Source organism: Acinetobacter sp. A2 (assembly GCF_012371325.1).
Lineage (GTDB): Bacteria > Pseudomonadota > Gammaproteobacteria > Pseudomonadales > Moraxellaceae > Acinetobacter.
This window is the reverse complement of sequence record NZ_JAAZQX010000003.1, coordinates 1-101,894: the sequence shown is the minus strand read 5'-3', so window position 1 is coordinate 101,894 and position 101,894 is coordinate 1. Positions and strand designations below refer to the sequence as shown.

At 42.2% G+C, this 101,894-nt stretch carries 93 protein-coding genes, 3 tRNA genes, 1 rRNA gene and 1 pseudogene; 47 read left to right on the top strand and 51 right to left on the bottom strand.

The genetic code is table 11. The annotated features are described in order from the left end of the window. Position 1: 1 nt before the first annotated feature. From HHA43_RS02365 to panD, 7 genes are all read left to right on the top strand, one after another. A tRNA-Gln gene (locus HHA43_RS02365) sits at positions 2 to 76 on the top strand. A 27-nt stretch (positions 77 to 103) separates the two neighbouring features. After that, positions 104 to 178 (top strand) — tRNA-Gln (locus HHA43_RS02360). Positions 179 to 271: 93 nt separating this feature from the next. Then, positions 272 to 346 (top strand) — tRNA-Gln (locus HHA43_RS02355). A 36-nt stretch (positions 347 to 382) separates the two neighbouring features. Continuing rightward, positions 383 to 1,336, top strand: a complete 954-nt coding sequence (locus tag HHA43_RS02350; RefSeq protein ID WP_004972226.1) for a ribose-phosphate pyrophosphokinase — start codon at positions 383 to 385, stop codon at positions 1,334 to 1,336. Positions 1,337 to 1,437: 101 nt separating this feature from the next. After that, a complete protein-coding gene (gene rplY, locus HHA43_RS02345) occupies positions 1,438 to 1,734 on the top strand; it encodes a 50S ribosomal protein L25 (RefSeq protein WP_168418024.1) in 297 nt (98 codons plus the stop codon). 18 nt (positions 1,735 to 1,752) lie between these two features. Further along, a complete protein-coding gene (gene pth / locus HHA43_RS02340; RefSeq protein ID WP_168418023.1) occupies positions 1,753 to 2,334 on the top strand; it encodes an aminoacyl-tRNA hydrolase in 582 nt (193 codons plus the stop codon). Between the two features lie 145 nt (positions 2,335 to 2,479). Beyond that, positions 2,480 to 2,860: an aspartate 1-decarboxylase gene (gene panD, locus HHA43_RS02335; RefSeq protein ID WP_168418022.1), complete on the top strand. Its 381-nt coding sequence runs from the start codon at positions 2,480 to 2,482 to the stop codon at positions 2,858 to 2,860. A gap of 106 nt (positions 2,861 to 2,966) precedes the next feature. Here panD and HHA43_RS02330 read toward each other — a convergent pair whose 3' ends face one another. Continuing rightward, complete coding sequence (locus HHA43_RS02330; RefSeq protein ID WP_168418021.1) at positions 2,967 to 3,452, bottom strand: DUF1289 domain-containing protein; 486 nt, start codon at positions 3,450 to 3,452, stop codon at positions 2,967 to 2,969. A 221-nt stretch (positions 3,453 to 3,673) separates the two neighbouring features. Here HHA43_RS02330 and HHA43_RS02325 point away from each other — a divergent pair, with 221 nt between their 5' ends. From HHA43_RS02325 to HHA43_RS02305, 5 genes are all read left to right on the top strand, one after another. Then, complete coding sequence (locus HHA43_RS02325) at positions 3,674 to 4,606, top strand: rhodanese-related sulfurtransferase (RefSeq protein WP_168418020.1); 933 nt, start codon at positions 3,674 to 3,676, stop codon at positions 4,604 to 4,606. Positions 4,607 to 4,941: 335 nt separating this feature from the next. Further along, positions 4,942 to 5,229: a hypothetical protein gene (locus tag HHA43_RS02320; RefSeq protein WP_168418019.1), complete on the top strand. Its 288-nt coding sequence runs from the start codon at positions 4,942 to 4,944 to the stop codon at positions 5,227 to 5,229. An 89-nt stretch (positions 5,230 to 5,318) separates the two neighbouring features. Beyond that, entirely contained in the window at positions 5,319 to 5,933 is a 615-nt protein-coding gene (locus tag HHA43_RS02315) for a DedA family protein (protein WP_168418018.1), read from the top strand. Positions 5,934 to 5,978: 45 nt separating this feature from the next. Continuing rightward, positions 5,979 to 6,395 carry an ABZJ_00895 family protein gene (locus HHA43_RS02310; RefSeq protein WP_168418017.1) on the top strand — a complete coding sequence of 139 codons (417 nt, stop codon included), beginning with the start codon at positions 5,979 to 5,981 and terminating at the stop codon, positions 6,393 to 6,395. A 226-nt stretch (positions 6,396 to 6,621) separates the two neighbouring features. Beyond that, the gene (locus HHA43_RS02305) at positions 6,622 to 7,164 is read left to right on the top strand and encodes a hypothetical protein (RefSeq protein ID WP_168541645.1); all 543 of its coding nucleotides are present in this window, start codon (positions 6,622 to 6,624) and stop codon (positions 7,162 to 7,164) included. Positions 7,165 to 7,310: 146 nt separating this feature from the next. On the opposite strand, the gene HHA43_RS02300 is transcribed toward HHA43_RS02305, so the two are convergent. Together HHA43_RS02300 and HHA43_RS02295 are read right to left on the bottom strand one after the other, a co-directional pair. After that, the gene (locus HHA43_RS02300; RefSeq protein WP_168418015.1) at positions 7,311 to 7,835 is read right to left on the bottom strand and encodes a YecA family protein; all 525 of its coding nucleotides are present in this window, start codon (positions 7,833 to 7,835) and stop codon (positions 7,311 to 7,313) included. A 68-nt stretch (positions 7,836 to 7,903) separates the two neighbouring features. Continuing rightward, a complete protein-coding gene (locus HHA43_RS02295) occupies positions 7,904 to 8,113 on the bottom strand; it encodes a PA3496 family putative envelope integrity protein (RefSeq protein ID WP_004972246.1) in 210 nt (69 codons plus the stop codon). A 373-nt stretch (positions 8,114 to 8,486) separates the two neighbouring features. Here HHA43_RS02295 and rpoD point away from each other — a divergent pair, with 373 nt between their 5' ends. The 6 genes from rpoD to HHA43_RS02265 all read left to right on the top strand — a co-directional run bounded on the left by rpoD (position 8,487) and on the right by HHA43_RS02265 (position 15,040). Further along, entirely contained in the window at positions 8,487 to 10,373 is a 1,887-nt protein-coding gene (gene rpoD / locus HHA43_RS02290) for an RNA polymerase sigma factor RpoD (RefSeq protein WP_168541643.1), read from the top strand. Between the two features lie 111 nt (positions 10,374 to 10,484). Continuing rightward, positions 10,485 to 10,778 carry a YbeD family protein gene (locus HHA43_RS02285; RefSeq protein ID WP_168418013.1) on the top strand — a complete coding sequence of 98 codons (294 nt, stop codon included), beginning with the start codon at positions 10,485 to 10,487 and terminating at the stop codon, positions 10,776 to 10,778. A gap of 150 nt (positions 10,779 to 10,928) precedes the next feature. Continuing rightward, complete coding sequence (lipB, locus tag HHA43_RS02280; RefSeq protein WP_168541641.1) at positions 10,929 to 11,585, top strand: lipoyl(octanoyl) transferase LipB; 657 nt, start codon at positions 10,929 to 10,931, stop codon at positions 11,583 to 11,585. Positions 11,586 to 11,660: 75 nt separating this feature from the next. Then, on the top strand, positions 11,661 to 12,194 hold the full coding sequence (locus tag HHA43_RS02275; RefSeq protein WP_168418011.1) for a hypothetical protein: 534 nt from the start codon (positions 11,661 to 11,663) through the stop codon (positions 12,192 to 12,194). Position 12,195: 1 nt separating this feature from the next. After that, a complete protein-coding gene (locus HHA43_RS02270) occupies positions 12,196 to 13,380 on the top strand; it encodes an iron-containing alcohol dehydrogenase (protein ID WP_168460890.1) in 1,185 nt (394 codons plus the stop codon). A 265-nt stretch (positions 13,381 to 13,645) separates the two neighbouring features. Further along, the gene (locus HHA43_RS02265; protein ID WP_168460888.1) at positions 13,646 to 15,040 is read left to right on the top strand and encodes an APC family permease; all 1,395 of its coding nucleotides are present in this window, start codon (positions 13,646 to 13,648) and stop codon (positions 15,038 to 15,040) included. Between the two features lie 58 nt (positions 15,041 to 15,098). Here HHA43_RS02265 and HHA43_RS02260 read toward each other — a convergent pair. The 8 genes from HHA43_RS02260 to rplU all read right to left on the bottom strand — a co-directional run bounded on the left by HHA43_RS02260 (position 15,099) and on the right by rplU (position 22,734). Further along, positions 15,099 to 16,321 (bottom strand): IS3 family transposase gene (locus HHA43_RS02260; protein ID WP_168541639.1). Its coding sequence is split into 2 segments (ribosomal slippage): positions 15,099 to 15,985 and positions 15,985 to 16,321, totalling 1,224 coding nucleotides; the frame shifts between segments, so codons are not numbered across the junction. 193 nt (positions 16,322 to 16,514) lie between these two features. After that, entirely contained in the window at positions 16,515 to 16,994 is a 480-nt protein-coding gene (locus HHA43_RS02255; RefSeq protein WP_168418008.1) for a tRNA (cytidine(34)-2'-O)-methyltransferase, read from the bottom strand. Positions 16,995 to 17,033: 39 nt separating this feature from the next. Then, positions 17,034 to 18,410 carry a siroheme synthase CysG gene (cysG, locus tag HHA43_RS02250; RefSeq protein ID WP_168541637.1) on the bottom strand — a complete coding sequence of 459 codons (1,377 nt, stop codon included), beginning with the start codon at positions 18,408 to 18,410 and terminating at the stop codon, positions 17,034 to 17,036. A gap of 58 nt (positions 18,411 to 18,468) precedes the next feature. Further along, entirely contained in the window at positions 18,469 to 19,740 is a 1,272-nt protein-coding gene (gene serS, locus HHA43_RS02245) for a serine--tRNA ligase (protein ID WP_168460884.1), read from the bottom strand. 119 nt (positions 19,741 to 19,859) lie between these two features. Continuing rightward, entirely contained in the window at positions 19,860 to 20,651 is a 792-nt protein-coding gene (locus HHA43_RS02240; RefSeq protein WP_168541635.1) for an RsiV family protein, read from the bottom strand. A gap of 568 nt (positions 20,652 to 21,219) precedes the next feature. Then, on the bottom strand, positions 21,220 to 21,918 hold the full coding sequence (gene lolA, locus HHA43_RS02235; RefSeq protein ID WP_168418004.1) for an outer membrane lipoprotein chaperone LolA: 699 nt from the start codon (positions 21,916 to 21,918) through the stop codon (positions 21,220 to 21,222). A gap of 230 nt (positions 21,919 to 22,148) precedes the next feature. After that, positions 22,149 to 22,403: a 50S ribosomal protein L27 gene (rpmA, locus tag HHA43_RS02230; RefSeq protein ID WP_004760935.1), complete on the bottom strand. Its 255-nt coding sequence runs from the start codon at positions 22,401 to 22,403 to the stop codon at positions 22,149 to 22,151. 19 nt (positions 22,404 to 22,422) lie between these two features. Next, on the bottom strand, positions 22,423 to 22,734 hold the full coding sequence (gene rplU / locus HHA43_RS02225) for a 50S ribosomal protein L21 (RefSeq protein WP_004972275.1): 312 nt from the start codon (positions 22,732 to 22,734) through the stop codon (positions 22,423 to 22,425). Positions 22,735 to 23,186: 452 nt separating this feature from the next. Between rplU and sdsA the strand changes: the two genes are divergently transcribed. From sdsA to HHA43_RS02185, 8 genes are all read left to right on the top strand, one after another. Beyond that, positions 23,187 to 24,164, top strand: a complete 978-nt coding sequence (sdsA, locus tag HHA43_RS02220; RefSeq protein WP_168541633.1) for an All-trans-nonaprenyl-diphosphate synthase — start codon at positions 23,187 to 23,189, stop codon at positions 24,162 to 24,164. 12 nt (positions 24,165 to 24,176) lie between these two features. Further along, a complete protein-coding gene (locus HHA43_RS02215) occupies positions 24,177 to 26,231 on the top strand; it encodes a site-specific recombinase (RefSeq protein WP_168418002.1) in 2,055 nt (684 codons plus the stop codon). Positions 26,232 to 26,380: 149 nt separating this feature from the next. Beyond that, positions 26,381 to 26,998 carry a phosphatase PAP2 family protein gene (locus HHA43_RS02210; protein ID WP_168460878.1) on the top strand — a complete coding sequence of 206 codons (618 nt, stop codon included), beginning with the start codon at positions 26,381 to 26,383 and terminating at the stop codon, positions 26,996 to 26,998. 21 nt (positions 26,999 to 27,019) lie between these two features. Beyond that, complete coding sequence (locus HHA43_RS02205; RefSeq protein WP_168460876.1) at positions 27,020 to 28,288, top strand: efflux RND transporter periplasmic adaptor subunit; 1,269 nt, start codon at positions 27,020 to 27,022, stop codon at positions 28,286 to 28,288. A gap of 13 nt (positions 28,289 to 28,301) precedes the next feature. Next, complete coding sequence (locus tag HHA43_RS02200; RefSeq protein ID WP_168541631.1) at positions 28,302 to 31,481, top strand: efflux RND transporter permease subunit; 3,180 nt, start codon at positions 28,302 to 28,304, stop codon at positions 31,479 to 31,481. Then, the gene (gene adeK, locus HHA43_RS02195) at positions 31,481 to 32,926 is read left to right on the top strand and encodes a multidrug efflux RND transporter AdeIJK outer membrane channel subunit AdeK (protein ID WP_168525145.1); all 1,446 of its coding nucleotides are present in this window, start codon (positions 31,481 to 31,483) and stop codon (positions 32,924 to 32,926) included. The genes HHA43_RS02200 and adeK overlap by 1 nt, the downstream gene beginning before the upstream one ends. 144 nt (positions 32,927 to 33,070) lie before the next feature. Then, on the top strand, positions 33,071 to 33,427 hold the full coding sequence (locus HHA43_RS02190) for a YbjQ family protein (protein ID WP_168417998.1): 357 nt from the start codon (positions 33,071 to 33,073) through the stop codon (positions 33,425 to 33,427). A 31-nt stretch (positions 33,428 to 33,458) separates the two neighbouring features. Continuing rightward, complete coding sequence (locus HHA43_RS02185) at positions 33,459 to 33,917, top strand: YbjQ family protein (RefSeq protein WP_168417997.1); 459 nt, start codon at positions 33,459 to 33,461, stop codon at positions 33,915 to 33,917. Between the two features lie 48 nt (positions 33,918 to 33,965). On the opposite strand, the gene HHA43_RS02180 is transcribed toward HHA43_RS02185, so the two are convergent. Beyond that, positions 33,966 to 34,772, bottom strand: coding sequence for an SDR family NAD(P)-dependent oxidoreductase (locus tag HHA43_RS02180; protein ID WP_168417996.1), 807 nt, complete (start codon positions 34,770 to 34,772; stop codon positions 33,966 to 33,968). A 42-nt stretch (positions 34,773 to 34,814) separates the two neighbouring features. Continuing rightward, positions 34,815 to 35,483: a hypothetical protein gene (locus tag HHA43_RS02175; protein ID WP_168541629.1), complete on the bottom strand. Its 669-nt coding sequence runs from the start codon at positions 35,481 to 35,483 to the stop codon at positions 34,815 to 34,817. Positions 35,484 to 35,734: 251 nt separating this feature from the next. On the opposite strand from HHA43_RS02175, the gene HHA43_RS02170 reads away from it, so the two are divergent. Further along, positions 35,735 to 38,629: a valine--tRNA ligase gene (locus HHA43_RS02170; protein ID WP_168525084.1), complete on the top strand. Its 2,895-nt coding sequence runs from the start codon at positions 35,735 to 35,737 to the stop codon at positions 38,627 to 38,629. A gap of 415 nt (positions 38,630 to 39,044) precedes the next feature. Here the strand turns inward: HHA43_RS02170 and HHA43_RS02165 are convergent, their stop codons facing one another. Beyond that, positions 39,045 to 40,091, bottom strand: coding sequence for a molecular chaperone DnaJ (locus tag HHA43_RS02165; protein ID WP_168461205.1), 1,047 nt, complete (start codon positions 40,089 to 40,091; stop codon positions 39,045 to 39,047). Positions 40,092 to 40,266: 175 nt separating this feature from the next. On the opposite strand from HHA43_RS02165, the gene HHA43_RS02160 reads away from it, so the two are divergent. Beyond that, positions 40,267 to 40,944 carry a DUF421 domain-containing protein gene (locus HHA43_RS02160; RefSeq protein WP_168525086.1) on the top strand — a complete coding sequence of 226 codons (678 nt, stop codon included), beginning with the start codon at positions 40,267 to 40,269 and terminating at the stop codon, positions 40,942 to 40,944. 284 nt (positions 40,945 to 41,228) lie between these two features. Here HHA43_RS02160 and HHA43_RS02155 read toward each other — a convergent pair whose 3' ends face one another. After that, a complete protein-coding gene (locus HHA43_RS02155) occupies positions 41,229 to 42,350 on the bottom strand; it encodes a porin (RefSeq protein ID WP_168461207.1) in 1,122 nt (373 codons plus the stop codon). Positions 42,351 to 42,478: 128 nt separating this feature from the next. Then, entirely contained in the window at positions 42,479 to 43,756 is a 1,278-nt protein-coding gene (locus HHA43_RS02150; protein WP_168461209.1) for an MFS transporter, read from the bottom strand. 227 nt (positions 43,757 to 43,983) lie between these two features. On the opposite strand from HHA43_RS02150, the gene HHA43_RS02145 reads away from it, so the two are divergent. The 5 genes from HHA43_RS02145 (at position 43,984) to putP (ending at position 48,814) form a co-directional block, all read left to right on the top strand. Then, entirely contained in the window at positions 43,984 to 44,637 is a 654-nt protein-coding gene (locus HHA43_RS02145) for a 1-acyl-sn-glycerol-3-phosphate acyltransferase (protein ID WP_168419334.1), read from the top strand. 64 nt (positions 44,638 to 44,701) lie between these two features. Beyond that, positions 44,702 to 45,619: a patatin-like phospholipase family protein gene (locus HHA43_RS02140; protein WP_168541627.1), complete on the top strand. Its 918-nt coding sequence runs from the start codon at positions 44,702 to 44,704 to the stop codon at positions 45,617 to 45,619. A gap of 137 nt (positions 45,620 to 45,756) precedes the next feature. Continuing rightward, positions 45,757 to 46,242 (top strand): NfeD family protein, encoded by a 486-nt coding sequence (locus HHA43_RS02135; RefSeq protein WP_168419336.1) that lies wholly within the window; start codon positions 45,757 to 45,759, stop codon positions 46,240 to 46,242. A gap of 1 nt (position 46,243) precedes the next feature. Beyond that, positions 46,244 to 47,098 carry an SPFH domain-containing protein gene (locus HHA43_RS02130; protein ID WP_168419337.1) on the top strand — a complete coding sequence of 285 codons (855 nt, stop codon included), beginning with the start codon at positions 46,244 to 46,246 and terminating at the stop codon, positions 47,096 to 47,098. Between the two features lie 225 nt (positions 47,099 to 47,323). Next, positions 47,324 to 48,814: a sodium/proline symporter PutP gene (gene putP / locus HHA43_RS02125; RefSeq protein WP_168541625.1), complete on the top strand. Its 1,491-nt coding sequence runs from the start codon at positions 47,324 to 47,326 to the stop codon at positions 48,812 to 48,814. An 86-nt stretch (positions 48,815 to 48,900) separates the two neighbouring features. On the opposite strand, the gene bfmS is transcribed toward putP, so the two are convergent. Continuing rightward, entirely contained in the window at positions 48,901 to 50,562 is a 1,662-nt protein-coding gene (gene bfmS / locus HHA43_RS02120; protein WP_323126713.1) for a sensor histidine kinase BfmS, read from the bottom strand. 63 nt (positions 50,563 to 50,625) lie between these two features. Beyond that, entirely contained in the window at positions 50,626 to 51,342 is a 717-nt protein-coding gene (gene bfmR / locus HHA43_RS02115; protein ID WP_168419339.1) for a response regulator transcription factor BfmR, read from the bottom strand. Between the two features lie 590 nt (positions 51,343 to 51,932). Between bfmR and HHA43_RS02110 the strand changes: the two genes are divergently transcribed. From HHA43_RS02110 to HHA43_RS02100, 4 genes are all read left to right on the top strand, one after another. Beyond that, positions 51,933 to 54,755: a ribonucleoside-diphosphate reductase subunit alpha gene (locus tag HHA43_RS02110; protein ID WP_168541623.1), complete on the top strand. Its 2,823-nt coding sequence runs from the start codon at positions 51,933 to 51,935 to the stop codon at positions 54,753 to 54,755. A 344-nt stretch (positions 54,756 to 55,099) separates the two neighbouring features. After that, a complete protein-coding gene (locus HHA43_RS13285; RefSeq protein ID WP_265087825.1) occupies positions 55,100 to 55,234 on the top strand; it encodes a hypothetical protein in 135 nt (44 codons plus the stop codon). A gap of 139 nt (positions 55,235 to 55,373) precedes the next feature. After that, positions 55,374 to 56,657 (top strand): ribonucleotide-diphosphate reductase subunit beta, encoded by a 1,284-nt coding sequence (locus HHA43_RS02105; RefSeq protein WP_168419341.1) that lies wholly within the window; start codon positions 55,374 to 55,376, stop codon positions 56,655 to 56,657. Between the two features lie 302 nt (positions 56,658 to 56,959). Further along, complete coding sequence (locus HHA43_RS02100; RefSeq protein ID WP_168541621.1) at positions 56,960 to 57,427, top strand: hypothetical protein; 468 nt, start codon at positions 56,960 to 56,962, stop codon at positions 57,425 to 57,427. 49 nt (positions 57,428 to 57,476) lie between these two features. On the opposite strand, the gene lysM is transcribed toward HHA43_RS02100, so the two are convergent. The 6 genes from lysM to HHA43_RS02070 form a co-directional block, all read right to left on the bottom strand. Further along, positions 57,477 to 57,950: a peptidoglycan-binding protein LysM gene (gene lysM / locus HHA43_RS02095; RefSeq protein ID WP_168418821.1), complete on the bottom strand. Its 474-nt coding sequence runs from the start codon at positions 57,948 to 57,950 to the stop codon at positions 57,477 to 57,479. A 246-nt stretch (positions 57,951 to 58,196) separates the two neighbouring features. Continuing rightward, positions 58,197 to 58,433, bottom strand: coding sequence for an acyl carrier protein (gene acpP / locus HHA43_RS02090; protein WP_001279871.1), 237 nt, complete (start codon positions 58,431 to 58,433; stop codon positions 58,197 to 58,199). Between the two features lie 83 nt (positions 58,434 to 58,516). Further along, entirely contained in the window at positions 58,517 to 59,251 is a 735-nt protein-coding gene (fabG, locus tag HHA43_RS02085; protein WP_019837736.1) for a 3-oxoacyl-ACP reductase FabG, read from the bottom strand. Further along, positions 59,248 to 60,234 (bottom strand): ACP S-malonyltransferase, encoded by a 987-nt coding sequence (fabD, locus tag HHA43_RS02080; RefSeq protein WP_168541619.1) that lies wholly within the window; start codon positions 60,232 to 60,234, stop codon positions 59,248 to 59,250. The genes fabG and fabD overlap by 4 nt, the downstream gene beginning before the upstream one ends. A gap of 204 nt (positions 60,235 to 60,438) precedes the next feature. After that, positions 60,439 to 60,624 (bottom strand): 50S ribosomal protein L32, encoded by a 186-nt coding sequence (gene rpmF / locus HHA43_RS02075; protein WP_000290730.1) that lies wholly within the window; start codon positions 60,622 to 60,624, stop codon positions 60,439 to 60,441. Between the two features lie 76 nt (positions 60,625 to 60,700). After that, positions 60,701 to 61,258, bottom strand: a complete 558-nt coding sequence (locus tag HHA43_RS02070; RefSeq protein ID WP_104853113.1) for a YceD family protein — start codon at positions 61,256 to 61,258, stop codon at positions 60,701 to 60,703. A gap of 98 nt (positions 61,259 to 61,356) precedes the next feature. Between HHA43_RS02070 and HHA43_RS02065 the strand changes: the two genes are divergently transcribed. From HHA43_RS02065 to rluB, 5 genes and pseudogenes are all read left to right on the top strand, one after another. Further along, positions 61,357 to 62,019 (top strand): elongation factor P hydroxylase, encoded by a 663-nt coding sequence (locus HHA43_RS02065; protein ID WP_104853112.1) that lies wholly within the window; start codon positions 61,357 to 61,359, stop codon positions 62,017 to 62,019. A 91-nt stretch (positions 62,020 to 62,110) separates the two neighbouring features. After that, on the top strand, positions 62,111 to 62,728 hold the full coding sequence (locus HHA43_RS02060; RefSeq protein WP_168418820.1) for an L-threonylcarbamoyladenylate synthase: 618 nt from the start codon (positions 62,111 to 62,113) through the stop codon (positions 62,726 to 62,728). Between the two features lie 232 nt (positions 62,729 to 62,960). Further along, positions 62,961 to 63,755, top strand: coding sequence for a segregation and condensation protein A (locus tag HHA43_RS02055; protein WP_178319277.1), 795 nt, complete (start codon positions 62,961 to 62,963; stop codon positions 63,753 to 63,755). Beyond that, positions 63,752 to 64,345, top strand: coding sequence for an SMC-Scp complex subunit ScpB (scpB, locus tag HHA43_RS02050; protein ID WP_168525103.1), 594 nt, complete (start codon positions 63,752 to 63,754; stop codon positions 64,343 to 64,345). The genes HHA43_RS02055 and scpB overlap by 4 nt, the downstream gene beginning before the upstream one ends. Positions 64,346 to 64,386: 41 nt before the next feature. Then, positions 64,387 to 65,259 (top strand): annotated as a pseudogene (gene rluB, locus HHA43_RS02045) (23S rRNA pseudouridine(2605) synthase RluB); the annotation flags it as partial. Between the two features lie 438 nt (positions 65,260 to 65,697). On the opposite strand, the gene bioD reads toward rluB, so the two are convergent. The 6 genes from bioD to ftn form a co-directional block, all read right to left on the bottom strand. Continuing rightward, entirely contained in the window at positions 65,698 to 66,354 is a 657-nt protein-coding gene (gene bioD, locus HHA43_RS02040; protein ID WP_168525107.1) for a dethiobiotin synthase, read from the bottom strand. Continuing rightward, complete coding sequence (gene bioC, locus HHA43_RS02035) at positions 66,351 to 67,157, bottom strand: malonyl-ACP O-methyltransferase BioC (RefSeq protein WP_168541615.1); 807 nt, start codon at positions 67,155 to 67,157, stop codon at positions 66,351 to 66,353. Before bioC ends, bioD begins: the two co-directional genes overlap by 4 nt. A gap of 10 nt (positions 67,158 to 67,167) precedes the next feature. Then, positions 67,168 to 68,325, bottom strand: a complete 1,158-nt coding sequence (locus tag HHA43_RS02030) for an 8-amino-7-oxononanoate synthase (protein WP_168418815.1) — start codon at positions 68,323 to 68,325, stop codon at positions 67,168 to 67,170. Further along, entirely contained in the window at positions 68,322 to 69,605 is a 1,284-nt protein-coding gene (bioA, locus tag HHA43_RS02025) for an adenosylmethionine--8-amino-7-oxononanoate transaminase (RefSeq protein WP_416240597.1), read from the bottom strand. Before bioA ends, HHA43_RS02030 begins: the two co-directional genes overlap by 4 nt. Before the next feature lie 98 nt (positions 69,606 to 69,703). Next, positions 69,704 to 70,435: a hydrolase gene (locus HHA43_RS02020; RefSeq protein WP_168418813.1), complete on the bottom strand. Its 732-nt coding sequence runs from the start codon at positions 70,433 to 70,435 to the stop codon at positions 69,704 to 69,706. Positions 70,436 to 70,565: 130 nt separating this feature from the next. Beyond that, positions 70,566 to 71,030 (bottom strand): heteropolymeric bacterioferritin subunit Ftn, encoded by a 465-nt coding sequence (gene ftn / locus HHA43_RS02015; protein WP_168418812.1) that lies wholly within the window; start codon positions 71,028 to 71,030, stop codon positions 70,566 to 70,568. Positions 71,031 to 71,354: 324 nt separating this feature from the next. Between ftn and HHA43_RS02010 the strand changes: the two genes are divergently transcribed. After that, positions 71,355 to 72,416 (top strand): SDR family oxidoreductase, encoded by a 1,062-nt coding sequence (locus HHA43_RS02010; RefSeq protein ID WP_168541611.1) that lies wholly within the window; start codon positions 71,355 to 71,357, stop codon positions 72,414 to 72,416. Positions 72,417 to 72,501: 85 nt separating this feature from the next. Here HHA43_RS02010 and ligA read toward each other — a convergent pair whose 3' ends face one another. The 5 genes from ligA to HHA43_RS01985 form a co-directional block, all read right to left on the bottom strand. Then, positions 72,502 to 74,538, bottom strand: coding sequence for an NAD-dependent DNA ligase LigA (ligA, locus tag HHA43_RS02005; protein ID WP_168541609.1), 2,037 nt, complete (start codon positions 74,536 to 74,538; stop codon positions 72,502 to 72,504). Between the two features lie 177 nt (positions 74,539 to 74,715). Continuing rightward, positions 74,716 to 75,789: a cell division protein ZipA C-terminal FtsZ-binding domain-containing protein gene (locus HHA43_RS02000; protein ID WP_168461227.1), complete on the bottom strand. Its 1,074-nt coding sequence runs from the start codon at positions 75,787 to 75,789 to the stop codon at positions 74,716 to 74,718. A gap of 1 nt (position 75,790) precedes the next feature. Further along, positions 75,791 to 79,255: a chromosome segregation protein SMC gene (gene smc, locus HHA43_RS01995; RefSeq protein WP_168541607.1), complete on the bottom strand. Its 3,465-nt coding sequence runs from the start codon at positions 79,253 to 79,255 to the stop codon at positions 75,791 to 75,793. Between the two features lie 10 nt (positions 79,256 to 79,265). Then, positions 79,266 to 79,961: a GntR family transcriptional regulator gene (locus tag HHA43_RS01990; RefSeq protein WP_168461231.1), complete on the bottom strand. Its 696-nt coding sequence runs from the start codon at positions 79,959 to 79,961 to the stop codon at positions 79,266 to 79,268. 250 nt (positions 79,962 to 80,211) lie between these two features. Then, positions 80,212 to 81,021 (bottom strand): sulfite exporter TauE/SafE family protein, encoded by an 810-nt coding sequence (locus HHA43_RS01985; RefSeq protein ID WP_168461233.1) that lies wholly within the window; start codon positions 81,019 to 81,021, stop codon positions 80,212 to 80,214. Between the two features lie 28 nt (positions 81,022 to 81,049). Here HHA43_RS01985 and HHA43_RS01980 point away from each other — a divergent pair, with 28 nt between their 5' ends. After that, on the top strand, positions 81,050 to 81,820 hold the full coding sequence (locus tag HHA43_RS01980; RefSeq protein WP_168541605.1) for a biotin--[acetyl-CoA-carboxylase] ligase: 771 nt from the start codon (positions 81,050 to 81,052) through the stop codon (positions 81,818 to 81,820). Continuing rightward, positions 81,817 to 82,557 carry a type III pantothenate kinase gene (locus HHA43_RS01975; protein WP_168541603.1) on the top strand — a complete coding sequence of 247 codons (741 nt, stop codon included), beginning with the start codon at positions 81,817 to 81,819 and terminating at the stop codon, positions 82,555 to 82,557. The genes HHA43_RS01980 and HHA43_RS01975 overlap by 4 nt, the downstream gene beginning before the upstream one ends. Before the next feature lie 6 nt (positions 82,558 to 82,563). Here HHA43_RS01975 and HHA43_RS01970 read toward each other — a convergent pair whose 3' ends face one another. After that, on the bottom strand, positions 82,564 to 83,094 hold the full coding sequence (locus HHA43_RS01970; protein ID WP_168541601.1) for a gamma carbonic anhydrase family protein: 531 nt from the start codon (positions 83,092 to 83,094) through the stop codon (positions 82,564 to 82,566). A 47-nt stretch (positions 83,095 to 83,141) separates the two neighbouring features. Next, positions 83,142 to 83,738: a CoA pyrophosphatase gene (locus HHA43_RS01965; RefSeq protein ID WP_168418802.1), complete on the bottom strand. Its 597-nt coding sequence runs from the start codon at positions 83,736 to 83,738 to the stop codon at positions 83,142 to 83,144. 124 nt (positions 83,739 to 83,862) lie between these two features. Here HHA43_RS01965 and HHA43_RS01960 point away from each other — a divergent pair, with 124 nt between their 5' ends. After that, entirely contained in the window at positions 83,863 to 84,411 is a 549-nt protein-coding gene (locus HHA43_RS01960) for an NUDIX hydrolase (protein WP_168541599.1), read from the top strand. Between the two features lie 93 nt (positions 84,412 to 84,504). On the opposite strand, the gene HHA43_RS01955 is transcribed toward HHA43_RS01960, so the two are convergent. From HHA43_RS01955 to HHA43_RS01930, 6 genes are all read right to left on the bottom strand, one after another. Further along, on the bottom strand, positions 84,505 to 86,421 hold the full coding sequence (locus tag HHA43_RS01955) for a flagellar protein FilF (RefSeq protein WP_168541597.1): 1,917 nt from the start codon (positions 86,419 to 86,421) through the stop codon (positions 84,505 to 84,507). A gap of 20 nt (positions 86,422 to 86,441) precedes the next feature. Further along, entirely contained in the window at positions 86,442 to 87,764 is a 1,323-nt protein-coding gene (gene filE, locus HHA43_RS01950) for a putative pilus assembly protein FilE (RefSeq protein WP_168541595.1), read from the bottom strand. Beyond that, positions 87,758 to 89,422, bottom strand: a complete 1,665-nt coding sequence (locus tag HHA43_RS01945; RefSeq protein WP_168461246.1) for an OmpP1/FadL family transporter — start codon at positions 89,420 to 89,422, stop codon at positions 87,758 to 87,760. The genes filE and HHA43_RS01945 overlap by 7 nt, the downstream gene beginning before the upstream one ends. Before the next feature lie 12 nt (positions 89,423 to 89,434). After that, the gene (locus tag HHA43_RS01940; protein WP_168418798.1) at positions 89,435 to 90,577 is read right to left on the bottom strand and encodes a hypothetical protein; all 1,143 of its coding nucleotides are present in this window, start codon (positions 90,575 to 90,577) and stop codon (positions 89,435 to 89,437) included. A gap of 46 nt (positions 90,578 to 90,623) precedes the next feature. Further along, positions 90,624 to 91,457, bottom strand: coding sequence for a C39 family peptidase (locus tag HHA43_RS01935; RefSeq protein ID WP_168541593.1), 834 nt, complete (start codon positions 91,455 to 91,457; stop codon positions 90,624 to 90,626). A 193-nt stretch (positions 91,458 to 91,650) separates the two neighbouring features. Then, positions 91,651 to 92,670 carry a DUF6160 family protein gene (locus HHA43_RS01930; protein ID WP_168541591.1) on the bottom strand — a complete coding sequence of 340 codons (1,020 nt, stop codon included), beginning with the start codon at positions 92,668 to 92,670 and terminating at the stop codon, positions 91,651 to 91,653. A 253-nt stretch (positions 92,671 to 92,923) separates the two neighbouring features. On the opposite strand from HHA43_RS01930, the gene HHA43_RS01925 reads away from it, so the two are divergent. Beyond that, positions 92,924 to 94,261, top strand: coding sequence for an anthranilate synthase component I family protein (locus HHA43_RS01925; protein WP_168541589.1), 1,338 nt, complete (start codon positions 92,924 to 92,926; stop codon positions 94,259 to 94,261). A gap of 77 nt (positions 94,262 to 94,338) precedes the next feature. Here HHA43_RS01925 and hisC read toward each other — a convergent pair whose 3' ends face one another. From hisC to rrf, 8 genes are all read right to left on the bottom strand, one after another. Further along, positions 94,339 to 95,430 (bottom strand): histidinol-phosphate transaminase, encoded by a 1,092-nt coding sequence (hisC, locus tag HHA43_RS01920; protein ID WP_168541587.1) that lies wholly within the window; start codon positions 95,428 to 95,430, stop codon positions 94,339 to 94,341. A 181-nt stretch (positions 95,431 to 95,611) separates the two neighbouring features. Continuing rightward, entirely contained in the window at positions 95,612 to 96,916 is a 1,305-nt protein-coding gene (gene hisD / locus HHA43_RS01915) for a histidinol dehydrogenase (RefSeq protein WP_168541585.1), read from the bottom strand. A 179-nt stretch (positions 96,917 to 97,095) separates the two neighbouring features. Beyond that, on the bottom strand, positions 97,096 to 97,803 hold the full coding sequence (hisG, locus tag HHA43_RS01910) for an ATP phosphoribosyltransferase (RefSeq protein WP_168418792.1): 708 nt from the start codon (positions 97,801 to 97,803) through the stop codon (positions 97,096 to 97,098). Next, positions 97,803 to 99,059, bottom strand: a complete 1,257-nt coding sequence (gene murA, locus HHA43_RS01905; RefSeq protein ID WP_168418791.1) for a UDP-N-acetylglucosamine 1-carboxyvinyltransferase — start codon at positions 99,057 to 99,059, stop codon at positions 97,803 to 97,805. Before murA ends, hisG begins: the two co-directional genes overlap by 1 nt. A gap of 7 nt (positions 99,060 to 99,066) precedes the next feature. Next, positions 99,067 to 99,318: a BolA family iron metabolism protein IbaG gene (gene ibaG, locus HHA43_RS01900; RefSeq protein WP_070155716.1), complete on the bottom strand. Its 252-nt coding sequence runs from the start codon at positions 99,316 to 99,318 to the stop codon at positions 99,067 to 99,069. 138 nt (positions 99,319 to 99,456) lie between these two features. Further along, entirely contained in the window at positions 99,457 to 99,789 is a 333-nt protein-coding gene (gene hpf, locus HHA43_RS01895) for a ribosome hibernation-promoting factor, HPF/YfiA family (RefSeq protein ID WP_096902101.1), read from the bottom strand. A gap of 170 nt (positions 99,790 to 99,959) precedes the next feature. Further along, the gene (locus HHA43_RS01890; RefSeq protein WP_168541583.1) at positions 99,960 to 101,414 is read right to left on the bottom strand and encodes an RNA polymerase factor sigma-54; all 1,455 of its coding nucleotides are present in this window, start codon (positions 101,412 to 101,414) and stop codon (positions 99,960 to 99,962) included. Between the two features lie 213 nt (positions 101,415 to 101,627). After that, positions 101,628 to 101,742, bottom strand: a 5S ribosomal RNA gene (gene rrf, locus HHA43_RS01885). Between the last annotated feature and the right edge of the window lie 152 nt (positions 101,743 to 101,894).

The following is a 101,894-nucleotide window of genomic DNA, read 5'->3' as shown; positions in this document are numbered from 1 at the left end:
TAGGGGTATCGCCAAGTGGTAAGGCACCGGTTTTTGATATCGGCATCCGTTGGTTCGAATCCAGCTACCCCTGCCATCTCTTTCACCTGTAGATTACTGTATTAGGGGTATCGCCAAGTGGTAAGGCACCGGTTTTTGATATCGGCATCCGTTGGTTCGAATCCAGCTACCCCTGCCATTTTCTCGCATTAGACAGAACCCCCAATATTAGCGCCATCCTGTTAATTTACCTTGACAGAACGCCGTAAAAATATTAAAGTTCTGCCGCATTAGGGGTATCGCCAAGTGGTAAGGCACCGGTTTTTGATATCGGCATCCGTTGGTTCGAATCCAGCTACCCCTGCCATCTATTCCTACATACACCAACCGCCAAGGGTGCTTCATGCCCAATCTTGTCGTTTTTAGTGGAACCGCGCATCCACAATTCGCTCAAAAAGTCGTAAGCCACTTGCACATTCCTTTAGGTGCTGCATCAGTTTCTACCTTCTCTGATGGTGAGATTGCTGTAGAGATTACCGAGAATGTCCGTGGTAAAGACGTATTTATCGTACAACCTACTTGTGCGCCAACCAATGACAACCTAATGGAAATCTTGGTGATGGCTGATGCTTTGCGTCGTGCAAGTGCTGGTCGTATTACTGCCGTTATTCCTTACTTCGGTTATGCCCGCCAAGACCGTCGTCCTCGTTCTACACGTGTTCCAATTACAGCCAAAGTGGTTGCAGATATGCTAACGACTGTGGGTATTGACCGTGTGGTGATGATTGACTTGCACGCAGACCAAATTCAAGGTTTCTTCGACATCCCTGTAGACAACATTTATGGTACGCCTGCGCTATTGGCTGACCTGCGTCAACAGTCACACGACAACCTAATGGTGGTTTCACCAGACGTTGGTGGTGTGGTTCGTGCACGCGCTGTTGCAAAACAAATGGGTGATATCGATCTTGCAATTATCGATAAACGTCGTCAAAAAGCGAATGAATCACAAGTGATGCATTTGATTGGTGATGTAAAAGATCGTGACTGTGTCATTGTAGATGACATGGTAGATACTGCGGGCACATTATGCAAAGCCGCTGATGCACTGAAAACTTTTGGTGCACGTCGTGTTGTTGCTTATGCAACCCACCCTGTACTTTCAGGCAAAGCAATTGAAAACCTTAAAAATTCTGTAATTGATGAATTGGTTGTAACTGACACTATTCCTCTTTCAGAAGAAGCGCAAGCGCTTGGCAAAATCCGTCAAGTGTCTGTTGCGAGTATGGTTGCAGAAACAATTCGTCGTATTAACAACGAAGAATCTATTAGCGCAATGTTCGATTCTTATCTATAATAGAGCGCTGAATTTTCAAAGCCCTGCCAATTGGCAGGGTTTTCTATCACTAGATTGGTCGCAGATCTAGTTTATTTAAACTCAAAATAAGGATGTCTATCATGGCAAACTTCGTATTAAACGCTCAAGCGCGTGAAGCAGCTAACCAAGGGAAAGGTGCGAGCCGCCGCCTTCGTCACGCTGCATTAGTTCCAGCTATCATTTATGGTGGCGACGCTGAGCCAGTAGCTGTTACTTTAGAACTTCGTGAGCTTGTAAAAGCTTTAGAAAGCAACGCTTTCTTTGAAGAAGTTGTAGAAATCAAAGTAGGCGACAAAGTTGAAAGCGTTAAAATCCAAGCTTTACAACGTCACCCTGCTAAAAACACACCTATGCACGCTGACTTCAAACGCGCATAAGTGTTTACGGTGTAATTAGTGGCTAATATTTCACTGATTGTTGGTTTGGGCAACCCTGGTAAAGAGTATGCCCAAACCCGCCATAATGCAGGTTTCTGGTTTGTAGAACAGCTTGCAGATCAATATGGCATTACGTTAAAAGCCGATCCTAAATTTCACGGGATCAGCGGTCGCGGTAATATCGAAGGTCAAGACGTTCGTCTGTTATTACCCACAACCTTTATGAACCGTTCTGGTCAAAGTGTTGTTCCCTTCGCCAAATTCTATCAAATTGCGCCTGAAGCTATGCTGATTGCTCATGATGAACTGGACATGAACCCAGGGATCATCCGCCTAAAAACAGGTGGTGGTCATGGTGGTCATAACGGTTTGCGTGACATCGTACCGCATACAGGTCCAAATTTTCATCGTTTACGCATTGGTATTGGGCACCCGGGTTCAAAAGAACGCGTATCAGGCCATGTACTCAGCAAAGCACCAAGTAGCGAACAAACCCTCATGAATGATGCTCTTGCACATGCCTTGGGTCGCATCAAATTACTGGTCAATGGCGACGTACAACAAGCCATGAATCAAATCAATGCCTATAAACCGAACTAATGAATCTACAATTGTTGAACAATCACACTTGCCTTGTCGCTATTTTGAGAGCAAAATGCGCTTTCTGCTCAGTACCGACCTCAGTCAAGCAGTGATTGAATTCACCATAAGATAAAATCTTAGGTCCACTAAGGAGACGCTCACCATGCTATCTCGTTTATTAAAATGCAAAATCCACCGTGCTTTTGTAACTCATGCAGAACTTCACTATGAAGGTTCTTGTGCAATTGACGGAACGCTTATGGATTTGGCTGGCATTCGTGAATATGAAGAAATCCACGTATGGAACGTGACCAATGGTAAGCGCTTCACGACTTATGCCATTCGTGGTGAAGACAATTCAGGGATCATTTCTGTCAATGGTGGCGCAGCACATCAAGCCGATGTAGGCGATATTATTATCATTGCAACCTTTGGTGATTTCACTGAAGCAGAAGCCAATGCACATCAACCGCGTTTGGTTTATGCAAACCCAGACAACACAGTCAGTCACACAGCAAATTGTATTCCAGTACAAGTGGCGTAATTCCCCTGCTGTATGCAATAAAAAACTCGCAATTTTTGCGAGTTTTTTTATATCCGAATTTAGGGTCATTTCATGACAACAGCATGAATTGCTTTTGAATGAGCGATTAACTTTCTTGCAGGTTTTGCAACAGACTATGACTAATGCCATCGGCACGTAAAAATGCAAAATCATAACTTGCGGTTGCCAATGCCAAAATACGGCGCTCAAACTCTTGCCACAACGGTCGCACCTCTTTGTAATGAATACCCAAACCACTTTCATCGGTAAAATGGCGGTTTTTCTCACAGAGCTTAAGCGCATGGTACAGCTTACGACCTTTAGAGGCATCTTCTCGTAAACGCACACGCTTGGAACGTACAAAGCCTTCTACATGACGTAAATCTGCAAAAGGCAACATTGGTACTAAAATCTGATCTAACTGTGCATCCAAACGACGCCAAACTGCAGTATGTTGTTCGGTGCTATACGTGTTCCACTGAATCACCTCATGGTTAAAACGACGGCAACCTCGACAGACAGAATCACCAAAAACCGTAGAACAACGACCTGCACACGGGGTTAAAGTGGCACTTGGACGATCCTTACTCAATCTAGCACTCCAAAATTTAAACAACATTCAGTTAGAGGTATCAAGTTTGAATTGCAATATTGCAGTTCAAACCGAGTGGCATCATACCCCGTTCTGGTACATTTTTAAAATGCTGTGTCACGCTTTAAAACCATGCACCTCACTCGGATTTCTCGCATATTCAAGCAAAGCGGGTTAGAATATGCGCCTTAAATTTTGTCTTTCACATATTGGAGTACTCCATGAACGCTACTGTAGAACAGCTTGCACCTGTAGAACAGCCAGCGACCACGACTTGGGTTGTTGCCGCACTTTACCAATTCAAAGAAGTTGCAGATCCTTCCGATCTTCAACAACGCCTGCTAGATTTGGTAAATTCAATCAACCTTTGCGGTACTCTTATTGTGGCGGGTGAAGGCATTAACGGTACCATCGCAGGTGATCGTGCGGCGATTGATCAAGTACACCAATTTCTGTTAAACGAAGGTTTTACCGCAATGGAATATAAAGAGTCGCATAGCTCTGAAAAACCATTCCGTAAAATGAAAATTAAACTGAAGAAAGAAATTGTTACGCTAGGTGTAGAAGTCAAACCACGTGACTTGGTCGGTCACTACCTAGACCCGAAAGAATGGAACGAACTGATTGCCCGTGATGATGTGATTTTGATTGATACTCGTAATGACTACGAATACAAGGCAGGTACATTCAAAGGTGCGATTGACCCAAAAACTGAAACTTTCCGTGAATTTCCTGACTACGTTAAGCAAAACCTAGAACAACACAAAGACAAAAAAATTGCGATGTTCTGTACAGGCGGAATTCGCTGTGAAAAATCAACCTCATTATTGCTTCAGGAAGGCTTTAATGAGGTATATCACCTTAAAGGTGGTATTTTAAAATACCTAGAAGAAACCCCTGCCGATGAAAGCTTATGGGAAGGTGAATGTTTTGTGTTTGATGGTCGTACCGCAGTAACTCACGGTATGCAGGAAGGCCAAAACATCAAGTGTCATGCTTGTGGCTGGCCATTGCTTCCAGAAGAAGTTGAACTGCCAAGCTATGAACACGGCGTATCTTGCGTGTACTGTATTGATAAAACCACAGAGAAACAAAAAGAAGGTTTCCGTATGCGTCAGTCACAAATTGCTGCTGCTAAACGCAAACGTCTGTAATACATACAGGTTGTAATAAATATTTCTCGAGCATGTCTGACGTAGTCTTTAGCATGCTGGAGAATAAACTTAAGCCCTCATTTTTGAGGGCTTTTTTATTAGCATTCAGTTGGTACGCATTCACGTAAGATTACATAGCACATAAAAATACAACGCATTTTTACCAACTATTGCGCAAAAATCCCCAGATTGGGTGATAGCATTCATGCTAAATAAGCCACAAAATTTGTGGCTGTTATTGGTGGATAAGCAACAACACATAATATCACCCATAACCAAAACTTAAGGATCGTTATGTATTCCTAAACCTATACGCTATTATCAGGAGTGAAATTATGCCAAAAACAACAATTTCAAATTCAATGCAAACATTACGTTTCACCCCTGTAAAATCTTTATCTGCTCTGTGTCATACAGAAATACAAAATCGTTTGGAAGATGAGTCACATACCTTTATTGTGGCTATGGGTGCAATTTTAGGTGGCATTATTGCAGCTTTTATTGGCTATCATTTACCTGCCAATTTTTTTAATTACGCCTTGCTGTGTGCAGTTCCAATTCTTATGGCATATACATTAAGACGAGTCTATATCTACACCCTCACCCATTCAGAACTTGATTAAGCCTAAAGCGCAAGGCTTTACCGTTCTTATACTTTACTGTTTATGCAAGAGTGCTTAGGATAGGAGCACTTTTTTAAAACACGACTTGCATGAATGTAACTGAATGGATTATTTCCATTATGGAACAACTCGGCTACCTCGGTATTGCCTTGTTAATGTTTCTGGATAACGTCTTCCCGCCTGTTCCCTCAGAAATTATTATGCCTTCAGCAGGCTATTCTGCCTCTCAAGGGCAATTGTTGCTATTGGGTGTGATTATTGCAGGCTGTATAGGCTCATTAGTTGCAGCCGCAGTTTTATATTGGGTTGGCTATCGTTGTAAACACGACAGTATCTATCGCTGGGTCAATCGTTACGGCAAATATCTATTCATTAAAGAGCAGGACGTCAAAAAATCTCTACACTGGTTTGAACAGTACGGACATCGCATTGTCTTTTTTGGGCGTATGATTCCTGCAATCCGCTCATTGATTAGTATTCCTGCCGGTATGAGTCGCATGCCATTTTGGAAATTTATGTTTTATAGTGGTCTGGGCACCATTATTTGGACAACATTTTTAGCCTGTGTCGGTTATTATTTTGGTGAAAATCAGCAACTTATGCATCAAATTTTCAATCGGGTCAGCCATGTAATTATTGCCATTGTAGTGCTACTTGTTGCTGTGGTGCTGTACCGTAGATACCGCCGTAAACAACAGCATTAATCAATACAACACTGTAAAATTATATCTTTTCGGGGAAAACCAGACATGAAACATTATTTACTCTTCTTCGCCGCAGTTTATAGTATTGCGCTGGTTTTGCTGATTACTGTATTAATTTTTGGGTTGAACTTGGGTGGACTGACTCTGCTACCGACCTTAATTGCTGCAGCATTTATTAGCGCAGGCCATTTTGTAAAAAAAGAACAACGCCTACCCAGCAGTGACGAAAAAATCCAGTTGGTTTGGGGCTCAAGCGCGGTGGCCATTATTATTGGCAGCTTCTTTGTATTTTTCTTGGTACTCATGAACCCAAATGCAGAAGAAATTCTAAAAGCAGCAGATAAAGCAGGATTGGCTTTGGCTGCCGTGATCATGCTGTGCCTGATTGCCATTCATGGTGCTGTGTTTCATATTGCCTACAACTGGTACGCAAACCGTTACTACCACAAGAAATTCTTATAAAATTTTACTGAATTGCTGTATTAGACACCCAAAAACAACAGCGCACACCTAAAAACTACAGCCACGCGCAGCATCATATATAAACTTACTTCAGACATGCGCTGTAACTAAAACACCTTGTGAATGGAGTATAAGGCTACATTTTCATCGCCTAAGCTTAGTTCATTCATAGCGATTATGAATATGAACACAGCAATAACTCATACAACGATAAAAGGTGATTCGCATGTCGGATTTTGAACGCAATGAACAGATTGACCGTGATGTGGTTAAAAATTTACCCAAAGAAGAACGTGATCGTTTAAATGCCGACCCGATTACAGGTGAGCCGGGTGCCCACCCTGTTGGTACAGGTCTAGGTGCAGTTGGTGGTGCTGCAACAGGTGCAACCGTTGGCGCATTAGGCGGCCCTGTAGGTGCAGTGGTTGGTGGTGCTGTAGGTGCTGTTGTTGGTGGATTAGCTGGTAAGGGCGCTGCAGAAGTAGTCAATCCTACCGAAGAAGAAGCGTACTGGCGTGCCAATAGTCTCAATACTGTCTATTATGCAGAAACACGCAGTCATTACCCCGATTTAGAATATGACCGTGACTACCAAAATGCTTACCGTGTTGGTTATGAAAACCGCCCGCATTATGATGCACATACCCGCTTTGAAGATGTCGAACCCGATTTAAAAAGCAAATGGGAACAAATTAAAGGCAGTTCTCGCTTAACTTGGGAACAAGCAAAATTTGCGGTAAAAGATGCTTGGGATCATGCTACACGCTAATTGGCATAGTTCTGCTAAGGTTGAAACAATACATCATTGATGTATTCATCCTAGCCACAAAAAAGCACTGCATTTAGCAGTGCTTTTTTAGGTATTCATGCTTTCAAATATGCAAAAACATGAATCTAACCAATAGATTCGACAGTTTATTCAGGTGTGTGATACATCAAATACAATTCATTCAGATTTTCAGGAATTTCTTCTGCAATCTCGTCCATTAACTGACCATTGCGACGGAAAGATTCCATTTGTGGGTCTTCTTCATCAATGCCACTAAATACCATCATTGGCAAAGTTAAATCGACCAGTTGTTCTTCAAATTCAGGTGTGAACCACGCTTCTTCATTCAGGAACATGGCATCTACAAAACCAACACTCCAGTCACCTAAGCTTGAATCAACTTCTGCTTCTTCAATTTCAAATGGAAATTCAATGCCTTCTTCATTGGCTAAACTTTGGCGAATACTTTCTAACCATGCCTTAATTTGCGCGATAATTTCGGCAGGCACTTTGTTTTGATTGCCTTCAAATAATTCATTTAACCATGGGTCAAATTGAGGTCCAACTGCAATGGCACACAAGAAACCATGTGTTGCAGCGAAGTCTAGACCATATTCGTTTTGGTCACCATCTAGATATTCACTTAACAGGTCTAAATCTAAAGCAGTCATTTCAAATCCATAGGTGTCAATTTAGGGATGTAGCATAGCATTTTCAGCGGGTGATGCAGAACCTGATTTTAGTCGTCTTCGTCGTCAAAATCGTCGTCATCGTCAAAATCATAATCAAAATCTTTGAGCTCACGTTCCAAACGACGTTGTGCGAGTAAATCATCAATCAAACGGCGCTTTTCTAAAGATTCTTTCGCGCTTATTTTGTTTGATGCCTCATCGAAATTAACATCATCATCACCGTAGTTATCATCTAGTTCAAAATCTGTAGAAGACACTAAAACTACCTCAGAATGAAAAAATGTGAAGGGTCTAGCCGCTATTTATCTGCCTTTATAAATATTGTCAAGTTTTATTTATTTTTTTCAAAAAACTGCAACATACGCACATTGCAACATACTTTAAAATTTGTGTATATATTAGCAAGTTAGTATCATTATTCAGGATTGGCCCCAATCATAAAAATATTTTGCGGGCAAAAAGGAAATTGACTTGAAAAACAGTAATGAAGCCCCATATTCCTATTCAATTCTTCATTCAAACATCATTTTAAAATCATGCTTGATTGATCAATTCCAACCCTATTTAAAGCGAATTGTGCTATCATGCACGGTTTTTCACTGCCACAGATTCAACGAAGAGTAAGCAAAGATGAGCGATATGAATTCCCCTACTTCGCAAGTAGCGGCTCTGATTAGCCGAGGCAAAGAGCAAGGTTACCTAACTTACGCTGAGGTTAACGATCATCTCCCGGACTCAATCACGGAAAGCGAACAGATTGAAGACATTATTCAAATGCTTCAAGACGTCGGTATTCCTGTGCATGAACGTGCGCCTGAATCTGATGATGCAATGTTCGAAGACAATGCAGAAGCTGCCGACGAAGTTGCTGAAGAAGAAGCTGCAGCGGTACTTGCCTCTGTAGAAAATGAGCCTGGTCGCACCACAGACCCTGTGCGTATGTATATGCGTGAAATGGGTACGGTTGAGCTGTTAACGCGTGAAGGTGAAATTAGCATTGCGAAACGTATTGAAGAAGGGATTCGCGATGTACTTCACTCGATTGCCTACTGGCCAAACGCAGTGCAAGTGGTACTGCAAGAATATAAAGATTATGAAGCGGGTGAACGCCGCCTTGCCGATATTTTATCGGGTTATTTAGACCCTGAAACCGATGAAGAAATTCCAGAAGTTTTAGAAGACGAAGCCGATTTAGACAAAGAAAAAGACACCAGCGACAAACCAACCAAAGACGTCAAACTTGATGATGACGATGAGGAAGAAGAAGCTGAAACTGAAGAAGAATCTGAAGCAGATTCAGGCCCAGACCCAGAAATTGCCAAAATGCGTTTTGGTGAATTAGAACAAGCCTATCTTGCAAAAATTGCAGCGATTGAAAAACATGGCCGTGAAAGTGCTGAAGCTCAAGAAGCTTTAGAAGCATTGGCTACCGTGTTTATGATGTTCAAATTTACACCGCGTTTGTTTGATATCATTTCTGAAATGATTCGTGGCACACATGAACAAATCCGTACGGCTGAACGTGAAGTGATGCGCTATGCGGTGCGTCGTGGTCGTATGGATCGTACCCAGTTCCGTACTTCATTCCCAGGTCAAGAGTCTAATTTTGCTTGGTTAGATGAACAGATTGCCAAAGCTGCTGCAGATCAAAAAGGCTATTTGGAAAAAGTACGTCCAGATATTTTGGCTTTCCAACAAAAGATTGCCGATATTGAAAAAGAGCTAGGTCTAGATGTAAAAGGCATTAAAGACATTTCTAAACGTATGGCCGTTGGTGAAGCCAAAGCCCGCCGTGCGAAGAAAGAAATGGTTGAAGCCAACTTACGTCTGGTCATTTCGATTGCGAAAAAATACACCAACCGTGGTTTGCAATTCCTTGACTTAATTCAGGAAGGTAACATCGGCTTGATGAAAGCGGTAGACAAGTTTGAATACCGTCGTGGTTATAAGTTCTCGACTTATGCAACTTGGTGGATTCGTCAGGCGATTACCCGTTCAATTGCCGACCAAGCACGTACCATTCGTATTCCAGTACACATGATTGAAACCATTAACAAAATCAACCGTGTATCGCGTCAATTGCTTCAGGAAATGGGCCGTGAGCCAACTCCAGAAGAATTGGGCGAACGCTTGGAAATGGACGAAGTCAAAGTTCGTAAAGTTCTGAAAATTGCCAAAGAGCCGATTTCTATGGAAACGCCAATTGGTGATGATGAAGATTCACATTTGGGTGACTTCATTGAGGACAGCAACATCACTTCACCAGTCGATGCGGCAACCTCTGAAGGCTTAAAAGAAGCGACCCGTGAAGTGCTTGAAAACTTGACTGAACGTGAAGCCAAAGTTCTGAAAATGCGTTTTGGTATTGATATGCCAACCGACCATACATTGGAAGAAGTAGGTAAACAGTTTGACGTGACCCGTGAGCGTATTCGTCAGATTGAAGCTAAGGCACTTCGCAAACTGCGTCATCCTTCGCGTTCTGAACACTTACGTTCTTTCTTGGAAAATGACTAATTGTTACTTAGATGATTGGTTGAAAATTTAAAATTCAGCCTCATTTATTTATACAAGACCAACACGCCTGCTTCAATGCAGGCGTTTGCTATAGAGATAGAGATCACGCTTATGACGTTATTCAACCGTACCCCATCTCGTGAACTACAAGAGCATCTTTGGGTATTTCCAATGGATTACCCAATTAAACTCATTGGAGACGCGGGTGATGAACTGCGTATTGCCGTGGTTGAAATTTTAGTGAAACATTTTCCTGAATTTGATACACAAAGCCTGCGCATTACCCCATCACGCACAGGTAAGTATCATTCAATTACCGCACAATTGCGTTTTGAAGAATTGGAACAAGTGCATGCAATTTATGCAGATTTAGCCGCTTGCCCACTAATTAAAACTGCCTTGTAATTTTGCAGATTCATCTTTAAAAACACGCTTTCGAGCGTGTTTTTGTTTCTGAACTCACAAAATCTTATTCATTCCACAAATCCCCTACACCCGCCACATTTTCGTATAATAAAATCAATTTCTTGCTTTTACGGATAGGACTGCATCACTGTGGACACTGCACAACGGCCAAACCTGATTATTCGTCATTACCATGACCTGACAGACTACGAAGCACGCTTTCAGGAAATGAAACACTGGACGGAGCAACGTGATGCAGACAGTCCTGACCAACTCTGGATTTTGCAGCATCCGAATGTACTCACTCAGGGGCAAGCAGGCAAAGCTGAACATATTTTAATGGCTACGGATATTCCTGTAGTACAAACTGACCGAGGAGGCCAAGTCACATGGCATGGCCCAGGCCAATTGGTCGCCTACTTCATGTTTGACCTCAACCGTTTAGGTTGGAATGTCCGTACTTTGGTATCTTATGCTGAAAACTTGATGATTGAGCTGCTTAAAAAATACGGCATTGATGCCTATGCCAAAGCCGATGCACCAGGCGTATATGTCAATGAACGTAAAATTGGCTCACTGGGTTTTAAAATTCGTAAAGGTCGTAGCTATCACGGTTTAGCCCTCAATATTGATTGTGATTTAACAGGCTTTCAAAACATCAACCCCTGCGGCTATGCAGGTTTGGAAATGGTGCGTGTGATGGATTTAGTCGAGAACTATCCACATTTTGAAAACTTATGTGCAGATATCATTGAAACTTTACAAAACAGCGGTTACTTTAATGACGTTCAAGTCATTCACGTATAAATGGCTTTCTTTTCAATAAGAAATAAAATAGAGTATTTACTCTAAATAATGATTTATAACACAGGGATTCAGCGCGTGATTTCAACTAAATCTGTGAAACCCGCTTTGCAACTGGCCTATGTCAAACTCATGATGGATATCATTGGCAGAGGTTTAGTCATGGCAAGTCAGGTCGATGAAGAAATTAAACAAGAAGTTGCCAAATTCCCAAGTAACTTTGTCTTGTCTATGAAAGTTTTTCCAAATGGTCCAGCCTTTATTGCCAAAGTCACTGAAGACCACCAACTGGAATTGCTGCAAAATACAGCCCAAAAACCAGATTTAACCATTACCTTCAAACATTTAAACCATGCCTATTTGGTTTTTTCCTTTCAGGAAAGCACAGCACAAGCCTTTGCACATGACCGCATGATTGCCGATGGTGATGTGTCTTATGCCATTCGTTTAGTGCGTTGCCTGAATAAAATGGAAGCACTGATCTTGCCTAAATTACTGGCAGAATTGGCAGTAAAACAATATCCAAGCGAACTTAGCTTAAAAGAAAAACTATCAGGTGCAGCCAATATTTATCTAAAAGTTGCCCAATCTTATTTCAAACGGAGTGCATAACATGGCGAAGCCTTATTACGAATTTTTTTGCCCAGTCAAAGTCATTGCGGGTCATGCCGCACTTGAACACATCCCGTTTGAATTGGCGACACTAGGTTCTCAACGCCCAATGATCATTACCGACAAAGGCGTGCGTTCCAACAATCTACTTGCACCGATTGAAGCTGCATTTGAATCTACCGATGCGGTGATCGGCTGTATTTTTGATGATGTTCCGCAAGACTCAAGTGTTATGACTGTGCGTCGTGCTGCTCAGCTATACCGTGAAAACAACTGTGATGCCATTATTGCGGTGGGTGGTGGTTCGGTAATCGACACCTCCAAAGCGACTAATATTTTAGTGAGTGAAGGTGGCGATGACTTATTGCAATATTCAGGTGCACATAACTTACCGCGTCCACTCAAACCTTTTTTTGTGATTCCAACCACTTCAGGCACAGGCTCAGAAGTGACCATGGTCGCAGTAGTTTCAGACACTGAAAAGAACGTTAAAATGCCATTTGCATCGTATTACTTAATGCCACATGCTGCCATTTTAGACCCACGTATGACGCAAACGTTGCCACCACATTTAACAGCTATGACCGCTATGGATGCGATGACGCATGCAGTTGAAGCCTATAGTTGCATGGCAGCCAATCCAATTTCTGATGCCTATGCCACTGCAGCAATTAAGAAAATCAGCAACAACCTGTTTAATGTGTTAGATAACCCAAGCGATGAACAAGGTCGTCTAGAATTGGCACAGGCATCTACCATGGCGGGCATTGCTTTCTCAAATTCTATGGTGGGCTTAGTACATTCTTTAGGTCATGCCTTGGGTGCAGTTGCGCATTTACCACATGGTCTGTGCATGAATTTATTCTTGCCGTATGTACTGGAATACAACAAAGAAGTAAATGCCGATAAAATTGCAGATCTACTCTTGCCATTGGCAGGTGCAGATGTATATGCACAAACCCCAGCGCATTTACGTGCTGACAAAACCATTTCAACAATTGTTGCTATTCGTGACCGCTTATACGCCCTCACTAAATTGCCACGTACCTTGCAGGAAACAGGCAAAGTAAGCGAAGCACAATTAGATGAAGTGGCTGAAAAAGCCCTGAACGATGGTTCGATTATTTACAACCCGAAAGAAGCCAATTTAGAAGAACTCAAAGCCATCTTAAAAAAGGCTTGGTAATTACTAAAAAATAGGCGAACATAGCCAAAAAACCAGCCTGATGTTTTTTAAACATCGGGCTTTTCTTTGGTAGACTGCTGTGTCTGATTTTTTTCATCAATGTGGCATATTTTCTGCTAAAAAAGAAAACAAAGATACTGACAAAGCGCGTCATTATGGAGTAGATTGGCGCGTTTTTACTTTTTATGTAGGGGGGATTGTTCGTCTCAAACAATCCTGAACAAACATGACTGATCCTTGATCAACGATTAAGAGGATAACGCCGTTGACAAATATCTCTGGGACTCAATCGGCAGCTAAACTGCAAAAAACGCTAGGGCTCTGGCACATCATTATTATTGGTTTAGCCTATATTCAACCGATGACGTTATTTGACACTTTCGGTTTAGTATCGGAAGAAAGTCATTTTCACGTACCCACATCTTATATTTTTGCACTGGTTGCCATTTTGCTCACGTCTTTGAGTTATGGTCACATGATTCGTCGTTACCCATCTTCAGGGTCGGCCTATACCTATGCACAAAAATCCATACACCCCAACGTCGGCTTTATGGTGGGTTGGTCATCTTGGCTGGATTACCTGCTCTCGCCAATGGTCAACATTATTTTGGCGGTGATTTATTTGGAAGCCTTATTCCCTGATGTGAATCACTGGATTTGGGTGGTGGTACTCACGGCATTTATGACAGGTATCAACCTGCGTGGTGCGCGTTTTGTCGCCAACTTTAACAGTATGATTGTTTTGGTGCAGTTGGTGGTCATTGGCGTATTTACATGGATGATGTACACCAAACTTCAGGCAGGTTTCAATGCCGATGGTCCAATCACTGCCGAACAACGCTATCAGTTATGGAGCTTAGAGCCTTTCTGGAATGAACTGACCTCGGTAGGCGCATTAATTACAGGTGCAACCCTACTCTGCTTCTCATTTACAGGTTTTGACTCACTCAGCTCACTTGCAGAAGAAACCAAAGATACAGAGAAAACCTTACCAAAAGCGATTTTCTTAACTGCACTAATTGCAGGCGTAATTTTCATTGTTAGCACCTATTTCATGCAGATTTATTTCCCGAATGAACCAGGTAGCTACTTTAAAAATATCGCAGAAACTCAGCCAGAAATTTTACTGTTGGTGGGTGGCTCGTTGTTCCAATCTTATGTACTGACCTTTGCAATTGTAACGGTCATGGCATCAGGTATTTCAGCGCATGCAGGTGTATCACGCTTAATGTATGTAATGGGTCGTGATGGTGTGATCAACAAAAAACTCTTTGGTCATATCAGCCCACGTAACTACACGCCTTCATACAACATTCTAATTGTGGGTGCTGTAGCCTTAACTGCTGGTTTTATGGATCTAGATTTTGTGATTTCATTGATCAGCTTTGGTGCACTCACCGCATTCAGCTTCGTGAACTTATCTGTAATTTCACGCTATGCGCTACGCGATGGTCGCAACAAAACACCTAAGGATATTATCAATTTCATTGTCATTCCTTTATGTGGTTTTATCGCAGTCTTTGCGTTATGGCTCGAAGTTGATGAAACTTCATTGAAGTATGGCTTGTGGTGGGCAATGTTTGGGGTTTTATATCTTGGTTATAAGACCAAAGGCTTTAAACACCCTGCGCCACAACATAACGAGTTTGATGACAGATAATCTCTGTACTTCATGTCTTGTCCTGAAATAGATTGACAGTATTCCACTTCAAACCGAGTTAAGCAATTAGCTCGGTTTTAGTTTGCTCATACGTCTGATTCGGGGTGTTCATATTTAAACTTAAATGTGGTCTATAGCAATTATAAATCATGATAGATTCCGCAATTAAGTGATCTAACTCCTTCATGGTTTGACATCGCGTGGTTAAAAACTCCTGCTTTAATATTCCATTAATTCGCTCTGCTAATGCATTCTGATAACAGTCCTTGCCATCTGTCATGGAAGGACATATCCCATAATGGCGCAATGCCGATTGATATAGCTCAGAGCAATATTGAGCACCTCTATCTGAATGATGAATCATCCTAGTCGCTCGATCTGTCGCTTGCTGCATCGCCATATGTAGAGCCTGCACAACATTCTCCGCACGCATATCATTCGATAACTTATAACCTTTAATCTGTCGGGTATAAGCATCTGTCACCAAGGATAAATAATGCACACCTTCAGCACTCTCAACATAGGTAATATCACTAACAAAGACTTCATTGGCTTGCACTGCTGAATAATCCTTTAATAAATTTGGATGCTTCTTCATCCAATGCTTGCTATCCGTAGTTTTTGTATAGCGACGCTTAGGGCGAATCAATAAGTTATTTTCTTTCAATATTTTAAATAACTGATCCCGTCCACACTTTAAACCACGTTGCAACAATTTGCCTTTAATAAGCCAATACAGCTTACGTGTTCCGATACTTGGCATGAGACAGCGATATTCCATAACCAACTCAAGTATTTGTTCAGTTGCTTGTGCAGTCATTTGAGCACGTTTTTCTGCTTGATAATAAGCTTGTCGAGTGATTCCTAACCACTGACAATAACGTGAAACGCTTAGTCTTCTTTGGCTTTGCCAATCTTTGAAACGTGCTCGGTATACTTTTTTCCAAGATCAGTCCCACATTCTTTATCAATGTGATAAATCACATCCTGAATAAATTCAGTTTTAAGCTTTTCTGCGGCTAACTGCTTTTCTAATTGGCGGATTCGTTGTTGGGGTGTCAATTGGCGTTTAGAAGAAGTCGGCATATTCGAAGTCCAGTCCTGTTGTCCGTGCTTGCGTAACCATACCAGCACAGTTGATCGTCCTTGAATACCATATTTTACCTGAGCTTGTTTATAAGTAATTTGCCCTTTTTCTACTTCATGTACCACCATCATTTTAAAGGCGAAGCTATAATCACGTTGTGTGCGCTTAACTCGTTGTTCTCGTGCATGTTCCATAAAATAAGTCTCTTAAGGTGTAAACTTATTTCAGGACGGGACAATCAGCTCAAATAAAAAAAGGCGCTTTATGCGCCTTTTTTATGCCTAAAATAATTTCACTAATAAATCAAAAAATAGCAGGAACAAAAAAGCTGAGCGCGATTTACCTCAGCTTTTATTCATTACGGCAACTTTATAATCCAAATACAGATTAAACCAGCGCCTTAAACCCCTGCTGACGCCATGCTTCATACAAAATAACTGCCGTGGCATTAGACAAATTTAGACTGCGTGAGTTTTCTGCCATTGGTAAACGTATCCAGTGCTGCTGTGGAAATAGCATGCGTACTGCTTCAGGCAAACCACGTGTTTCAGGCCCCATCAGCAAAGCCACAGGTCGGTTTAAATTTGACGTATGTGGTGTTTCTGTGCCTTTAGTCGTTAGTGGATAAATCGCATCCAAGCCCACACCTTTGCTGTCTAAATCAGCCAAACATTGCTCAAGATTGTCCCAAATTTGCATACGTGCCCATTCATGATAATCCAAACCAGCACGGCGCAATTTTTTATCATCCAACTCAAAACCCAAAGGCTTGATCAAATGCAGTTGTGCACCGGTATTGGCGCACAAACGAATAATATTGCCTGTGTTTGCTGGAATTTCTGGCTCATACAAAACGACATGGATCACTTGATTTCTCTTCTCTTAAACGCTGAAACAAGGATCAATTTACCCTTGCCACTTTAATTGTTCACGCAAACTCACCACTTCACCAATAATGGTCAAGGTTGGTGCTTGAATCTGATGCTGCGCCACTTTACTGGCAATATCTGCCAAGGTACCTACCACGACTTTCTGCTCAGGGGTAGTACCTTTAGATATAAGCGCCACTGGCATGTCGGCACGCTGTCCGTGTGCAATCAGTTTTTCACAAATGGTTTCCAAACCCACCAAGCCCATATACAGCACCAACGTTTGATGCTCATACACCAATTCTGACCACGGCAACTCAGGTGAACCTTCCTTTAAGTGTCCTGTCAGGAAACGCACACTTTGTGCATAGTCACGGTGAGTCAGCGGAATCCCCGCATAAGCCGAACAGCCTGAAGCTGCTGTGATGCCTGGCACCACTTGAAAGGAGACACCTGCTTCATACAGCTCCTGAATTTCTTCGCCACCACGCCCAAAAATAAAGGGATCACCGCCTTTTAAACGACAGACACGTTTACCCGCTTGTGCGTATTTGACCAATAAGGCATTAATGCCTTCCTGCGGCACGGCATGATTGGAACGTGCTTTGCCGACATAAACTTTTTCGGCATCACGGCGGCACAACTCCAAAATGGGAGCAGCCACCAAACGGTCATAAATCACCACATCGGCTTGCTGCATTAAACGCAGTGCTTTTAAAGTCAATAATTCAGGATCACCAGGGCCTGCACCCACTAAATAGACTTCACCTTTTGGCGTGTCCCATTCAGCCAAAGCTTGTTGGATGCTTTGATTAGCAGCCTCAAGATTGTCATTGAACACCTGTTCTTTCAGGGGACTCGCATAGAGTTCCTCCCAAAAAATACGGCGCTCATCTGGATTGACAATTTTCTGTTTTACTGCGGCACGCCACTGACCTGAAAATTCAGCCAGTTTGCCCATACCATGCGGAATTGTACTTTCCAGTTGGGTACGAATTTGACGCGACAACACAGGAGATGTGCCATTGCTGGCCACTGAAATGATCAAAGGTGAACGGTCAATAATGGCAGGCACCATAAAGCGACAATGTGGCGGATCATCCACACTATTCACCAATACTTTTTCGGCTTCACAGGCTTCAAAAACCTGCTGATTGACGGCATGACTATCTGTTGCGGCAATTACCAAACGGTATGCTCGCAATTCAACCTCAGTGCTAAATTCAGCCGGATAATACTGCCCTTGACTCTGCTGAACCAGTTGCAGGAGATTTGCATCAATTTCAGGTGCAACAACATCAATTTGTGCACCTGCTTTAGCCAACAATACCGCTTTACGGTAGGCAATATGCCCACCGCCCACAATCAGACAAGGTTGCTGCTGCAACTTTAACGAGATTGGAAAAATATCCACACTAAACCTCAATATTTAAATCTGACTGTAAGCAATTTTAAGCCGAGCTGTGCACAACTTAATTAATAAACGCTGCACCGCCCATATATGGACGTAACACTTCTGGAATTTCGATTGAACCATCGGCACGTTGATAGTTTTCCATTACCGCCAATAAGGTACGACCAACTGCCAAACCTGAACCATTTAGCGTATGCACAAATTCAGTTTTCTTTTGATCGGCACGGTAACGCGCTTTCATACGGCGTGCTTGGAAATCCCCCATGTTTGAACATGAAGATATTTCACGATAGGTATTTTGACTTGGCACCCAAACTTCTAAATCGTAAGTTTTGGTCGCCCCAAAGCCCATATCGCCACCGCATAAAATAATTTTACGGTACGGCAAACCAAGTGCCTGCAAAATACCTTCTGCATGCCCAGTCAACTCTTCTAAAGCCTGCATTGATGTTTCAGGTTTAACAATTTGCACCATTTCAACTTTATCGAACTGGTGTTGACGGATTAAACCACGGGTATCGCGACCATAAGAACCTGCTTCACTACGGAAACAAGGCGTGTGTGCGGCATATTTTAGCGGTAAACGCTCAGGATCAATGATTTCATCACGCACAAAGTTAGTCACTGGCACTTCTGCGGTTGGAATCAGATAATATTCTTTTTCGCCTTGAAGCTTGAATAAATCTTCTTCAAACTTAGGCAGTTGTCCTGTACCACGCAATGAATCTGCATTGACCAAATACGGCACATAAGCTTCGGTATAACCATTTTTATCTGTATGCGTATCTAGCATAAACTGGGTAATCGCACGCTGTAAACGCGCCAAAGGCCCTTTGAGTACGCTAAAACGTGAGCCTGTCAGTTTGGTTGCAGTTTCAAACTCCAAACCACCCATCATTTCGCCTAAATCGGTATGATCTTTGATTTCAAAATCAAACTGGCGTGGTGTGCCCCATTTCAATACTTCTACATTATCAGCTTCGTCTTTACCTTCAGGTACAGACTCATCTGGCATATTAGGAATAGACAGTAATTTGGCTTCTAATTCATCTTGCAATTCTGCCAAAGCCACTTCAGCAGCTTTGATTTCATCACCAATTGCAGACATGCGTGCCATAACTTCAGAGGCATCGCCACCTGCTTTTTTAATTTGACCGACTTGTTTTGCACCCGAATTACGTTCTGCCTGTAATGCTTCGGTTTTAGATTGCAATTCTTTACGACGTGCTTCAAGTGCTGCCCACTCTGCTACATCTAATTGCACACCACGTTTTGCTAAGGCTAAATTTACAGCCTCAATATTATTTCTGAGTAATTTCGGGTCAATCATAGCCAATCTTGGAATAAGAAAAAAACTGGCTATAGTGTAAGCGCTTCGGGTTAAAAAATACAGTAACCCGATTCACAGCTGCACCTTATTACAGCAATCTCAGCGCTTATTTTTCACTTTTACTGGTTAGGGTACTGAGGCAAACTTGGTAAATATTCAGGCTTGATCAATTGTGCTGTTGCGTAATACGGCAGCACCAATTCAGGCATACCTTCTGCATAAGAGGCAAGCTCATACAATGGATAGACAAACACAATGCCATTGGCACCGTAGTAAAAGTTATCACTCAGTTTAAATTTTTCACGGGAAATATCATGTTCATCTAACCAATTAAAATTATGATTGAACAATTCCTCTACTACTTTGGCTTCAGCATTGGGCAATAAAATATCTTGGAGTGCCAAACGCTTTTGTTGTTTTAAATCAAAGGTCACAAATTCTTGATGATGCATGCCGTGTGCTGCACGTGCAGGATAATAATAACTTTGTAAACTAAAGGTCGCTAAATTGCCATGTTGCCCGATATAACGCACATAAGATGAACTCTGATTCAAATCCATCGGATTCGTTTCTTCTTCTGGCGTAGCGGCTGAAGCAGCCGATTTAGAAAATGCAATTGGGTCGGCTTTTTGCAAGCGTTGCATAAAATAATTATCTATCCATGCCACATTACTTTTGACCGTCTGAATGTCGTAGGCGGTACAGCCTTCTTCATCGCAGACTTGTTTTTGCGCCAACTCAACAGGTACCACTTTGGCTTGAACCACTGGAATATCTGCAGCCGATGAAGTCGCCACTTGGCCTGCTTCTGTTTTAGATGTTGTGTCATTTTTTGGCTGACATGCGGTGAACAACAAGACTGAACTTAAAGCGACAGCACTAACCCAGACCTGTGATTTTAAATGTTGCATTAAACCTCCCCCCTGTCCTGCTTTAAAAATAAAATGCTGCGATGCGTTATCTATTAAGCAACTTGATGGTGATACACAACCCAATTTGCTCGTCAAGACTATAGGCAACTCTTGCTGTTCAATCCTAGAGCAGTTGTGTAACGGAATTTATAGGGGATAACCGAGTTTAAAATTAATACAATGTTTGATACAGAGCTTGCTTTATTTTTTATATATAAATCAGAATCTTAAACACAACAACCAGAACCTAGACACCCATAAGCAACGACCCAATCTGCGTACCTCTTTCTTTAAAATGTGAATTATCCCAAGATTTATCCACAGAAATTGTGGATTTCTTAGAATGAATCTACAGATAAATATGTAGGCTGAGTTTTAAATCGCTGAATTGTTGTGCCAGACACTAAATTATTCACAATCTGCTTTGCGTATAATTTAAGGCGAGTATTACCGCCCCAAATCTTTCTAACCTAAAAATAAGGGATAACCTGCAAGGACATATGATCCATAAAAAATTAGGGCGTTTAAAACGCCCTAAATATCATCACTTTTAACTTCGATGTGTTGATTATTGATCAATAATATCCGTACCTTTTGGCGGAGTAAAATTAAAGGTCGATGCAGGAATTTTGGCATTAACTTTCACATTGTTAAAACGTACATGTGTGGTTTGCCCCAACGAGTCCTGTAAAATCATCAAGGTAGGTGCATTACGTGCACCAAAACTAATGGTCAGACTTTGAAATACACCATCATCACTTTTTGGATATAAAGTGTAGTAAGTCTTAGCCTTGTTCGGCTGCGTTACACGATAAGACTGCATAATTTGGTTGGTATTACCCGAAAGTAATAATGCGGGTGTGTTCGCTACTTGATCATCTAAACTTTGACGTACCGCTTGCTGTAAGTCTGGATCATAAATCCATACCGTTTTACCTGTGGTCACAATGGTCTGTTTGGCTGGACTGGTGGTTTCCCAGAAGAATTTACCCGGACGTTCAACTTTCATCACGCCTTTAAAATTCTGGTTCATGTGTTGAGCAGATAGACCACGGTTTGGTAAAGCCTTACCATTGTTGCTGACTTTGGTAGTTTGCTCAAAATTGGCCGTAAAACTTTTAATACCGTTTAATTGTTTAACTAAATTTGCTGTCGCCTGTTGCTCCGATGCTGCCACTGGCGCAGCAAACACTGTGGTACTCATGATTGGTGCTAAAGTCGTTGCACCCAATGCCACAGCACACATGGTTTTACGAAGCATATTCATAGATTCACCTTTTTATATTTGCTTAGTCGCAATGTTTTGGATGTCCCATCTTAAACCAATTTCTGGCGCTAATATGATAGAAAATAAGAAGTTTTGTATTGTTATTAATATAATATGTAGAAATTTATCCATCATGATGAAGATATAAAAAGCATCTACTTCTGAGTTTTTTGCAATCTTATAGGCGTAAAAAAACCCACAATCACTTGTGGGTTTCTTTCTATTGTTGCTTACGCTTCAACAGATACGTAGCGACGGCCAAATTGACCTTTCACTTCGAATTTTACTACGCCGTCAGCAGTAGCAAATAAAGTATGGTCACGGCCCATACCTACGTTTGCACCAGCGTGGAATTCTGTACCACGTTGACGAACGATGATGTTACCAGCAGTTACAGTTTGACCACCGTAAACTTTAACACCTAACATCTTAGGATTCGAATCACGACCGTTCTTAGTCGATCCACCGGCTTTTTTAGTTGCCATGTCTATTTACTCCTAGTGATTAGCCTGCAATACCAGTAATTTTCAACTCGGTAAACCATTGACGGTGACCTTGTTGCTTACGGTAGTGTTTACGACGACGCATTTTAACAATACGGATTTTGTCGTGACGACCATGACCAACCACTTCTGCAGTTACTTTAGCGCCAGCAACAACTGGAGCACCGATTTGAACGTTGTCACCGTTTACAACCATTAATACGTCATCAAACGTAATAGTTGCGCCAGTTTCAGCTTTCAATAATTCAACTTTAAGGGTTTCACCCTCAACAACACGGTGCTGTTTACCACCGCTTTGGATTACTGCGTACATAATGTACTCCAAACATGCCCGTGTCGTCGTGCCGATAAAGGGATATATCGATCTTAAAACGAACGCCACTGGGGGTTATTCAAGGGCAAGGATTTTAAGGGATATTCACACAAACAACAAGTCATTTGCGGCAATTATTGTATACGCGCATTGATTATTTAGTAAACACCTCTACTTGTCATGTTTTATACCCCTTGGTTAAGGGTAAATAGACAGATTGTATTGGCGCAAGCCGTTACGCTTGTTAGAATCAGGCGCAACTTAAGCAAATGCCAAATTTACCAATAAAGTTATTTACTTAGTTTTCAATTAGACTTAACAATTATACAATTGCCTAGCTATTGCATTCAGCGTGTTATTTTCGCAGACTGAGTTAATTTTCTTGGCTGTAACCAAAGTTACAATAGATTCCACTAAGTTTGTAATTCAATATTATTGAGGTTTCCTTTCACATGACCATCGACTTTAAGCAAGACATTCTCGCCCCTGTTGCTTCTGATTTTGCCGCGATGGATACATTTATTAATGAAGGAATTACCTCAAAAGTTGCCCTGGTCATGGCCGTTAGTAAACACGTGGTCGAAGCAGGCGGCAAACGCATGCGTCCAATTATGTGTCTGCTTGCAGCCAAAGCCTGTGGTGCAGAAGATTTGGAACGTCAACGTAAACTGGCGGCCATTATTGAAATGCTACATACCGCAACTTTGGTGCATGACGATGTTGTAGATGAGTCAGGTTTACGTCGTGGTCGCCCAACAGCCAATGCAACATGGAATAACCAGACTGCAGTTTTAGTGGGTGACTTCTTAATTTCCCGCTCGTTCGACTTATTGGTCGATTTAAATGACATGGTATTGCTGAAAGACTTTTCTACAGGTACCTGTGAAATTGCCGAAGGTGAAGTTTTACAACTACAGGCACAGCATCAACCAGACACCACTGAAAAAATTTATTTGGATATTATTCACGGTAAAACGTCACGTTTATTTGAACTGGCAACCGAAGGTGCTGCAATTTTAACTGGTACACCGCAATACCGTGAGCCTTTGCGTTTATTTGCAGGACACTTTGGTAATGCCTTCCAAATCATTGATGATATTTTGGATTACACCTCAGATGCTGAAACATTAGGTAAAAATATTGGCGATGATTTAATGGAAGGCAAACCGACTTTGCCTTTAATCTCTGCTTTACAAAATACAACAGGCGAACAACATCAAATTATTCGTCGCAGTATTGCCACAGGCGGCACAGCTGACCTAGATCAGGTCATTGCCATTGTGCAATCTTCAGGCGCTCTCGATTATTGCCGCCAGCGTGCTACAGAAGAAACCGAAGCGGCTATTGCTGCTTTAGAAGCACTGCCTGAGTCGATCTATCGTCAGGCCTTAAAGAATTTAGCCTTGTTGGCTTTACACCGTATTCAATAATTTAAGCTGCTTATGCATATAAAACTCAACGATTTATTTAATAAAATGCAAGAACAGCTGGACACGCCCAAAGCTGTTCTTGATGAAAATCTCCTGATTGAGCTGGTCAATCGTATTCGTCCTCAAGACACCCAAAATTTAGAAGAAACCCATCAAAAGTTTCAGGCACTCTTGCATGCTTTATTGATCACTCCAAACGCAAGCTCGACCCTGCAACATTTTGTTTTACGTTTAATTAATCAGTACAAACAAACCAGTTTATATGCTGACACTGGCATTCTGTCTTTAGATGGCTTTTGGAATCAGCTGTTCCAGCGCTTAGGCGCACACTTTTTACCGCTAATTAATGATGAAAGCCAACTGCAAGATTTAGTGCGTCGGGTCTTTCCTCTGCGCAGCGACAAATATTGGTTAGACAATATTGATGATGCTGAATGGCAACAGTTATTCACCCTGCTTAATCGTGGGCATGGCGGGCAAACCCAGAAGCGTCTGATTCGCAGTGAAATTATTAAAGCCCTGACCGTATTGTCATATCGGGTCAGTGGCATTGGTTTATATCCTGAATTTATTAGTGCCTACCCTGAACTGAGTGAATACGACTCGCCTTTCTTGGCACAAAACCGTGAAATCAATGAGTTTATTCAGCAATATAAAACTGCAGATCTGCAACATGATCAAATGAGTGCCATCCAACCACCCGATGCCGCTCAAGCTTTGGTGATGATTGATCAATGTCATAATGTCAGTAGCAAAATTAGACGTGCCACCAAACGCACTGGAGTCAGTATTAGTCTGACCTATTTACTGTCCTTGCTGGAACAATGTCTGGAACGGATTGAACTGCTAATTAATTTGATTGTGGCACAAGACAAAGTTCGCCATATTTCAATGGGACAGTTATTGGTAGATGTTACCGCAGCACTGTATAGCGAGCGCAGTGTGCGTTCGCTCTTGGCAGAAAACAGTGAATTAATTGCCTTACAAGTCACGGAAAATGCCAGTAAAACAGGCGAGCATTATGTAAGTACCGACAAAGACGGCTTTTTGGGCATGTACAAAGCCGCAGCAGGTGCGGGGGTTTTAATTGCCGCTATGGCAACGCTCAAAACCCTCGCCTCTCGCTTAGTGCTGGCTCCAATGATGCAAGCCATCATAAACAGCATGATTTATTCATTTGGCTTTATGATTATTCATGTGTTGCACTTTACTGTTGCCACCAAACAGCCCGCGATGACTGCTGCGGCCTTGGCATCGACCGTTCAGCATCGTAAAGGTTCAAAGACCGCACAAATTGCCGAATTAGCCGCACTCATTATTAATATTATTCGCACACAGTTCATTGCTATTTTGGGTAATATGTCCATTGCCATTCCAATTGCAGCTTTAATTGCTTTTAGTTGGGATGCCGCATTGCATGAACCTTTAATGTCACATGCCAAAGCATCAGACACCTTACATGACTTAAACCCCTTTACCTCTTTAGCGGTTCCGCATGCAGCTATTGCGGGGGTATTTTTATTTTTGTCAGGTCTGATTGCTGGTTATTTTGACAACATGGCGGTGTATCGTAAAGTTGGGCCACGTTTAAAAGCCCACATCCACCTAAAAATGCTGCTCGGACAAGAACGCCTGAATAGCTTTGCGAATTATATTGAACGTAATTTAGGTGCATTGGCTGGTAATTTTTTATTCGGGATTATGCTCGGCAGTACTGCCACGCTCGGATATATTCTCGGTTTACCAATTGATATTCGCCATATTGCCTTTGCCTCTGCCAACTTTATTCAAGGTTTAATGAATGTGAATGGCTCACCTGAAATTGGCCTCATTATTGTGTCATTTTTAGGGGTACTACTGATTGGTTTAACCAACTTATTTGTGAGTTTTACTTTAACAATTATTGTGGCACTACGTGCACGTCGGGTACGTTTTGAACAATGGAAGCCTCTGGCAAAATTGGTGCTGACCCATTTTCTGACCCGTCCAAGTGATTTCTTTTGGCCCCCGAAACAACCTATTACAGTGGATGATGACAGCACATCAAACTCTGAACGAAATACTTAAAAAATGTACGGATTTCTGGCTTGCTCACAAATCAGGAAAAAAAGAAATCCTTCTCATTTCCATTGACTTGAAATAAAGTGTACTGATTAGTACACTTTAATCCATTCATCAACCGTGCTCAAATCGGTTAAACTTTCGGAGATTTCAGCATGCCTAAAAAACTGCTTTATCTCGGTAGTTTGCTATTTATTATCAGTGTGTTAGTACTCAATATTGCAAGCTTGCAACAGTTCGATTTTGCACTTGTAGAGTTTTTAAGTACACAACGCACCGCACATTTGAATCAATTGGCACAGCTACTTTCTGTATTGGGTGGCATGCCATTTGTATTATTTTTATCCAGCCTATGGTGTTTCTACTGGGCATGGTATAAAAAATACACAAAAATTGTTTTTATCAGTGTAGGACTGTTTGGAAGTATAGCGATTGCGTGGCTGCTCAAATCTGTAATTGCCCGCCCACGCCCGCCTGAAGCATTACATTTGGTAGAAAGTTATGGTGCAGCGTTTCCTAGTGCACATAGCTTTTATGCCGCAAGCTTAGGCTGTTTAGTCATTTACCTAAGTTTGCAACATCCAGCGCATAGAATTTTAACCGTATGTGCAGCGTTGTGGATGGTGCTGATGGGTATTTCCCGTGTATATCTGGGAGTGCACTATCCTTCAGATGTCCTCTCCGGTTGGAGCATAAGTTTTATTTGGATCACATTGTGGTATCTGTTTTGCACGAAATATCTGCAATGCAAACCAATACATAAGTTTAGATAAAAATCTAATTGAGGTGAAAAAATGATGTCTGCAAAGCTTTGGGCACCTGCCCTGACTGCTTGCGCATTAGCCACAAGTTTAGCGCTTGTGGGTTGTAGCAAAGATCCAAAAGATGCACAGCAAGCAGGTGCAGCCCAGCAAATGCCACCGACTGAGGTTGGCGTGCTTGTGGCACAACCACAAAGCGTTGAGCAGTCTGTTGAATTGTCTGGTCGTACCACTGCCTTTGAAATTTCAGAAGTTCGCCCACAAACCAGTGGCGTCGTTTTGAAACGCTTATTTACCGAAGGCAGTTATGTACGTGAAGGTCAAGCGCTTTATGAAATTGACGCACGTACCAATCGTGCTTCTTTAGACAGCGCACGTGCAGCTTTAACCCGCCAACAGGCACAATTAAATGTGCTACGGGTAAAAGAAGGTCGTTATCGTCAATTGGTGGGCAGCAACGCCATTTCCAAACAAGAATATGACGATATTGTGGCTCAAGTAAAACTTGCCGAAGCGGACGTTGCAGCAACTCAGGCAGAAGTGCGCAATGCTGAAATTAACTTAGGCTATTCAACTGTACGTGCACCTATTTCTGGGCAAACGAACCGTTCTACTGTGACGGCTGGTGCTTTAGTCACTGCCAGTCAAGCTGAGCCATTGGTTACCATTCAGCGTTTAGACCCAATTTATGTAGACATCAATCAGTCTAGTGCTGAACTGTTACGTTTACGTCAGCAACTCAGTCAGGGTAGCCTTAACAGCAGCAACAACACTAAAGTTAAATTAAAACTTGAAGATGGTAGCTATTACCCGATTGAAGGCCGTTTAGCATTCTCTGATGCCAGTGTGAATCCTGAAACAGGTACTGTGACCTTACGTGCGGTTTTCCCAAATGCCAACCACTTATTATTGCCAGGTATGTTCGCCACCGCACAAATTGTGCAAGGTGTTATTCCTAATGCGATTTTAATTCCACAAGCTGCACTTAGCCGCACCCCAACAGGTCAGGCGATGGTGATGCTCGTGAATGCAAAAGGAGTGGTTGAGCCTCGTCCTGTGACTACTGTAGGCTCACAAGGCAACAACTGGATTGTGACTGAAGGTTTGCAAACTGGCGATAAAGTCATTGTTGAAGGGATTGCCAAAGTAAAACCTGAACAGCAAGTTGTGGCTAAACCGTATCAACCTCAAGGCGCTGCCCCGCAAGGTGCACCTGCTGCACCAGCAAAATCAGATGATGCAAAACAAGCACCAGCATCAGAAGCTCAAGCGACTGAACAAAAAGCTACTTCAAATGCATAAGGGGTAGACTTCAATGGCACACTTTTTTATTCATCGCCCCATTTTTGCGTGGGTGATTTCATTGGTGATCATGCTGGCGGGGATTATTACCCTCACCAACATGCCAATTGCCCAATATCCGACCATTGCACCGCCAACGGTCACCATTGCTGCGACTTATCCGGGTGCATCTGCTGAAACTGTTGAAAATACAGTGACTCAAATTATTGAGCAGCAAATGAATGGTTTAGATGGTCTGCGCTACATTTCATCGAACAGTGCGGGGAATGGTTCTGCATCAATCACCTTGAACTTTGAGCAAGGGATTGACCCTGATATTGCACAGGTTCAAGTACAGAACAAGCTACAATCTGCAACGGCTTTATTACCAGATGACGTACAACGTCAAGGGGTGAAAGTCACCAAATCAGGTGCAAGCTTCTTACAGGTTTTAGCCTTCTATTCGCCAGATGAAAGCCTTTCTGCAGATGACATTAAAGACTATGTCAACTCCAACATTTCTGAACCGCTTAGCCGTGTTGCAGGTGTGGGTGAAGTACAAGTATTTGGTGGCTCATACGCCATGCGTATTTGGATGGATCCAGCCAAAATGGCAAGCTTGCAAGTTACACCAAGTGATATTGCACAAGCCATTCGTACCCAAAACGCTCAGGTAGCTGTAGGTCAATTGGGTGGTGCACCATCTGTTCAAGGTCAGGCGTTGAACGCAACGGTTACTGCACAAAGCTTGCTACAAACACCTGAACAATTTAGCAATATTTTCCTCAAAAATACCGCTTCAGGTGCTCAAGTTCGCTTGGGTGATGTAGCACGTATTGAACTTGGTGCAGACAACTATCAGTTTATTTCTAAATACAACGGTAAACCTGCTGGTGGTGTGGCAATTAAATTGTCTACTGGTGCCAACGCGCTAGATACCGCTGCTGCTGTAGAAGAACGCTTAAAACAATTACGTCCAAACTACCCTGCGGGTTTAAAGGATGAATTGGCGTTTGATACCACGCCATTTATTGAACTTTCAATCAAGAGTGTGGTTAAAACGCTGATTGAAGCAATCATCTTGGTATTTATTGTGATGTTCCTGTTCTTACAGAACTGGCGCGCCACCATTATTCCAACCATGGCTGTGCCTGTGGTGGTTCTCGGTACTTTTGCCGTGATCAATATGTTTGGTTTCTCCATCAACACCCTCACCATGTTTGCCATGGTACTCGCCATCGGTCTTCTGGTCGATGATGCGATTGTTGTAGTGGAAAACGTAGAACGTGTCATGGTGGAAGAACATCTTGATCCTGTGGCTGCGACTGAAAAGTCCATGAAACAGATTTCAGGTGCACTGGTCGGGATTACCTCAGTACTGTCTGCGGTGTTCATTCCAATGGCATTCTTTGGTGGAACAACAGGGGTTATTTATCGTCAATTCTCAATCACCCTTGTGACTGCCATGGTGCTGTCACTGGTTGTTGCCTTGACCTTTACCCCTGCCCTGTGTGCCACCATTCTCAAACAGCATGATCCAAACAAACCTGAAAGCAACGGCGTATTTGCCCGTTTCTTCCGTTGGTTTAACCGCAGCTTTGACAAGATTTCAGTCAAATATCAAGGCGGTGTAGACCGTATGACCCACAGCAAAATTTTCTCAGGAATTTTATATGCAGTGGTGTTGGGTATTATTGTGTTGTTGTTCCAGAAACTTCCATCATCGTTCTTACCTGATGAAGATCAGGGTGTGGTGATGACACTGGTGCAACTCCCACCAAATGCGACTTTGGAACGTACTGATGCCACGATGACCAGCATGACTAACTTCTTCAGAGAAAATGAAAAAGAGCATGTGCAGTCGGTGTTTAGTGTTTCTGGCTTCTCGTTCTCGGGTGTTGGTCAGAACGCTGGTATGGCATTCATTAAGTTAAAAGACTGGAGTGAACGTACAAGTCCAGAATCACAAGTGGGTGCCATTATTCAACGTGGTATGGCGCTGAACATGATTGTGAAAGATGCGACCTACATCATGCCATTACAGCTGCCAGCAATGCCTGAATTGGGTGTGAGTGCAGGCTTTAACTTACAGCTGAAAGATGCTGCAGGTAATGGTCACGAAAAACTCACCATGGCACGTAACATTGTCTTGGGTGAAGCAGCCAAAGACCCTCGCTTAATAGGCGTACGTCCAAATGGTCAGGAAGATACACCACAGTACCGTATTCTGATTGATCAGGCGCAAGCAGGTGCAGCAGGTGTCAGCATTGCTGAAATCAACAGCACGATGGGCATGGCTTGGGGTGGTTCGTACATCAATGACTTTATTGACCGTGGTCGTGTGAAAAAAGTTTATGTTCAAGCTGAATCAGACTCACGCATGATGCCTGAAGACCTAAACAAGTGGTATGTGCGCAATAACCGTGGTGAAATGGTACCGTTCTCTGCCTTTGCAACAGGTGAGTGGACTTATGGTTCGCCGCGCTTAGAACGCTATAACGGCGTATCTGCCAAGAACATTCAGGGTGCACCTGCTCCGGGCGTCAGCTCAGGTGAAGCAATGCAAGCCATGGAAGAAATTGTCGCTAAATTACCGTCTATGGGCTTAAATGGCTTTGACTATGAATGGACAGGCCTATCGCTAGAAGAACGTGAATCGGGCGACCAAGCACCGTTCTTGTATGCGTTGTCTTTACTGATTGTATTCCTGTGTTTGGCAGCCTTGTATGAAAGCTGGTCTATTCCATTCTCAGTACTCTTGGTCGTACCGTTAGGGATTGTCGGGGCATTATTGCTCACCTTTGGGGGCATGATCTTGTTCAAGAACCCGAACCTATCCAATAACATTTACTTCCAAGTGGCAATTATTGCTGTGATTGGTTTGTCTGCGAAAAACGCCATTTTGATTGTAGAATTTGCCAAAGAGCTACAAGAAAAAGGTGAAGACCTATTTGAAGCCACTTTGCATGCTGCAAAAATGCGTTTACGTCCAATTATTATGACCACCCTTGCCTTCGGTTTTGGTGTATTGCCACTTGCTCTTTCATCTGGTGCAGGTGCAGGTAGCCAACATTCAGTCGGTTATGGAGTCTTGGGCGGTGTAATTAGCTCAACCTTGTTAGGGATCTTCTTTATTCCAGTGTTCTACGTTTGGATCAGAAGTATCTTTAAATACAAACCAAAACAACAAAATCAACAGGAGCATGTATCGTGATGCAAAACTTATGGTCTCTTACAGGCCGTGGCATTGCGGTTTCTGCCCTTGCGCTTGCTTTGACAGCCTGTCAAAGCATGCGTGGGCCAGAGCCCGTCGCTCAGGCGAGTATTCCGAGCAGCTATACAGCAACAGCAACGGGTACATCGGTTGCCGAACAAGGCTATAAAGATTTCTTTGCCGACCAGCGCTTATTGCAAGTGCTGGATATGGCACTGAACAATAACCGTGATTTGCGCACTGCAACCCTGAACATCCAGCGTGCGCAGCAAGCTTATCAAATTACAGAAAACAACCAATTGCCTACCATTGGTGCTAGCGGTGGCGTACTACGTCAAGATCAGGGCAATGGATTAGGTACACATACCCGTTATAACGTCGGCTTAGGTGTTACTGCCTATGAGCTAGATTTTTGGGGTCGTGTACGCAGCCTAAAAGATAATGCCTTAGATAACTTCTTGGCAACTCAAAGCTCACGTGATGCCACGCAAATTGCCCTGATTGGTCAGGTTGCACAAGCATGGCTGAACTACTCTTTTGCCAATGCCAATTTAAAACTGGCAGATCAGACGTTAAAAACGCAGCTTGAATCTTACAATCTGAACAAAAAGCGTTTTGATGTTGGTATTGATAGCGAGCTGCCTGTGCGTCAGGCGCAAATTTCTGTAGAAACGGCACGTAATGATGTTGCTAACTACAAAACCCAAGTTGCCCAAGCACAAAACTTGTTGAACTTGCTGGTGGGTGAACCTGTTCCAAACACTTTGCTACCTGCACAGCGTGTTACCCGCATTACGAAAAACAATGCAATGGGTGCAGGCTTACCAAGTGACTTGCTGACCAACCGTCCCGACATCCGTACTGCCGAGTACCGACTGTCTGCTGCAGGAGCTAACATTGGTGCGGCCAAAGCACGTTTATTTCCAAGCATCAGCCTAACAGGCAATGCTGGATATGCGTCAACAGATTTAAGTGATTTGTTTAAATCGGGCAGCTTTGTGTGGGCAGTTGGCCCAAGTCTAGACCTGCCAATTTTCGATTGGGGTACACGCCAAGCCAACATCAAAATTTCAGAAACCGATCAGCAAATTGCTTTGGCAGATTATGAAAAGTCAATTCAGTCTGCATTCCGTGAAGTGAATGATGCCTTGGCAGTTCGTCAAAATATTGGGGACCGTTTAGCTGCTCAAAAACGCTTGGTTGAAGCAACCAACACGACTTATAAGCTTTCTAATGCACGTTTCCGTGCAGGGATTGACAGCTACTTAACCGTGTTAGACGCTCAACGTACCGCTTATGCCGCAGAGCAAGGTTTGTTGCTACTTGAGCAAGCCAATCTGAACAATCAGGTCGAGTTGTACAAATCTTTAGGTGGCGGTGTAAAAGCCAATACTTCAGATGCAACTTTACAACCTGCATCATCGGCTGAGCGGAAAGCGCAGTAATTTAGTACAGCAAAACATAATTAGATGGTGAAACCACACCATTTACAAAGACCTAAATCAGCTCACTTCGGTGGGCTTTTTTATTGCTTTTTTGAGGTACATTCCATATCTTCAGTAGATTCGTTTCTCTTCACTCAAAAAAATATGTTACTCAGCAATCTTGAATCTGTTCCGGGGCATCGCATTTCCCGCCAAATTGATGTGGTATATGGCAGCACTGTGCGCAGTAAACACGTTGGGCGTGACTTATTGGCTGGACTCAAAAATATTGTAGGCGGTGAATTAACTGCCTATACCGAACTTTTAGAAGAGTCCCGTCAAGAAGCCATGAACCGTATGATTGAAAAAGCACGTGGTTTAGGTGCAAATGCCATCGTCGGAATACGTTTTTCTACATCCAATATTGCGCAAGGTGCTTCGGAACTGTTCGTTTACGGCACTGCGGTTGTAGTTGAAGCTGACATCCCTAAACTTCCAGACCCTTTCCCTGTGCAAAATTAAGACTGGGGTGATTTGATGGGGATAACACCACATGGATAATTTAATTCTACAAATTATTGTCTTTGCTGTTTTGTTTGCTGTTGGTTTTGGCTTTGGTCGACATAATGAGCGCAAACATTTCAAATATTTGGCAGAGCAAGAACAGCGCTTAAGCTATATTCGGGTAGATAACAACCGTTTTCAAACTAGCACCCAGACGGGACAATTAGTACACAGTAATGTGGTGATTTCACATGATTATTTTAAGTTTGTGATTGCCAACATCCAGAATTTTTTTGGTGGTCGTTTAACCAGTTATGAAAGCATTGTTGAGCGTGCACGTCGTGAAGCAGTGGTGCGCTTAAAACTTGAAGCTGAAAAAGTAGGTGCAACTCAAATTATGGGACTGCGTTTAAGTACCACAGAATTAGGGATGCAAGGCGGCATGGTCGAAGTCTTTGCTTATGGCACGGCGATTCATTCTTCCACCACACTTCCTCATGCACACTAAAATGAAAACAGTATCATCATCTAGATGATGATACTGAGAGCCTTTAACTCACTTGACCTTAGTCTTACGTATCATTTTATATAAAGCGCTTGGTGATAATCGAGACACCAATACACCCAGCTTTTCTTTAGCACCACCCACTACAATATATTCTTCCCCTGCCATCAAGGCTTTTACTGTGGTTTTGGCAAATTCATCTGCATCTAAACCATTTTCAATGGCTTCATCTTGATGCCCTTGTGGCTTGCCTTCACCATTAAGCGCATTAAAAGATACATTGGTGTTCACAAAGCCTGGGAAAATCACCGAGACCTGTACCCCCTGCTCTGCCACTTCGGCACGTAAACTGTTGGCCCACATGTGAATGGCACTTTTCGCTGCTGAATAGGAAGCACGATATTGAGTACCTAATAATGCCGCAACACTAGATACAAAAATAATGCGCCCGTGTTTTTGCTGTAAAAAGGTCGGCAAGACTGTTTTGGTCAGAAATACTTGTGAAAAATAATCGACTTCCATAATGGTGCGTTCGGTTTGCATGGTGGTATCTGCAATTAAGGCACGCTGACTTAAACCTGCGTTATTAATTAACCAGTCAATCCGCCCTTTACGTGCCAAAACTTGCTCATAAGCATGCAAAACCTGACTTTCATTGGTGATGTCTGCACAGACTGAAAGATGGCGTTCAGGGTTTAATAAACTCACACGTACTTTTTCCAACTCTTCATAACGGCGTGCTGTTAAAATGACTTGCGCACCCTGTAAAGCACATTCTTTGGCCAGTGCCTTACCAATTCCTGAAGATGCGCCTGTAATCCACACCACTTTATGTTCTAAATTTTCTCGTTTTGCCATAACCGTTTGTCCGCGTTATTGAAGAATCTAAGTCATTAAAATTTAAGCTTTCAGCTGTGCAGGATGCTGTAAAAAACCAAGAAAATGGTTCGAATAAATTTCTGCACTTTCTAAATCAAATTGCTTACCCATTTTTTCCAGACGTTTATAGCCCAGTTGCGTGGTTAACTGAATCACACCGTTTAAGGTTTTATCGACCACCAAATTAAATTTCAGCATTTTTTTCGGATCACGAATTAAACAGCTTACGCCTTGATCAATAATTTGAACAAATCCTTTAAAGGCAGGGTCAATATAGGCACTGTTGCCCTGCTTAATCTGCTCAATATTACCTAAAGTTTCTTTGATTGAAATGCTATCTACAGGATAGGTTAAAACTGCCTGACCTGCCTGTTGATCCATCATCTCGGCCAAATAATTAACCATAGGCGTTAAGCGTTCATTGCCAAAAAATGAAACCGACCACGGCATATATTTTTGCATGGTATCGGTTACCTGTTGAATGGTTTTTTCAGACTCATTGTCTAGCGCATGTTTAGAGCGTGACATTTCACCAAACAACTGCTCAATCACTTCACAGGAAATTTCGGTTAAGACTGCTCCTAAAGGTTTGGCCAAACTTTCGGTTTCACCTGCATTGAACTGTTGATGCAATTGTTGAAATTTTTGATAGGTTTCTGGTTTTAATTTTAATGCTACAGCATAAGTCATAACTGAACTTGCCTATTTTGACCGTATTGATGTGTTGTCATCTATTTTAAAACTCCTTGCTTAATCCCAGTTTAAAACCGAGTAATATGCAATGAGCATCTTCAAGTTTTTATCATCCCTGTTGCTCATCATACGATGAGTTTGCCCAACTGCCAATTGCAAGAAGTTTGACGATACTGAATCTCGCTTAGCTGGCAATTTTTTTGCTACAATAGACGCAATTTTTTATTCACTTTTAACCTGTTCTTACTATGACTGATTCAGCGCAAAATATTGCTACAACCTACGATCCAACCGAGATCGAGAAAAAATGGTACAAGACTTGGGAAGACAACGGCTATTTCAAGCCGTCTGAAAAGGGTGAATCATTCTGTATCATGATTCCGCCGCCAAACGTCACTGGTAGCTTGCACATGGGTCATGGTTTTAACAATGCCATTATGGATGCCCTAACTCGTTTTAACCGTATGTCGGGTAAAAATACCTTATGGCAACCAGGTACAGACCACGCAGGTATTGCCACGCAAATGGTGGTTGAGCGTCAATTGGGTGCACAAAACATCAGCCGCCACGACTTAGGCCGTGAAAAGTTCATTGAAAAAGTTTGGGAATGGAAAGAACAATCTGGCGGCAACATTACCCGTCAAATCCGTCGTTTAGGTTCTTCGGTAGACTGGTCACGTGAACGCTTCACCATGGATGAAGGCTTATCGAATGCGGTGAAAGAAGTTTTCGTGAAATTACACGAAGAAGGTTTAATTTACCGTGGTAAACGCTTGGTTAACTGGGATCCAAAATTACAAACTGCACTTTCTGACTTAGAAGTTGAATCAGATAAAGAAGAAGCAGGTTCATTGTGGCACTTTAAATATTTCTTTGAAGACAAGTCACTGCGTACGCACGATGGCAAAGATCACATCGTCGTTGCAACCACTCGTCCTGAAACGTTGTTAGGTGATACAGCTGTTGCTGTTGCGCTAGATGATGAACGCTATGCACATTTGGTAGGTCAAAACATCATCCTGCCAATTACAGGTCGTGCCATTCCAATCGTTAAAGATGAATATGTGGATAAAGAATTTGGTACTGGCTGTGTGAAAATCACGCCTGCACACGACTTCAATGACTATGAAGTGGGTAAACGCTGCGAATTGCCAATCATCAACATCTTCAATAAAAATGCGGAAGTATTGGCTGAGTTTGAGTACATCGCAAAAGCGGGCGAGCAAATTTCTAAAACCATTGCTGCACCTGCAGACTACATTGGTTTAGAGCGTTTTGAAGCACGTAAAAAGTTAGTTGAACAAGCAGAAGCTGAAGGCTGGTTAGATCAAATCCAACCATACACGCTTAAGCCACCTCGTGGTGACCGTTCAGGTGTGATCGTTGAGCCATTATTGACAGACCAATGGTATGTGAAGATCGCTCCTCTTGCACAACCTGCAATTGAAGCAGTACAAGATGGTCGTATCAAGTTCGTGCCTGAGCAATACAGCAATATGTATATGGCGTGGATGAACAACATTCAAGACTGGTGTATCTCACGTCAATTGTGGTGGGGTCACCGTATTCCTGCTTGGTACGATGCGCAAGGCAATGTATTTGTTGGCCGTGACGAGGCTGAAGTTCGTGCGAAAAACAACATCCCTGCCGATGTTGAATTGAACCAAGATGAAGACGTACTCGATACATGGTTCTCATCGGGACTTTGGACATTCTCCACTTTAGGTTGGACTGGTGACGAAGCGAAGGATAAAGAAAACTATTTCTTAAATACCTTCCACCCGACTGATGTATTGGTGACTGGTTTTGACATCATTTTCTTCTGGGTGGCGCGCATGATCATGATGACCATGCACTTCATGAAAAACGAAGATGGCACACCACAAGTACCGTTCAAAACTGTGTATGTACACGGTTTGGTACGTGACAGTGAAGGTCAGAAGATGTCTAAATCGAAGGGGAACGTGCTTGACCCACTCGACCTGATTGACGGTGTAGATCTTGAAACTTTAGTACAAAAGCGTACGACGGGATTGATGAACCCGAAACAAGCAGCGAAGATTGAAAAATCAACCCGTAAAGAATTCCCTGAAGGTATTCAAGCATACGGTACAGATGCAGTTCGTTTTACTTTCTGTGCACTTGCAAACACAGGCCGTGACATTAAGTTCGACATGAAACGTGTTGAAGGTTATCGTAACTTTGCCAACAAAATCTGGAATGCAACCCGTTTTGTATTAATGAATGTTGAAGGTCAAACTGTAGGCCAAGAAGTACGTCAAGACCTTTGGGAGTTGCCTGAGCAGTGGATTGTCAGCCGTTTACAAAAGGCAGAACAGGCTGTTCACCAAGCGTTTGCAACCTACCGTTTAGACTTGGCTGCGCAAGCAATTTATGACTTTATTTGGAATGAATACTGCGACTGGTATGTAGAGCTGACTAAACCTGTTCTGAATGACGAAAATGTTTCAGAAGCGCGTAAAGCCGAAGTTCGCCGTGTATTACTTGCAGTGATGGAAGCATCTTTACGTCTTGCACACCCAATCATGCCGTACTTGACTGAAGAAATTTGGCAAACACTTGCACCAATGATTGGCTTGGGTGGTGAAACCATCATGCTTGCGCAATACCCTGTTGCTGAGCAAGCGCTCATCAATGATCAAGCTGAAGCAGATATGCAATGGTTACAAGGTTTGATTGGTGCGGTGCGTAACATTCGTGGTGAAATGGGTCTAGGTAATGCACGTTTGTTGCCTGTTCTGCTTCAAAACACAACTGATGCTGAAAAAGCACAGATCGCACGCATTGAACCATTGTTTAAAGCATTGGCAAAAGTTGAGAGCATTACATTCTTGGCAGATGGCGAACAACCACCATTGTCTTCATCTTCTGTCGTTGGTCACGTATCTGTATTCGTTCCAATGAAGGGCTTAATTGACCCTAAAGCGGAATTGGGTCGTCTACAAAAAGATTTAGACAAGGTTCAAAAACAGCATGCCCAAATTGCAACTAAACTTGCGAATGAAGGTTTTGTGGCGAAAGCCCCTGCTGCTGTGGTTGAAGGCGAGAAAGTGAAACTTGCTGAATTTGCTGACCAGTTAGCGAAGATTAAAGCGAATATGGAGCAAATTGCGGCGCTTTAATTTATTGCTAAAATATTAAAAATAAAGCTAAAATCCTCTCATAATTGAGGGGATTTTTTTCATGTCTGTATTAGAATCTATAACGCAAAATAGAAGAATTTTAAAGTTTGTTGATAAATCTATTTTAGATTTATCAACGGCTTTGTTGCATAAATATGTAAGCATCTGATTTAAATAAATTTAATTTTGGATCAAAAAATAATCAAAACTTTTAAAATCATATAGTTATGAAATCTTTGTGCAACAAAGCCTATGAGCGGCAAAAAAATTCAAATTATAGATAATTTACTCGAAATTGACTTATCAACAGCTACCTCTGGGCAAATGCAAGATGCTCTGTTAAAAATCATTGAGGCTATGCGTAGTAAATAAGATTATTCCATATATTTACCTCTCTCGCTAAGTTAGAGGTAAATCATAAAACCTGATGCTCCAACAGCATCTCCAACCCACTCTCTTTCCCCATAAAACTTAGCCGTTGCTTCTCCGCTTTAAGCTGTTGCTTCACCGCAGATGCATCCGCATCAATCTGCTTATATAAATTAGCAATATTCAATTGTCCTTTGGATTTCTGCACCGCAATTTTGGCTTTATTTGACCAAACCAGTGAGTTAATCAATTCCTGAATTTGATTTTGCAAGGCTTGGCTTTGGGCTTCTAAAGCCTGTTGGTAAAACTTCACTTGCTCCACACTTAAACCTTTATTTGTACCCTGTTTACTTTGTTCTACTTCAAGCTGCAGTTTCAGTAAAAAGAATAAATCTTCCTGTTCATAAGCCGCATTAGCACGTTGTAAAAGTTCAGTCTTTTCTGCTTTCTTAGATTCATCAGGTTCACGGTCAGGGTGAATAATCGAGGTAATTTTTAAATAAACCATTTTAAGCGATTGATTCACCATCTTTTCAGCTTGAGCTTGCTTATCTTGCTGACGTTTTAACTTGGCCTGCTCTCGTACTTGTTGATATTGTTCGCTGTTCCAATTTTCATCATAACTTTCATTTTCAGTATCTAAAGTTTCAGGCACATCAAAAGACGTTTCCATTTTCTTTTTAGATTTCTGCTTAGATTTTTTATTCTGGCTATATTCACTTGCCTGTGCATAGTAAATATACATCTTTTCCACTTCATCTACCTGCATTTGGGTTAACAAATGCGAACCTTGCAACAAGCAAGTGAGTGCCTGAATTTTATCTTCAACAGTTACCGTATCTGACTTACTTAAATGGTAATGACTGAGGCTATTCCACAGCGTCTGCATCTGCTCATACAGCGTGCGATATAACTCACGATAAGCAGGCATCAACGCCTTTTGACTATAAGCACGAATTTCATCTTTGGCATTTTGCCAAGCAAGCAATAACCGTTTTTGCTGTTCAATCTGCTCAATCAACACATTTAGTTTTTTATGCTGTGGTGTAACTTCAAGCACCGTTTGAGGTGTAGCGCTTAATGCAAAAGTCATAGTTAAAATTAAAGTAAAAGGTAAATTGTATTATGCCGTCATGCATACAACTCGCATAGTCACGGCTTGATTGGTTTCTCCCGTAGCAGAGCCACTTATAAACTTCACAAAAACACTAAAAAATGAGTAAGTTAAAGTTGCTACATTGCTAAAAGCATCTTAATGAGTATAACGCATGGACGTGCAGCAGATTTTTATTCACGACACCACTTGGGTCTTTGTTGCCGAATTGATTATTCGTGCCGCACTCATGTTTGGCATGATCATTATATTTTTACGGCTAACAGGTAAACGTGGCGTACGCCAACTGTCTATTTTTGAATTGGCTATTATTTTATCGCTCGGGTCTATTGCTGGCGACCCGATGTTTACCGAAGATTTGCCATTGGTACATGCTTTAGTGGTCATGGCGGTGGTGATTGCCATGTATCGCCTCATTACATGGTTAATGATGAAATACCAAGCCTTTGAAGATTTGGTGGAGGGCAAATCACTTTATATTGTAGAAGATGGTGAACTGGTTTTAGAAAAGATTAAACTGGGCAAAATGTCGCATGATGAATTCTTTGCAGAAATGCGCCAGCAAGGAGTTGAACATTTAGGTCAGGTGCGTGTTGGTTTACTGGAAAGTGATGGCAAATTCAGCATGTTATTTTTTCTAGGCGAAGCAACACGATACGGCTTGCCGTTATTCCCTAAAGCCTGCCAAGCCATTCACCGTACAGAACCGCATACCTACTATGCCTGTATGTATTGTGGTCATGTCAGTTTACTCGAACATGCCAATGTCGTCTGTCCACGTTGCAGCAAACAGCAATGGACACAAGCCATTAATACGCCTTATCGCGCTTAGTAGATTCACACGGGATCGGTTTAAAAACACCCATGCGACTTAAGCTGTCGCAGTATTGTCATAATTTAGATTTATACTGTACCCGCTGCTTCGGTGATGCACTGAATGCGCAAATAATAATTTGCATCCATCATAAAAATTTAGTTACGTATCATGCACAATGTAGATGCGTCTTATACTCCAGCGACTCCGTCAGGGTCGCTTTTTTATTGATATTCACTTAATACACATATTTCAGAAGTCAAAACAGGGCGCTGTCATACAACACCCTGTTCTGTAAAAATTTAAAACTTATATTCAAACCCTGTGCCCACCACAGGCTGTTTGGTTTCTGCTGGCCCTTGTTCTAAGGTCAGTAAACCTGCATAAGCATAAGTTTTCAGCTGTTTATTCAATGCATACTCTGCCCCTGCGAATAGTTGCTGTGCATCAAAGTCTGCTTGTGCGCCCTTAAAGCGAGTTGTATTTTGGCTGTATTGTGCTTTCAGTGTCCATGCCTTTATAGCAGACAGATTATATTCAGCACCAATTAACCACCCTTCAGAATCATCAATTGTGGCGGCTCGCGTATCATTCCCCGCAACTGCAGCAACTTCCGAAGTTTGATATAAAGTCTTTAGTACAACTCCATGATTTAAATTCACTCGGCCAATTGCACGTAGGGTATCTGCTGCTGCAAAAATGGCCTTAACTTCCCCAATTTCACCCTGTTTGGTATTTAAAATACCCCCGCCTGCAAAATTGGATGGAATTGCTTTGTCATACCCCACACCAAGCAACACTGTTTGGTTGTCATAAACCAGTGAACTCGAAAAAGCATCTCCTAAACCACGACCTGCTACTTTAGATGCGCCCTTGCCTTTGGCAATACCAGAAGCTTCACCTGAAGCCAATAGTAGCGTAGCTTTTAGCTGTGCATCATTCAGTTTAAATGCAGGCGATTCATAAACCACCACATTATCTATGCGGTTTTCACCTGTAAAAATGCCCGCTACATCGGCTTTGTTATCGACATAGTTATTAACGTTATCTACCGCACCAGAAAGTTGTTTCAGCGGTGTATCAATTTTGCCGACTTTGACCGTCCCCAATTGCGCATCTTTAAGCCCAACAAATAAATTGCGTGGCACAAAAGTATCTGAATTGGATTCTCCATCATCTACATGAATGGTGAATTCTGCCTGATACAGTGCATTTAAACGCTCTGTAACTTTTTCTTCCCCTTTTAGCCCAACAAAAGAGCTATTTGAATTAATTTCCACCACATCACGCTGATTCACCCCTGCCCGATTATCTTCTGACAGATAATCAATCGAGACATCAATCTCGCCATAAAATGACGGCGCTGCAAAGACAGCACTAGAAAAAAGACTAAGCGCAAGCGCTGTTGCAAGTTGAGTTTTCATGTTGTTTCATCCTGAGAAATCATTTGCAACAGATGTTACAGCGCTGTCATATTGATAAAAATAAATTAATTTTTATAAATTTATCTTATATTTATCATTAAACTTGCTGTTCTTGATTGCCAATTTAATCAATAATCAGGATGGGGTAATTTGGCCTTTTTTGACCATTTCAAAATCGGAACAAGACATAACAATGCCACCACACAAATCAGCATCAGGTAATGGGCATAGCCTAAAACATCGCCCAAAATACCGCTCAATGTATATAACACTCCACTGATGGTTGCCATAATGGCCACCTGAAATGTGAAATCTGTGCCTGCGTATTGCTTACGGCTGTATTGCATAATTAAGGTCAGCATGACCACCAATAACATGGCAGAACATAAGTCTTCTGCTGCATTAATACTATAAATGAGCCAGTGTGGAACGTGAGTTTGCTGTTCATATTGCCAAGCCAAATAAGCATAGGCCGCTAAACTCAAAATTTTCAGTACCGAAAAAATCAGTAAGGCTTGCATGCGTGAGTACCATTTCAGCATCAAGCCCGCAATGCCTGCGCCTAACAAAGCCGCTAGCGCACCTAACATGGTCACATAAATACCAATTTGAGAAAAACTTAAACCTAAATCGACCATTAACGGTTTCAGTAATGGGCCAGAAAGACCATCAGCAATTTTAAAACTGAGCAAGACCCAGAGCCATGCGTACAACACAGGTGTTTCTACAAAATATTGTAGATATTCCCGAATAGCAGCAAGACGTGCGCGAAATGACATTTTGACCAAAGGTTGAGCAAGTGCTCGCTTGGAAGCATGCTGTGGTTCTTTAAACAGCAAAATGGGTAAAGTATTTAAAAAAACCAATGCCGCCAAAATCAAAAAAGTTTTTTGCCAGTCTAGCCAGTCCAATGCCCACAGAATTGCACCACCGCCAACAATAAAGCCAAGTCGAGAGCCAACCACCTGAAAAGTATTGCCCCAATGTTGCTGCTTGGCCTGTAAAATATTGACGGCCAAACCATCGGTGGCAATATCCTGCGTAGCACCGACTAAATTCATACTCAGCAAAGCCACAAAAAACACCCACAAATAAATAGGATGATTTAAAGACTCAATGGGTAAAAACGACAGCCCAATCAGTACCAACACGCTAAGCCACTGACAAGGTAAAATCCAGCTACGGTAATGCCCTAGCGGTTGATAACCCAAACGATCAACCAAAGGTGCCCAAAATACCTTAATTGACCACGGCAACATCAATAAACCAAAACCACCGATATGCGCTAAAGACACACCTTGCGCCCGTAAAATAACAGGCAAGGCATGGGTCATAAACCCAACAGGTAAACCCTGCGCCCAATATAAAGAGAACAGTAACAAATAGGTCTGGCGCAAGTTGGGCATGGCTTCTCAATCAAAATATTGGTAATCAATCAAAATAGCGCAGTACTGCACTAAAATTTTGAATCATGGATTGTTATTTTTCATCATTTTCATCATCAGATTTCGACTATTTTGCCAATGAATCAGACAAAGCGAAAGTCTAATATCTTGAATAGATTTAGATGCATGCGTCATGATATGGCATCTACATCGTTGTTCTTTATGCACGTCAGGATGACACTGCCCCCATGAAAATGACCAATCCACTTTCACGTACGACACGGCAATTTCCACAATTACCAGACCAAGTTCCACAACGTGGTACAGCCTCGAGCCGTGCTGTATTTAAAAATATCTTTTTGGCTCAAGGCTGGCAAATGGTGGGTGAATTTCCAAACTTGCCCAAAGCCGTTGCTATTATTTCTCCGCATACGTCAAACATTGATGCTTGGCACGGTTTCACCGCACTACTTGGTCTGGGTATTCAAATTACCATTTTTGGCAAACATACGTTGTTTGAAACACCGCTCAAACCACTTTTAAACTGGATTGGGGTAATTCCTGTGGTGCGTCATTCTCCACAAGGTCATACGCAGGACATTATTGAAATTGTGCGGCAAAAAGAAAAAATCTGGATTGGTATGGCACCCGAAGGTACACGCAAACAGGCTGAAAATATCCGCAGTGGCTTTTACCATATTGCCCATGGTGCCAACATCCCCATTGTGATGTTCTCTTTTGATTATGCCCACAAAACCATTCATATTTTGGGGGTGTTTCATCCTACAGGGAATTATGGTCAAGATTTAGAAGCCATTTATCAACACTATACCGGTAAGTTTTCGGCTAAAAATCCGCATTGGCTGGCCAAACCGTTACAAAAGCTTTTGAAAAAAGGCTAGTCAAAGTTTTCATTTTTTGTTGAGATGGTCACCAGTTTGTTTGATCTGATTATAATTGGCTGATATGCGATTTCTTCATTATTCTTTGCTGGGCGTACTTGCCCTGAGTTTAGCGGGCTGCGATAAAACGACAAAAACACCACCAAGTACGACACCGATTCAGGCTCGTGAACCTGTCATTGCACTGGCACTTGGTGGTGGCGGTGCCAAAGGTTTTGCCCATATTGGTGTAATTAAAGTTTTAGAATCCCACGGTATTAAACCTAAAATTGTTACAGGCACCAGTGCTGGCAGTTTTGTGGGCAGCTTATATGCCAGTGGTAAAAGTCCTTATCAGCTTCAGCATATTGCCCTGACGTTTAAAGAATCTGACATTCGTGATTTAACATTAAGCCGTCAAGGTTTTGTTGCAGGACAAAAACTACAAGATTATGTCAATCAACACGTGGCCAACAAACCTATTGAAAAGTTTCCAATTCGTTTTGCTGCCGTTGCCACACGTTTAGATAATGGCCGCAAAGCCGACTTTATTAAAGGCAATGCAGGTCAAGCCGTTCGTGCATCTTGCAGTATTCCGAATGTCTTTGTACCTGCCACCATTGGCGGAACACAATATGTCGATGGCGGTCTGGTCAGTCCGATTCCTGTAGAAACAGCCAAAGCCATGGGGGCAGACTTGGTGATTGCTGTTGATATTTCAGCACGTCCAACAGGTAATCAACCTGTAAATATGTGGGGTTTACTCGATCAAACCCTAAATATTATGGGGCAGCAAAGTATCAATCAGGAACTGGCTCAAGCCAATATCGTGATTCAACCCAAAGTCGGTCATATTGGCACGCTCGATTTAAAAGCCAGTAACCAAACTATTTTGGAAGGTGAAAAAGCGGCACAACTTAAAATTCGTGCCATCCAGCAAGCGATTCAGAACTTTAAAAAATCACCGGCTGCATTAAAACCAGCACCACGTCCGAAATTTTAAATTTCAGTGATTTTTTTAATATTCAGAAACTTATTGATCTGTTAAAGTGATGAAAGTGCAAAATATCATCTAACCATGATGCCAGCACACATCACACTAACAGTTTCAATTCACAGTAAAAATACGCGAGTAGATGTATGGAATTCGTTCTTGAACCTTGGCACTGGTTTGTACTAGGCGTTCTGTTAATGCTCTCCGAACTCATGTTGCCTGCTTTTGCCGCCTTATGGTTTGGCGTCGGGGCAATCATGGTGGGTATTTTATATTGGATGTTCCCCATGATGAGCACCACCACGCAATTGGTGATGTGGATTATCCTATCGGTACTCTGTACTTTGGCTTGGTTTAAATTTATTAAGCCCCTATCTACCGATAAAACCAAAGCAGGCCTGTCACGCGAAGCCACCATTGGACAAATTGGCATGGTGATTCAAATTAATTTGGAGCATGACCAAATTAAAGTCCGTTTTCCAATGCCTGTACTTGGTTCAGATGAGTGGAACTGCCGTACCACCAGCCCTGTGCAAGTGGGTGACCGTATTCGCGTGATTGATATTTTGGGTAATGATTTAGTGGTGCAGCCGCATCACAGCACACATGACAACGAAAAAGTGAGAAATTAAAATGTCTGGTGGTTCTATTATTGTTTTAGCGATTTTAGCCTTTGTCAGTATTACTATTTTTAAAGGTGTGCGCATTGTTCCGCAAGGTTATAAATGGATCGTGCAGCGTTTGGGTAAATACCACACCACCCTTGCTCCTGGTTTAAACTTCGTCATTCCGTATGTAGATGAAGTGGCTTATAAAGTCACCACCAAAGACATTGTCTTAGACATTCCATCTCAGGAAGTGATCACCCGTGATAACGCAGTACTGCTTATGAACGCTGTGGCTTATATCAACCTGACTACACCAGAAAAAGCGGTGTACGGCATTGAAAACTATACTTGGGCGATTCAAAACCTAGTGCAAACTTCGCTGCGCTCGATTGTGGGTGAAATGGATTTAGATGATGCCTTGTCTTCACGTGATCACATTAAAGCCAAACTGAAAGCAGCCATTTCTGACGATATTTCAGATTGGGGGATTACCCTTAAAACTGTAGAAATTCAGGATATTAAACCATCACACACCATGCAAGCGGCTATGGAAGAACAGGCTGCGGCTGAACGTCAACGTCGTGCGACAGTGACCAAAGCAGATGGTGAAAAACAAGCTGCTATTTTAGAAGCCGATGGTCGTTTGGAAGCCTCACGTCGTGATGCAGAAGCACAGGTTGTATTGGCTGAATCTTCACAACGTGCAATTGAAATGGTCAGCTCAGCAGTGGGTGATAAAGAAATTCCTGTAGCGTATCTGTTGGGTGAACAATATGTGAAAGCCATGCAAGATATGGCGAAATCCAACAATGCTAAAACTGTGGTTTTACCTGCTGATGTCTTGAATACCATTCGTGGCGTGATGGGTCGCAACAATTAATTCAATTTATAAATCAACTCAATAGGCAGCTATTAAGCTGCCTATTTTTATGCAGAAGAAGAAATAAAACTGAAATATTTTTTAATGTATGGTTAAATTTCGCGTTTATTGATGGAAGCAACTTGGTAGATGAAGCGCATGTACAGACCACTTTGAGCGACTAAACTGCCCGACATCACCCTTTGCATTTTTCTATCGACTGTCCAATCCAAAAATGGATACCCTATGAGCGCACTCAATCCCACCATCATTACCTTCCTGTTTTATATTATTGCCATGCTTATGATTGGGCTGTTGGCATACCGTGCAACCCGCAACTTCTCCGACTATATTTTGGGTGGTCGTCGTTTAGGAAGTCTGGTCACGGCATTATCTGCAGGCGCATCCGATATGAGTGGCTGGTTGCTCATGGGTTTGCCTGGCGCTATTTATCTGTATGGTTTGTCTGAAATGTGGATTGCCATTGGTCTGATTATAGGTGCATGGCTCAACTGGTTATTGGTTGCAGGTCGCTTACGGGTACATACTGAAGTACAAAATAATGCACTGACCTTGCCCGACTATTTTTCAAATCGCTTCAATGACCAAAAGAAAGTGCTGCGCATTGTATCTGCCTGCGTGATTTTAATTTTCTTTGCTATTTATTGCGCATCAGGCATGGTCGCAGGTGCACGCCTCTTTGAAAGCATGTTCGATCTGTCTTATAGCACAGCATTGTGGATTAGTGCGATTGCCACCATCAGCTATGTGTTTATTGGTGGCTTTTTGGCCGTCAGCTGGACAGACACCATTCAAGCAGGCCTCATGATTTTTGCACTCTTGCTCACACCAATCATCACCCTACTCAGTTTTTCAGACCTTAGCCAAGTCACTCTTGCTTTAGAAGCAGCACGCCCACAAGCCTTAAATATTATGGGAGATTTAAGTTGGGTGGCGATTCTTTCTCTGATGGCATGGGGTTTTGGCTATTTTGGACAACCACATATTTTAGTGCGTTTTATGGCCGTAGATTCTGTGAAATCTATTCCTAAAGCACGTCGTATTGGTATGACTTGGATGACCCTGTGTTTAGGCGGTGCTGTTGCAGCAGGTTTTATTGGTATCGCTTACTTCCAGCAACATCCTGAGCTTGCAAGTGTGGTCAATGCCAACCCTGAAACCGTATTTATGGAACTGACAAAAATTTTGTTTAATCCATGGGTGGCAGGTGTGGTTTTGGCTGCAATTCTAGCAGCGGTTATGAGTACCTTAAGCTGTCAACTTTTGGTCTGCTCAAGTACCTTAACCGAAGACTTTTACAAATCTTTCTTACGCAAGAATGCCTCACAGAATGAATTGGTTTGGGTCGGGCGTGGCATGGTACTGATGATTGCATTATTGGCCATTTGGATGGCAGGTAACCCTGAAGCGAAAGTACTCGGGCTAGTGTCTTATGCATGGGCAGGGTTTGGTGCTGCATTTGGTCCGCTCATCATTCTTTCTTTGTTCTGGAAACGTATGACGTTAAATGGCGCATTGGCGGGGATGGTTGTTGGTGCGGTCATGGTCATTCTTTGGAAAAACTTAGGGGCAGATACGGATGTTTACGAAATTATTCCAGGCTTTATCTGTTCATGGCTTGCAATTGTGGTGGTGAGTTTATTGGGCAAAGCACCAAGTCAGGAAGTAACAGCGCGTTTTGAACAGGCTGATCAACAATATAAAGAATTAAGTTAAGCTAAATTTATAAACCTAGATATAAAAAACCAGTGCCTTGAACTGCACTGGTTTTTTTATTGTTAAGAGGTGCTTTAAAATTCAAATCACGTCAATGAATCTGTCGTTTTCTCTACAGGTCCTTTCTTTTTCACTTTGCTAAAACGCTTGGCTGGCCAGCTCATAGTAAAACGTGCTCCGCCTAAATTTGGACTTTGATCGACTTCAATTTTACCGCCAAACCAGTACGCAATACGGCTCACTATCGACAGCCCCAAGCCATAACCACCCGATGCACGGGTACGACTGTCATCTAAACGCGCAAAGGCTTCAAAGACACGTGTGCGATCTTGTTCCGGAATTCCTGGGCCATCATCTTCCACACAAACATAGGCCATTCCTTGCGGATTAATACCACCACTGACCAACACTTTATGGTCACAGTAACGCACGGCATTGCCCACCAAGTTTTGCACCACACGGTGTAGGTAGCGGCGTTCTGCTTCCACTTCTAAAGTATCTGGTGGGGCAATCAACTGAATATCTTTCTGGGTTTTTAAGGCTTCAGTTTCAGTGGCAACCTGTTCCAAGACTTCCAGTAAAACAATCTTTTCAATTTCTAAAGATGGCATGCCCTGTTCCAGCTTGGCGTATGTCATGATCTCATCAATTAAGGTATTCAGTGCCTCAATATCTTTATCAATCATTTCCATTTGCTGTAAACGGTACTCGTAGTCATCTTCCTCTGCCAGCATTTCCATGCCAAAACGGATGCGTGCTACAGGTGTGCGCAGTTCATGCGATACCGCACGCATCAGCTCACGCTGCGCTTCAATCAAACGCTGAATATGGTCTGACATGCTGTTATAGCTAGATGCCAAACTTGCCATTTCATCGGCACCATCTACGGGTAAACGCATGTTTAAATCACCCGATTTGGTACGGTTTAAGGCATAGTTCACTTCACGAATTTTACGCTGCATTGGCAAAATCAGACCATATACACCCAAACTCAACATAAACATACTCAGTAAGGTAATCCCTGCTGCCAACTGGAATGGCATCCAGTTAAACAACGGTACAGGCCCTAAAACCAGCACTTCTGAGGGTGAGTTCGGCATTGGCGAGACAATTGAAATGGTGGTTCCACGCACTGTGGCATTGTCACGATATAAAATAATGCTATGGTCGAGTCTTAAACGCCCAATCTGTTCAGAATCGAGCGGTAATTCCTGAATATTTTTAATATTGATCGGGTAAGAAAAATGCTGCTGAATCTTGGCCAGATATTCTTTTTCTTGACCTGGGTAATACACCAAATAATCTAAAACAAAAATAGGCAATGCTTTCATTTGCCGTTCTGTAATTTTATCTGCCTTGATGTATAAATAATGATTAGGATCATCTTTCATGCCTAAAATAATATAGGCAATCATATTTTCGGCATCATAGCGCACAGCGGCTTTACGCTCTTTTATTCGTCTCAGCTCTGCGCGCGACAAATCAACTTTGTCTGCCTGCACATAGTAAATGGGCAATTCCAGCAAATCGGAAGCATCAGAAATCCAGTCTTTCTTTTGCTGTTCATTTTGCTGCCGTGCAATGCCTTCACTGATGATATATGCCATACCATCGGTCAAAGATTCACGATATTCCTGCGCACGCTGATAGTTGATAATTTGCACCAATAAGTAGCCCAGAATAGCGACTATGGCGACCAAAATTACCAACCCTGCATAAATACGCAAGAATATACTGTGTTTAAGCACTAAACCCGTCCTATGTGACTTATTTTTATATCTGAGTCAGGGTCTGACTCAGTGAAACGTAAATTACATGCCATTGGTTTCTTTGACAAATAAATAACCTTTACTGCGTACAGTTTTAATACGTTTAGGATTTTCAGGATCATCGCCAATTTTTGGACGAATACGTGAAATACGCACGTCAATTGAACGGTCTTGACCATCATATTCAATGCCACGCAGACGCTCGAAAATATCTTCACGAGACAAAATACGTCCCGCATTCGACGCCAACAACCATAACAGGTCATATTCTGCGCTGGTGAAATCAACCAAATCACCATTCAGTGTGACTGAACGACCACCGTTATCAATCACCAAGTCGTCAAACTCAATACGCTGTGCCACTTCATCTTCAGTGACTTTATCGGTACGGCGTAATAAAGCACGAATACGCGCCAATAACACACGTGGTTGAACAGGTTTTGCGACATAGTCATCTGCACCCATTTCCAGACCAAGCACCTGATCCATGTCTTCGGTACGAGCCGTAAGCATTAAAATTGGTTGATGATAATGTGGACGAACTTCACGACAAATGGTTAAACCATCTGCGCCTGGTAACATCACATCTAGCACCACAAGGTCGGGTTGCTCTGCAATAATACGGCGAATGGCACGGTTGCCATCTGGCTCTACCCCAACTTCCAAACCATTGCGAATTAAGTATTCCTGCGTAAGACGTGCAAGGCGTTCATCATCTTCAACAATTAAAATTTTTGGTAACTTTTCTTCTTGACTCATAACCTATCCCTTTATTGGATTCGACCTATCACTTTTAAAATCTGACAGATAGGTCTTTGTATAATTTGCAATATACACACGTTTACATTGTAAACAAGATGCCGTTCACCAAACTGATACATCTGCGTATTATTTTGTTATATTTTTATTAAGCATTGAATTTATAGTATTTTTCTAGTTTTAGTAATTTTTGGGCACTTTTAAGAAATATTAAGTTACAAAATGGGTATTTTTTGCACTAGATCAAGCCCTTGCTTGATTTGGAAAAATTATCTCTTAACTTTTCAAGTTATCCACAAGGTTATCTATAAGCAGTTTTTCCGAGCTTTGTTATGCTATGCCCTTGTCTGATAAGGCTTATAGCCAATAGGACAAAATTCGGTATTTTTGAGATAAATTTTAATTCAGAAAAAGTCAAAATTTAAAAAAAAAGTCAATATTGATCTACCCTCAATTTTCCCGTATCTTGTGTTCAATTCAATTTTAAACCACTAAGTCTTGTGTTTATTCCTCAAACGCTGTGGCCTAAATTTTGCCCAGTTTAAATGGTCCATAAACATAACAATAGATGACAATGGAGCTATGCTGACATGAGCGTAATCACATCAACCCCCGGTCAATTACAAGTGATTAAACGCACTGGTGATGTTGCCGCTTTCGATGCTGAAAAAATTGCAGTTGCAATTGGCAAAGCGTTTTTGGCTGTAGAAGGTCAACAAAGCGCAGACTCAAGCCGTATTCATGATCGTATCGAACAACTGACAGAAATGGTGCTGAATACGTTCAATCGCCGTTTACCGTCTGGCGGAACTATTCACATTGAAGAAATTCAAGACCAAGTTGAACTTGCGCTGATGCGTACTGGCGAACAAAAAGTTGCCCGTGCTTATGTCATCTACCGTGAACAACGCTCTGAAGCACGTAAGCAAGCTGGTGAAAATCATCACCCAACCTTACAAGTGACCGATGCCAACGGTCAGCTTAAACCACTCGACTTAGGTGCGTTAAAAGCGACAGTAAATAAAGCTGCTGAAGGTTTAGAAGGCATTGATGTAGATGCCATCATTGATGAAACCGTAAAAAATCTTTACAACGGCGTAAAAGAGTCAGACATCTCTACCACCATGATGATGGCGACCCGTACCCGTATTGAACAAGAACCAAACTATACTTATGTGACTGCGCGTTTATTGCGTAATGACTTGGTGGCAACAGGGTTAGAATTCTTGGGCTTAGCTGTAGACACTCCAGAAGGCGACGCTTTAGAAACCTTCCTGAAAAAAGGTGTAGCACTTGATTTGCTTTCTGCAGACTTGCTTGAGTTTGACCTTGCTAAACTTGCAGCTGCAATTCAGCCTGAGCGCTCAAACCAGTTTACCTATTTAGGTCTGCAAACTTTATTTGACCGTTACTTCATTCACTCAGATGGCGTACGCTTTGAACTTCCACAATTGTTCTTCATGCGTGTGTCGATGGGTCTAGCGCTCAATGAAGATGACCGTGAAGCACGTGCAATCGAGTTCTATAACTTATTGTCTAGCTTCGACTATATGGCGTCTACACCTACCCTGTTTAACTCAGGCACGCTACGTCCACAGTTATCGAGCTGTTACTTGACTACCATTTCTGATGACCTTTACAACATTTATGGCGCAATGCGAGATAACGCAATGCTGTCTAAATGGGCAGGTGGTTTAGGCAATGACTGGACACCAGTTCGTGCCTTGAACTCATACATCAAAGGTACTAACGGTAAATCTCAAGGTGTTGTGCCATTCTTAAAAGTGGCGAACGATACTGCGGTTGCGGTCAACCAAGGTGGTAAGCGTAAAGGTGCAGTATGTGCTTACTTAGAAACTTGGCACTTAGACATCGAAGAATTCCTAGAACTACGTAAAAACACGGGGGATGACCGTCGTCGTACCCATGACATGAATACAGCAAACTGGGTACCAGACTTGTTCATGCAACGTGTTTTTGAAGATGCTGAATGGACACTGTTCACGCCATCTGAAACGCCAGACTTGCACGACTTAACAGGCGAAGCCTTTGCCGAGCGTTATGCGTATTACGAAAGCATTGCCAAAGAAACCAACATGCTGCATAAGAAACTGCGTGCTAAAGACTTATGGCGCAAAATGTTATCGATGCTGTTTGAAACTGGTCACCCATGGATCACGTTCAAAGACGTATGTAACCTACGTTCACCACAACAACACGTTGGTGTAGTGCACTCATCTAACTTGTGTACAGAAATCACCCTAAACACAAACCAAGATGAAATTGCAGTATGTAACCTAGGTTCAATCAACCTTGTGCAACACGTTCAAGGCGGTGTGTTAGATCGTGAAAAACTAGCACGCACCATTAAAACTGCGGTACGTATGCTCGACAACGTCATCGACATCAACTACTACGCAGTGCCACAAGCGAAAAATTCAAACTTGAAGCATCGCCCTGTGGGTATGGGCATCATGGGCTTCCAAGATGCGCTATATGAAATGAACTTGGCTTATGGTTCAGATGCTGCGGTTGATTTTGCCGATGAGTCTATGGAAGTAATTAGCTACTACGCAATTCAAACTTCAAGTGACTTGGCAGTTGAACGTGGCACTTACGAAACATTTAAAGGTTCATTGTGGGATCAAGGCATCCTACCAATCGACTCTTTAGACATCGTAGCGAAATCACGTCCTGAACGTATGTTTGAAGTTGACCGTACTCAGCGTTTAGATTGGGACAGCCTACGTGCCAAAGTTCAAAAAGATGGTATGCGTAACTCAAACGTAATGGCTATTGCACCAACAGCAACCATTTCAAATATTTGTGGCGTTTCTCAGTCTATTGAGCCGACATTCCAGAACTTATATGTGAAATCGAATTTATCTGGTGAGTTTACGGTAATCAACCCTTATCTTGTTCGTGCATTAAAAGAGCGTGATTTGTGGGATTCTGTGATGGTTAACGACCTGAAACACTTTGAAGGTTCAGTACAAAAAATTTCACGTATTCCTGAAGAATTGAAAGCAATCTTCGCGACTGCGTTTGAAGTCGAACCACGCTGGATTGTAGATGCAGCATCACGTCGTCAAAAATGGATTGATCAGGCGCAATCGTTGAACTTGTATATTGCAGGTGCAAACGGTAAGAAACTTGACCTGACTTACAAAATGGCATGGTTACGTGGTCTGAAAACCACCTATTACCTACGTGCATTAGGTGCGACTTCTGCAGAGAAATCGACCATTAACACAGGTGCATTGAACGCAGTAAAACCTGCAACCGTAACCGCAGCCCCTGTGGCAGCCGTTGCACCAGAAGCAGCTGCAGCAGTTGATGAAGATTTTGCACAAGCAGCGCCAGTGCCAATGGCATGTTCAATTGACAACCCTGATTGTGAGGCGTGTCAGTAATTAACTAAAGGTATCTGACTCAGAAGTAAGGCTACGCCAGTAGCCTCTCTGAACTTTGACGTAAGGCTACGTTGGCAGAGTTATTTTGAGAAAATAATTATGCAAAAAAATATAGATATCTTTGGTTGGAAATACCGACCCTCTCAAAAAGAAATGCAATTAATTCAAGGCATCATTGTTTTTACTGTGATGTGCTTGATAATCCTAAAAGGGTTAACCAGTATTCTGACTCTTAGATTTTGTGGATTAAGTATTTTAGGATGCGTTGCTTATTTCGCTAAAACATTTATAAGTTGAAATTCATTCGTGGGTTTCAACCAATCTAAACATTAAAGGAAATCATCATGCCACACATGACCCACAACTATATGTTAGGACTTGCGGTCTTGCTGATTTCCTTTGTTGTATTGTTTTACGCACCGATTGCTTACTTTTGGGTGCAAGCGGTGAAACAACAGCGAAAGCAAAATAAGTCGTGAGCAGCTTGATCAGAACGTACATTTTTCAGACCAAGATGAGCAAAACTTAATTTTGCTTTCACAAATTAAGCGTATAGTAAGACATCTCAGCGTGGCTGGATGTCCATAAAAGATATAAAGCAACGAAGAGAGAATTGATATGTCTATCCTAAGTTGGGACGATTTCGAAGATGATTCGCAAAAACCGGCTGCTCCTGAACACAAGCCTGCGCCCGTCGAGCCGCAAAAAGCGCATGATCCGCAGATGGTATCTGATGCAGAGCAACCACAGACGCCTGTGGCAACTGCACAACCCGCTGCAACCGTTAGAAGTGGAACAACAGATTCAACCGATCCGTTGGCAAGAGCATCTAACGCTCTAGAACAACTGGATGTAGCTCCAGGTCTTGAAGAGCTGGAAATGGGTGCGTCACGCGTACAGGTTGATGATAAAGCCATGATCAACTGTCGTGCAGACTTAAACCAGCTTGTACCTTTCAAATACGAATGGGCATGGCAAAAATATCTAGATGGTTGTGCAAACCACTGGATGCCACAAGAAGTGAACATGAACCACGACATTGCGTTGTGGAAGTCTGAAAATGGCTTAACTGAAGATGAGCGCACTATTGTAATGCGTTCACTCGGTTTCTTCTCTACTGCAGACTCATTGGTTGCAAACAACTTGGTATTGGCTATTTATCGCCATATCACCAACCCAGAATGCCGCCAATACATTTTGCGTCAAGCATTTGAAGAAGCAATTCACACTCATGCCTACCAATACTGTATCGAGTCTTTGGGTATGGACGAAGGCGAAGTCTTCAACATGTACCGTGAAGTACCATCGGTTGCACGTAAAGCGGCATGGGGCTTGAAATACACGCAATCTTTAAGTGATCCAACTTTCAAAACTGGTACACCTGAAAACGACCAAATTTTGCTGCGCAACCTGATCGCATTCTATTGTGTACTTGAAGGTATTTTCTTCTATTGCGGTTTTAGCCAAATCTTATCGATGGGTCGTCGTAACAAAATGAATGGTGTTGCAGAGCAATTCCAGTACATTTTACGTGATGAATCTATGCACTTGAACTTTGGTATCGACATGATTAACCAAATCAAGATTGAAAACCCTCATCTATGGACAGCAGAATTCCAGCAAGAAGTAATTCAAATGATTCTTGAAGGTACTATGCTTGAAATTGAATATGCACGTGACACGATGCCACGTGGCGTATTGGGCATGAACGCAGGCATGATGGAAGAATACTTGAAATTCATCTGTAACCGTCGTTTAAGCCAGTTGGGTTTACCTGAACAGTTTGCTGGCGTAAACAACCCATTCCAATGGATGTCTGAAATGATGGACTTGCGTAAAGAGAAGAACTTCTTTGAAACGCGTGTGACGGACTATCAGACTGGTGGTGCGTTAAGCTGGTAATTTATTATAAAAATCATCCTGCAAGCTTTGCAGGATGATTTTTTTCAATTTATCACTCTAATTGCTATAGTCCAAAATAATAAATACAACTAACCAAACATCGGCTTTTATTTGAAAAATTTAGGTGTTTTATATAAAACCAAATAAGCACTTTAAAAACGACATTTAGATAATGATAAGGCGCTCATCACTAGAGCAATTAGAAAAATTTAGTTAATCCATATCATTAGGCATAAAAAGCTATAAGCATACAAAAATTGTGCTGTTAAAATAACGAATATTTATAGGTGGGGGTTACAAATATGCTAGATCATCATTTAAAACAACACCCTAGAGCGGTGTGGGTACACCTATACAGCAAACACATGCATCTGCTTGAACATCCGCAGCAAAATATAATCACAACTGTACACTCCCATTTGGAGCATGAGCATTCACAAACGCTTATTGCAGATTTTGATGCAACTGTACTCACCCTAAAGACTTTGTTAAAACAAGCCCAACGTCCGTGGTATCAGCCTGCATCTATTCTATTGTTACAAGTCAAAGAACCACTTGATCATCCACTCAGCCATTTAGAAATTCGGGCAATATCAGAAGTTGGTTATGCCGCAGGCGCAAGAGTTGTGCATGTTTACAATTCAGAAGACCATTTACTGAATCCACAACCTAAAGATTCCACCGTGTTTACCCTTGTTCAAGCATCTGCCAAATTATTTTTAGTCTTGGGTTTTTCACTGTTTTTATTTAGTATTTGGATGGATCAATAACTCCCCACAAAAAAAGCGCATATTGCGCCTTTTTTTAGATTGCCTAGTTTTAAGCAGGAATACGCAACACTTGCCCTGGGAAAATGTCATCGGCATTTTTCAGCAATGGGCGGTTAGCTTCAAAGATTTTGTTGTACTGGTTGGCATCGCCATAAAATTCTTTAGAAATTTTAGACAAAGTATCGCCCGATTTTACTGTGTAGAACTTGCTTTCTGGCTCTGGTGTTGCAACAGTGAGTTGATCATCTACTTGTGCAACGTGGTCAATATTACCTACCGCAAGAACAATTTTTTCACGGTCTGCCTGACTATTTACCTGTCCACGCACCGTAGCTAAGTCTGTCGTTGCGTTATAGCTGACCGATAAACCTGTAATTGGCAAACCTAAGCTTTTTACATGCCCCAAAAGTTTGTTGGCAATTTCTTGTGCAGAAGGTTCTGCCGGTGTGCTTGGTGCAGCTTGTGGCTCTGCAGGTGCTGTGTTTTTCTTACCAATCCCTTTTACAAAATCAAAAAGACCCATGAGGTGCTCCTATTTTCTTTTCTGCTGTTATAAAGCGTCACTCATTTGCATGAGCACGATGTTCTCATTTATTTATAACTAAAAAATAAGCCACTTCGGTTGTGATTAGACATTAGCTTGGTAACAAAATGTAAACTGCATCACATATTCAAAAACAAGCCGTTTTTCATGTTTCATTTTAAAACTCCAGCACATAAAAAAGCCACCTTGCGGTGGCTTTCATTTCAGCAGTGCTGAAATCAACAATTAACCAAGTTTTTTAGTTACGTAGTCAATTGCTGATTGAACTGTTGTGATTTCGTTAGAATCTTCGTCTGGGATTGTGATGTCAAAATCGTTTTCGAAAGACATTACAAGCTCTACTAAGTCTAAAGAGTCAGCACCTAAGTCATCCATAAAAGATGCTTCGTTTTTGATTTCTTCAGCTTTAAGACCAAGTTGTTCTGCAACCGCTTGTTTAACGCGTTGTTCGATATCGCTCACAGGAATTCTCCTCATTGCTTGTGGCGTTTTTAATGCCGTTAGTTTAATTGAATCTATAAAATTTTGAAAGTTTATACTTGAGCTTAGCTCATGTATAAACCACCATTTACGTGTAACACTGTACCAGTGATGTAACCAGCTTTGTCAGAAGCCAAGAAACTCACTGCATTTGCGATATCTTGTGGATCACCTAAACGGTTTAATGCCACTTGCTCACTCATTTTTTTGCGAATTTCTTCACTTAACTGATCTGTCATTTCAGTTGCAATAAAGCCCGGCGCAACCGAGTTTACTGTAATTTGACGACTGCCCATTTCTTTAGCAAGGCTTCGGCTGAATGCCTCAATACCAGCTTTTGCCGCAGAATAGTTGGCTTGTCCTGGGTTCGCAAAATGTGCCACCACAGAACTAATATTAATAATGCGTCCAAAACGTGCTTTGGTCATGCCTTTCAAGACACGTTTAGATAAACGGTAAACTGCTTTCAGGTGGATATTGAGAATGTCATCCCAGTCATCTTCTGACATACGCAGTAACAAATTATCTTTGGTGATGCCTGCATTGTTAACCAATACCAAAACTGAACCATAGCTTTGTTCAATGTCAGAAACTAAGGCATCAATGGCAGCACCATCACGAACATCTAAAACTTTACCTGCACCGTTTTCTGCAAAACTTGCCGATAATTTTTCTGCGCCCGCTTCAGAAGTGGCAGTACCTACCACAAAAAAACCGTCTTGAATAAGTTGCTGAGCGATGGCTGCACCAATCCCTCGGCTTGCACCTGTGACTAATGCAACTTTACGTTCTTGTGTCATGCAATTTTCCCTTCTGCCACCAAAATGGCATTTAGCGCATCTTCCATACGACTTTGTGTGTCGAGTGGGAATGCTTTTTCGATATTCGGTAAACGCTTCGCAAGATTCGCCAATACGTTGCCTGGCCCACATTCCACGATATATTCAATACCTTGATCTTGTAGATATTGCATAGTTTGTGTCCACTGCACCGATTGATACAATTGCGCAGTAAGTGCCTGACCTAATTGCGCAACATCTGCCGCGATTCCAGCGTTGACATTTTGTATTACAGGAATACGCGGTAGCTCAATGGCAGTTTGTTCCAAAGCTTGTGCAAACTGTTCTGCCGCAGGTTTCATCAATGAACAGTGCGAAGGTACAGATACAGGCAGTGCAATAGCTTTGCCACCATTTTCTTTAGCCAATGCCATCACAGCTTCGACTAAAGTTTTATCGCCTGCAATCACGACTTGGCCTTGCGCGTTGTAGTTCGCTGCTTCTACCGAGCCACGACCTTGTACATTGACTTGTTCACATAGCTCTAGCACTTTGGCATCTTCAAGACCCAAAATAGCCGCCATAGCGCCCTGCCCTTGTGGTACAGCATTTTGCATTAACTTACCACGTAAGTTCACCAATTTGACTGCATCGCCCAAGCTTAGGCTGCCTGCTGCAACCAATGCGCTGTATTCGCCTAATGAGTGCCCTGCCAAGTATTTTGGTGCAACACCACCCAGCTCTAACCACTCACGCCATAATGCGATACTTGCAGTGAGTAATACCGGCTGAGTAAATTCTGTTTGGTCTAAACCTTCACCACTTTGTGCAATGTGCCATAAGTCAAAGCCAATTGCTTCAGAGGCTTCTGCAAATGTTTCGCGCACACCGCTAAACTGTTCTGCAAGCTCAGCCAACATACCGGCTTTTTGTGAGCCTTGACCAGGAAAGACAAATGCAGTTTTAGTGGCTTGAGCTGCTTGCTCGAGTCGTTTAGCAGACATAAAAAATCCTTTAATTAAGATGCGCAAATTGTAGTTTTTAGCAGCTACAATCCACACCTTCTCATGTAAGCTCAGTTATGGAGCGAAAATTTAACACTTAATTTTGCTTTTAGTAATTGCCAAATACAACAAAAATCGGGCACAAAAAAAGGGAGCTTACGCTCCCATTTTTTCTACTAAGCTTGACGCTTAATACATCACCAATTATTCAGCATCTGCTGCTTTAGCGAATAATTGACGACCACGGTAGAAACCATCTTTAGTTACGTGGTGACGACGATGAGTTTCACCAGTAGCTTGGTCTACAGTTAATGCATTCTCGGTTAAAGCGTCATGTGAACGGCGCATGTCACGGCGAGAGCGACTTTTACGGTTTTGCTGAACGGCCATGATGGCTCCTTACAAAGATCGAAAAAATGGATCAGAACAAATTGAGTTGTCTTAACTGGAAATTATAACATAATTTTCAGTTAAGTTTACCTTTCAAACTTGCCAAAACATCAAACGGATTATCACGTTTTTCTTCAGCAATGTTCTGAATGGCAGGTTGATGCTTATGCTCGCAAGCATCATGCTTAGGAGATAAAGGCAACAACAATAACAATTCATCTTCTATAAGTGTCAGTAAATTAGCCGTCGCTGGCGAGTCATAATCGCCTTTGCTGGTGGCTTCACTTTCACCTAATACAATGAAATCAGCATCCTCATCCAAGCGCTCTATCAGTGACTCATCATCCACAAGAGCTAGATGAAAATCTGAAACGAGGTCTATTTCTACAGAACCCAAGCAACGCTGGCATTCCATTGGAACTTTCGTTTCAATATGACCATCTAGCCATGCAATGCGATGATACGCATCCATTGATAGCTTACAGTCTATGTTAACCAATTGATCATCAATTGATCCAACAGCTTCACGGGCGATACGAGCAAAGCGAGACAATGGCAGGTTACCTGACCATGTAAAGCCCTGTTCAGCCCATTTAAACGGCTCAATCTGTGCCGGAAAGGTATTTGCTGACATAATTAAGGCGGCAATTCTACAAATTCATCAGTACTCTGTCAAAGATTAAGATACAATTTTGTACTTATTTAGACAGACCAATTTTGGGTAACACAGTCATGCATCTGTTGCAGCCGCAAACAGAAGTGAATTTTTCATCACTTGTGAGCACACTTCCAACCACCAATTCTGACACTTCGCCCCCCCAAGTGCAACTCTCGGACTGGGCCAAACTGAATACAGAAGCGGAACAGGTGGACTGGCTCATCTTACACTTTAATCACTGGTTTTCCCACCTAAATGTGAACTTGGTCAAAGGTGACTTTGAACCTGAGTACTTTCCTGCAACAACAGACCAACCTGCACGAATTCAATTTGCGCATGGCTTCTTTAATAGTGCACTGCATGAAATTAGCCACTGGACCATTGCAGGTGAACAACGCCGCCTATTGTCCGATTTAGGCTATTGGTATGCCCCCGATGGTCGCACTCAAGAACAACAAGCCTTGTTTGAACAAGTCGAAATAAAGCCGCAGGCAATAGAATGGCTGTTTGCTCAAGCGTTTGGGCGTAAATTCCGCGTGTCTTTAGACAACCTGACGGGTGAAGGTGGAGATGGCAGCACTTTTAAAGACAATGTCTTTGCACAAGTGCAGCGTTATTTTAATGGCGAAGCCAAATTACCACGCGATGCAAAACGCTTGATTGAATGTATTTGTTACTGCACCCGAGGTGGCAAAACATTACAAATTGAAGAATTTGAACGTAAAAATCTAGATTAAATGCAATAAAGCATGGGGCAATGATTGCAAGTGACATCCATCCCCTTTCATAATGAAGCGACGAACACAATTACGCACTGAGGGAATTCATATGTTGCATTTAAGAGTACATCCTGAAAATCCGCAGCCGCGTCTCATCAGCCAAGCGGTTGAACGCATACGCGCGGGCGATGTGGTGGTTTATCCAACCGATGCTGCCTATGCAATTGGTTGCCAGATTGGTAACAAAAATGCGATGGAGCGCATTTCACAAATTCGTGGTTTAGGTGCCAAACACCAGTACGCCATTATTTGTGCCGATTTATCGGATATTGCCACCTACGCCAAAGTAGACAATGCCATGTATCGTCTACTAAAAAACAATACCCCAGCGGTAACGACCTTTATTTTGCCTGCGACCAGTGAAGTGCCACGTCGCTTAATGCATCCGAATAAAAAAACTATTGGTTTGCGTATTCCAAGCAACCCAATTTGCCGCATGCTGCTGAAAGAGCTGGGTGAACCTTTACTGACCAGCACCCTGATTTTACCAGGTCAGGAAGACCCATTAGATGATCCTTACGAGATTGATTTACAGCTCAGTAAACGCATAGACGTACTGATTGATGGTGGCTTAGGCACACTCAGCACCACCAGTATTGTGGACTTGTCGGGTGACAGCCCGCAAATTATGCGTCGTGGTGTGGGTGATGTGAGTGCTTTTGAATAAGCACTCCTTGATTCACATTGTATTTATTATTTTCGTGACATCATCACCCAAGAAAATACCCCTATTTATTTTTGGCTTTTTTTGACATTTGGTTGTAGAACAGATTTATTTCAACCACGATATCCTTTAGACTAGCCGCTATTAATTTTGTGCTATTTCTCTACCGCTCCTCCTATCTAAAGCGGAAATAGCGTTTGCATGCTTTTGAAAATTCGCGTGGCCCAATACTGTAATGAATCAATCCCTCCACAATGCGATGGAACCTGCCCAACACATTCGTGTGTTAGATGAATGGCAAGAGTCGATTCCAGAGGATTTATATATTCCTCCTGCAGCATTTGAAATTCTGTTAGAGCATTTCGAAGGACCACTCGACTTTCTGATTTACCTGATTCAAAAAAATGGCTTCGATTTACTCCAGTTAGATATTGCCCCTATTGCATCGCAATATCTGTCGTATATGGATGCTATGAAATCACTGAATATTGAGCTCACTGCTGACTATATGGTGATGGCTGCACTATTGGCCGACTTAAAATCACGGCTGTTATTGCCAAAAGCACCAAGCGCCAGTGCAATTGAGAAAGACCCGAAACAAGAACTGATTGACCGCCTAGAAACATATTTAAGAGTCAAGCAAGCGGCGGAACGCCTTGGGCAAATGCCAGTTTTAGAACGTGATACCTTTGCCACCAATGTTGGCTTAGGACACACTGCTGTGAATAATGTCGGCTATGCGGCCGATCAATTACGTGATGCGTTGTTCTGCATTTTTAACCGTCCTGAACCTGTGACCCATCAAATTTTGCAAGAACCTGTTTTGCTCGAAGAACGAATTGCGTTTATTGAAGCTAAACTCGCCTCGGGTGAAATTCTCAGTTTTGATGCGCTACTCAAGCCAAGTCAGGGGCGAATGGGTATGGTGGTGACGTTTATGGCTATTTTAGAACTGACTCGCCAGCAGAAGGTATGCATTGTGAGCAGTGGTATTGAAGCACCATTGAGTATTCAAGGGGCGCAGGCATGAACTCAGAACAGATTGTTTCAAACCTGTCTGAAGGTGAGCAACAGCATGAATTGCTAATGCAACTTGAAGCTATTATTTTTGCCAGTGATAGCGCAGTGTCTTTGGCGCGCCTAAAAGAAGCCTTTCAGGATAAATATAGCAAAACACAATTACGTCAGTTTTTACAACAACTTGCCATGCTACAACATGGTCGCTCGATTGAACTGATCGAAACCGCTCAAGGTTTTCGTTTTCAGGTACGGGCAAAGTATCGTACAATTATCACACAGGTGTGGCCTGAACGTCCGACTAGACTTTCACCCTCTATGCTGGAAATATTGGCCGTGATTGCCTACCACCAGCCTGTGACCCGTGCAGATATTGAACAAATTCGCGGAGTATCAAACAATAGTCAAATTTTACGTACATTGTTTGACTGGAACTGGATTAAGGAATCTGGCTTTCGAGAACTCCCAGGAAGACCTGCGTTGTTAGTTACAACGCCCCAATTTTTAAATGCGTTTGGCTTGAATTCCTTAAGCCAATTGCCTCCCCTACAGGATGCCAAGGAAGCTTTCATGGCACTCGATGCATCTGCGTCTGTGTCTTGAATAGGTAAACTGTTGATGATCATTTCTAAGGTTGTGCTGTCATGAGTGAAAAGTTGCAAAAGGTACTCGCACGAGTAGGCTTGGGTTCTCGCCGTTATATGGAAGAAGTCATTGCCGCTGGTCGTGTGAGTGTCAACGGCCAAGTTGCCCAAGTGGGTGAACGAATCGAACCAGGTGATGAGCTTCGCATCGATGGTCGTAAAGTTCAGTTCCAAATTGAAGATGAAATTCGTCGTCGTGTTCTGATTTATTACAAACCAGAAGGCGAAATTTGCTCACGCAATGACCCAGAACAGCGCCCAACTGTATTTGACAACCTACCTGCAATTGCAAATGATCGCTGGGTGATGGTTGGTCGTCTGGATATTAACTCGACAGGCTTATTGTTATTTACCAATGACGGTGAACTCGCCAACCGTTTAATGCACCCATCTAACGAAATTGAACGTGAATATGCGGTTCGCGTTATGGGTGAAGTGACGCCACAACTGAAAAACAACATGCTGCGCGGTGTCGTGCTAGATGACGGCCCTGCCAAGTTTGAATCTTTCTCTGAAATTGGCGGTGATGGTATTAACCGCTGGTATCAAGTGGTGGTTAAAGAAGGTCGTAACCGTGAGGTTCGCCGTATTTTTGAATCACAAGGTTTGAAAGTCAGCCGCTTATTACGTACTCGTTACGGTACCGTGATTTTACCGCGTGAATTGCGTACAGGTCGCTGGATGGAATTAGATAAAAATGACATCGACAACCTTGCCAAAGCGGTAGAACTTAAACCACGTCAAGGCACAGGTTTGTATGGCATGGCAAAACGCCGCAATGAACGTATGCAGGAAAAACCATTAGCAGCACGTCGTGGTGGTTTCTTGCGTCAGCAACGCCGTGACACCGAAGAAGCTGCGCAAAATACAGGTTTTGTAGCACCGCGTGAACGTCGTCAAGATGGCAATAGCTATGCAAACCGTGAACCACGTCAGGATGCTAACAGCTATGGCAACCGTGAGCGTCGTGAAGGCAACCAATATGCTCAGCGTGAACGCCGTCAGGATGGCAATAGCTACGGTAACCGTGACTATCGTCAAGAAGGTAATAGCTACGGCAACCGTGAACGTCGCCAAGACGGTAACAGCTACGGCAATCGTGAGCAGCGCCAAGACGGTAACAGTTATGGCAACCGTGAACGCCGTGACGAAAATGCACCACGTAAACCGTTTGGCAATAAAAGCTTTAAAAAGTTTTAAGCTTTCAATATCAAAACTGAAAACTTAATACGCAACAAAAAGCCACTTTCACAGTGGCTTTTTGCATTTTGGACTGAAGTACATTCAGACTGCTGTTTAAAGCTTTTCAAATCAAAATTCAGCAGCTGCTAATACAGGAATCTCAATCCACTGTGCATTCGGGAAGCTATGAGCCAAATAATTTTTTAAATACTTGGCAGTATCCTGCGAAATTAAAGGGTCTTGCAATTCATCATTTAAGTTATAGGCCAGTGCATACAAGTTCAAACCACGTGTTTTTAAAGCTTCCAAACTGAGCAAAGTGTGGTTGATACTACCCAAACGCCCAGAACTCACCAAAATAACAGGATATTGTTTTTGCTCAATATAGTCGATGGTGAGTAAATCTGTGGTCAGCGGCACCATTAAACCACCTGCACCTTCTAATAACACCGCATCATACTTGGCTGCCAATTGTTCAGTTGCTGCTGCAATTTTGGCAAAATCAATCTCTCGACCATCAATTTGTGTCGCCAAATGCGGTGAAGCAGGATAGCTAAAAATTTCAGGCATGGTCAGCTTGTCATCATCTTCAGGTAACCATTCACTGCCCATAATTTTACGGTGCTGCTCAATATCTTCAGAAATATGCTGATTGCCCGTTTGAATCAATTTTTGAGTGATGGTACGGATGCCTTGTGCATTCATGGTCTTGGCCAAATAGCCTGTGGCATAAGTTTTACCAATACCTGTGTCTATACCACTGACAAAGTACACTTGGGCGGTCATGGCATTCTCCGTGCAAGACAATAAATAGGATGATAGGTCAATGTATAGCTTTTTGGCAGGGTGGGATGCTGCTGACTAAATTGTTCATAGCCCTGATAAAAATGCATTAAACTGGCTTTGCTCCAACGCTGACCTTGCGCGGTGCCTGTCACCCCTGTGGCTTTTAAATGCTGTAAAACTTGTTTGGGATGCTGAAAATTCAGTTGCTGTAATTGCTCTGAACAATGTAGCACTTCAAAGCCTTGCTGTTGCAGCAGTTGTTGTAACTCAGCTGCACTGAAATAGTCTAAGCCCTGCCCTGTTAGTTGCTTCATTTCCATCAAGTTTTGAGGGCCAAATGTCGAAAAGCACAAATATCCATGTGGTATTAACGCTTGATGGGCCTTGTGTAGTAACGCAGCTAGGTCTTCAACCCATTGCAGGGCTGAACTGGAACAAATTAAATCCAACGACTCAGGAAAAGCCAACTGTTCAATATCGCCAATTAAACCGTGAATGTGTGTTGTTGTATGCGGCAAGTGCAGATAAGGCTGTAAAACTTCAGTATATAAGTCATTTAAAGTCAGCTGCTGAATATCAAACTTGCTTAACAACAAGTCAGTCAAATTGCCTGAACCACAACCGATTTCAAGTACATGCGATAGTGCTGTGCAAGGCTGTGTATGACTTGAGTGCTGCACAAAACATTGCTGCATTTTAGTGATTAAATGCTGACAAATTTGCTGCTGTACCACCGCATGCGATTTATAACTTGCATGTGCCCGGGCAAAACGCTGTGCGACCTGTGCTTTATCTATACTCATGCCAAGATACTCAAAGCATGCTCAGCAACGGCGCTAAGTCTGTTGTTTCAAATTGCGTATTTAAACAAATGCGCAAACGTGAACTGCCTTGCGGTACGGTGGGTGGGCGCACAGGCATCACATAAAAACCTGCGGCCTGTAATTGTTGAGCTTTAGTTACGGTTGCACTGGAGTCGCCGATAATCACAGGAACAATTTGTGAGCTAGATGGACACGCAAAGCCTTGTGCACGAATCCCCTGCTGCATATATTGGCTCAAGGCAGCCAAATGCTGACGCTGTGCCTGCATTTGCACAATGTGCTTGAGCATGAATTGTGTCCATGCCATACAAACAGGTGGTTGTGCGGTACTGAAAATTAGTGGACGCATCCGATTAATTAAGTAATCACGGATAATCGGATCACAAATCAAATATCCCCCAATCGAAGCAACGGCTTTACCAAAAGTCCCGACCAGAAAATCAATTGCATCAATCACGCCATATTGTTCAGCACAACCTAAACCTTGCACGCCACGTACGCCAATGGCGTGTGCTTCATCTACATATAACATGACTTTGGCAAATTGCTGTTTAAGCGCCACTAAAGCGGCTAAATCAGTTTCATCGCCATCCATACTAAAAATGGATTCGGTCACCACAATAATGCGTTCATAATTATCATCGGCATGATATTGGCTGAGCAATTGCTGCAAATGTGCCAAATCATTATGGCGATAACGCAAATATTTGGCAGATGACAAGCGAATCCCATCAATCATGCTGGCATGTACCAGTTTATCGGCCAAAATGAGCGTTTTTGCATCTGCTAAGGCGGGTAAGATACCAATATTCATGTGATAACCGCTGTTAAACAGCAAGGCGGCACGTCCATGAAATAATTGACTCAGCTCGGCTTCAAGCTGTTCATAGGCAGGGAAATTTCCTGTTAACAAACGTGATGAAGATGCACTCATCAAGCGTTCAGTATTTGGCGTTTCATCAAAAAACTGTTCACGCAAGCGCAAGTCAGAGGCCAAACCCAAATAATCATTGGAAGATAAGTTCAGCATGTGTTGTTGCTGAATTTCAATCATTTTGCCGTGTTGCTGATTACTGCGAAATTGACGAAAATTACCTTGCTGACGAAGTTGATCGAGCTGTTCTGCGTAGTGGTCAAGTAAATTCATGCGTCTGCTTCCTGCATTTCACACACTACGGCTACCAGCTGCTGCAACAACGTATCCAACTCTTGTGCTGTAATCACATACGGTGGCATCACATATACCAATTTTCCAAATGGACGTACCCAAATACCACGTTGCACGAATTGTTGTTGTAGACGTTGCATATCTACCGCATGTTTCAACTCCACGACACCAATAGCACCAAGTACCCGCACATCCTGCACCCATGCCAAATTCGCTAATGGCGTTAAATGCTGTTCAAGTTGCTGCTGAATACGTTGAATATTGGCTTGCCAGTCTTGTGACAATAATAATTGAGTGCTTTTTAGCGCAACCGCACAGGCCAATGGATTGCCCATAAAGGTCGGGCCGTGCATAAACACACCTGCTTCACCTTGCGAAATCGTTTCTGCCACCTGTTTTGTGGCCAAGGTTGCAGACAAAGTCATATAACCGCCTGTCAGTCCTTTGCCTATGCACATAATATCGGGTTCGACCTGTGCATGTTCCCACGCAAAGAGCTTGCCTGTACGCCCAAACCCTGTAGCAATTTCATCAAAAATTAGCAGAACATTATATTGTTCGCAGAGCAATTTAGCCTGACGCAAATATTCGGGATGATAAAAGCGCATACCGCCTGCACCTTGCACAATTGGCTCAATAATCATGGCAGCAATATTGTGATGCTGGTCTGCCAAACTTTGCGCCAGCTCTGCAATATCGTCAGGATTCCACTCTTGATCAAATGCGACTTGCGGTGCGGAAACAAAATAACGCTGTGCCAGACTTGAGCCAAAAACCTGATGCATCCCTGTGACAGGGTCACAGACTGACATGGCATTCCATGTATCGCCATGATAGCCAGAACGAGTGGTAATAAAGTTGGTTTTTTCAGGCTTGCCTTGTGCAGTCCAATATTGCACGGCCATTTTCAAGGCGACTTCTACCGCAACTGAACCTGAATCTGCATAAAAAATTTTATCTAAACTTGGTGGCGTGATTTGCAGTAACAAACGCCCAAGTTCAATGGCTGGGCTGTGAGTTAAACCACCAAACATGATATGTGCCATGTTGTCGAGTTGTTCTGTGACAGCACGGTTCAGTTCAGGATGATTATAACCATGAATCGCGCACCACCACGATGACATACCATCAATCAATTGACGACCATCTTCAAGTTCAATGGTGCTGCCAAATGCCCGCTTTACTTTGAAAGTCGGCAGCGGCTGAGTCATAGAGGTATAAGGATGCCAAAGATGTTCACGATCAAAAACCAAATCCATCTGTTCTGTCATCCTGTCCTCATCCTTGAAATTACAAAACTAAGCTGTCGTAAATCTTAAACCTGTCTGCCTGCAAAATAAATTGCGAGATTTGTCACTTATCCCTGAGTTGACGGATTTTTCTGTAAATATTGGCAGATTTTGCTAGTCAGCTCATCTGCATGGAACAATGGCAGCCCATGCGAGCCTGATATAACATCTACACTTAAGAACTTTGCAGCTAAATTTTGAAGTTTAGTAGCAACTTTGCAATCAACTAAAACATCTTGCTCGGCAAAAATATGGTACTGCTGACCTACATACTGTTGTAGCTTATTCACCAAGTTTAGGTTTTCCAGTAAAGCCAAACCGTGTTTGAGTAAAGATTGAGGCTGTGCCTGCACCAAACTTTGCAATTGCAGCAAATCGGTTTTACTGCTGCTGACACCCTGACACACCATAAAACCAAATCGCTTTAACGTCAGAATTGGGTCTTGTTCAAAAGATTGTTTAAATTGAGTAAAAGTCGCTGAAGGCATAGCGGTATCCCACCCTGCGTGTGCCACAAAACACGGATTAGACGCAATCGTGATTAAGGTTTTATATTCTGCATATTGATGGGCAATCGCATCGACCAGTAGTGTTGCCAATTGACCGCCGAGTGACCAGCCCATAATCACATCAAACTGGCGTGCCAATTCCACCTGTTGCTGTAACACTTGTGCATCGGCAGCGTTAAAAATATTGATCAGTTCAACCCGAAAACCTTGTGCAATCAAAGCTTGCTGCAATGGGTTCAATAAAGCAGTGCCACCGCCCCAGCCCGTAATCAATAAAATTTGTTGTTGCACGCTGCTTACTCTCAAATTGAAAAATAGCTTCAGTATACCCAATCTGCTCAGCCATCATAGCTTGTTCAATTTAAAACACAGATAAAAAAGCCCGATCTGAATAGATCGGGCTTTGGGGTATTTGTTTACATCACATTTGCGATTGAATGTAGTTTTGCAAACCAATCAGCTCAATTAAACGTAATTGTTTTTCTAACCAGTAAGTGTGGTCTTCTTCGGTGTCGCTCATTTGCTGACGCAACATATCACGGCTGACATAGTCGCCTTTTTCTTCACACAATTTTACGCCTTGCGCCAATTTTTCACGCACTTCGTATTCCAGTTTTAAATCGGCTTTTAAGCAAGACACCACATCTTCGCCCACATCAACATCATCACGTTGCATATTCGGTGTGCCTTCAAGGAATAACACACGGCGAATCAAGGCATCTGCATGTTGCGCTTCTTCCTGCATTTCATGGTCAATGCGCTCAAAAATTTTGCTTAAGCCCCAATCTTCATACATACGCGAATGAATCAGGTATTGATCGCGAGCAGCCAGTTCGCCACCGATCAACATATTTAGATAGTCTACGACTTCTGGATTGCCACGCATTTGCTTCACTCCCTTTCTTGATCTAGTCATTATGGACATATTCGGTTTAAATTGCAAAAGTTAATTATTGTAAACCTATGATTTTTATAAAATTAAAATGAGAAACATACGCATTTGCAATTTAGTTTAAAAATTCCCATATATAAAACAAACGCTTGGAAAAACGGTGCAATAAAAATGACAACACAATGATTTTGCATCATTTTGTAAATACAGAATGAAAACTCATTTTGACGTTCGGATATTGTGAAAAATACCCAAAAAGCGGATTTTAAAACCCAGCTGCATTATCATAGCCACAAGTTCCATCACTTACGTAAAATAATGACAAATCTAAATCCCTCTGCACCCATTTTAGTCACAGGCGCAACAGGCTATATTGCCAGTTGGGTGATTAAAAACTTATTGGAGCAAGGTCATCAAGTGCATGCCACAGTCCGTGACCTCAACAAAACCCACAGTTTTCAGCACCTGACCGATATTGCAGCCAACAGCACTGGCAGCTTGCAATTATTTCAGGCCAACTTACTTGAAGATGGTGCGTTTGATGCCGCCATGCAGGGCTGTGAAATTGTGCTGCACATGGCTTCACCCTTTGTGGTCACCAATTATAAAGACGCAGTAAAAGACATTATTGAACCTGCGGTGATTGGCACCGAAAATGTTTTAAACAGTGTTAACCGTACTGCATCGGTAAAGCGTGTGGTGGTCACCTCTAGTATTGCCGCAACCTATGGTGATGCGATTGATATTTTAAAGACTGCACACAACCGTTTTGATGAAAGCCATTGGAATACGACCAGTAGTCCTGAACATCAGCCTTATCCTTATTCAAAAGTAGCAGCAGAACGTAAAGCTTGGGAAATGGTACAAGCACAGCAACGCTGGGATTTGGTCTGTATTAACCCTGCTTTGGTGCTCGGGCCATCCTTAACCAAAAACACGCAATCGGGCAGCGTGGAGGTTCTCTTGCAATTTGCCAATGGCTTAACGCTAGCAGGTGTGCCAGCCATGTGGAATGGTATTGTAGATGTACGTGATGTTGCCGATGCCCACATTCAAGCCGCTTTCAACCCTGCAGCGCAAGGTCGCTATATTATTAGTGGTGGTACATTCAGCTTACTGGAAATGGGCAAAATTTTGGCACAGCATTTTGGACGTAAATATCCGTTCCCACGTAATCAGTTACCTAAATTTGCCTTTAAAGCCTTTGGTCCTTTACTTGGTTTTTCCCGTAAATTTGTGGAACTGAATATGGGCTACCCAATTTATTTTAATGCGGAAAAAAGTCAGCGTGAATTGGGCATGCACTACCGCAATATTGAAACCAGTTTGATAGAGCACTTTCAGCAATTGATTGATGACGGGATTGTCAAAAAACGCTAAATCATCAACTTTTCTAATAAAACAAAGGCACTTCATCATGGAAGTGCCTTTGTTTTTAAGCAGATAAAATGCGCATGAATCATGCTTATTCAAGCACACCATATTCTTGCATGAGCTGAATAAACTCAGCTTCATTCATCACTTGCACACCCAACTTCTCGGCTTTTTCTAGCTTTGAGCCAGCTTTCTCACCAGCCACAACACATTTGGTTTTGCCCGACACACTGCCGCTGACCCGTGCACCCAACGCTTGCAATAATTGGGTTGCTTCATCGCGTCCCATTTGGCTTAAAGTACCCGTAATCACCCAGCTCTCACCATTTAACGGCTGGCGTGTTGGTGCTATCGGAGCATCCCAATGAATGCCTGCTGCCAATAATCGGTCCAATACTTCTAAATTATGCGGTGCTTGGAAAAAGTCTAAAATCCATTCTGCGGTAATGTCCCCCACATCTGGAGTTTTCTTTAATGCTTCTAGGTCAGCTTTACGCAAAGCCTCTAAAGTCTGGAAAGTATTGGCAAGCATGCGTGCTGTGGTTTCGCCCACACCCCGAATCCCCAAAGCATATATAAACGCAGCCAATGTGGTTTTTTTGCTATTTTCAATCGAGTCAATCAGGTTCTGAACTGACTTTTCACCCATTTTTTCAATGCTGAGCAAAGCATCGCGGTGTTCATGCAAATGATAAATATCGGCTACATTTTGCAGTAAATTCAAGTGCAGCAAGGATTCGACCCAACGATCGCCCAAACCTTCAATATCCATGGCTTTACGCGATACAAAATGACGAATCGCTTCAATACGCTGTGCTGCACAATACAAACCGCCTGAACAACGCGCCAACGCCTCACCTTCAGGCATCACCACAGGTGAATCACACACTGGGCATTGCTCTGGCAAATGGACTTCCTGCGCATCTGTAGGGCGGAATTCTGGCCAGACTTTTTCCACTTTCGGAATCACATCACCACTACGGTAAACGCTAACAGTATCGCCTAAACGCACATCTAAACGATGGATTTCACCAATATTATGCAAGGTCACATTAGATACTGTCACACCACCCACTGCGACTGGATTTAAACGCGCTACAGGGGTTAGCGTACCTGTACGACCTACTTGCCAGTCAATATTTTCAATAGTAGTTAAAGCCGCCACGGCAGGGAATTTATAAGCGGTTGCCCAACGTGGTTCACGACTTAAAAAACCCAATAGCTGTTGCTGTTTCAGCTCATTGACCTTGACCACCATGCCATCAATTTCAACGCTTAAATTCGGGCGTTCAAGGTTAATTTGTTCATAAGCGGCTTGAACTTCCTGAATGCTCTTGCAAACAAAATGACGTTCACCAATTTCAAAACCAAACTGTTCCAACCACGTTAAACTGTCTGACATGGTACTTTGCCCATGATGCGGTACACATTGCGCAATACCATAAGCATAGAATGCCAAAGGTCGCGATGCGGCAATACTCGGGTCTAACTGACGTAAACTGCCCGCTGCCGCATTACGTGGATTGGCAAAAGTTTTTTCACCTTTGGCTGTATTGGCAGCGTTAAGTTTTTCAAAGCCAAGTTTTGGCATTAGCACTTCGCCACGCACTTCCAAAAATTCAGGAATGGCAGTTGCATCCGCACTCAAGACTTTAGGCAAATTACGGATGGTTTTGACGTTGTGGGTAATATCTTCTCCAGTTTCGCCATCACCACGGGTCACACCACGCACCAATACCCCATGCTCGTACCAAAGCGAAATGGCCAGACCATCAAATTTGAGTTCAACATCGTATTCAATAGTTTGGTTAGGCAAGCGCTCTTCAACACGTCGTGCAAAGGCAAATAATTCTTCCTGATTAAAAACATTGCCTAAAGACAGCATCGGTACAGTGTGCGTCACACTGGTAAATTTCGCCAAAGGCGTACCACCGACTTTATTGGTTGGGGTATCAGGCTGCACCAAATCTGGATATTGCTGTTCTAGCGCTTTGAGCTGATGGAAAAGCTGATCATATTCACTGTCTGTAATTGTCGGTTGATCCATCACATAATAGGCATGATTGTGCTTGGCAAGCAGTTGAATCAATTGACGCATTTGCGCCACGACAGTTAAATCTACAGACATATTTTCCACCATAAAAAAGGGCGGTCTTGTTCCGCCCTTCTGTTTCTATGTAGCCGAGGCTACCATTTTGCTGACAGCATTATAAAAATGCCTGCCCTAAGTTGCAATTTATCTCAGATCACTTTGATTAATAATACTCTACGCAATTAAGCTTACACTGCGCAAAAATGCAGCATGTTAGCTATGACTTGCCTGACCCGCACGATAATCAATCGCTTGATGACGCCAGTGCTCACGTAATTGTGGGGTAAATTCCAAATGGTTTTGGTCATAGACCGTACCATCAATTTCACGCGCAATCAGTCCCGAAATACTAACCATGGTGTCAAAAGCATTTTGCACATCGCTATGCGGTAAAGCGAGGAAAAATGCCAAACCTTTAACCTGTTCAGTCGATAGCGTTTCTAAATCAAAGCCATCTGCGCCTTCATCATTAATTTGTAGCACAGAGAATAATAGCTTAGTGCCATCTTCGTTATAACGATGGAAACATGACATTTCACCAAAACGCAAACCGTATTTCATTAATACTTTTAAGGCCTTATCACCCGAAAGTATGCGACGCTCTGGGAATACATTCAGCGCAATAAAAGATTCCGCTGTGGCCAAAGCACTTTCTTCATCCATGATTTTTTGTTCATGCAAGTGCGAATCTAAAATGCTACTTTCTTCGTTAAATTCTGAAATTTCCGCAGTTTCAATGTGTTGATTCAGGCTGTATTCATTTGATGTTTTGGCCTGTTCACTGGTGTTTGGCTCAGTTTCTGCGATTACCTGTTGAATTTCATCTGACAATGAATATTCGGTCGTGTTAGATGTGGTCGATACTGTTGCAGTGCTTGGCTCAGCGACATCGGCAGTTACTGGCGCTGTTTCAGTCGTTACCTGAGCAGTCGTTTCAGAGGCATCTTGAGCTGACACATCGGTCTGTAGATTTGCCGTAGATTGAGTCGCTTCAGTACTTTTATCTGCAGTATCATCAGAAAATGCCTGTGGTTCAGTCTTGGCAGAAACTGGGGGTTCATGAACGGCATCTGCAGTCAAAGTCGGTTCTACCCGAACTGGAGTGGCGTCGCTCTGCAATTGATCACGTACATGCCGTGGAATAATTGGTTTTTGACTATCTGCATTAAACTGCAATTCAGAGTCCAATGACGGCGCTGAATCTGCTGGTTTTTTCAGAATCATTTTTAAACCAAACGCCATGATAATAATAGCGATGACAATTCCAACGATTGTGGTGATTTCCATATTATGCCTCCGCGACTAGGCCGTATTCTGCGGCTTCTTCTAAATTTACGGTTACTAATTTTGAGGTTCCCGGTTCAGGCATGGTAACACCTAAGAGGTCGGTTGCCATCGTCATAGCAAGTTTATTATGTGTAATGTAAATGAATTGGACTTGTTCAGAAAGTTCTTTTACTAAATTACAAAAACGTCCCACGTTGGCATCATCTAGCGGTGCATCAACTTCATCGAGCACACAAAATGGCGCTGGATTTAAACGGAAAATTGCAAAAACCAATGCCAACGCAGTCAGTGCTTTTTCACCACCAGAAAGTAAAGCTAAGGAACTGTTGCGCTTGCCTGGCGGACGTGCCATTAATTTTACTCCAGACTGCCAATCATCTTCCAAACTCAAACTCGCTTCACCGCCATTAAAGACTTTTGGAAACAGCTCCTGCAATTCGGCATTGATCTGATCAAAAGTACTCATAAACAATTTACGGGTTTCTTGATCAATACTTTTCATGGCCGCCTGCAACTGCGACACAGTATTTTCCAAATCTTCAATTTGATGGCTTAATTCTTCAAAACGGGCAGATACTTCTTCATATTCTTCCGAAGCTGCCAAATTGACTGCACCCAATTTATCAAACTGCTGCTGCGCTTTGGCCAGCTTCTGCTGATGTGCAGTCACATCAATTTGTAAACCAGTAATGATTTCACTGTTTAAATCTTTTAACAGTTCAGAATAATGCTGATAGTCCGACTTGGCCGACTGCCACGCCAAACGCTTTTCTTCAAGCTGTGCACGTAGCTGCTCATCTTGCTGCTGCTGTTGCTGGCGCTGTTCGGTCAATTGCTGCTGTTTGGACTGCACACTGTTCAATTCTACTTGCCATTCCTGCCAAGTTTTTTGCAGTTTTTCAGTCTGTTGCTGCTGCTCGGAAAACTGCGTTTCCAGCGCAGGTAATTCTAGTTGGACTGGATCGACAAACTTTTTGGCTTGTTCCATTTGCGCCACAATCTGTTGATATTGTGCTTTTAAGAAAGTGGCATCTTTTTCCAATAACTCAGTCTGCTGCTGGGTTTGCACTGCTTGACGACGCAGCAACTCTAGCTCTTGTTGCTGCTGCTGAAAAGTTTGCTGTGCTGTATCAAATTGCTCATTCAGCTGCTCGACCTGAAATTGCAAGGTTTTATATTGCGGCAAAGCCTGCTCAAGTTTAAATGCCAAAGCATGCAAATCAATTTCCAGATCATCTTTTTGCATGGCATCTTCTTCAAGTTGCTCATCTAACTGTGCCAATTGATTTTGCAACTGCTGTTGCTGTACAGCAAAGGCCTGCGCTGCACTTTCGGCTTTCGCAATTTGCACATCCACTGCCTGTACAGCCAGTTGCTGCTGTTTCAACGCCTGCTGTTGCTGCTGCAATTGCTGTTGTATGTGTTGTAATTGTTGCTGCAATTCGGGTAAATGCTGCACTGCCTGTTGCCATTGCGGCAATTGCAGCGCTAAAGCCTGCTCAATTTCATCCAAACGAATCCGATGGCTGAGCGCCCCTTGCCCCGCCTGCGCGGCTTCATCATAAAACAGCCCAATCACCCAATCAGGGCCAACATGATAACCATCTAAACTTAAAATAGATTGCCCTGCTTGCAATTGCGTTTGCAAAGCCAAAGCCTGTGATAAATTTTCTGCAATCGCAACCTGCTGCCACAAAGAACTTTGTGGTGCAGTAATCCAGTCACTTAAACATTCACAGCCAGACAATTGCATGGCCGATGTTTGGTGATCTGTAACAGCATTTACTTTTAACTGACGTGCGCAGCTGTCTTGAAAGGCGCTATTTAAATCGACCAACTGTGCAGATAGCCATTTAGATAAAAACTTTTCAATCAAACTGGCATGTGCTTTGGCTGTATCTGCAAGTTGTAATACTTGCATCAACTGCACTACATCGTTTGCCACTTTGGGACTTTGCTTAATGAGCAATTGATTTAGATTTTTCTGCTCAGACTGCAAAATCTGAATTTCGGATTTCAGCGCTGCACACTGTGTTTGATGCGATTGATACTGTGCCTGCAATGTACTCAGTTGCAGCGTAGTTTCCTGAATAAGCTGTTCTGAAACGCCTAATTCCATCTGCAAACGCTGCTTTTCATCGTGTAATTGCTGCAGGTTGTCTTGCCCATCCTGCTGCTGAATCTGAGCAAATTGCTGAGTCAAGGTTTGTTTTTGCTGTTCAATGCGGCTGATATTTTTGGCAAGCTGCTCACTTTGTGCCTGCATTTGCACATGTTTTTGTTGTTGTTGCTCTACTTGTGCCTTGATTTGTGCATACTGCTCGGTTTGACCACTTTGCTGGGCTTTTAAATCCTGCAACTGCTGTTGATGTTGCTGCGCTAACTGATCTTGCTGCTGCACATTACGCTGCTGTTCATCTTGTTGATCGGACAAAGTCTCTAGCTGCAATTCAATTAACTGCAAACGCTCTTTGGTTTGTGCTTTTTGTTGTTCTAACTGCGATAAGGTTGCAGTATTTTGCTGAAACAGACTTTGTTTTTGTTCCAGTGTCATTTTGAGTTCAGCCAGTTTTTTTTCTGCCTGCTGCCATTCTTGCTGCAACGGTGTCGATTGCTGAATTAAACGCTGAAATAATTCACTGGTTGCAGTTAAATCATGTTCCAAAGTAGTCAGCTCCGAACGTACCAGTTTAAAGCTTTCCCCAAGTTCATTCATACTCAAGGTATATTCTTGCTGTAAACGTGCACTGTGTTCGCATTGAAAAGACAGCACTTCTACTTTAATGGTACGAATTTCACTCTCAAGTGCTTTGTACTGAATGGCTGTTTCAGACTGACGCTTTAAAGTTTTCAGCTGTGATTTGAGTTCAGCTGCAATATCTTCCAAACGCGCAAGGTTTTGTGTGGTGTGATCCAAATGCAACATGGTTTCACGACGACGCGCCTGATAACGTGACACACCTGCGGCTTCTTCAATAAACACCCGCATTTCTTCAGGTTTGGCATCGACCAAACGGTTGATCATGCCCTGTTCAATAATTGCATATGAACGTGGGCCTAGACCTGTGCCTAAGAAAATATCGGTAATGTCACGACGGCGGCATTTGGTACCATTTAAAAAATATTCTGACTTGCCATCACGGTTGACCTGTCGACGGACTGACAGTTCATTATAGGCATTATAGGCACCGCCTAATTTGCCGTAGGTATTATCAAAACGCAGTTCTACACTGGCCACGCCCACTGGTTTACGCTTGGCGGTTCCCGTAAAAATGACATCCTGCATACTGCCACCACGCAGCTGACGTGCGCTGGACTCACCCATCACCCAACGAATGGCATCAATCACATTGGATTTACCACAGCCATTTGGCCCCACCACAGCGGTACGGTTGGCTTTAAAATGTAAGGTCGTACTGTCGGCAAAAGATTTAAAGCCAGAAAGTTTTAAGCTGCTTAAACGCATAATGTCCCAATTAACGGCGTGAACGTCTTGCCCAGGCAAGCTCGATCTGTTTCATACGGGTCAGAGATTCCAACACCAAGTTGCGCAAGTGTCGGCAAAAATCTTCCATAAATAAAGTGGCTTGTTGTGATTTTCTGCTTAAAATTGCATCACTCACCAGTTTAAATAATTCCAAAGATTCTTGTAACTCCCGACGCGAGGTATTTAAGGTTAAAAAATAGCTACGTCTTAGTGAAGGCAACAATTCCTGATAAAACTTCATCAAATAGATATTGCCAACCATGTCGGGCTGCTGTGCCAAATATTGAAATATTAAATCATAAAATTTTTCGGTATTGCCCAAACGACATTGCTCTGCCAACTGCAGCAAAAGCTGCTGTAAGATTTCAGCTTCATCTATGCGCCACGTATCGGCAATGCGTTGCACAATATAGCCCAACAGCAAACTGCTGCTATCAAATAACGCCCGCACTTGCTGTGCCGACATTTCTGTCACCATTGCCCCACGGCGCGGAAAAATTTCAATTAGATGGGTACGTTCCAATAACAACAACGCTTCACGCACCGATCCACGGCTGACATCTAGCTCTTTGGCAATGCGCAGTTCCTGAATACGCTCACCTTCAACCAAATCACCACTAATAATTTGCTCAGCAATATGTTGGGCTATTTGTTCCGACAAACTCTCTGATTCTTGTTGTTGCATACTGTTCCTATCTTGTTTTTATAAGATGCAGCGATGAAGTTCAGGACTGTATGATTTACAGCTACAGCATAAGTATTGAGCAGCAAACTTACTGTAACACCACAGTCCCAAACGAAGCATCTGACTTTTTTACTGCGAAACAGATCACATAACCATGACATTGTCTGACAATTTCATGGCGCTATAGCCAATTTTACACGGCTTAAAATAAAGAAAATAGATAAAAAATAAAGAATACTGCCCGCAGAAATTAGAAAAATGCACGCAGCCCCTGATAGACAAAGTAACATCCGACTGTGGTCAACAAACAGGCGAAACATTTTTTTAGCATTGCTGGCGATAAGCGATGTGCGACTTTAGCGCCTACTTTTGCCGTAATAAAGCTCATCACACTAATACCAATAAAGGCATAAATATGAATATAACCAATGGTATTCGGTACAGCGACTTCTGCTTGCTTACCAAACCAGATAAAACCCAATGCGCCTGCAATTGCAATTGGCAAACCACAAGCTGCTGAAGTTGCTACAGCTTTTTGCATCACGACACCATAACGGCTTAAATACGGCACAGTTAAACTGCCGCCGCCAATACCAAAAATCGCAGAGGCGATGCCAATTCCACCGCCTGCCATGACTTGCATTGGTGTAGATGGCAAATGATGAGATGGAGCTACTGCAACATTTGCCCCTCTAAACATTTTAAAAGCGACCCACAACGCAAAAGCACCAATGAGTAACTGTAAGCCTTGACCAGAAAGAAAATCGGCAATGCCGGCTCCCACAAATGCACCAACCACCAAACCCGGTGCAAGATTACGGAACACAGACCACATCACCGCACCTTTTTTATGATGCGCACTGACTGAACTAATTGAAGTCACAATAATGGTCGCCAATGACGTTCCCACGGCCATGTGCATTAACACCGAAGGATCATAATTGAGTTGAGTGAACACAATATATAAAATTGGCACAATAATTAAGCCACCACCGACACCAAACAGCCCTGCTGTAAATCCGGCAATTGCACCAATCAATAAATATATGATTAACTCCATAAATATATTCCACTATTTGTAAATTCGTATGGATGTAGAAACCCGACAACTGCAACAACAACTCACAGAAGCAGGTCAGCTTCCAGAAGTACTCATCCTGAAGCCGATTACCACGTCTACCAATGATGATGTACGGGAAATTGCACAAAAAGGTGTGCAGAGTGTCTTGGTCTGTAGTACCAGACAAACGCATGGTCGAGGACAACGTCAACGGCAATGGGTATCACCCGAAGGGAACATCTATTTAAGCACATTGCTAAATTTACGAACACCTGTAAATGGGTGTTTAGCTTTAGAAGTTGCGTTAAATATCTTGCAAATGCCGAGTCTAGAGGCGCTTGATCTACAAGTAAAATGGCCGAATGACTTATACAGCCCACAAGGCAAATGGGGCGGCATCTTAATTGAGCCAATTTCGGCTCAGCAAGTAATCGTCGGTGTCGGACTCAATCTTTCACCTGTCAGCTCACCCGTCATTGATCAAAAAACCACATCTCTGACCGAGCTTGGTTTAACCTCAATAAACCGTATCAGTTTAGTTGCAGAACTTTATCTTGCTATCCAGCAAGCCTGCGACTGGTTTAATCATGATTGCTACAATTTAGCATCCCGCTTTAATCACTATGCAGCATTCAAACAACAACGAGTGGAATTTGAACACTTTAAAGGCACGTGCGAGGGTGTGTTTTTAGGTATTCAGGATGATGGCGCAGTGCAAATTGAAACGGCACAGGGTATCGAAGTTTTTTATCAAGGTCGATTACGCCCGCTTGATTTAGCCACCGAGTCAACATCATGAAAAATTTATGGCTAGATATTGGTAATACCCGCCTGAAGTACTGGGTAACTGAGAATGAACGTGTGATCGAGCATGAGGCAGAATTACATTTGCAATCTCCTGCCGATTTATTACTTGGCTTAATTCAACATTTTAAAAGCCTGAATGTGCATAAAGTCGGTGTGTCTTCAGTACAAGATCAGAAGAACAACCAACGCATTCATTTGATTTTAAAGACTCTGAATGTGCCTGTGATTTATGCCAAAGTACATGCTGATTATGCAGGCTTGCACTGTGAATATGACATTAAGCAACTTGGGATTGACCGCTGGCTACAAGTGCTTGCCGTTGCCAGTGATCCACAAGAAAACTACTGTGTCATCAGTTGTGGTACAGCTTTGACTATTGATTTAGCTGATGGATTAACTCATATAGGCGGCTACATTTTACCGAATCTGTATTTACAACGTGATGCGCTCATTCAAAATACCAAAGGCATTAAAATTCCAGATGCGGCCTTTGATGAACTCACCCCAGGACGCAGCACCATCGATGCGGTTCATCATGGTATTTTATTGGGTTTACTTAGCACCATTGAACATGTAATTCGGCAATCGCCACGCAAACTAATTTTAACAGGTGGCGATGCCCCGCTATTTGCCAAGTTTTTGCAACAATATCAACCACAAGTCGAGCAAGATTTATTGCTAAAAGGTTTGCAGCGTTATATTGAATACGCACCTATAGCAACAGAATAGACGCCCCTAAAGCGTAGTAGGCTCCAAGTTCACAAAATGCGGAAAGTGCTCTGCATAATGCAAAGCACTCATTTTTAAACGCGCTGCAGCCGACTCATCTAAAGTTTTCACGACTTTACCTGGTGAGCCCATCACCACAGAATTATCTGGAATGACTTTGCCTTCAGGAATTAAAGCATTGGCACCAATAATACAATTTTTCCCAATCACAGCATGATTCAACACCACAGCATTAATGCCTATCAGGCTATTATCACCCACGGTACAACCATGTAGCATGGCCTGATGCCCAATGGTGACATAATCACCAATATTCATTTCAATGCCTGCATCGGTATGCAAAACCGCATTTTCCTGCACATTACTAAAATGCCCGATTTTGATTTTGCTGTTGTCGGCTCGAATCACCGCGCCAAACCAGACACTAACTTTCTGTCCAAGCTCTACCTGACCAATCACTGTGGCATTATCAGCCACCCAGCCATCCCATGGGTGTTGTAAAGCTTTAGGTGCATGACCTTGAAATTTATACAGCATGATTCCTTCCTTTGAGTGTAAATGTCGGTATTTGTTATAAAGTCAGCTTATTTTTTAAATTTGGGTGAGTTCAGTAAGAACGGCCATTCTTTACGATAATCCAGACCGTATTCAAACAAGGACACCAACATGCGCGCAGTTAAACCCCAAACCACTTCATCTTCAACTTGCATACTCGGAAAGTATAATTTTTGTTGAGCAAAATTCACCTCATAAGGCATGGGTGGTGCTTCCATCAAATGCTGCAACGATGCAAAAAAGATTCGATCAATTTCTGAAGGTTGTGGAATTAATTCAACTTCTGGAGAGATGAGCCCCACCACAGGTTTAACCAACATCCCATTACGGGCTTTTTGCATAGGCAAGTCGCCGATCAATTGCACATCAAAGGGATTTAACGCAGTTTCTTCCTGTGCCTCGCGCAATGCCACCACAATATTACTGGTATCTTGTGGATCGCGTTTCCCCCCAGGAAAAGACACCTCGCCTGCATGGTTATTTAATAAAGTAGAACGGCGTGTTAACAGTACTTTAGGATCATGCTCATCTGTAATTGCAATCAATACCGCAGCATGCGCTTCTCTAAGTGTTTTGGAAAAGCGCAAACGTTGCTGTAATAGATGCGTGAGCGAATGATCAAACATACTTTATTGTTCTCCTTGTTTTATTATTTCATCATAGCTGAAATGCACGAGCAATAGATAGAGAGGATGCCAAAGTCGAAATTTTCAGTTATTCTGAGAACTCCCTTCGGCAATGACGATCAATATGAACTTTTGTGGCAATTGTGGGCAAAAAACAATAACTAAAATACCGCTTGGCGATCAACAACTGCGTCAGGTATGTCGTGCCTGTGGCACGATTCATTACGTCAATCCTAAAGTCATTTGCGGTGCCTTAGTCACTTGGGAAAATAAAGTTTTGTTGTGCCGCCGTGCCATTGAGCCACGTTATGGTCTATGGACTTTACCTGCGGGCTACATGGAAATGTTTGAAACCATGGAACAAGGTTCAGCACGTGAAACCCGTGAAGAAGCCGAAGCAGAAATTAAGATTGAACAACTGTATTGTATGTACAACATTCCGCGTATTGGACAAATTTATGTGCTGTTCAAGGCGCAATTGTTGAATGGTCAATTTGGTGCAGGTGAGGAAACCATTGAATCACGCCTATTTAGCGAAGATGAAATTCCGTGGTCAGAACTGGCTTTCCCGAGTGTAGAAAGAACTTTGCAACACTACTTTGCAGATCGAAAGAACAATCATTTCACCACACATTTAGAAACATTAGGTTCTCGTACCGATCATACGGGTTAAGTATGAAAGCTTTAATTCCACAGCGAGTAACAAACAGTTAAAAAATAAGCCCATCGTCAAGATGGGCTTATTGTTTTCAACATGATGAAGCGATTAGGTACGGACTTTATTTGCCTGATCGCAACTTGCCACCGCCATACTTACGGTACCACCTTGAATTTTACTTAAGGCCTGATCAGCTTCAGAAGCTTGATTTGTGCTCTGATTCACGTAAGTCGCTAACTGTGCATTATAAATATTACTCCAATGCACCGTAGAACCACTAAAGTCTGACAAGGTGATATGAGTCGAATTTCCAGCCACCAAATTGCCAATATTGGCACGAGCCCCACCCACTACGATACTTTGATTGCTAGTCCCTTCCACCTGTTCAATTTTGGTATTTAAACCAATCACAGCTCCATCCAATTGCTGAAAACGTGAATTGGCCAATATCATACGCAACGTTACGGCCTTATTATCTACATCAGCTGTACCTAAAACTCCAATACGATGTTGAGTGATACCATTTGTATCTACCAAATTTGCTTCAGATTGACTCAGAGTTGCACACTGACCCGACATGTCTGTTTCCGTTGCATTTGCTCCAATATCTGTCCGAATATTGCCATGTTCATCCAGCACAATTCCCAGTTTGACTGGCGTAGCCGTGCTATTCGCAAAATTGAAAGTTAAGGTCGCATATAAAGGGAAAATATAAGACTCATCAACATTCACATTTTTCACGGTTTTAAAAACACGATTATCTAAAAAGTTCACTGGAAAAAATTTATAGGCATCAAATGAACCTTTAAACTGATCCGTCCCAATAGTTTGCTGCCACAAACCGTAATCGGCAGGATTTGCTGTACTTAATTTAGTCAGAAGTTTATAAAAGCCCTCTGTGCCCGCAATCAAATAGTCGTTATAGACTTTACCTTGAGTAATTTGAAAATCATCGGCAGTATTGGTGCTTACACTAAAACGGAATGGTTCTGTTATACGCTTGGTAAGCGGATCAACCCAAGTCGTTTGTGGAGCTGCTGTCATACGGTCAGGACGTGCGTTACGAATCAGGTCACCACTCACAGATAAGATTGGATTAGCACTACTTGCTGTTACAGCCCCTTTCCACTGCACGCCGTAACCGAAAGTATAACCTGCACGGTCCGTAATCAGCTGATATTGTCCAATTAAGTGCTTTAATGCAGGGGTTGCTGTCTTACAATCTGTTAAGTTACAACCATATAAACCTTGGGGTAATTGAGAATCTTCTTTAGCCAAAATTGGATAATTGGCTTGATACAATGCCGAATTATTCATATATACCAAAGTATTCAGGGCCTGAGATGCTGTTTCCTGAGAAATTGGGGACACATCTACCCAAGGACGTAAAATTAAAGCGTAGGCACCTGAACTAAAATCAGCAGCCTTAACAGAAGTGCCTATATCAGCCAATTGTTCTTTTTTCAGGGTTGAAATATATAAAGGTTGAATATCACCCGGGACAGATTTTCCTGTTTCAACAGACAAAGCCTGTAAAATTCTCACAATGGCAGTCGCCACTTGAACAGTATCATCTCTAGGATTATTTAAACTTGTGGCTGCTCGACCAGTTAAGCCTCTTGCCATATCCAACACGCTTAAACGTGGGAACCCTGCACCTGCCGCACTCACTACCCCAATATCTGCTAGTGATACTGTGCCCAAATCAATTTGCTGATTGGTCTTTTCCTGAATAAAGAAGTGTACTTTATCGCCTGCCTTACATTTTCCAGTAGCAGCATTACTCGTTGGCTCAATGAAGGTCATATAAGTTTTACTGGCATCACTACTACAGGTAAAGTTCAAACCATCAACTGGGTAATCCAACGCAAACTCGACACAGTCGGTAGTATTCGAGGCGCAACTTCCATTCACGTAGAGTACAGGGTTTGGTTCTGGATTAATGTTGGCACTTTCTCCACCGCAACCACTTAAAGCTGCCAGCAATGCCGTACTCGCAAAAGGTAAAATCTGTCTAATTTTCATCCTGAATTCTCTTATTTTTGTTAGCGTATCGCAATGAGTTTTAATTGTCCTTGGTTACTGAGCGCTCGATGTTCCATATCTACCGCAGAAGCCAATGGGGTTAAGAGTAAATAATGACTGTTTGCAGGCAGCTGAATAATACCTTCAATAACCTCATGGCGTAATCCATTGCTGGCAGTATCCTGATTTCTAAAGCCGCCAGCACCTTCAATCACACAACCTTTCTGATCTAGAAATACCACAAATGGCCAATAAAAAGTCGGATTATTTTGTTTAGTCGCATAAGAGTTGATTTGTATATTCTGAATTGAATCGGATACTTTGACCAACTCATAATCAAACTTTTCAGTAAGTGGCGCGCGCGGCCATAAGTTTAAATCCTGTTGTGCTTTTAAAACTTTGGCTTTGTTTTTTTTAGTTTCAGTAAAACAACTTTGCCCCAAACTAGCTACTGCTTCTGCATGGGACACACGATAATAGTCTGCTGCTAAAACAATTGCTTGTGGCTCAATTACTGGTTTCTTTTGGAAAATTTTTTGTAGAACAGAACGATTCACACCTCGTTCACGCTCAACCACCTGCATACGTGCACCACCACCATGCTTCGTATCAATTACCCCTTCAGGCATGCTGTAAAAACGCTTTTTCCCTTCTAAATTAAATTCTTGGTCTTCTAAATATTCACTCTTGACATATTTCTCACCCGCCATCTCCATAAAACCTGATGATGTCGCATCTGTTTCAGCTTTCGCCTCAACCACAATTGCAGACTGAGAAAGAGGTGATGCAGAATTTTCTTCCAAGCCGATTACACTCGATATTTTTGGCTTGGTTTTCGCAACATCTACGCTAGATGCTTTTACAAGCTTCTGTGTGCTTGAGGCTATGTCAGTGTTCTCTGCAATTAAAGATGGCTTGGATTGTTCAACATCTTGAGTTACGAGTACTTTTTGCTGCTGTTGCATCGTTCTTGCTTGCTGAACAACAACTTTAGAGCTTGGTGCAGTTTCTTGTATTTGCTCTTTGAGAGTCTTTTGAGCAGCATTTTCCGATGCACTTTTAAGTTGTGGTGAGGTGGCTGGTATCACTTGTTGTGTAGGCACAGCTTGAACAACGGGTTGAGCTGGTTTTTGCTGCTCTTTCTTTTGTTTTTGTGCTGTTTCCAGCGCGGCTATGGTTTTCTTTTTTTCTGCGGCATTACGCTGCACCACAATCGGACGACCATCTGGCCCAATAATGGTGTAAAACTGATTGGCGTAACACACCGATCCTGTGCTGGCGAGCAGCAACACAATCGACTTTGAAAATAAAGTCCGTTTTATTTTCTGTACTGAACTTACCATCGTGTTCTATAACTCAATCCAAGAATTGTAATTTTGGTATCTGTTTTTACGTTTAGCCCCGCATAAGGGTTTAATAACAAGTTATTCACACCTTCTTTGTTGGCTAAGCTACTGGTATTGGCAGGTATTTTGTCCTTACTCTGTAAAAAGCCAATCGATAAATCTAAATCTGTATCTGCATCAAAACGATAACCTACGCCCAAACCAAACAAACGCGCATTGTTGATAGGTACCATGGTGTTACGTTTATTATCAGGAATGGCACTGCCACGTGGTTCATAACCCGCACGTAGTTTTAAGCGATCGGTTGCTGAATATTCAACACCAATTCCCCAACTCCATGGCGACTGAAACTCAAGCGGCAAAGCCAAAGAGCTATCAGAAACATGTTCTGAAAGTAGTTTTGCAATTTTAAGGGCAGAAATTTGACGATCAAACTCAAATTTAAATTTATCCCAAGCTTTATAATCTGTCCAACCGACATCAAAATTCACCTGTAAATCAGGCATGACTTTGTATTTAATCCCCGCCTGAAAGTGCGCAGGATATTCAAAATCCATAGATACCAAACCAGATTCACTGGCTGGAATATAGCTTGGAAAGCCAAGAATCGCCGCTAGAATTTGCCCTGTCGGAGATGACATCAAACCATTGATTAACTCTCGTGGTGCTTTAGAGTTATCAATATGATATTTGCCTTTTAAACGCATTTTAGCGGCACTTTGGTACACCATACCAAAGCTAAAATCTTCAGTTGGTTCCCATAGAATCCCCAAGTTATAACTTGGGCTCAGACTCTGTTCGACTGCCAGTTGCATTTGTCCAAAGCGAGAAAAAGGGTTCATCCCTTCTTCAGCATTACAAATACCGAGCAATAAAATATCAGTAATAATGTCTGAGTTTTCTTTAAATGGGGTACAAACGACCTCATCCACCATACGCAACATCCCGATCAACTCATTCGGGAAACGTAAATCGGTGTTCATGGCAATGGCTTGATAAGACATACCAATGGAAGCCCCAACCGACAACTCATCATTCACTTGATAAGCGATGGATGGTGACAAATAAGTAATACGCTCTAGCGCTACTTGCTGCCCCATAAAATTACCTGGGTTACCATCTTCTGCGCCAAAGCCTGCAATTAAAGGCGCATACAGTGCCGTGGCAAAAGTCACTTTTGACCCTGGAGGATTATAGGCAATCCCATTGGTTGGAGCTGCCAACGGCATGCCCTTACCCAAATCCACAAACTTTTTCAGAATAGGCACATAAAGGGTCGGATACTCTACATCTGCCTGTACTGTCCCCTTAAAGTCGGTACAGAAATCTGCCATGATCTCTGGCCCATCATTACACACGACAGGGTCATCAGAGTATCCAAAAACATCATAACCAGCAGGTACAGAAAGCTCGCGCTGCACATCAAAATGTGCCAATACCCCTTGCACATCAGTTTGTAGACCTTCAATTTTAGTCAGTGCTGCAGGGTTAAAGTGAATCGCGCTAATACCAGGTGGATCGGCAGTAACTGCATTCCCCATGGTTAAAGAGCGAATATCTACAGATAAGTTTTGCCCAAGCTGCGCAAATGCAGCGCCCGAACAGCCCGACAGTAAAATAGCAGTCACTAACGGGCGAAGTCGTATCATTTTCATGCGACTAGCCTCTTAGCGAATTTTTTTACCAAAACCGAGAATATCTAATGGGAAAGACAAACCAAGTGACACGTCTGGTGCATCTTCAGTCAAACCAATACCCACCGTACCATTAACAATGGTTTCTGGTGATACACGCACCCCGAGTGAAATTGCTAAAGTTGAACTGGTTTGATCGGCTGGTGAATAACTTTCACCACCTTCATAAAAAAATTCAGAACCAGTATTAAAGCTTTGCTGATATGACATAGTCATAGACACATCGTAATTAAACGAGTAGGCAAAACCAAATGCAAAACCACCGCTAACACCCGGTTCAAACTCTTCAATAATGCGCCCACCACGAATTTGGTTTAAGCCACTTTCTTTTAAACCATAGTTGGCAGAAGCTGAGGCAAACAAGACTACAGGATCAATATATTTACGGGTACTTGCCCCAAAACCGACCGAGTAATAACCTTTCCCTGTAGCCAAATCTTTGACGGGGTTAATTTCATACGGGCTATCACCAGTCTTGGTCGAAAGGTTGGCAAATAAAATTAAAGGCAAACGACCTGCTTTAAGTGGGAACGGTTCCCAACGTGCGCCTAATGAAATATCCCCTAAACCTGCAGCTGTAGTATCTTTTAATAAATCTGTTTTTGCCACTAAAGGTAAAGATGCCGACAAGGTCAGATTGTCACGCAAGCCATACTGTGCTGTAAAGGTATTGGTTAAAGCATGAGAAGCATTTTCTTGTACACGTAATTGATATAATTGACCTTGTGCCATTTCAAGATCAAGTTGGGTATCACGATAATAGGTATAATCAATGTCGTAGTAAGATGAAATTTCACCTTGTTTCATCAATGAATATTGACGTTCATTTGAGGTAAAGACTTCTTCTAAGTTGGCCTCTTTGGTTGCATCACCCTCTTGTTGCTGCAATGCAGTAGAAGCGGCTTGCTCCCCATTTGTTGAAGTCACTACCGCCTCAGTACTGTTTGTTTCAGCTGTTGTGGCGGAAACTTCAGTTGTTGCTTCTGATACTTCAGCCTGTTGTTCAGCTGTTGTTTCATATTCCCCTAGCTGTGGCTCTTCTGCAGCATACGCTACCCCAATTACCATTTGGATACTAAGCGCCAATAAGGTTTTATTCATCCATTTACGTTCCATGATTTACCCCTTCCATTTTTTATTTTTGTATGTTGTGAACAATGTATTATTTGTTTTTGTAGTAGAGTCTTAAATAGCGATGCTCATACTGTCCATAATTTTCAGAATCTTTATTTAAATTACGCTCTAAACGTATAGTCGATGCTTTATCTGCAATTTTTTCCATGGCAAATTGTGGATATTGAATATCGACAAAGGCATAGCGATTCACAGTAGCATCCTCAACATGACGTAAATCTTTTTCATGTAATGCCAACATATTTTGTCGATGCTGAGGTGCTACATTAATTAAGAACAGGGTGTTATTTTCCCAAACGTCCTTAAATCGTTCTTCATCAAAACTAATATTGCCCAAAGCTGGGTCAGCCACATAAACCCGCCCATTTTTATAGGCTTTATACACCACAAAATGTTTAAAACCTGCATAAGAAATTGGTACGATTGCAGGCTGCCCTTGCTTGACTAAATCTTCAAATTCACCACGATACCCCCCACTCTCTAGCCCCAAAGCAGCAACAAAGCGCTTCATATCTAACAATGAAAAACTACGACGCTCGATAATTCGCTCATACTCTCCATAACGAAGTAAACCACTCATGGTCTGTTGTTCGTTCAGTTGTGTGCCAACATAACCATTGAGCAAAGTCGTTAACGCTGCAGAACCACAGCTATAGTCATAGGCTTGGCGTACAATGCCACGGAATTGATCTTCTAAAGCAGGTTTAATTTGCACAGGTTCTCTATGCATACGGGTAAATGAATTATTTCTAGAATCCAAAGTTTCTGTATAGTGCACAGCTTCTGGATGCTGTTCTTTTAAATCAAAGGCTTGTGTGGCAGCGTAATAGATCAATGCCGAGCCCAAAGCGATCTCTAACATATATTTTTACTTTTTAGTTCTCGGCAATACCTGCCTAATATTTTTATTTTTAGAGTTTTCACTCTACTTCCTTGTATTTAGAAAGATACTCGTTTTATAGAAAAAAAACAGTGCTTTCTTTATTTTTTTGCGAACTCATCAGTTTATTTGTAAAAAAAAGCGCGTGAATTCACGCGCTTTTTCAGTGTTTAAATTAGTGACCCGAAATGGTGATTTTTGCACCTTGTGTATAACCAGCAGGTTGCAATGTACTACCACCGTAATAAGTTTGTAAGCCTTGAACTTCCATATCACCAATAGAAGCAGCAGTCTTACTGCCTAAACGGATACCTTGTACATAATTATCTTTTGCACCACCATGGCTAATGATTTGAATATAGCCATTGTTTGCACCTTCCTTACCTATCACACTAATATCTTGCTTTAAGGTTAAGTCCGTAGAATTAGCATCTGCAAACTTAATACTTTCAATAAAGATTTCACCTGCTGCACGATTACCTACAGTACCATCACCAGTACCTTCTTTAGTAGAGTTATCTAAAATACCTAAGTTTGCAATTTCTAAACCACCCACCATTGTGGTATCAAGTTTAATCATGGCACCTTGTGGCGCTGCACCCAATTGAATATTGGCATCCATTTTACCTGTTTTTAACGTTAAGCCAGATAAAATTGCATTATAGTTTTTATCATCATTACCACGACGAATGCTCGTAGCACCTGCTACTGGCTTAGCATTCGATGCAGAGACACCAATTTCACCAATATTAATTTCAAGCCCAGCTACTTGAGCAGCTACGTTAATAAATGCACCACCATCAGCAGTATTACCAGCATCTGTATCAATGACTAAATCTGCTAAATTATGAGATTCTAATAAATATTTTGTCGGATTACTTAAATCAGACATATTAGCTTCAATCACTACACCATGATTCGCTGTTTTTCCTTCGCCATTGCCCTTAATTACGATAGCACCAGCATCTCCAGTACCACCATAACCTAGGTCACCAGCAGCACCTTTTGCAGCCAAACCATCATTATCATGGATTAAAAGTTTTTCGATTTCGATTTTAGAAATACCAATCCCGATGCTTAAACCATCTTGACCAGTAGTTGCGCTTAATGCAGTATCGTCCATTGCCTGCATTGCCATTGCATTTGTCGTTAACGCGATTGATGATACCAAAGCAAGTTTAGTAAATTTTTTCATCTTGTTACTCTCCCGAGAGTATTATTTTTTTGGTTTTACCACTCAGTGCCAGTGATTGTATTTTTATTTGATGAGGACAACACTGACACACATTCCTTGAGTAGCCGGTTTGCACATACAAAGGTATATCTGAGTTATTTTTTGTTCAACTGCTGTTGGTCGCAATCCACATCTTACCGACAAACGGTTATTTGCTTTTTATCTGCTGCAATCATGTAAAATAGCAGTTTTAATCTCTCAACCATTCTGCTTTATGTCCTATCCTATTCATTTTAAAAAATTATTATGTGATGCCAGTTTTTTAGCGGAAAGAATTTTGCAAGCACTTGCTGGGCTTTCACATAGTATTTATTTGCAAAATAATGGACAGTCACGGATTGCTTTTTTGGCAGAAACTTATTGTATTCAACAAAATCAGCAGCTTGAATTCTATGAAAAAACAGCATTAGACCAATATGCCCGTAGTGCCAATACACTAGATTTAACTGCATATCTTTCTCCATCAGCAACAGATACATCGGCTTTATGTAGTGTGATGGGCTTTGTCAGTTATGATGCTGCCGCCCAACAACACATTAATTTACAGGCACGTCAGCAACCCACATTATTTTTAGGTCAATTTAAAAGTTATTTACAACAAGAAGCGTCTGGTTGGTATTTTTATAGCTCAGATGAATCTGCTGCAGAAATTTATGATTTTATCGCACACCATATACTTCAAACAGCACCCGCCAAGCCTTTCCATCTCATGACGCCTTGTCAGGCACGCTGGGATTTCACCGACTATCAACAGGCATTTAAGCGTGTACAAGACTATATCGTGGCGGGTGATTGCTACCAAATCAATCTGACACAAGAGTTTACAGCCCAAGCTGAGGGTCCGCTTTTAACAACTGCCGCAGAATTCTGGCAACTGACCAATGCGCCTTATGCAGGTTATTTACGCATCCATGATTTTGAAATTCTAAGCTGCTCACCAGAGCTATTTATTGAATTTGAAGCAGAGCGGAAAATTACCACCAAGCCCATTAAAGGTACCACACCACGCTATGATGATCCACTTTTAGATCAGCAATCTAAACTTCAATTACAAACGTCCCAAAAAGATCAAGCTGAAAATGTCATGATTGTGGATTTATTACGTAATGATTTAAGTGTTTATGCCGAAACTGGTAGCGTAAAAACACCTAAATTATTTGATATTGAATCTTTTAATCAAGTGCACCACATGGTCAGTGAGATTACTGCAACCTTAAAAGCTGAGATTAATCCTTTTAATGTGTTGATGTCGGCCTTGCCCGGTGGCTCAATTACAGGTGCCCCTAAAATTCGGGCCATGCAAATTATAGATGAACTGGAAGGCGCGCCTCGTGGCGCATATTGTGGATCGATGGGTTATTTTGATGCCGATGGCACAGGTTCTTGGAATATACTCATTCGTTCTATTCAAAAATATCAGCAGGATGTTTCATTATGGGCGGGCGGTGGAATTACCATCGCTTCAGATTGTGAGGCAGAATATCAGGAATGTTTTGATAAAGTTTCGGCAATGCTCGACTTACTCAAAACATGGTACACACCTGACAAATAATACAATTCAATTAAAAAGCTGAATCACAAAAAAGCGAGTGGATGATTTGATCCACTCGTTTTTTATAATGCAAGCAATTAAGCCAAAATATCTTGTTTTAAGGTGTCGACCAAGCGCTGATTTTGTTGGTCTGTACCAATGGTAATACGTAGATATTGGTTGATTCTTGGCTTATTAAAATAACGCACAATAATGCCACGTTCACGTAATGCTGCAGCCAATTCACCTGCATCATGTTCAGGATGTGATGCGAAAATAAAGTTGGCACTTGATGGCAATATCTTAAAACCCAATACTGTTAAATCTGCAACCAATGTCTCACGGCTAGCAATTACTTTGTGGCATTGTGCCTCAAAATAAGCCTGATCTTCAAAGGATGCTACGGCAGCGGCTATCGCAAAACGATCCATTGGATAAGAGTTAAAACTATTTTTTACGGCTGCCAATGCGGCAATTAAATGTGGCTGTGCAATGGCAAATCCAACACGTAAACCCGCCAAAGAACGTGATTTAGAAGTCGTTTGACAGACGACTAAATTGTCGTACTTTTCCACTAATTTCACTGCAGATTCTGCACCAAAATCGACATAGGCTTCATCAATAACCACCACAGAATTTGGATTGGCTTGCAAAACTTCTTCAATGGCAGATAAACCTAAAGCAATACTGGTCGGTGCATTCGGATTGGTAATAATAATACCGCCATTGGCTTGCTTATAATCGGCGACTACAATTTCAAAATCATCATTTAGCGGCAGCACTTTGGTTTTTACCCCAAAGAACTGGCTGTAAACAGGATAAAAACTGTAGGTGATGTCAGGATAAAGTATCGGCAACTCTTGAACAAAAAATGCTTTAAAAATATGCGCAAGAACCTCATCGGAACCATTGCCCACAAAGACATTTTCAACAGCCACATGTTGCTGTTTGGCAATAGCTTGCTTTAGCTCGCTTGCATCTGGGTCAGGATATAAACGCAGTGCATCAGCCGAGTTTTCTAAAACCTGCTGTACCGCTTCCACCACTTTAGATGAGGGTGGGTACGGATTTTCATTGGTATTCAGTTTTAATAAATTTTGGATTTTGGGTTGCTCACCCGGTACATACGGCTCAAGCTCACGTACTTCAGGGCTCCAAAATCGCATTTGTTCTGTGGTGATATTTGACATCTTTATTCTCTTATTTCCCCTCTCCTAACCTCTCCCAAAGGGAGAGGAATCTCCTATAACCTACATATTGCTTTAGCGGACAACTAATTCTTTCAATGTAAGTTCCCTCTCCTGAGCAAGTTTTAAAGTACTGCTTTAAAATGAAGCGCAAGTGAGGGTTAGGGGGAGGTTGGCTTTTTATTTATGGTTGATAACGATAACGCGCTGATCTCGCATGCGCATCCAAGTTTTCCTGTTGCGCCAGAATATCAGCAGTACGCGCCAAAGATTTCACCCCATCTACCGAGCACATAATCAAGCTTGAGCGTTTTTGGAAATCATACACGCCAAGAGGTGATGAAAAACGTGCTGTACCCGAGGTTGGTAAAACGTGATTCGGCCCTGCACAATAATCACCAATCGCTTCAGGGGTATAACGCCCCATAAAGATTGCACCTGCGTGACGGATTTCCTCAGCCATCACTTGTGGCTCATCCATACACAATTCTAAGTGTTCAGGCGCAACCTGATTAATCAGTTCAATCGCTTCCTGACGATCTTTTACTAAAACCAATGCCCCACGATTTGCAATAGAAGTACGGGCAATTTCAGCTTTTGGCAAATTCGCCAAGTGCTGTTCAATCGCTTGTTCTACCTGATTCAGCAACTGTTCATCTGGTGTAATAAAAATAGATTGCGCCACGGTATCATGCTCGGCTTGAGACAATAAATCCATCGCCAACCATTCAGGGTTATTTTCCCCTTCAGCATAGACCAAAATTTCAGATGGTCCTGCAATCATATCAATACCGACTTGACCAAAAACAGCACGTTTCGCAGCTGCCACAAAACGGTTACCCGGCCCTGTAATTTTATCTACAGATGAAATGCTTTCTGTTCCATAGGCCAAAGCTGCAACGGCTTGCGCTCCACCAATGGTAAAGACACGGGTGACTCCTGCCAAATAAGCCGCTGCTAAAACCAGTGGATTCAGCTCGCCATTCGGTGCTGGTACAACCATAATAATTTCAGGCACACCCGCCACATGCGCAGGTATTGCATTCATCAACACCGAAGATGGATAAGACGCTAAACCGCCTGGTACATAAATACCTACACGATCCAAAGGAGTCACTTTTTGTCCAAGCGTATTGCCCAAGGCATCTACATAAGTCCAGCCGTCTTGTTTTTGCGCTTGGTGAAACTCACGAATACGTATCGCAGCCAATTCCAAAGCTTCACGGACTTCTATACTCAGACCATCAAAAGCAGCTTTGAGTTGTTCCTGACTTAACTCAAGTTCTGAAAACTGATGCGCTGGATGTCGATCGAACTGTTGAGTGAGTTTAAGAACCTGAGCATCGCCATGCTGACGCACATCAGCAATGATTTGATCTACAGTTTTTAAAAGTTCAGGATCACTGACAGTTTCAAAAGCCAACAAGTCTGCAAAGGCTTGTTTAAAGCTTTGATCTTGAGTCGATAAACGTCGCATCAATTTACCCACAAGGTTAGATAGAAAACTTTAGTTTACCTTGTTTCAAGGGCTTTGTGGGAATCTATGCATTGCGAAGCAAGCATGTTTTATGGAAATTCACGTTCAAAATCATTCAAGAATAGAATAATGGCAAACATGAAAAAACCGCCATTGAATGGCGGTTTTTAAGATTGATTTACTGTTTGTGATTAAGCCGACTGTTGTTTGGCTAACTCACGTTCTGCCACTGCTTTTTCAAGCTGTGCTAAAATTGGATTCAACAAATGCTGCTTACGTTTAAAACTGGCTTTATTCACAATCAAACGTGAAGATACTTTACAAATTTCTTCCAAAGGCTCTAAACCATTGGCACGCAAAGTATTGCCTGTATCCACCACATCGACAATGTAATCACCTAAACCGACCAATGGTGCTAATTCCATTGAACCGTAAAGTTTAATTACATCAACCTGCTCGCCTAAGCTCGCATAGTATTGACGGGTTAAATTCACATATTTAGTGGCAATTTTTAAACGACCTTTCGGGCGCTGCATACCAACTTTTCCAGCAGTCATCAATTTACAATTGGCAATTTTCAGGTCAAGCGGCTCATATACATTTTGCGCGCCATGCTCCATCAACACATCTTTACCTGCAACACCAATATCCGCCGCACCATTTTCAACATAAGTTGGCACATCTGAGGCACGTAAAATCAGAATACGCACCTGCTTGTGTGTGGTCGGGAAAATTAATTTACGTGACTTGTCTGGGTCTTCTAGTAAATTAATTCCCGCAGTTTCCAATAAAGGCAAAGTTTCTTTTAGAATTCGCCCCTTACTTAATGCCAAAGTTAAACCATGATCAAAATTACCCATTACGTCAAAATTAGGATCATCGTTTCTCATGTCATTCATCAATTTACTCGCTTAATTTGGGCGCCTAAACCTTGTAACTTTTGTTCTACATTCTCATAACCGCGATCAATATGATAAATACGGTCAATCAATGTTTCCCCTTCTGCCGCCAATGCTGCCAATACCAAAGAGAACGATGCACGTAAATCCGTTGCCATCACAGGTGCAGCAGATAATTTTTCCACCCCTGTCACGACAGCATCGTTGCCTTCCACCTGAATATTGGCACCCATACGTGACAACTCTGGGACATGCATAAAACGGTTTTCAAAAATTGTTTCAGAAATTGTAGCAAAACCACGTCCAATCGCATTCACAGCCATCAATTGTGCCTGCATATCGGTTGGAAACTCAGGGTGTGGCAACGTTCTAAAACTTACTGCTTTAGGACGTTTACCAGTCATATCCAACTCGATCCAGTCATCTCCACGAGTGACTTCTGCACCCATTTCTTCAAACTTGTCTAATACAGATTCCAATAAGGCAGGATCTGTATGCGTGGTTTTCACCTTACCGCCCGTAATTGCAGCAGCAGCTAAATATGAACCTGTTTCAATACGGTCAGCGACTACTGAATATTCACAACCATGCAAATGCTCAACACCAGTTACCACTAAAGTATCTGTATCTAGGCCTTCAATTTTAGCGCCCATCTTAATCAGCATTTGTGCTAAATCGGTAATTTCTGGTTCACGTGCAGCATTACGAATGGTAGTCACACCTTCTGCTAGCACTGCAGCCATGAGGATGTTTTCAGTCCCCCCCACAGTCACCATATCAAAAACCACTTCAGCACCTTTTAAGCGCCCGTTGACTTTAGCGTGCACATAGCCACTTTCAACTTCAATCTCAGCACCCAAAGCTTCTAGTGCTTTAAGATGTTGATCAACAGGGCGTGAGCCGATGGCACATCCACCAGGTAAAGATACTTTTGCACTACCATAGCGCGCCACCAATGGGCCAAGCACCAAAATAGAGGCACGCATGGTTTTTACCAACTCATACGGTGCAAACTGGTTATCAAGTGTTGAAGTATCTGCAATTACTGTGTCGCCTTCATAGGACATAGTAATGCCTAGACCCGCAATCAGCTTCACCAAGGTATTTACATCTTTTAAATTTGGAACGTTTTTCAATGTAATTGGCGTTTCTGCAAGAATCATTGCAGCAAGAAGTGGCAACGCTGCATTTTTTGCACCAGAAATACGCACTTCACCTTCGAGCTTTTTACCGCCCTGAATTAAAAATTTATCCATTAAATTATTAAGCTCCAAATAAGCTTGCTTTACGCCATTCTTCTTGTGTCATTGCACGAATTGTTACCGCATGAACTTCACCGCTGGCAATATAGCTATTCAATGGTGCATACACAGCTTGTTGACGAGCAACAGGACGTTTGCCATCAAATTGATTATCTACAATACGAAGATCAAACTTGCCGCCTTGCCCACTTACAGCAACTTCAGCCTCTGGAAAAGCAGCTTTTAAAATTTCAGTGAGCTGTTCACTATTCATCACAAAGACCTCTTATAGGACCAACGGTGTAAAAACCTGTCATTTTACTATAAATAGAAAAAATTATTCATTAATCGTATACATTATCGCAATAAAAAAAGAGGTTTATCAAAAACCTCTTTTAAAACCACCTTAAGGCTAAATCGCTAAAGGCTGGTAGTCCAGTTGCATCTTCCGATGCTTCTCTAATTGGCGTTTTAATTTTTCAGTCATCATCTTAATAGAAGTATACATATCATCCGCACAAGCTTGCGCAAACAGCTCGGTGCCGGGCAAGCGAATAATCGCTTCAGCAATATGATTGGCACTGCCTTTTTTAGAATGTTTATCGATTTGATGATCTTTACTTAATTTCACCTGCATACTATTGACCTGATCGAGATGTTTGGTCATTTGTGCAAACTTAAGTCGAATATTTTCTTCAATTGCAGGGGTGATAGCTAAGTGATGTCCACGAATTGTTATTTGCATAATTCTATCCCTCACCTTCATTAGGATTAGGAAGGCATAGTTCACATGATTGATTGCCAAATAACAGATCACTGTAGAGGTCACTTTAAATCATGTCTAACTATTCCTTCAAAGAAAAAAGATTCATTATTTAGTCATAATGAATCCTTAGAATAGACCGATTTTAAAAATTAGATCAAGACTTTTCGTTCAGAAGATGATGCAATATTTAATGACTCACGATATTTCGCCACCGTTCTGCGCGCCACATCAATACCTTCGGCTTTCAGCAAATTTGCAATTGTATTATCAGACAAAGGCTTACGCGGATTTTCCTCAGAGACGAGTTTTTTAATTTTTGCACGAATCGCAGTTGAAGATGCTTCTCCACCAGAACTGGTCGCAACATGACTTGAAAAGAAATATTTCAATTCAAACAATCCACGTGGAGTGAGCATATATTTATTGGTCGTTACCCGTGAAACGGTCGATTCATGTAATTCAACTTCATCAGCTACGTCACGTAAAATTAAAGGCTTCATGCCTTCTGCGCCAATTTCAAAGAATTCACGTTGATGTTGCACAATACAAGTCGCTACCTTTAATAAGGTTTTATGACGTTCATCAACACTTTTTATAAAGTTTTTCGCATCTAGCATTTGATTACGCAAATATTGATTATCTTCACTTTGATCTGCGCGTTTAATCATATTGGCATAAAAGGAATTAATTCTAAGCTTAGGCACAACATCTGGATTGAGTTGCACATGCCAATGATCCTGTTTTTTACTAACTACCACATCTGGAATTTGGTAGTCTGAATCCTGATCTTCAAATGCAGTACCAGGATGTGCTTGTAATGTTTTCAACAATGCCACGGCATGTTGTAACTGCGTAGCGTTCAAACCTGTTTGCTTCAGTAGTTTCGGCAAATCATTCGAGATTAAAAGCTCATAATGCTGCATTAACTGTAGCGCTTCCTGACGGTATGGCACATCTATAGCCAAACTTTCAAGTTGAATAGATAAACACTCAGCCAAATTCCGTGAACCAATCCCAATTGGATCTAAACGCTGGATATGTTTCAGCACCACTAGAACTTCGTCATCTTCCACTTCATCTTCGTAGTCCATAGATGCCAATAGATGCTGCACCGATGTAGTAATTTCCGATACTTCACAATCCAAAAAACCATTGTCATCCAAAGCATCGACAATACAATATGCAATTAACTGTTCAACTTGCGAAAAATGCAACAAATTAATTTGCGTATGCATGTGTTCTTTTAGCCCTAAGTGGCCTTGACGATTATCCTCTCGCTCTTCATATTCTGCCGCCCCTAAACTGGTCGGTAAGTGGGTATACACATCATCCCAATCCGTATCTACCGGCAAATCATTTGGCAAATGATCTGCATTTAGTTCTTTTGTTAAATCTTTCTGATCTCGCTCTTGGTCTTCGAGTGTTGATAAGCTTTCAATACTGCTTTGTTCTTCGATTTTTTCTAATAAAGGATTACTATCCAATTGAATTTGAACTTCTTGTTCTAACTCCAAGCTTGAAAGTTGAAGCAAACGAATGGCTTGTTGTAACTGCGGTGTCAGTGACAAGGAGTTTGCAACTTTAAGTCCAACCGATAACTTCATATCTTACTACTCTTTTAAAATAATTGATTTTCAACAACTTAATCCAATAAGCTCTAATAAGCAATTTTTATGCCGTTTTATAAGATATAACATAGATTTATTTAAAATCATAAATATTTTTTAATACGGATATTTTAGTAGTCTTTATTCTTAACATTTTATTTTATGCATAAAAAAACACCCTCAACGTTAGTTGAGGGTGTTTGAATAATGAGCTGGCGATGACTTACTCTCACATGGGTAACCCCACACTACCATCAGCGCGAAGAGGTTTCACTTCTGAGTTCGGGAAGGGATCAGGTGGTTCACTCTTGCTATTGTCGCCAGCACAACTGTTATGGACTTGTTCGGGTCTTAGTTACATTGCTTAAGCTCGATGCTTTCGCTTGTAATGCCTTACTTCGTTCCAAATGAGTTATTAACAGGTTGGCTATTGTATCTGAAATTTCATGTTCAGCAAGGGCTGAATCAAGATATTTG

What these genes read in the sequence shown, in the direction of transcription:
- hisG (WP_168418792.1), bottom strand. Translation starts at nt 97,803, where the DNA reads ATGAATGACATGAGAAACGATGATCCTAATTTTGACGTAATGGGTAAT.
- smc (WP_168541607.1), bottom strand. Translation starts at nt 79,255, where the DNA reads ATGCGTTTAAGCAGCTTAAAACTTTCTGGCTTTAAATCTTTTGCCGAC.
- HHA43_RS02320 (WP_168418019.1), top strand. Translation starts at nt 4,942, where the DNA reads ATGCCAAAAACAACAATTTCAAATTCAATGCAAACATTACGTTTCACC.
- fabG (WP_019837736.1), bottom strand. Translation starts at nt 59,251, where the DNA reads ATGACACAAGAACGTAAAGTTGCATTAGTCACAGGTGCAAGCCGAGGG.
- rpoD (WP_168541643.1), top strand. Translation starts at nt 8,487, where the DNA reads ATGAGCGATATGAATTCCCCTACTTCGCAAGTAGCGGCTCTGATTAGC.
- serS (WP_168460884.1), bottom strand. Translation starts at nt 19,740, where the DNA reads ATGATTGACCCGAAATTACTCAGAAATAATATTGAGGCTGTAAATTTA.
- lolA (WP_168418004.1), bottom strand. Translation starts at nt 21,918, where the DNA reads ATGAATATGCTTCGTAAAACCATGTGTGCTGTGGCATTGGGTGCAACG.
- bioC (WP_168541615.1), bottom strand. Translation starts at nt 67,157, where the DNA reads ATGAGTATAGATAAAGCACAGGTCGCACAGCGTTTTGCCCGGGCACAT.
- HHA43_RS02155 (WP_168461207.1), bottom strand. Translation starts at nt 42,350, where the DNA reads ATGAAAACTCAACTTGCAACAGCGCTTGCGCTTAGTCTTTTTTCTAGT.
- HHA43_RS01925 (WP_168541589.1), top strand. Translation starts at nt 92,924, where the DNA reads ATGTCCTATCCTATTCATTTTAAAAAATTATTATGTGATGCCAGTTTT.
- putP (WP_168541625.1), top strand. Translation starts at nt 47,324, where the DNA reads ATGAGCGCACTCAATCCCACCATCATTACCTTCCTGTTTTATATTATT.
- fabD (WP_168541619.1), bottom strand. Translation starts at nt 60,234, where the DNA reads ATGTCTGCTAAACGACTCGAGCAAGCAGCTCAAGCCACTAAAACTGCA.
- HHA43_RS02105 (WP_168419341.1), top strand. Translation starts at nt 55,374, where the DNA reads ATGTCTATCCTAAGTTGGGACGATTTCGAAGATGATTCGCAAAAACCG.
- HHA43_RS02065 (WP_104853112.1), top strand. Translation starts at nt 61,357, where the DNA reads ATGCATCTGTTGCAGCCGCAAACAGAAGTGAATTTTTCATCACTTGTG.
- HHA43_RS01955 (WP_168541597.1), bottom strand. Translation starts at nt 86,421, where the DNA reads ATGAAAATTAGACAGATTTTACCTTTTGCGAGTACGGCATTGCTGGCA.
- HHA43_RS02210 (WP_168460878.1), top strand. Translation starts at nt 26,381, where the DNA reads ATGCCTAAAAAACTGCTTTATCTCGGTAGTTTGCTATTTATTATCAGT.
- HHA43_RS01975 (WP_168541603.1), top strand. Translation starts at nt 81,817, where the DNA reads ATGAAAAATTTATGGCTAGATATTGGTAATACCCGCCTGAAGTACTGG.
- murA (WP_168418791.1), bottom strand. Translation starts at nt 99,059, where the DNA reads ATGGATAAATTTTTAATTCAGGGCGGTAAAAAGCTCGAAGGTGAAGTG.
- HHA43_RS01985 (WP_168461233.1), bottom strand. Translation starts at nt 81,021, where the DNA reads ATGGAGTTAATCATATATTTATTGATTGGTGCAATTGCCGGATTTACA.
- HHA43_RS02215 (WP_168418002.1), top strand. Translation starts at nt 24,177, where the DNA reads ATGCATATAAAACTCAACGATTTATTTAATAAAATGCAAGAACAGCTG.
- bioA (WP_416240597.1), bottom strand. Translation starts at nt 69,605, where the DNA reads ATGGATTTGGTTTTTGATCGTGAACATCTTTGGCATCCTTATACCTCT.
- rpmF (WP_000290730.1), bottom strand. Translation starts at nt 60,624, where the DNA reads ATGGCCGTTCAGCAAAACCGTAAAAGTCGCTCTCGCCGTGACATGCGC.
- ibaG (WP_070155716.1), bottom strand. Translation starts at nt 99,318, where the DNA reads ATGAATAGTGAACAGCTCACTGAAATTTTAAAAGCTGCTTTTCCAGAG.
- HHA43_RS02325 (WP_168418020.1), top strand. Translation starts at nt 3,674, where the DNA reads ATGAACGCTACTGTAGAACAGCTTGCACCTGTAGAACAGCCAGCGACC.
- HHA43_RS01945 (WP_168461246.1), bottom strand. Translation starts at nt 89,422, where the DNA reads ATGAAAATGATACGACTTCGCCCGTTAGTGACTGCTATTTTACTGTCG.
- HHA43_RS02285 (WP_168418013.1), top strand. Translation starts at nt 10,485, where the DNA reads ATGACGTTATTCAACCGTACCCCATCTCGTGAACTACAAGAGCATCTT.
- HHA43_RS02175 (WP_168541629.1), bottom strand. Translation starts at nt 35,483, where the DNA reads ATGACTTATGCTGTAGCATTAAAATTAAAACCAGAAACCTATCAAAAA.
- HHA43_RS02190 (WP_168417998.1), top strand. Translation starts at nt 33,071, where the DNA reads ATGTTACTCAGCAATCTTGAATCTGTTCCGGGGCATCGCATTTCCCGC.
- HHA43_RS02030 (WP_168418815.1), bottom strand. Translation starts at nt 68,325, where the DNA reads ATGAATTTACTTGACCACTACGCAGAACAGCTCGATCAACTTCGTCAG.
- HHA43_RS02140 (WP_168541627.1), top strand. Translation starts at nt 44,702, where the DNA reads ATGCGATTTCTTCATTATTCTTTGCTGGGCGTACTTGCCCTGAGTTTA.
- HHA43_RS01930 (WP_168541591.1), bottom strand. Translation starts at nt 92,670, where the DNA reads ATGAAAAAATTTACTAAACTTGCTTTGGTATCATCAATCGCGTTAACG.
- HHA43_RS02070 (WP_104853113.1), bottom strand. Translation starts at nt 61,258, where the DNA reads ATGTCAGCAAATACCTTTCCGGCACAGATTGAGCCGTTTAAATGGGCT.
- sdsA (WP_168541633.1), top strand. Translation starts at nt 23,187, where the DNA reads ATGACCATCGACTTTAAGCAAGACATTCTCGCCCCTGTTGCTTCTGAT.
- HHA43_RS01960 (WP_168541599.1), top strand. Translation starts at nt 83,863, where the DNA reads ATGAACTTTTGTGGCAATTGTGGGCAAAAAACAATAACTAAAATACCG.
- HHA43_RS02315 (WP_168418018.1), top strand. Translation starts at nt 5,319, where the DNA reads ATGAATGTAACTGAATGGATTATTTCCATTATGGAACAACTCGGCTAC.
- HHA43_RS02305 (WP_168541645.1), top strand. Translation starts at nt 6,622, where the DNA reads ATGTCGGATTTTGAACGCAATGAACAGATTGACCGTGATGTGGTTAAA.
- HHA43_RS01935 (WP_168541593.1), bottom strand. Translation starts at nt 91,457, where the DNA reads ATGTTAGAGATCGCTTTGGGCTCGGCATTGATCTATTACGCTGCCACA.
- HHA43_RS02300 (WP_168418015.1), bottom strand. Translation starts at nt 7,835, where the DNA reads ATGACTGCTTTAGATTTAGACCTGTTAAGTGAATATCTAGATGGTGAC.
- ftn (WP_168418812.1), bottom strand. Translation starts at nt 71,030, where the DNA reads ATGCGTGGCAATCCAGAAGTCGTAGACTATCTAAATATGTTGATCGGT.
- HHA43_RS02200 (WP_168541631.1), top strand. Translation starts at nt 28,302, where the DNA reads ATGGCACACTTTTTTATTCATCGCCCCATTTTTGCGTGGGTGATTTCA.
- HHA43_RS02000 (WP_168461227.1), bottom strand. Translation starts at nt 75,789, where the DNA reads ATGGAAATCACCACAATCGTTGGAATTGTCATCGCTATTATTATCATG.
- rpmA (WP_004760935.1), bottom strand. Translation starts at nt 22,403, where the DNA reads ATGGCAACTAAAAAAGCCGGTGGATCGACTAAGAACGGTCGTGATTCG.
- HHA43_RS01965 (WP_168418802.1), bottom strand. Translation starts at nt 83,738, where the DNA reads ATGTTTGATCATTCGCTCACGCATCTATTACAGCAACGTTTGCGCTTT.
- ligA (WP_168541609.1), bottom strand. Translation starts at nt 74,538, where the DNA reads ATGTCTGTAGATTTAACTGTCGTGGCGCAAATGCGTCAATTGATTCAA.
- HHA43_RS02060 (WP_168418820.1), top strand. Translation starts at nt 62,111, where the DNA reads ATGTTGCATTTAAGAGTACATCCTGAAAATCCGCAGCCGCGTCTCATC.
- HHA43_RS01890 (WP_168541583.1), bottom strand. Translation starts at nt 101,414, where the DNA reads ATGAAGTTATCGGTTGGACTTAAAGTTGCAAACTCCTTGTCACTGACA.
- adeK (WP_168525145.1), top strand. Translation starts at nt 31,481, where the DNA reads ATGCAAAACTTATGGTCTCTTACAGGCCGTGGCATTGCGGTTTCTGCC.
- HHA43_RS02110 (WP_168541623.1), top strand. Translation starts at nt 51,933, where the DNA reads ATGAGCGTAATCACATCAACCCCCGGTCAATTACAAGTGATTAAACGC.
- hisC (WP_168541587.1), bottom strand. Translation starts at nt 95,430, where the DNA reads ATGTCAAATATCACCACAGAACAAATGCGATTTTGGAGCCCTGAAGTA.
- bfmR (WP_168419339.1), bottom strand. Translation starts at nt 51,342, where the DNA reads ATGAGTCAAGAAGAAAAGTTACCAAAAATTTTAATTGTTGAAGATGAT.
- HHA43_RS02240 (WP_168541635.1), bottom strand. Translation starts at nt 20,651, where the DNA reads ATGCAACATTTAAAATCACAGGTCTGGGTTAGTGCTGTCGCTTTAAGT.
- HHA43_RS02150 (WP_168461209.1), bottom strand. Translation starts at nt 43,756, where the DNA reads ATGCCCAACTTGCGCCAGACCTATTTGTTACTGTTCTCTTTATATTGG.
- HHA43_RS02100 (WP_168541621.1), top strand. Translation starts at nt 56,960, where the DNA reads ATGCTAGATCATCATTTAAAACAACACCCTAGAGCGGTGTGGGTACAC.
- HHA43_RS02135 (WP_168419336.1), top strand. Translation starts at nt 45,757, where the DNA reads ATGGAATTCGTTCTTGAACCTTGGCACTGGTTTGTACTAGGCGTTCTG.
- HHA43_RS02055 (WP_178319277.1), top strand. Translation starts at nt 62,961, where the DNA reads ATGAATCAATCCCTCCACAATGCGATGGAACCTGCCCAACACATTCGT.
- bioD (WP_168525107.1), bottom strand. Translation starts at nt 66,354, where the DNA reads ATGACCGCCCAAGTGTACTTTGTCAGTGGTATAGACACAGGTATTGGT.
- HHA43_RS02010 (WP_168541611.1), top strand. Translation starts at nt 71,355, where the DNA reads ATGACAAATCTAAATCCCTCTGCACCCATTTTAGTCACAGGCGCAACA.
- HHA43_RS02205 (WP_168460876.1), top strand. Translation starts at nt 27,020, where the DNA reads ATGATGTCTGCAAAGCTTTGGGCACCTGCCCTGACTGCTTGCGCATTA.
- hpf (WP_096902101.1), bottom strand. Translation starts at nt 99,789, where the DNA reads ATGCAAATAACAATTCGTGGACATCACTTAGCTATCACCCCTGCAATT.
- HHA43_RS01990 (WP_168461231.1), bottom strand. Translation starts at nt 79,961, where the DNA reads ATGCAACAACAAGAATCAGAGAGTTTGTCGGAACAAATAGCCCAACAT.
- HHA43_RS02160 (WP_168525086.1), top strand. Translation starts at nt 40,267, where the DNA reads ATGGACGTGCAGCAGATTTTTATTCACGACACCACTTGGGTCTTTGTT.
- HHA43_RS02310 (WP_168418017.1), top strand. Translation starts at nt 5,979, where the DNA reads ATGAAACATTATTTACTCTTCTTCGCCGCAGTTTATAGTATTGCGCTG.
- HHA43_RS02180 (WP_168417996.1), bottom strand. Translation starts at nt 34,772, where the DNA reads ATGGCAAAACGAGAAAATTTAGAACATAAAGTGGTGTGGATTACAGGC.
- HHA43_RS01940 (WP_168418798.1), bottom strand. Translation starts at nt 90,577, where the DNA reads ATGGAACGTAAATGGATGAATAAAACCTTATTGGCGCTTAGTATCCAA.
- HHA43_RS02130 (WP_168419337.1), top strand. Translation starts at nt 46,244, where the DNA reads ATGTCTGGTGGTTCTATTATTGTTTTAGCGATTTTAGCCTTTGTCAGT.
- HHA43_RS02170 (WP_168525084.1), top strand. Translation starts at nt 35,735, where the DNA reads ATGACTGATTCAGCGCAAAATATTGCTACAACCTACGATCCAACCGAG.
- HHA43_RS02270 (WP_168460890.1), top strand. Translation starts at nt 12,196, where the DNA reads ATGGCGAAGCCTTATTACGAATTTTTTTGCCCAGTCAAAGTCATTGCG.
- HHA43_RS02185 (WP_168417997.1), top strand. Translation starts at nt 33,459, where the DNA reads ATGGATAATTTAATTCTACAAATTATTGTCTTTGCTGTTTTGTTTGCT.
- rplY (WP_168418024.1), top strand. Translation starts at nt 1,438, where the DNA reads ATGGCAAACTTCGTATTAAACGCTCAAGCGCGTGAAGCAGCTAACCAA.
- filE (WP_168541595.1), bottom strand. Translation starts at nt 87,764, where the DNA reads ATGGTAAGTTCAGTACAGAAAATAAAACGGACTTTATTTTCAAAGTCG.
- panD (WP_168418022.1), top strand. Translation starts at nt 2,480, where the DNA reads ATGCTATCTCGTTTATTAAAATGCAAAATCCACCGTGCTTTTGTAACT.
- lysM (WP_168418821.1), bottom strand. Translation starts at nt 57,950, where the DNA reads ATGGGTCTTTTTGATTTTGTAAAAGGGATTGGTAAGAAAAACACAGCA.
- HHA43_RS02145 (WP_168419334.1), top strand. Translation starts at nt 43,984, where the DNA reads ATGAAAATGACCAATCCACTTTCACGTACGACACGGCAATTTCCACAA.
- HHA43_RS01980 (WP_168541605.1), top strand. Translation starts at nt 81,050, where the DNA reads ATGGATGTAGAAACCCGACAACTGCAACAACAACTCACAGAAGCAGGT.
- HHA43_RS02350 (WP_004972226.1), top strand. Translation starts at nt 383, where the DNA reads ATGCCCAATCTTGTCGTTTTTAGTGGAACCGCGCATCCACAATTCGCT.
- HHA43_RS13285 (WP_265087825.1), top strand. Translation starts at nt 55,100, where the DNA reads ATGCCACACATGACCCACAACTATATGTTAGGACTTGCGGTCTTGCTG.
- rplU (WP_004972275.1), bottom strand. Translation starts at nt 22,734, where the DNA reads ATGTACGCAGTAATCCAAAGCGGTGGTAAACAGCACCGTGTTGTTGAG.
- HHA43_RS01970 (WP_168541601.1), bottom strand. Translation starts at nt 83,094, where the DNA reads ATGCTGTATAAATTTCAAGGTCATGCACCTAAAGCTTTACAACACCCA.
- HHA43_RS02165 (WP_168461205.1), bottom strand. Translation starts at nt 40,091, where the DNA reads ATGACTTTTGCATTAAGCGCTACACCTCAAACGGTGCTTGAAGTTACA.
- scpB (WP_168525103.1), top strand. Translation starts at nt 63,752, where the DNA reads ATGAACTCAGAACAGATTGTTTCAAACCTGTCTGAAGGTGAGCAACAG.